Raw genomic sequence first — 82,121 nt, 5'->3', positions numbered from 1 at the left:
GGAACCTCGAGGTTCCGGGCCCCTTCGCATGCCTTGCGCAGGTTCGCGCGGTGAATCCGCGGACCTCATCGTGCATTTCATCCGATCGTGTGAATCGGAAGCGGCCCGGGCGCCGCGTACGGCGCGCAATCACCATGCTGAAGTTCCGGCCCGCCCCGACGACCCCGAGGTGCGACACGCACGACCCGCGGGGCGGCCGCCACACGAGGAGACTTTTCGTGACCAGCAGTTCGTACCGCGGTCCGGAGCACGCTCGGACGCCGGACCGGGGGCCCGTCCCGGTCGCGCGGGCGGGGCGGCACGCACGGCCGCCGGACGCCCGCGGGGACGTCTACCTCCAGGTCCAGGCGAGCCCGGAGTTCCAGGAGATCCGGCGCCGCTACCGCGACTTCGTGTTCCCGATGTCGGCGCTGTTCCTGGCCTGGTACCTGGCGTACGTCCTCGCCTCGACCATGGCCAGAGACCTGATGGCCCAGCGCATCGTCGGCGAGGTGAACGTCGCGCTCGCCTTCGGACTCGCCCAGTTCGCCTCGACGTTCCTGTTCACCTGGCTCTACGCCCGCAATGCGGGACGCAAGCGGGACCGGGCCGCGCTCGATCTGCGCTGGGACACCCAGGAGCGGTTCCGGTGATCGATGCGCGCATCCTGGCCGAGGGGGCCGGGAGCGGCCACCGCATGCTCACCATCGGCCTGTTCCTGGTATTCGTCGCGATCACCCTGGTGATCACCATCTGGGCCAGCCGGCACAGCCGCACCGCGAACGACTTCTACGCCGGCGGCCGCGAATTCTCCGCGGCGCAGAACGGCCTGGCCATCTCCGGCGACTACATGTCCGCGGCCTCGTTCCTGGGTATCGCGGGCCTCATCTCGCTGGTCGGCTACGACGGCTTCCTGTACTCGATCGGCTTCCTGGTCGCGTGGCTCGTGGTGCTCATGCTGGTCGCCGAACTGGTGCGCAACTGCGGCCGCTACACGATGGCCGATGTGCTCGCGTTCCGGATGAGCCAGCGCCCGGTGCGGACCGCCGCGGGCGCCTCGTCGATCGTGGTGTCGATCTTCTACCTGCTGGCCCAGATGGTCGGCGCCGGCTCGCTGGTGGCCCTGCTGCTCGGCGATGCCGACGGTTCCGCGCAGACGCTCACCATCATCGCGGTGGGCATGCTGATGATCGTGTACGTGACCTTCGGCGGCATGAAGGGCACCACCTGGATCCAGATAGTGAAGGCCGCGCTGCTCATGGCCGGGGCCGTCACGCTGACCGTCCTGGTGCTGGTCCGGTTCGACGGCAACGTCAACGCCATACTGCACACCGCGGCCCAGACCAGCGGCCACGGCGAGGCGTTCCTGCAACCCGGCCTGCAGTACGGCAGTTCGCTGACCAGCCGGATCGACTTCATCAGCCTCGCGCTCGCGCTCGTGCTGGGCACCGCGGGGCTGCCGCACATCCTGGTGCGCTTCTACACGGTGCCCACGGCGCGCGCCGCGCGGCGCTCGGTGATGTGGGCGATCGGCCTGATCGGCGCGTTCTACCTGATGACGATCGTGCTCGGCTTCGGCGCCGCGGCGGTCCTCGGCTCGGACGAGATCCGCGCGTCGAACAAGGCGGGCAACACCGCACTGCCGCTGCTGGCCCAGGAACTGGGCGGCGGCGGCGATTCGCTGGGCGGCGTGGTGCTGCTGGCGGTGATCGCCGCGGTGGCGTTCGCGACGATCCTCGCGGTGGTCGCCGGACTCACGCTGGCGTCCTCGGCGTCCGCCGCGCACGACCTCTACGCGGCGGTGATCCACAAGGGCCGGGCCAGCGAGAAGGAGGAACTGGCCGCGGCCCGGCTGAGCGCCATCGTGATCGGTGCGGTGGCGATCGCGCTGAGCCTGACCGCGCAGAAGCTGAACGTGGCGTTCCTGGTCGCGCTGGCTTTCGCGGTCGCGGCGTCGGCGAACCTCCCGACGATCCTGTTCACGCTCTTCTGGCGGCGCTTCAACACGCGCGGGACGGTCTGGGCGATCAACGGCGGGCTGATCTCGTCGGTGGTCCTGGTGATCTTCTCGCCGGTCGTCTCGGGCGGCCCGAACCCGCTGGTCACCGGGGTCGACTTCCACTGGTTCCCGCTGGCGAACCCGGGCATCGTCTCGATCCCCATCGGGTTCCTGGCCGGCTGGGTCGGCACGCTGCGCTCGAAGGAGGACGCGGACGACCTCAAGTACGCCGAGATGGAGGTCCGTGCGCTGACCGGCGCGGGCGCCTACTGAGCCCGCGGGCTGCGGACTCGAGCGGACTGCAGCGGACTGCAGAAGACCGCAGACGACTGCAGAAGCCTCGGTGAACTGCCGCGGGCTACAGCGCGGGCGAGACGAGCCTGGGCCGCATGCTCAGCGGGTTCTCCAGTCCCTTGCCGCAGCTCTCCGGCCGTTCCGGTTCCTCGGCGTGGGCCGTCACCTCGACGGTCCACGTCCGGCCGTCCGCATGGTCGACGCGCACGGTCCAGGCGTCGCCGCCGTGTGCGTCCGGTTCGGCGACCTGCAGGACGTCGGCGCCGTACTCCAGGATCTCCTCGCGGACCGCGAGCTCGGCAGCCTGCGCGGGGCGCGACCAGGTGGCGCGGCCGCGGCAGTCCTCCAGGAGCATCGCGCCGGCCCGGGCGGCGTCCAGGGCGGCGGCTGCGGAGTCCGCGTCCAGGCGCCCGTAGACGTACCCGTCCGGGAGCACGACGGCGGTCGGCGCGAAGCGGTGCCCGCCCAGGTGGGTGGCCTCCCAGACGTCGCCGGGGAGGCGCGCGGCGAGCGCCTCGGCGAGCGGCCGGCCGGCCGTCGCGCAGCAGCGGTCCCGCTTGCCGTTGGTGCAGACCAGGAGCAACGGGTCGTCGTACGGGCGGCCCAGCGCGGGTTCGGCGGGGCCGGCCAGCGCGGCGTAGTCCAGCGCCAGTAGCTCGTCGAGCGAGCCGACCGTGAACCGGCGGAGCCAGGACCCGCCGGGCGCGGTCCAGGCCAGGAACACGGTGCGGCGGCCGCCGGGCGCGGGCACGGTACGGCCCGGGGTGCGGATCAGCGTGGCGCGGAAACCCGCGGCGGCCGCCCGGCGCTCCAGCTCCGCCCCGGCCTCGGGGTCCAGGCCGCGGCTGCCGCGCAGCGCTTTGGCGGCCCACGGGCCGGGGTGCTCGATCAGCAGCCAGCCGGGCGCGGTGGGCGCGGTGCCGGCCATCGGCTCGGCATACGCGCGCGAAAGGACTGAGCAGGTCTCCACGGATGTGTACCGTACATGGTCAACTTTCCGGACGGAGCCGCGAACGGGCGCGGATTTCGGCCGGACCCGGCGCCGCGCCGGGCCGGGATGATCGCGGCGGGCTACGGTTGAGTCGACCGACCGCGACCGGGGGAGTGCACCGGGATGGAACCGAAGCCCGACTTCACATTGGACGACGCGGTGGCGCTTGCGCGGTCCGCGCACGCCGGCCAGCTCGACAAGGGCGGCAAGCCGTACATCGCCCACCCGCTGCGCGTGATGCGCGCGGTGGAGGGGCTGTGGGAGCAGATGGCCGCGGTGCTGCACGACGTCATCGAGGACACCGACGTGACCGCCGCCGACCTGCGGCGCGCGGGCTGCCCGGAGCCGGTGGTGGCGGCCGTGGTGGCCCTGTCCAAGCTGCCCCGGGAGCCGCTGGCGGCGAGCATGGCGCGCGCGGCCGCGGACCCCATCGCGTTGGTGGTCAAGCGCGCCGACATCGAGGACAACCGCTCCGAGGCGCGCCTCGGCCAACTGGACGAGGAGACCCAGGTCCGGCTCCGCGCCAAGTACACGCGCTCGATCGAGCTGCTCGAGGGTTTCGCCGCGGGCCGCACCCCGCACTGATGCGGGGGCCGGTCCGGCTCAGGCGTCCGGGATGTCGCGCTTCGCGTGCAGCAGCGTCTCGCGGGAGATGACGACGATGCGCTCGTAATCCGCACACCCGGCATCGGGCGGCAGTTGTGCGGCCAACTCCGCCGTCATGTCGGTCCCGATCACGGCGAAGTTCCCGTCCGCCAGTTCGAAGATGTCGGGACACGTGGCGTTGGTGTTGCAGAAACCGCGGTCGGCGGGGGCACTGCCGAGCCGACGGGCGAAGAAGCGCGTCATTGTGGCCATATCTCAGGGCGGACGGGGAAGTGAACTGCCTTGATCTCGGGGCATAACTGACACTCGTGCCGCGCGGTGGCGGTTGTACGCGAAGATCACTCGAAAGAACCAATATGGCTCAGCGTCGAGCTCGCTGCCACTCCTCTTCTGCCAGTGCGTAGAAGGGGTGTTGCAGCGCGTCCGCGGGGAGCGTAGCGCGTACGGGACGGGCAACGTCCCAGTATTCGTAGATCAGTTGCGAGGAGAAGAGATACGCCAGCTCGGCCCGCACTTCTGATTCGGTCGCCTCGCCGCTCGCGAACGTGTAGCGCAGATGAGTGATGATCATGTTGGCGTACAAATACTTGCGTTCCAGGCCGCGGTTGACCCGTCCGGCGAAGGCGGGCCACACAGAAGCGAGTTCGGGATCTTGGAGGCTCAGCTTGAGCAGTTCCAGGTGGTTGCTCTGCACGGCCGCGTCGGCGTTCTGCTTGGCGTAGCGCCGGTGGTTCTGGAGTTCGCGCTGCTGGACGTAGCCGGTGACGGCGACGGCCAGGAGGGCGAGGCCGGAGAAGACGGCGCTCACCGCGTCGAAGGACTGGCCCACGGTGGCGCGGTCGCGGAGGCTGCCGCTGTTGCCGCCCGCGAGTTCTGTGGTGGCCAGCGAGAGTCCGAAGGACAGCGCGACCATGCCGACCACGGCGCTGACGCATAGCGCTACCCAGATGGGGACCTGCCTGGTCCCTCGGCGTGGCGGTGTGGAGGACATCGGCGTCGGACCCTCCCCTGGCGGAGGCGCCCGGCGGGATGACGCGGCGTCAGCGGCGTCCGCCGGGTCTGCGGCGAGGCAGAGATGGTGGGCGTTGCTGCGGGCGGCGCCGAGCATCGTCGGTCGGCGTTGCGCCGTCACTCAGACCCCTGGGCCGCTGGCGTGCGGTCGGTTCGAGGTGGTGCCGAAAGCGTTCGCGTCGAGGACGTTCGCGACGAGTACGTTCGGCGGCCGCGGGATTGCGTCTGTGGTCGTGATACCGCCGGGTAGGTGCGGTAAAACCCGGACGGCCGCCCGTTCATGACGGTTTGTCAGAACATGGGGAAAGCAGCCGGGGCACTCTGTCCCGGACAGAGTGCCCCGGCGTGCGCGAGGTGCGCGGAACGGCGCGCGGCCGCGGGTCAGGCGCCTGCCGGGCCGCCGATCACCGTGACCGGCTTGGCCAGCGGGGAGCCGGAGCCGTCGCGGCGGCGGTCGATCTCGGGGAGGTCGACCGGGGTGCCGGTCGCGTTCGCGGCGCGGGCCGGGGCGGGGCCCGCCCAGGCGAGTGCGAGCGCGGTCTCGCCCTTCAGGAAGCGCTGGCAGCGCACGCCGCCGGTGGCCCGGCCCTTGCGGGGGTACTCCGCGAACGGGGTGACCTTGCCGGTGCCGTGCTCGGCGCCGAACAGCGCGTCGCCGCTGTAGGCCGCGATGGTGACGACCACCGCTTCGGCGCCCGGGTCGACGGCGGTGAAGGAGATGACCGCGCGCCCGTCCGCCAGCTTGATGCCGGCCATGCCGCCCGCCGGGCGGCCCTGCGGGCGGACCAGCGAGGCGGGGTAGCGCAGCAGTTGTGCGTCGTCGGTGATGAAGACCAGGTCCTCGTCGCCGGTGCGCAGTTCGACGGCGCCCGCGATGCGGTCGCCGTCCTTGAGGGCGATGACCTCCAGCTCCTCCTTGTTGGAGGGGTAGTCGGGCGTCACCCGCTTGACCACGCCCTGGACCGTGCCGAGCGCGAGCCCGGGGGAGTCCGGGGACAGCGAGGTCAGGCAGACCACCTTCTCGTCGGCCTCCAGGCTGACGAATTCGCTGACCGGGGCGCCGCCGGAGAGGTTCGGCGCCACGCTGCTGGGCGGCAGCGCGGGCAGGTCGACGACGTTGACGCGCAGCAGGCGCCCGGTGTCGGTGACCACGCCGATCTCGGCCCGGACCGTGCTCGCGATCGCGGAGACCACCAAGTCGTGCTTGTGGCGGGCCCCTTCGGTGGGCAGCGGGTCGGCGCCCGGGGTGCGGGCCAGCAGGCCGGTGGACGACATGAGCACGTGGCACGGGTCGTCGGTGACCTCCAGCGGCACCGCGGCGGCCGGGGTGCCCGCCGACTCGAGCAGCACCGTGCGGCGCGGCGTGCCGTACTTCTTGGCGACCGCGGCCAGCTCCTCCGAGACGATCTTGCGGAGCAGCTGGTCGGACTCCAGGATCCGGGTCAGCTCGTCGATCTCGGCCTGCAGCTTGTCGCGCTCCGCCTCCAGCTCGATGCGGTCGAAGCGGGTCAGGCGGCGCAGCGGCGTGTCGAGGATGTAGGTGGCCTGGATGTCGGAGAGCCCGAAGGTCTCCATCAGGCGCTCCTTGGCCTGCGCCGCGTTGTCGCTGCTGCGGATCAGCTCGATGACCCGGTCGATGTCGATCAGCGCGACGAGCAGGCCCTCGACCAGGTGCAGGCGCTCCTGGCGCTTGCGGCGGCGGAACTCGCTGCGCCGGCGGACCACCTCGAAGCGGTGGTCGAGGTAGACCTCGAGCAGCTCCTTGAGGCCCAGGGTGAGCGGCTGGCCGTCCACCAGGGCCACATTGTTGATGCCGAAGGTCTCCTCCATCGGCGTCAGCTTGTACAGCTGCTCGAGGATCGCCTCGGGGTTGAAGCCGTTCTTGACCTCGATCACCAGGCGCAGGCCGTGCATGCGGTCGGTGAGGTCCTTCAGGTCCGCGATGCCCTGCAGCTTCTTCGACTGCACGAGCTCCTTGACCTTGGCGATCACCTTCTCCGGGCCGACGTTGTACGGCAGTTCGGTGACCACGATGCCCTTGCGGCGGGGCGTCACGTTCTCGACCGTCGCGGTGGCCCGGATCTTGAAGGTGCCGCGGCCGCTCTCGTACGCGTCGCGGACCCCGGACAGGCCCACGATGCGGCCGCCGGTGGGCAGGTCCGGGCCGGGGATGTGCTTCATGAGGTCGTCGAGCGTGGCGTGCGGGCGGCGGATCAGCTCGCGCGCCGCGGAGATGACCTCGGTGAGGTTGTGCGGCGGCATGTTGGTGGCCATGCCGACCGCGATGCCGGTGGTCCCGTTGACCAGGAGGTTCGGGAACGAGGCGGGCAGGACCTGCGGTTCGCGCTCCTGGCCGTCGTAGTTCGGGCCGAAGTCGACGGTGTCCTCGTCGATCGACTCGACCATGAGCATCGCGGCGGGGGAGAGCCGGGATTCGGTGTAACGCATGGCGGCGGGCGGGTCGTCGTTGCCGAGCGAACCGAAGTTGCCGTGCCCGTCGACCAGCGGGAGCCGCATCGAGAACGGCTGCGCGAGGCGGACGAGGGCGTCGTAGATGGCGGTGTCGCCGTGCGGGTGCAGGCGGCCCATGACCTCGCCGACCACGCGCGCGCACTTGACGTACCCGCGGTCGGGGCGCAGGCCCATCTCGTTGGCTTGGTAGAGGATGCGCCGGTGGACCGGTTTGAGACCGTCGCGTGCGTCCGGCAGCGCGCGCGAGTAGATGACCGAGTACGCGTACTCCAGGAACGAGCCCTGCATCTCGTCGACGACGTCGATGTCGAGGATGCGTTCCTCGAAGTCGTCGGGCTGATCCTGGCCAGGCGTCTTCGTGCTGCGGCGGGCCATACTGCGGCGGGCTCCTTAGGGCGGGATGCGGTCGCGCCCATTGTGTCCCCCCGGTCGGACATGCGGGTGCAGCGACCCGGCGCCGCGTGGGGGAACGTCCGGGTTTGCGGGCATGAGGGACACGCATACGGGGAATGGGCCGGTGTTCGCGGCTGTTCCGCGACCGGCGCGCCGGTACGCCGAGGACCGCAAGCACCACTGGCACGACACGTACCCGGAAGCACGGAGGGCAGCCATGGACGACCCGCAGATCCTCGACCGCATCCGGTCGATGGTGGACACCGAGCACGCGCTGCGCGCGCAGTTGGCCGCCGGCAAGATCAGCGCCGAGGAGGAGCAGCAGCTCCTGCACGCCATCGAGGTCGAACTGGACCAGTGCTGGGACCTGCTGCGGCAGCGCCGTGCCCGGCGCGAGGTGCGCGAGGACCCGAACGCGGCCGCGGTCCGCCCGGCGCGCGAGGTGGAGGGCTACCAGCAGTAGTGGGAGCAGCGCCGGCCGGCAGTAGTGGTGGCAGCGCCGGCCGGCAGTAGCGCCCGCCCGCGCTTTGTTCCCGACTTCGCCCGCCGCGAACGGCGGCTCCGCCGCCCCGGAACGGGCCGCCTCCGTCAGTAAGGTGGCAGGCAGGCCGCCGATGCGGCCCCTTGCGGTGGTGGGCCGCGAGGTGTCGGCGGAGAGGACTGACGGGACATGGCAGGTCTGGCCGAGACGTTCACGGCGACCGAGCACCGGCTCGCCAACGGTTTGCGGGTGGTGTTGTCCGAGGACCACATCGACCCGGTCGCCGCCGTGTGCCTGTGGTACGACGTGGGGTCGCGCCACGAGAAGCCCGGCCGGACCGGCCTTGCGCACCTGTTCGAGCACCTGATGTTCCAGGGCTCCGCGAACGTGCACGGGAACCAGCACTTCGAGTTCGTGCAGTCGGCCGGCGGCTCGCTGAACGGCACCACCAGCTTCGAGCGCACCAACTACTTCGAGACCATGCCCGCGCACCAGGTCGAACTGGCGCTGTGGCTGGAGGCCGACCGGATGGGCGGCCTGCTGGAGGCGCTCACCCAGGAGAGCCTGGACAACCAGCGCGACGTGGTGAAGAACGAGCGCCGCCAGCGCTACGACAACGTGCCGTACGGCACCGCGTGGGAGCGCCTGGTGGCGATGGCGTTCCCCGAGGGGCACCCGTACCACCACATGCCGATCGGCTCGATGGCCGACCTCGACGCCACCACGCTCGAGGACTGCCGCGAGTTCTTCCGCACCTACTACGCGCCCAACAACGCGGTGCTCGCGGTGGTCGGCGACATCGACCCCGAGCAGACCCTCGCCTGGGTCGAGAAGTACTTCGGCACCATCCCGGCGCACGACGGCAAGCCCACTCCTGCGGACGGTTCGCTGCCGCCGGTCATCGGCGCCGAGGTGCGCGAGACGGTGTACGAGGACGTCCCGTCGCGCTCCCTGATGGCCGCGTACCGCCTTCCGGTGGACGGCGCCCGCGAGGCGGACGCCGCCGACCTGGCGCTGACCGTGCTCGGCGAGGGCGAGAGCTCGCGCCTCAACACCCGCCTGGTGCGCCGCGACGAGCTCGCGGTGTACGCCGGGTTCGGCATCATGCGGCTGGTCGGCGCGCCCTCGGTCGCGCTGCTCGACGTCAAGGCGTCCGGCGAGGCCGAGGTCGAGGCCGTGGACGCCGCGGTGAACGACGAGCTGGCCCGGTTCGCCGCCGAGGGCCCGAGCGCCGCCGAACTCGAGCGGGCCCAGGCCCAGATCGAGCGCGGCTGGCTGGACCGGATGGCCACGGTCGGCGGCCGCGCCGACGAACTGTGCCGGTACGCCACGCTGTTCGGCGACGCCTCGCTCGCCTTCACCGCCCTGGACCGGGTGCTGGAGATCACCGCGGAGGAAGTGCGCGCGGTGGCCGCCGAGCGCCTGCTGCCGGAGAACCGCGCGGTGCTCGTCTACGAGCTGACCGACGAGGACACCGACGACGACGGCAGCGACGGCAGCGACGAGAGCACCGCCGACGCGCAGAGCGCGACCAAGGACGACAGCGAGGGGCAGGCCGCCTGATGACCGAGACCACCATGGTGTTCCACCCGCGTCCCGGCGCCGGCCCCGAGAAGCCGTGGACCTTCCCGGCCCCGGAGCGCGGCAAGCTGGCCAATGGCCTGTCGGTGCTGCGCGTGCACCGCCCCGGGCAGCGCGTGGTGGCCGTCGAACTCCTGCTCGACGCACCGCTGGACGCCGAGCCCGAGGGCATCGACGGGGTCGCCACCATCATGTCCCGCGCGTTCAGCGAGGGCACCGACACGATGGACGCCGAGACGTTCGCCGCCGAACTGGAGCGCTGCGGCGCGACCATGGACGCGGGCGCCGACCACGCCGGCGTGCAGATCGCGCTCGACGTGCCGGCCTCGCGCCTGGAGCGGGCGCTCGGCCTGATGGCCGACGCGGTCCGCGCCCCGGCGTTCCCGGCCGACGAGGTGGACCGGCTGGTCCGGCAGCGCCTCGACGAGATCGTGCACGAGCTGGCCAGCCCGGCGCGCCGCGCGGCCATCGCGCTGTACGGCGAGCTGTTCGACTCGGCCGCGCGCATCTCGCGGCCGCGGGCCGGCACGTCCGAGTCGGTGGCCCGGGTGGACCGGGCTTCCGTGGTCGACTTCTTCACCGCGCACGTGCGGCCCGCGACGTCGACCGTCGTGGTGGTCGGTGACCTGGACGGCGTCGACCTGGACGGCATCCTGGAGCGCACCCTGGGCCGGTGGACCGGCAGCGACGCACCGCCCACCGAGGTGGTCCCCGCGGTCGCCGACGACACCGCCCGCGTGGTGATCGTGAACCGGCCGGGCAGCGTGCAGACCCAGGTGCTGGCCGGCCGCCTCGGCCCGGACCGGCACGCCGCGGTGTGGCCCGCGCTCAGCATCGGCACGTACTGCCTGGGCGGCACCCTCACCTCCCGCCTGGACCGCGTGCTGCGCGAGGAGAAGGGCTACACGTACGGCATCCGGGCGCTGAACCAGTCGCTGCGCTCCGGCGCGCTGCTGGCCATCACCGGCTCGGTGGACACCGAATCGACCGGCCCGGCGATGTCCGACCTGGTCCAGGTGCTCACCACGCTGGCCGCCGAGGGCCTGGAGGACGACGAGCGCGACGCCGCGGTGCAGAACCTCGTCGGGGTGGCGCCGCTGAAGTACCAGACCTCGCGCGCGGTGGCCGACTCGCTGGCCGACGTGGTCGCGCAGCGGCTGCCGGACGACTACCTGCCGGGGCTGTACGCCCGGCTGGGCGCGGTGGCCACCGGCGACGCGTCGGCGGCCGCGGTGGCCGGGTTCGACCCCGCGCACCTGGTCATCGTGCTGGTCGGCGACGCCGGTCGGATCCGCGAGCCGCTCGAGCAGCTCGGCCTCGGGCCGGTGACCGTCGTCGAGTGACCGCGGGCAGCCGGTCCCCGGCTGATCCCCAGGAGGGCGGCCGGCACGGTCTCGGCCAACTCCTGGCAAAGTAGTCCCCAAGGATGACTTGGGCGCGCCTCCGCCGTCGGCCGCACGGCGGAGGCGCACTGCTACCCCGGCATGAACCTGAACCCCGGTTTGTCCGCCACCCTTTCCAGCCGCATACGGTGAGGTCCATGACCCAGGAGACGCAGACCGACGACGCGGTGGACCGCGTACTCGACGAAAGACGCGGCCTGTCCGCCGCGGACGTCGCCGAACGCGTGGCGCGCGGCGAGGTCAACGACGTACCGGTGCGCTCCAGCCGCTCGGTCGGCGAGATCGTCCGGGCCAACGTCTTCACGCGCTTCAACGCGATCATCGGCGTGCTGTTCGTGATCATCCTGGTCGTCGGGCCGATCCAGGACGGCCTGTTCGGCTTCGTGATCATCGCCAACACCGGCATCGGCATCGTCCAGGAGATGCGCGCCAAGCGCACCCTGGACCGCCTCGCGGTGATCGGCGAGGCCAAGCCCCGGGTCCGCCGGGACGGCACCACCGTCGGCGTCTCCTCGCACGAGATCGTGCTCGACGACGTCATCGAGCTCGGCTCCGGCGACAAGGCCGTGGTGGACGGCATCGTCGTCGAGGCGGCCGGCCTGGAGATCGACGAGTCGCTGCTGACCGGCGAGGCCGACCCGGTCCTCAAGCAGCCGGGCGACGTGGTCATGTCCGGTTCGTTCGTGGTGGCCGGCAACGGCGCCTTCCGGGCCACCCGGGTCGGCAAGGACGCCTACGCCGCCCAGCTGATGGAGGAGGCCTCGCGGTTCACGCTGGTCGCCTCCGAACTGCGCGGCGGCATCAGCACCATCCTCAAGTACGTCACCTGGGTCCTGATCCCGGCCGCGATCGCCCTGGTGATCAGCCAGTACCGGATCAACGAGGACGACGTGCCCGAGGCGATCCGCCGCATGGTGGCCGGCGTCGTCCCGATGGTCCCCGAGGGCCTGGTGCTGCTCACCTCGCTGGCCTTCGCGGTCGGCGTCATCCGGCTCGGCCGGCGGCAGTGCCTGGTCCAGGAGCTCCCCGCGATCGAGGGCCTGGCCCGCGTCGACGTGGTGTGCCTGGACAAGACCGGCACGCTGACCGAGGGCGGCATGAACGTCACCGAGGTCCGCGTCCTGGACCCGGAGCTCCCGGTCCGCGCCGCGCTCGGCGCGCTGGGCACCACCGACCCGCGGCCCAACGCGAGCCTCGCGGCGATCATCGAGGAGTGCACCGCACCCGAGGGCTGGACCGAGACCGCCACCATCCCGTTCTCCTCGGCCCGCAAGTACTCCGGCGCCACCTTCGAGGTGGACGGGGTACGCCAGAGCTGGCTCCTCGGCGCCCCCGAGGTGCTGGCCGCGCACGGCGAGCCGATCCTCGCCGAGGCCGAGGACCTGGGCGCGCACGGCCTGCGCGTACTGCTCCTGGTGCGTACCGACGAGCCCGTCGCGGACCTGACCGCGGCGTACGACCCGGCCCGCGCCAAGCCCGCCGCGCTGGTCGTCCTCGAACAGCGGCTGCGCCACGACGCCGCCGACACGCTGCGGTACTTCGCCGAGCAGGGCGTGGCCACCAAGGTCATCTCCGGCGACAACGCCGTCTCGGTCGGCGCGGTGGCCGCCAAGCTCGGCATCCCCGGCGCGGAGCACCCGGTGGACGCCCGCACGCTGCCCGCCGACCGCGACGCGATGGCGGACATCCTGGAGAAGAACACCGTCTTCGGACGTGTGACCCCGCAGCAGAAGCGCGACATGGTCGGCGCGCTGCAGTCCCGCGGCCACACCGTCGCGATGACCGGCGACGGCGTCAACGACGTGCTGGCCCTCAAGGACGCCGACATCGGCGTCGCCATGGGCTCGGGCAGCGAGGCGGCCCGCGGCGTTGCGCAGATCGTGCTGCTCAACAACAGCTTCGCCTCGCTCCCTTCGGTGGTCGGCGAAGGCCGCCGGGTCATCGGCAACATCGAGCGGGTCTCGAACCTGTTCCTCACCAAGACCGCCTACGCGGTGCTGCTGGCGATCCTGGTCGTCATCGTGAACGTGCCGTACCCGTTCCTGCCGCGGCACCTGACGCTCCTGGCCTGGTTCACCATCGGCACTCCGGCGTTCTTCCTCGCGCTGGCCCCGAACAAGGAGCGGGCGAGGGCCGGGTTCGTCAACAGAGTGCTGCGCACCGCGGCCCCGGCGGGCTTCATCGCCGGCACCGCGTGCTTCACGTCGTACCTGATCGCCCGCGACTACTACGGCGGCACCGAGGCGACGCGCAGCGCCGAGACGTCCATCGCCACGCTGACGCTGTTCCTGGTCGCGCTGTGGGTCCTCGCGATCATCGCCCGCCCGTATACCTGGTGGCGGGTCGCCCTGGTCGCGACGATGGCGCTCGGCTTCACTCTGGTGATCTCGGTCCCGGCGTTCCAGCGGTTCTTCGACCTGAAGCTGGTCGGCACCACGATGCCGTGGACCGCGGTCGGCATCGCCGTGGTGGCCGCCGCGCTGATCGAGGTCGTGTGGCGCTGGATCGCCAGGCGCAACCCGCTCCCGGTCGTGGCGGCCTGACCTCCGGACCGGCCGCACCCCGCGGAAGACGCGGCGAGGCCCGCCCCCACGTGGGGGCGGGCCTCGCCGCGTGTGCGCCCGGAGGCTACTTCTTGGGCTGGTAGAGGACGGCCGCCCAGCCGTCCGGGCCGACGACCTGGGCGCGCAGCTCGTGCGGGCCCTCGACCGTGTCGGCCACCTTGAAGCCGCCGTCCCGCAGCGGCGCGAGCGCGGCCTCCAGGTCGGCGACCTTGACCATGACCGACGCCCCCTCGCCCTCGCGGTCCGTGCCGGACAGCGCGATGCGGTTGCCGTTCAGGTCGAACTGCGCCCACCGGTCGCCGTCGACGAAGGTCGGCTCGGTGCCGAGCACTGCGCTCATGAACGCGACGGCGGCCGTCATGTCGGCGACGGGGAATGCGGCGGACAGGCCCTGGGCGGACATCGCGACCTCCTGCGGGGGCGGGGCAAGGCGGGAAAGAGCGGTGCGGAAACCGGCTCGGGATACATCTGATGGTCTATCAGATTCCATGGTGTGCCGGACCGGTCGCCCGCGGTGACACCGGTCACCAGACGCGGCGCCGGGACGGCCGCCGGGAGCTTCGGGGCGTCCCTCGCCGGTCGCCCGCCGCGTGGCTTAGTGTCGGCAGCGTGCAGCCCACCGAGCCGCCTGCCGAGCGGCAGACCGCGACCCCGGCCTTCCCGGAGCACTGGGAGGCCGACGTGGTGCTGCGCGACGGCTCGACCGCGCACTTGCGCCCGGTCGGACCGCACGACGCGGACCGGCTCGTCGCCTTCTACGCCCGGGTCTCCGACGAGTCGAAATACCTGCGGTTCTTCACCCCCTACCCGCGGCTGTCCGAGCGCGACGTACGGCACTTCACCAACCACGACTGGGTCGACCGGGTCGGGATGGGCCTGTTCGTCGGCGGCGAGATGGTGGGCATCGTGCGGTACGACCGCATCGGCCCGGACGGCCGCGCGGTGCGCACCGGGCCGCAGGGCCGCTCGTCCACCGCCGAGGTCGCCTTCCTGGTGCAGGACGACCAGCAGGGCCGCGGCGTCGCCTCGGTGCTCCTCGAGCACATCTCCGCGGTCGCCCGGGAGCGCGGCATCCGGCGCTTCGTGGCCGACGTCCTGCCCTCGAACCGGCGCATGATGAAGGTCTTCACCGAGGCCGGCTACACCCAGCAGTCCGCATTCGAGGACGGCGTGGTGCGGCTCAACCTCGACCTGGAGCCCACCGACACCTCCACCGCGGTCATGCTGGCCCGCGAGCACCGCGCCGAGGCCCGCTCCACCGCCCGGCTGCTCAACCCGCGCTCGGTCGCGGTGATCGGCGCAGGGCGGCGCGAGGGCACGGTCGGCAACACCCTGCTGCGCAACCTGGCGGCCAGCGGCTTCACCGGACCGGTGTACGCGGTCAACCCGAAGGCCGGCGGCGAGCCGATCGAGGGCGTGCCGGTCTACCCGACCGTGGTCGACATCCCGGGCCCGGTGGACCTCGCGATCGTGGCCGTCCCGGCCCGCGCCGTGCAGCAGGTCGTGCAGGACTGCGGGCGGCACGGCGTGCACGGACTGGTCGTGGTGTCCTCCGGGTTCGCCGAGACCGGCGCCGAAGGCCGCGAGCGGCAGCGCCGCCTGGTGCGCACCGCGCGCAGCCACGGCATGCGCGTGATCGGCCCGAACTGCCTGGGCGTGCTCAACACCGACCCCGAGGTCAGCGTCAACGCCAGCCTGTCGCCGCGCATGCCGCGGCGCGGCCGGGTGGGGATGTTCGCGCAGTCCGGCGCGCTGGGCATCGCGATCCTCGAATCCACCGTCGACCGCGGCATCGGGCTGTCCACCTTCGTGTCCGCGGGCAACCGCGCCGACCTGTCCGGCAACGACCTGCTGCAGTACTGGGAGGACGACCCGGCCACCGACGCCGTCCTGCTGCACCTGGAATCCCTGGGCAACCCGCGCAAGTTCACGCGCCTGGCCCGCCGCGTCGCGCGCCGCAAGCCGGTCGTCGTGGTCAAGAGCCTGCGGCACGCGCACGGCGTCCCCCTCGGGCACGGCACGCGCGCGCTGACGCTGCCCGACCAGGCCGTCGACTCGCTGTTCCGGCAGGCCGGCGTGATCCGGGTGCCGACCGTCGCGGAGATGTTCGACGTCGCGCAACTCCTCGCGTACCAGCCGCTGCCGGGCGGCGACCGGGTGGCGATCGTGGGCAACTCCGACTCGCTCGGCCTGCTCACCGAGGACGCCTGCACCAGCGCCGGGCTGCGGCCGCTGCGCCCGGTCGACCTGACCACCTCGGCCACCGCCGAGGACTTCCGCAAGGCGCTCGGCGGCATCCTCGCCGATCCGGACGTCGATGCCGTGGTCACCGTGTTCATCCCGCCGCTGACCACCTCGGGCGACGAGGTCGCCGCGGTGATCGCCGAGATGGCCGAGCGCGCAGTGGCCGCGGGCAAGCCGCTGCTGGCCACGTACCTGGCCCACGAGGGCCTGCCCGACCAGCTGCGCCGCCTCGACCCGGACGGCATCCCGGCACCCGGCTCGGTGCCCAGCTACCCGGCGCCGGAGAACGCGGTGCGCGCGCTCGCCGAGGTGGTGCGGTACGCCGAGTGGCGGCGCCGGCCCGCGGGCGAGGTCATCGAGTTCGCGGACGTCGACCCGGCCGCGGCCCGCGGCCTGGTCCGGGCCCGGCTCGGCGCCGCCGACGCGGCCGGCCTCTCGCCCGCCGAGGCCGGCGAACTCCTGGCCTGCTACGGCATCCACCCGATGCCCGCGGTCCGGGTGGACAGCGAGGACGCCGCGGTCGCGGCCGCCGAGCAGCTCGGCTACCCGGTGGTGCTCAAGACCATCGCGGAACACCTGCGGCACCGCGTCGACCTGGACGGCGTACGGCTCGACCTGGGCACCGAGGCCGGCCTGCGGCGCGCGTTCCGGCGCATGGCGGCCCGCCTCGGCGGGCCGGACCAGGCCCGCCTGGTCGTGCAGCGGATGGCCGCGCGCGGCGTCGCCACCACGGTCGGCGTCACCTACGACGAATCGTTCGGCGCCCTGCTGCGCTTCGGACTGGCCGGACCCGCCTCCGAGCTGCTCGGCGACGTCGCGCACCGCGTGGTGCCCGCCACCGACCGGGACGTCGCCGACCTGGTCCGCGACATCCGCGCGGCGCCGGTGCTGTTCGGCTACCGCGGCGCGCCGCCGGTCGACGTCGAGGCGCTGGAGCAGCTGCTGCTGCGGCTGTCGCAACTGGCCGAGGACCTGCCCCAGGTCACGTCGATACAGCTGGACCCGGTCGTGGTCACCGGCGAAGGCCTCAATGTGCTGGACGCCCGCATCCGGTTGTCCCGCCCGCCGGCCCGCACCGACATGGGCCCGCGGGCCATGCGCAACCCCTTCTGAGCGCACGGCACGGCCGAACAGCGCGGCCGAGAAGCGCGGCTGTCCAAGGAGTCGGTGGGCGCCACCGGGTGCGCAACGCAGGCCGCGGCGGTACGCCCGTCCCCAGGCGATACCGCCGCCGGCCCGGCCGCCGCGGCGCCGATGCCACCCCGAGCCGTGGCACCCGCGCCGCCGCTGCGGCCTCCGGCCTTCCCGGTCGTCATGCCCCTCCGCGCACGCCCTCCACGTGACGGCGCATCATGCCCGACCGGTCCGTCCGGACCGACCGCTCCCACGCCGGGTTTCCCCGATCCCGCCGACGCGGGTGCGGTGCTGCCCGGGCCTGCGGCGCGCAGCCCCGGACGTGTGCCGGCCGGGCGGGGGCCACCGCGAGCGGTGCGTCCCTGTTGCCCCGTCCGTCCTGCACATCCCACAGTCAAGCGGTTCGCGTCCTGCGTGGGGAGGGCGCGCATGGGGCGCGCGGTTGCGCTTCGCCGGGCGATCCCCGGAGTTGTGCCTCATCGTCACCCTTTCGGGGACTGTCATCAGGTCGACAAAGCGTTATCCCTCGGCTGCGTTGCGTGCTCACCGGCGCCCGCGGCGGACCCCGCGGATCCGGCGCGGAGGCGTGGCGACGGCCCGGATGGCGCACAGCACCCCCCGAAGATGCCAGGATGGGGGCATGGCGAAGACCACCACCTCGACCCAGGGCCTGCGTACGGCCATCGAGCGCAGCGGCTACTACCCGAGCCTCGTCGCGGACGCGGTCGAGTCCACGATCGGGACCGAGCAGGTCGACGCGTTCCTCGTGCACCAGGAGACCACGTTCGACTCGAACGAGGTCCGGCGGCACGTGACCGTCCTCGTGCTCACCCCTGGCCGGTTCCTGGTCAGCCACACCGACGAGCACGCCCCCGACGACACCTCGCCCACGCCGTACGCGACCACCTCCACCGAGACCGTCCGCATCGACCGCATCGAGTCCGTCGTGGTCAGCCGCGTGGTCGGCAACCCGGCCGAGTACGTCCCGGGCGCCCCGCCGCGCGAGGTCGTCCTCACCATCGGCTGGGGCGCGGTCGGCCGCATCGACCTGGAGCCGGCCGGCTGCGCCGACCCCAACTGCGACGTCGACCACGGCTACACCGGTGCGATGACCGCCGACGACCTGTCGCTGCGGGTCAGCGAGGCCGCCGACGGCCCCGACGCGGTCGAGCGCACCGTCGTGTTCGCGCGCCGCCTTTCCGAGGCCATCGCCGGCTCCGGCCGGTGAGCGCGGCTCCCTGGCCGCCGGCACCGCCGCCCGTCCCCGTCCCGCGCTACGGCGCCGGGGCCCTGTCCGACCTGCTCCCGTCCGTCGCGGCGGCCCTCGGCATGCCCGACGAGGACAACGTCCTCGGGCTGCGCGAGAACGCCAAAGCCGTCGTCTTCCTGGTCGACGGCCTCGGCTGGGAGCTGCTCAAGGCGCATCCCGACTGGGCGCCGTTCCTCGCCTCGCTGATCCCCGGCTCGTGGGGCGGCCGCGGCCCGATCACCGCCGGCTTCCCGGCCACCACGGCCACCAGCCTGGCGTCGTTCGGCACCGGCCTGCCGCCGGGGGCGCACGGCCTGCTCGGCTACAAGGTCGCCATCCCGGGCGACGCGCGCCTGATGAACCAGCTGCGCTGGGACCCGTACGTCCCGCCGCGCGAATGGCAGCCGCACGTGCCGATCATGCAGCGCGCCGCGGCCGCCGGCCTGACCGTCGCCCAGGTGTCCGACCCGATGTTCGAGCGGACGCCGCTGACCCAGGTCGCGCTGCAGGGCGGCACGTTCGTCGGCCTGCCGGTCGGCCCGGAGCGCATCCGCGGCGTCCTGGAGCAGCTGTCCCGGCCCGGGCCGGTGATGGTCTACACGTACGCCAGCGACCTCGACAAGGCCGGGCACGGCAACGGCGTGGACTCGGACGCCTGGCGCGTCGAACTGTCGCGCGTGGACGGCATGGTGCGCATGCTCGCCGACCAACTGCCGCCGGAGACCTCGCTCTATGTGACCGCCGACCACGGCATGATCGACGTCGCCCCCGAGGACCGCATCGACGTCGACACCGACCCCGAACTCTCCGCCGGCGTCGCCCTGCTGGGCGGCGAGGGGCGCGCCCGGCACGTGTACGCGGTGCCGGGGGCGGCGTCCGACGTGCTGGCGATCTGGCAGGACGTACTGGCCGACAGCTGCTGGGTGCTCTCCCGCGACGAGGCCATCACCGCCGGATGGTTCGGCCCGGTCGAGGAGCGCGTGTACTACCGCATCGGCGACGTGGTCGCGGCGCCGTGGGCGGACGTCGCCATCATCGCGAGCCGCAGGGAGGTCGCGGAATCGCGGATGGTCGGCCTGCACGGCTCGATGACCGCGGTCGAGCAACTGGTGCCGCTGCTCGAAGTGCACACCTGAGCCGACCCGTTCGCGCATCGCACACCCGAGAGGGGGGGGGCCCCCCCCCGGGGGGGGCCCCCCCCCCCCCCCGCCCCCCCCCGGGGCGCCCCCCCCCCCCCCGGGGGGGGGGCCCCCCCGGGGGGGGGGCCCCCCCCCTCTCGGCGTATCCCTGTGCTGCTCAGGCCCGCTGACTAGTGCTGTGGCCGGGAAGGTTTGCCGGTTCCCGGTGTTCGGTGCGGTGCATCGCAAGGCGCAGGGCCGAAGCTCGTACTCGGTCGTACTCGCAAGGCCCTGCAACGCCGCGAGGTGCCGTGCCGGGCGCCGGGAACCGGTGAACCTTTCCGGTCACAGCACTAGGCCTGCTTGCGCTTCTTCAGCAGGACCAGGCCCGCGATGATGGCGACGGGAACAACGATCTTGAAAAGCTTGCCCATGGTGGCGAACCCCCTCGAGTGGTCGGTGCCGGGCCGGAACTGGTTTCGCCCGCGGCCGACACCGCGCCGACAGACGTGACGCGGTGTCAACTCCCGGGCGGACCCGGCGGTTCCGACTCTACGTGAGGCCCGGCGCGAACGTGCGGGGCGGCCCGCCACCTCTGTGGCCGGTCACTTGGCGGCGGCCGCCTCGAAGTCCTCGTCGCCGGCGATCACCGAGAATGTCGCGCCGTGCGGGTCCTTGCACGTCGCATAGCGTCCGTACGGCGAATCGGCGGGCTCGCTGAGCACCGCGCCGCCGGACTCCCGCACGGTCGCGACCGCCGCATCGGTGTCCGCGACGCAGAACGCCACGGTCCAGTGCGCGGGGACTTCGTCCGGCCAGTTCTCGTCCATGCCCATGACGCCGCCCGCGGGCCGGCCGTCGACCATGAACGCGTGGTACTCGATGCCGTCCGCACTCATGTCCTCGTAGGTGTAGCCGAACACCTCGGAGTAGAACGCACGTGCGGCCTTGCTGTCGCGCGTCATGACCTCGTTCCACATGACGCCGCCGGGCTCGTTCACCAGTTCGGCCCCATGATGGGTGCCCGCCTGCCAGATCCCGACGACTGCGCCGGTCGGGTCGCTCAGCAGCGCCATCCGGCCCAGGTCCATGACGTCCATGACCGGGAAGACCACCGTGGCGCCCGCGGCCTGCGCCTTCGCCACGATCGCATCGGCGTCGTCGACCGCCAGATAGACGGTCCACATGATCGGCATCGCCGGATCGGGCAGCTTCATCATGCCGCCCACGCGCTTGTCGCGGACCGTGCAGTTCGTATAGAAGCCGAGCTCCTCCGGGCCGATCAGCCCGGACCACCCCAGCACCGCGGCGTAGAAGTCGAGCGACGCCTGCAAGTCCGGCGAACCCATGTCCACCCAGCACGGGACGCCTTGCGGGTAGGGGCTCGTCCGTTCGCTCATCACAGCCTCCACTGGCTCCGCGGCCGGGCGTCCGTCGCGGGCCCGGCCGGTTCTGCGGGAACAACCACGGGACCGGCCGCCCGTCCGGACCACCGGACGAGTACGGCCGGGAGAGGATGCCGGCCTTCGTCTCGATGCTGGCACGCGGCACCGGCACTGTCGCGGGGAACGCGGCCGCGTCACACCCACGGGGCACGGCAGGATTGGCACGTGACCGACACCGAAATCCCTCAGAGCCCCGTCATCGGCACCGCCGAACTGGCCGCCGCGCTCGACTCGGCGCAGCCGCCGGTGCTTCTCGACATCCGCTACAAGCTCGGCGGCCCGCCCGGCATCGGTTGGTACCGCGAGGGCCATCTGCCCGGCGCGCACTTCGTCGACATGGACACCCGGCTGTCCACCCCGGTGTCCGACGCGGCCGCCGTGGAAGGACGCCACCCGCTGCCCGGTGCGGACGCGTTCGCCGCGGCCATGCGCGCGGCCGGCGTCTCGGCGGACCGCGACGTCGTGGCGTACGACATCGCGGACGGCATCGCCGCCGCGCGCGCGTGGTGGCTGCTGCGGTACTTCGGGCACGACCGGGTCCGCGTCCTGGACGGCGGCTTCGCGGCGTGGACCGCGGCGGGGCTGCCGGTCACCACCGACGTACCGGAGCCGGAGCACGGCGACTTCACCGCCAAGCCGGGCAGCCTGCCGCTGCTCGACGCCGACCAGGCTGCGCGGCTGGCCCGCGAGGGCGTGCTGATCGACGTGCGGGCCGCGGAGCGCTTCCGCGGCGAGACCGAGCCGATCGACCCGGTCGCCGGGCACATCCCAGGCGCCGTCAACGCCCCGGAGACCGAGGCGCTCGGCCCCGACGGGCTGCTGCTGCCGGCCGCGGAGCTGCGGGCGCGCTACGCGGCCCTCGGCGCGGTCCCGGGCGCGGCGGTCGGCGCGTATTGCGGGTCGGGTGTGACCGCCGCACACGCGGTCCTGGTCCTAGAACGCTCCGGTGTGCCCGGCGTCGCCTTGTACGCACCGTCCTGGAGCGGGTGGATCGCCGACCCCGAACGGCCCATCGCCACGGGGGAGTAGCCGCGCGAGCCGGGCCCCGCGTCAGATCGCCGACCAGTGTGTGGCGGCGCGGCGCCCGGCGGCGGTGTACGCCACGAAGCCGAGCAGCCCGGACGGCAGGTCCGCGACCGTGAACCGGCCCAGGTCGTCGGTCAGCACGGTCCGGACGCCTTCGGCGTGCCGGACCTCCAGGCAGACCCGCCGCGGCACGGTCAGCTGCCCGAGGATGCGCCGGCGCGGGCCGAGCGGGAACACCTCGACGACGAGGGAGAGCGAGGGGGCGTCGAACGTGAGGACGTGCGGCGCATCGCCGGCCGCCCACACACTCATGCCACCGCCTCGCTGCGGTCGCTCATGGCGAAGGGCGGTTCGGTGGCGTGGTCATCGGACGGGGCCGAACGGCCGCGCGCATGAACTCCGCAAGCCACGGGTCCACCGCGCCGAACAACAGGCGGACCTCCGCGAGCAATGCGCGCTCGTCCTGGTGGCTCACCTGATCCGACGTTCCCACGCCCATATCCCACCGCCCCCCGGGCAAGTCCCCGAGCAACACTGAGCACCCTTGCGCACACAGTAGGGCGCCGAGCACGCACCACGGAAGCGAACCGGGAAGTCCGGCACAGTCCCCGCACCCCCCCCGCCAAAGCCCCTCGCCCCCGCACAATCGCCGTTGCACCCACGTGCCGATCATTTCCCTGATGCCTCGTCAGCAAAATCCCGAGCCTGGGGAGGGGAGGACGAGGCCAATCCCCGACGACTCGAGGGCCATAAGGGTGATCGCCCCCTCCGAAGTCACACAAACGGCCCAAGGAACCCCCACCCTGCGCGCGCCGTTCCCCTCCCGCGACCCATCCGCCCAACGGCCAGCACGATGCGCGGCTCGCCACGTACGCGTGCCCGCCGCCTCAGTGCCCTGTCTTGGGGCGCAATAGGCGAAGGCCCCGATCCCTTGGGGGAGCGGGGCCTTCGGTGGGGTGCGGGGGCGCTATTCGCGCTTCTTGCGGCGGCTGCCGAAGACGATTTCGTCCCAGCTGGGGACTGTTGCGCGGCGGCCGGGGCGGACGCCGTCGGCCTCGGCCTGGCGGTCGGTGGCGCCGATGAGGCGGTCGCGGTGCGGGCCCACGACGCGGGGCACCAGGACGTTCTCGTACGCGGATCCCGCGGACGGCGCGCCGCCGCCCGCGGCGGCCGCGGCCGGGGCCTCGGGCTCGTCGTCGTCCGGGACGGCGGCCGGCACCGGGCGGGTGCGCTCGGCGCCGATCGCGGGCACGTCGATGCGCATCGGCTCGCGGATCGGCTCGCGCTGCGGCCCGCCGGGCTCCCGCAGGCCGGGGACCGCGTCGAGCAGGCTGGTGATGGCGTCGTCGCCGGTGTTGCGGGGCAGCGACGCGAGGCGCGGGCGGAACGGGAACGGCGCCTCGCCGCCCGCGGTCTGCTCGCCCACCAGGGAGCGCGCCTCGTCGTCGTTGGTGGTGACCAGGCGCCGGGGCGGGTCGAAGCTCCAGCTGGCCGAGTGCATCTCGCCCTCGGCGCGGTAGAGCAGCAGGATCTCCCAGCTGCCGTCGTCGCGCCGCCACGAGTCCCACTGCACGGAGTCGGACTCGGCGCCGCGCAGGTGCAGGCGCTCGGTGACGATCTCGCCGAGCAGGGGTCCGGCGGACTCGCCCTGGCGGCGGATGGGGGTCTTGCGGGCGCGCTCGGCCATGAAGGCGCGCTCGGCGAGGACGGGGCCCTCGAAGCGCCGGACGCGGTCCACGGGGATGCCGGCGAGCTGCGCGACTTCCTCCGCGGTGGCACCTGCTCTTATACGCGCCTGGATGTCGCGCGGGCGCAGCTGGCTCTCGACCTCGATCTCGATCTGCCCGAGGCGCGCTCGGTCGCCGCGGACGGCGGCGCGCAGCCGCTCGTCGATGGCAAGGCTGAACTCGGTACCGTCGGCAGCCTTCAGCACCAGCCGTGTGCCGTCGTTGCTGACGGCCACGACACGCAGTTCGGGCATGGGGACCTCCCGGGTGGTGCCTGCCGACGTCACCTGCGTCGTTGCTCCCGTTACGAGTGTGACTTGCCCAGTGGCGGCGTGCCACAACCTGACCGATTTGTCCCGGCGTGTCGGATTTTCGTATCCGTCGCACCGGTATGTCGTGGTTGCTCCAAAAGATGAAGTTCCGGAGGAATCAGCCGCACGGTGCGCGGTGTCTGATTTGCGGGTATCCGATCACGTACGATCGGTCGCTTCCCCCCTCCACCAGGTCTTTCCGGAACCTGGCGTGAACAGTACTCCATTCGGGGGCGGGGCCGGGCCGCACCGCGCCGTAACGACGCGTCCACATCCGGGCGAAATATTTCGGCCGTCCTCGGTGACCTTCCTCACAAGATCGCCGCAGTGGGAACGGCCTTGGTGGTGCCGGAGGTCCGAGAGGGAAGAACTGTCCGCCAAAGTCGTGATTTCGACCGATCGTGCGCAAGGAACGTGATGCAGGAAAGGCCCGACAACGAACGCCGTCGGATCGAACTCAGCGGCGTGCAGGTGGTGGCGAGTGCTCTTGCCGCCGTCTCGTCCGCATTCCTGCTCTCCAAGCTGGGGGCGGCCGGGACGGTGATCGGCGCGGCCATCGCCAGTGTCGTCGCGACGGTGGGCAGCGCGGTGTACGTCCACGTGTTCCGGCGCACCGGCGACCAACTCAGGGACGTACGGGCCCAGATCGGCCCGGACGGTGCCTCGGGCGCAGCCGCCCCGGGGGCCGCGCCCGCAGCCGCGCCGGTTCCGGGCGCCGACGACGCGACGCGCGTACTGCCGGTGTTCGACCCTGCGCACCCCGAATTCGCCGACCCCGCGCCCGGCCCGACCGTGCCGGTGCCCCAACCATCGCGTACGCGGCCCTGGTTGGTGCGTTCGATCGTGGGCGCGGTCGCGGTGTTCGCCCTCACCATGGGCACCATCACGGCCCTGGAGCTGGGCATGGGGCGGTCGTTCGCGAGTCTGTTCGGGAGCGGCGGCGACCGGCCTTCCGTGACCGACGTGTTCCGCCACGACGGCGGAGGCGGCGACCCGACGCCCAAGGAGAAGGAACAGAAGGAGAAGCAGGACGAGGGCACGCCGACGCCCGGCACGCAGAGCCCCGCGCCCGACGCCGGCAAGCCGTCCCAGGAGCCGACCGGCAAGCCCGACCCCACGGACACTCCCCAGCCGCCTACCGGCACGCCCACCCCGACGCCCACGCCGTCCACGCAGCCGCCCAGCAGCACGCCGCCGCCGACCCAGGGCGGCACGCCCACCGGGCAGTCGGGCAGCGGCGGCACGGCCGGCGCAGAGGGTCAGCAGGGCAGCGCAGAGGGTGCGGCGACGTGACCCGGGCCTGCCGGCGTACTAATCGCCCCGCAATGCCGTCCTACTCGCCCAGCACCCGCCGCAGATAGTCGTTGCCGAACCGGCGTTCGGGGTCGACGCGGTCGCGCAGCGCAGTGAAGTCCTTGAAGTGCGGGTACGCGTCCGCCAGGTACGCAGCGTCGCGGGTGTGCAACTTGCCCCAGTGCGGCCGCCCCTGGTGGGCCGTCATGATCTTCTCGACCGCAGAGAAGTACCGCTCGTGCGGAGTCCCGCGGAACATGTGCACGGCGATGTACGCCGTGTCACGGCCGTTCGCCGTCGACAGCCACATGTCGTCGGACGGCGCCACCCGCACCTCGACCGGGAACGACACGTACTCGTGGCCCTTGTTCACCAGTTCGTGTATCTCGCGCAGCGCGGCCACCGCGGCCTCGCGCGGCAGCGCGTACTCCATCTCCACGAACCGCACCCGGCGCGGGCTGGTGAACACCTTGTACGACGCATCCGTGTAGGTGCGCGCCGACAGCGCCTTGCTGGAGAGCCGCGCGATCGTCGGGATCGCCTTCGGCGCGGCCTTGCCGACTTTGCAGGCCAGGCCGAACACGCCGTTCGACAGGATCTCGTCGTCGATCAGGAACTTCGCCCGGGACAGCGGCTTGGCCGGGCCCGCGCTGCGGTTGTTGCGCTTGACGTTGCAGCTGTCCGTGTGCGGGAACCAGTAGAACTCGAAGTGCTCGTTCTCGGTGCTCAGTTCGTCGAAGCGGTCGAGCACCTCGGCCATCGGCATCGGCTCTTCGCGCGCCTCCAGCAGGAACGCCGGCTCGACCGCGAACGTGATCGCAGTGACGATGCCGAGCGCGCCCAGGCCGACCCGGGCGCCGGCGAACAGCTCGGCGTTCTCGTCCGGCGAGCAGGTGACGATCTCGCCGTCCGCGAGGACCATCTCCAGCCCGCGGATCTGGCCCGACAGCGCACCCGAGGAGCGCCCGGTGCCGTGCGTCCCGGTACCGGTGGCGCCCGCGAGGCTCTGCACCGCGATGTCGCCCATGTTGGTGAGTGCCAGGCCGTGCTGGGCGAGCAGCTCGTTGAGCCGTTCGAGGCGCATTCCGGACCCGACCGTGACCGTGCCCGCCGAGGCATCGACCGAGCGGATCTCGGTGAGGCCCTCGGGCCGCACCTGCACGCCGTCCGTCACCGCGACCGCGGTGAACGAGTGCCCCGCCCCCACCGCCTTGACCCGCAGCCCGTCCGCCCCCGCGCGCCGCACGAGCGCCGAGACCTCCTCGGGGGACCGCGGCGTCGCCACGCGCCTGGGCTGGGCGGTCTGGTTCCCGGCCCAGTTTTTCCAGGGCATGGGGGGCGTGCTGCTCAACGGATCCTCCAAAGGGCGGAGGCGGGCCGTCCGGCGGCGGCCTCCTGCGTGGGATCTCCGGACATTACCCGCCGGTCACCAGGCTCGGGAAGACCCTGGAAACGCCCGGCCCGGAAGCTGGGACGCAGGTCACGCGGGCTGGTCGGAGCACAGACACAGGAGTGCGAGGATCGACCCATGCACGACGCTGCGCGCGGCGACGACGCCGCACCCTTCGACGCCCTGCTCCTGCTGTCGTTCGGCGGACCGGAGGGGCCCGACGAGGTCATCCCGTTCCTGGAGAACGTCACCCGCGGCCGCGGCGTCCCGCGCGAACGCCTCGCCGAGGCGGGCGCGCACTACGAGTTGTTCGGCGGCGTCAGCCCGATCAACGCGCAGAACCGCGAACTGGTCGCCGCCATCGAGAAGGAGTTCGCCGCGCACGGCCCCGCCCTGCCGGTCTATTGGGGCAACCGCAACTGGCGGCCGTACCTCGCCGACACCCTGCAGCGCATGGCCGACGATGGCGTGCGGCGCGCGGCTGTGCTGGTGACCAGCGCGTACGCCTCTTACTCGGGGTGCGGGCAGTACCACGAGAACCTCCTGGCGGCCCGCGCCGAAGTCGGCGAGCACGCACCCGAACTGGACAAGCTGCGGCACTACTTCAACCACCCCGGCTTCGTGGCGCCGCTGGTCGACCACACACTCGCCGCCCTCGAACGGCTGCCCGAGCAGCTGCGCGCCGGCGCCCGCCTGGTGATGACCACCCACTCGGTGCCGACCGTCACCGCCGAGACCGCGGGGCCGGACGGCAACGCGTACGTCGAGCAGCACCTGGAGACGGCCCGCCTGGTCGCGGCCGGCGTCGCCCGGGCGCTGGGCCGGCCGCACATGGCCTGGGACCTCGTCTTCCAGAGCCGCAGCGGCCCGCCGCAGGTGCCGTGGCTGGAGCCGGACGTCGGCGACCACCTCGTACAACTGCACGAAGACGGTGTGCCGGCCGCGGTTCTCGTGCCCATCGGGTTCCTGTCCGACCACATGGAGGTCGTCTACGACCTGGACGTCGAGGCCAAGGCGGCCGCGGACCGCGTCGGGCTGCCCATCGCCCGGGCCGCGACCACCGGCAGCGACCCGCGGTTCGCCGCCGCGGTACGCGAACTGGTGCTCGAACGCGCCGCGTCGGTCCGCGGCGGGCACCCCGACCGCTGCGCGCTCGGCAGCCTCGGCCCGTCCCACGACGTCTGCCCGCTGGGCTGCTGCCCGGACCCGCGCGGCCGCGGAGCGGGACTGCGCGGTGCGGCGCTGCTCGACCGCTGAGGGATGCTGACAGGATGAAGAGGTGACCACCGAACCCCACGGCGACACCGCCGACCTGCTCGAACTGGCGCTCGGGGCGGCCCGGCTGGCCGGCGGCATGCTGCTCGCCGACCGGCCCGCCGACCTCGGCGTCGCGGCCACGAAGAGCAGCCCCACCGACGTGGTGACCGAGATGGACACCGCCGCCGAGAAGCTCATCGTCGAGTACCTGCGCGCGCGGCGCCCGCACGACGGCTTCCTCGGAGAGGAGGGCAGCGGCGAACGCGGCGACAGCGGCATCCGCTGGGTCATCGACCCCATCGACGGCACCGTCAACTACCTGTACGGACTGCCCGCCTGGTGCGTGTCGATCGCCGCCGAGGACGCCGATGGCGCGCTCGTGGGCGTCGTCGAGGTGCCCACCCAGCGCGAGACGTTCCACGCGGTCCGCGGCGCCGGTGCGTTCCGGGACGGCGAGCCGGTGCGTGCGAACACCGCCGTGCCGATGCCCCGCGCACTGGTCGCGACCGGCTTCGGCTACACCGTGGAACGCCGCACCCGGCAGGCCGGCGTCGTGCACCGCATCCTGCCCGCGGTCCGCGACATCCGCCGCTACGGCTCCGCGGCGATCGACCTGTGCGCGGTCGCCTGCGGCCGCGTCGACGCCTACTACGAGCGCGGCCTCAACCCGTGGGACGTCGCGGCGGGCGCGCTCATCGCGACCGAGGCGGGCGCCCGGGTCGGCGAGCTGCACCCGGAGGCCGACGGATCGTCGCTGACCGTGGCCGCCGCCCCGGAGCTGTACACGGAGCTCGCCGAGGCACTCGGCGCACTGGGCGCCTGACGCACCCGCGCCCGCGTCGGTCCGCCGGGCACCCGGATGGCCGCGCAAACAACAACCCCCGGCCGACGCGGTCCGCGTCTGCCGGGGGGAGCAGTCGCCCCGTCACGTATGTCCTGGTCGCATGCCCTTTTCCCGAGGTGCGGGAGCCGGCCGCAGGCGGCCCCCGGCGTACGGGTCAGGCAGCCGTCTCGGGCAGAACCTGCACCCCGTGGTCCGAGGCCATGCGCACCAGGTCGTGCAGCTCTTCTTGCTGGACTTCCACCAGGAAATCGTCGCCGCTGTCGAAGGCCTGTTTGAGGGCCTGCTCGGTCTCGCGTATCCGACGCAGCACGTCGGCGGTGAACTCGTCCATGTGGGGGCCCCAAGTGACTCGAATGGTCGCCGGTTTCGGTTGTCCTACCCCTGCCCCCGCGCCGCGAAAACCGCGACGCCCGCGGGCCGTGTGACGCTCGTCGCATCGCGTTCCGGATGGTTTGGGATGCTTGCCGCGGTACGGCGCATACGGGGCGGGCGCGCCGCTTACCGCTGCTTTACCAGGGCGCGGGGCAAGATGGAGTCACCGTCGGCGCCGTCCCTCGAGGCCGGGCGCATAGTCGGGCCGCGGACGGCGGCCGACGGTCCAAAACCAGTGGAAGGACACCCAGCGTGCGGGTTCTCGTCGTCGAGGACGAGCAGCTTCTGGCCGACGCCGTGGCGACCGGCCTGCGGCGCGAGGCTATGGCGGTCGACGTCGTGTACGACGGCGAGGCCGCTCTGGAGCGCGTGGCCGTCAACGACTACGACGTCGTGGTCCTGGACCGCGACCTGCCTCTCGTGCACGGCGACGACGTGGCCCGGGCGGTGATCGACACCGGGCTGCCCACGCGCATCCTGATGCTCACCGCGGCGGGCGATGTCAGCGACCGCGTCGAGGGCCTGGAGCTGGGTGCCGACGACTACCTGCCCAAGCCGTTTGCCTTCAGTGAACTCACGGCCCGGGTACGGGCGTTGGGCCGCCGTGCGGTCACCCCGCTGCCGCCCGTCCTGGAGCGGGCGGGCATCCGCCTGGACCCGAACCGCCGCGAGGTCGTGCGGGACGGTTCCGCGGTGCATCTGTCGCCCAAGGAATTCGCGGTGCTCGAGGTGCTGATGCGCGCCGAGGGTTCGGTGGTGTCCGCCGAGCAGATGCTCGAAAAGGCCTGGGACGAGAACACCGACCCGTTCACGAACGTGGTCCGGGTGACCGTCATGACCCTGCGGCGCAAGCTCGGCGAGCCCGCCGTGATCATGACAGTGCCGGGAGCCGGGTACCGCATCGGCGAGTCGGCGTGACCTGCGGCAGGACCGGAAAGAGGACTCGTACCGGAGCGGCGGCCGGACGGAGCGAGGCACGAGCATGAACGAGCAGGCAGGCCCCTCGTCGTCGGGGGCGGCTCCGCGCCGCCCGCAGCACCCTCCGCGGCCCTTCGGGCCCCCGAAACCGCAGCCCTCCGAAGCGGCCGGTCCGGCCGGCCCGGCCCGGCCGGCGCAGCAGTCGCCGCAGGCCGCGCAGACGGCACAGGCCTCGCCGGGCGCGTCCGGGCAGCAGCCGGGTCAGTCCGGGGTGCCGCCGAAGCCGGGCGCGCCGCCCAAGCCCAGCAAGGCGCCGGGCACGCGCCGGCTGATCCTGGGCACCGATCCGGGCCCGGCGTACACCTCGCGGCTGAGCGGGGCGCCCGACTGGATGCGGCCGTCCATCCGGATGCGGCTGACCGCGCTGTACGGCGGCATGTTCCTGATCGCCGGCGTGCTGCTGCTCGGCAGCGTCTACCTGCTGGTCGGGCGGAACCTGGCGGACCAGAAGCTGCCGGAGATCCGCTTCGAGAACGTGTCGATCTACGACCGGTTCGGCCGGCAGATCTCCCCGGAGGAGTTCAACCGCGTCCTGGAGGTCCAGCAGAGCGACCAGCGCGACGTCGTCCTGCACGCGCTTCTGCAGCAGTCGCTGCTGGCGCTCGTGCTGCTCTCGGTGATCGCGTTCGGCTTCGGCTACCTGATGGCGGGCCGCGTGCTGAGCCCGCTGGGCCGCATCACCGCAGCCGCGCGCGCGGTGGCGGGCACCGGCGGCTCGGGGCTGCACCGGCGTATCGACCTGGACGGTCCGGACGACGAACTCAAGGAACTCGCCGACACGTTCGACGACATGCTGGAGCGCCTCGACCGGTCGTTCGACTCGCAGCGCAAGTTCGTCGCCAACGCCTCGCACGAGCTGCGCACGCCGCTGGCCATCAACCGCACGCTGCTCGAAGTGTCGCTCGGGGATCCCGAGGTCTCGCCCGATCTGCGGGAACTGGGCGGCAAGCTGCTGGCCACCAACGAGCGCAGCGAACGCCTGATCGAAGGCCTGCTGCTGCTCGCCCGCAGCGAGAACGAGCTGACCGACCGCAAACCGGTCGACCTGGCCGAAGTGGCCACCCGCACGCTGGAGCAGCTGGCCGGCGAGGCCGCCGACCGCGGGGTGGAGCTGCGCGGGGACTTCCGCGAGGCGGAGGTCTCCGGGAACCTCGTGCTGCTCGAACGCGTCGCGCTGAACCTCGCCCAGAACGCGGTGCGCTACAACGTGCCGGACGGCTGGGTGGAGATGTCCACCTCGACGGTCGGCGGCACCGCGCTGCTGACCGTGGCCAACAGCGGGCCGGTGGTCCCGCCGGACGGCGTCGAGTCGCTGTTCGAGCCGTTCCGGCGGATGCGCGGCGACCGCACCGCGAGCGACAAGGGCGTGGGCCTCGGCCTGTCCATCGTGCGCTCGGTGGTCCGGGCGCACGGCGGCTGGATCGAGGCGGAACCGCGTACCGAGGGCGGTCTGATCGTCCGCATCGGCCTGCCCTGAGCAGGCCGGGAACGCAGGTCGGAAACGCCGGCCGGAAGGCCGGCCGCGCCGGGGTGCGCGGCCGGGCGATGCCGCGCGCCGCGGCGTCCGCGGACGCCTGCGGACACCTCTGCGGACGCCCGCAGTGACGCCCGTATCGCGGTGCGCAGTGACTCCTGCGACGTACTACGACGTACCTGACCGGCCATGTTGCCCGCAGGGCACCCGACAACTTACGGTGTCGTAAGTTACGACATCGTAGGAACGCGTTGTGCGCCTGAGCCGGACAGGCCGCGGCCGACGCAGCCCTGTGCCCGTGTTGTCGAAAGCCGCTGCGTCCACATGCTGCGTTCTGCCCGCCGCACCCACGCCTTGGAGTCCGCCGTGACCCTGATCGCCCCCGCCCCGACCGGAATCGACCTGCTGCGCGAACTGGAGCAGGTCGTCGCGGTCGAACTCGACCGGCACCTGGCCATCGCCAAGGAGTGGTTCCCGCACGAGTACGTGCCGTACAGCCGCGGCCGCGACTTCGACGGCGTCCTGGGCGGCGAGGCCTGGCGTCCCGAGCAGTCCGAGCTGACCGAGGTCGGCCGCATCTCGCTCACGCTGAACCTCCTCACCGAGGACAACCTGCCGAGCTACCACTTCGAGATCGCCAACATGTTCGGCCGGGACGGCGCGTGGGGCACCTGGGTGCACCGCTGGACCGCCGAAGAGGGCCGGCACGGCATCGCGATCCGCGACTACCTGATGGCCACGCGCGCGGTCGACCCGGTCGCCCTCGAGCGCTCCCGCATGGAGCACATGGAGGCGGGCTACCACGGCGACCACATGGACCACCCGCTGCACGTCGTCGCGTACGTGACCTTCCAGGAGCTGGCGACGCGCGTCTCGCACCGCAACTCCGGCCGGGAGTGCGGCGACCCGCTGGCCGAGCAGATGCTCGCGCGCATTGCGACCGACGAGAACCTGCACATGGTCTTCTACCGGAACCTGCTCAAGTCCGCGTTCGAGCTGTCCCCGGACGCCGCCATGCGGGCCGTCAGCGACATGATCACCGGCTTCCGGATGCCCGGGCACGGCATCTCCGGCTTCGAGCGCGCGTCGCTCAAGATGGCCGTGGGCGGCGTCTACAACCTGCGCATCCACCTCGACGACGTGCTGCAGCCGGTGCTGCGCAACCTCAAGATCATGGAGCGCTGCGACCTCGGTGCCGAGGGCGAGCAGGCCCGCGAGGAGCTGGCCGCGTTCCTGGCCGTCCTGGAGAGCAAGGCCGCGGACTTCGACGAGCGCCTGGCGGCCCGCAAGGCCCGCGCGGCGGCCCGCGGCGCCTGACCCTTCCCGGGAAGGCGCGGCCGCACGCGGCGACGGCGTACGGACGCGCAGGGCAGGCACACAGGCATCACGCAAGCAGTACTCGAGCAGCACGCCGAGGCCCGGCACCCCCGTCTGGGGTGCCGGGCCTCGGCGTGTGCGGCGTCAGCGCGTCAGGAGCCCTTGCCCCAGGCGTCCTTGACGGGGACCTTCCCGCCGGTGCGCAGCACGGCGCCCTCGTAGACCCGGGCCGCCGCGATCATGAGGCCGACCAGGGCCACGACCGAGATGCCGGCCGCGAGGAGGTTCTGCCACACCGCGAGGTCGCCGCTCGCCGTCATCACCGGCTGCAGCATCGCGGAGAACGGCGGCACATAGGCCAGGATCTGCGCGAACGTGCCGCCTGACTGGCCCGCGAAGATCGCCACGAAGAACGACGCGATCAGCAGCGAGGTCATCGGCGTGATGACGTTCTGCAGGTCCTCCATGCGCGAGACGCGCGCGGCGGCCGCGGCGAACATGCACGCGTAGATCGCGTAGCCGAGCACGAACCAGGCCACCACGAGCGCGGCCGGGTAGACCATCGAGCCGGTCAGCTCGATGGTGCCGAGGCCGGACGCGGCGGCCAGGCCGACGGCCGCGGTCAGCGCCATCTGCAGCAGGCCGAGCAGGCCGATGCCGATCACCTTGCCGGTCAGCAGCGCGCGGGCCGGGACCGCGGCCAGCAGGATCTCCACGATCCGGCTGGACTTCTCCTCGACCACGCCGTTGGCCACCCACACCGAGAAGAGCATGAGCATGCCGTAGAGCATCAGCACGCCCAGGAACGCGATGCCCTTGCGCTTGTCGCGCTCGTCGGCGTCCGGGTCCAGGGTCTGCTTGGCCAGCGGCTGCACCTGCAGCGCCTGGTCGACCGCGGCCGCGTCGATGCCGGCTGCGGTGAGCCTGTTGTCCCGCTCGACGGTGGCGTACGCGCTCTGCAGCACGGCCGCGAGGTTCTGGTCGAGGTCGCGGTGCACGACGATGCGCCCGCCGGCCACGTAGGCGTCCAGGTCGCCGTCCTCGACGGCCTTGAGCGCGGCTGCGTCGTCCGGGTACGTCTTGACCGTCACGTCGGTGTCGAGCAGCTGGGCCTGGGCGGCCGCGACCTGGCCGACGCGGGCCTGCTGCGGTCCGCCGAAGGCCACGTCGTACTTGTCCGACCCGCTGCCGATGGCGGCCGGGATGGCCACCGCGGCCAGCAGCACGGCCAGCATGACGCCGACCTGGATGAGGAATCCGCGGTCCCGGATCCGCTCGGTGAACTCGCGGCGCGCCACGAGCCGCACAGACGCCCAGAAGCGCGACGTGGGATCTGCAGTCGGGGACGTCATGCGCGGGCCTCCTCGCGGCCTTCGGCGGGCCATGAGGGGGCTTCTGAGGGCCCTGAGGGGGCTTCTGAGGGGGCGTGCGCGGTGCCGTTGACCACTTCGCGGAACAGTTCCGCCAGCGAGGGGTCCACCGGGGCGAAGGCGCGGACCCGCCCGGCCGCCCGGGCGGCGTCCAGGAGGCCCTGCTCGCCGGTGCCCGGGGCGAGCTCGACCAGGACGCCGTCGGCGCCGTCGGCGAGCACCGTGACGCCCGGCACGGCGTGCGCCCACGGGCCCGGTGCGTCGACCTGCACGCGGTAGCGGACCGCCCGGTCGCCGCCGCGGAGCTCCTGCACGGTGCCCACGGCGTGCATGCGGCCGTCCTTGATGATCCCGACCGCGTCGCACAGCTGCTCGACCAGCTCCAGCTGGTGGCTGGAGAAGACCACCGAGACGCCGCGCTCGACCCGGCTGCGCAGCGCCTGGGCCATCACGTCCACGCCGACCGGGTCGAGGCCCGAGAACGGCTCGTCCAGGATCAGCAGCTCCGGCTCGTGGACCAGCGCCGCGGCCAGCTGCACGCGCTGCTGGTTGCCCAGCGACAGGGTCTCCAGGCGGTCGCCGGGCGCCCCGGAGACGCCCAGGGTGCGCAGCCACTCCTCGGCGGAGCGCCGGGCGTCCGGCCGGGACATGCCGTGCAGCTCGGCGAAGTACACCAGCTGGTCGAGGATCCGCATCTTCGCGTAGAGGCCGCGCTCCTCGGGCATGTAGCCCCAGCGCCGCCGCGTCCCCGCGTCGGCCGCGCGGCCCTGCCACCGCACCTCGCCGCGGTCGCCGGCCAGGACGCCCATGGCGATCCGCATCGTGGTGGTCTTGCCGGCCCCGTTGGTGCCGACGAAGCCGAACATCTGCCCGGGGCCGACGGAGAACGACAGGTCCTGCAGGACCGTCTTGTCTCCGAACCGCTTCCCGAGTCCTATGAGGTCGAGCACTCTTCTCCCTGTCCGGGGCCCCGTGAGGCCGTGAGTCTGCAGCCGGGCGCGCTCAGTCGATGCGGCGCAGTTCGCGCTTGAAACGCTGCCCGTTGTCCACGTAATTCCGCACCGCGGCGTCGAATGCGCCGGGCTTGACGCTATCCAGGCGCATCTTGGCCGGTACGCCCAGGGCCGTGGCGTACGGCGGCACCTCGACGCGGTTGCCGACGAAGGCGCCCGCACCCACCAGCGCGCCGCTCCGCACCACGGCCTCGTGCAGCACGATCGCGCCGTTGCCGACCAGGCAGTCGTCCTCGATCGTGCAGCCTTCGAGGTGCACGAGGTGCCCGATCACGCACCTGTCGCCGACCCGTGTGACCAGACCCGCACTGACATGGAGGACCGAGCCGTCCTGGATGGATGTACGCTCCCCGACGACAATCCGGCCGTAGTCGGCCCGGAGTACCGCGGACGGCCATACCGTCGACCCCGCGCCGATTTCCACGCTGCCGATCACCACGGCGTCGGGGTGGACGTAGGCATCCGGGTGCACGACGGGTACTTGTTCACCAAGCGCGTAGACCGTCACGATTCCTCCTGGTTACCGGCCATCATGGAGAGTTACAGTGGGCCACCCATCCAACCAAGTCACCTCTTCGGGGGTTCGGTTGGGTGTCGATTGAGTAACAAGCCTTGCTATGAGGCAGAATCTGCGCCTCAGGTCGGGCACAACTCCGGCCCCTGATGCGTTACGTGCGCTGAAGGACGCGTTCACGGACGCATCGGCAAGCAGATCCACCCGGAGGGGGAGAGGTATATGGCGACTGATTACGACACTCCACGCAAGACTGACGACGACGTCAACGAAGACAGCATCGAGGAGCTCAAGGCCCGGCGCGTCGACAAGTCGGCCGGTGCGGTCGACGTCGACGAGTTCGACCAGGCCGAGAGCTTGGAGCTGCCCGGTGCGGACCTCTCGAACGAAGAGCTGTCCGTGCGGGTGCTGCCCCGGCAGGCCGACGAGTTCACCTGCTCGCGCTGCTTCCTCGTGCACCACCGCAGCCAGCTGGCCGCCGAGAAGGACGGCCAGACCATCTGCGTCGACTGCGCCTGACATCCCGATCCTTCGGGCCTCAGGCCTGCTCAGGATCGATCATCGGCAAGCGGAACCCTGCGCACGCGACCGGGTCCTGGCAGGAGCGGACCGCCCCTGCCGATGATCGATACGAGCATCCCCCGTGACGGGGGCGCACCGGCTCTCCGGGGCCGCAGACTCGGGACGTCCGCCGTATTGCCGGCGGGCGTTCTTCCGCGTCCGCACCCGTATGCGCCCCCGCACGCGACCTGCGGGCGCCCTGTGCGCCCGCGCACACGAGCACCCGTCCGGGGCGGACAAGGACAGAACGCGCGGCACCGCCGCGCGCCCCGAGCCGGCCCGCCTCAGCTTTGCGCGGCGTTCCGCCGGCGTACCGCGTCCAGCACCTCGACCAGGCGCGCCGGGTTCCGCGACGACAGGTACAGGTACGGCGTCGGGTCCGCGGGGTCCGCGACCTCGACCCGCACCGCGGTCGGCACATAGCTGCGCAGCAGCATGAACGCCCGCGGGTCGGCCGCCTCCATGCGCAGTGCCCGGGCTTCCTCGGCGTCCAGCGCGGTCGCCTCGCCCAGCGCGTCCAGCGGCAGCCGGGCCCGGCCGGCCTCCAGGAACCCGTCGGTGATCCGTACCCGGGCCGAGCCGTACGCGGTCACCAGCCACGCGGTCAGCGCCGCTGCCGCGACGACTCCGACCGCGGACGCGGCCAGGCCGACCGGGAGCAGCATCAGCCCGCCCACCAGCCCGCCCCCGGCCACCAGGCCCCACCAGGACGTCGGCACCACGAGTCGCTCGTTATACGCCTGCATGGACCAAGCGTGTCATCCCGCGGCGCGTGCGCCGACCAGGGGTGCCCGCCGACCCGCGCAGGACCCGGTCAGTATCCGGTCAGTATCCGGTCAGTGCCGCCGCGAGATCTTGGCGAGCAGCCGGACCACCGGCTCGGGCGGCGTGCGCAGCCCGGTCGCCACGCCCTTCGCGTAGTCCGACACCGCCCGCGGCGCCAGCGCGTCCAGCACCGCACCGGCCTTGGCGTCGCTGCCCACCAGGTAGCGCGGCCGCGGCCGCGGGGTCAGCAGCGCGTGCCGCACGGCCGCCGCGACCGGCATCGGCGACGGCAGCGACGCCGAGCGCCGCAGGATGTCGTCGGCCAGCTCGTACGAGTCGACGTACGCGGAGTGCTTGCGCGGCGGGAGGCGGCTCATGCTGCGCTCCCAGATGTCCGTGCCGAAGCTGCCCGGCTCGATCAGCACCACCTTGACGCCGAACTGCGCGACCTCGATGCGCAGCGCGTCCGACATCGCGGCCAGCCCCTGCTTGCTCGCGCAGTACCAGCCCAGGAAGGGCGCCGACACGCGGCCCGAGATCGACGAGATGTTGACGATGCGGCCGCTGCGCCGCTGGCGCATCTGCGGCAGCACCAGGCGGGCGATGCGCGCCGGGGCGACCAGGTTGGTCTCCAGCTGCAGGCGCACCTGCTCGTCCTCGACGTCCTCCACTGCGCCCGGCTGGGCGAATCCGGCGTTGTTGACCACGGCCCACGGGCCGCCGCCGGTCATCGTGGCGATCTCGGTGAAAGCGCGGACCGTGGAGGTCGCATCGCACACGTCGAGAAGGACGGTGCGCACCCCGAGGCCCTCGCGCTCGGCGGCCTCGCGCAGCCGCTGCGCCTTGTCCTCGGTCCGTGCGGTGCCGATGACGTCGAGTCCGGCCCGGGCCAGTTCCAGGGCGGTCGCGAGACCGATCCCGCTGGTCGCGCCCGTCACGACCACGCTCTTGGTCATCTGCGTCCTTCTTCCGTCACGTCCGCCACGCCGGCCCGCCCGCGCCGGCTGCCCGGACCTCCGCACGACCGTAGTGCCAGCGGACCCGCCTGGACCAACATCCGGAACGCTGTTCTCCGCCGGTTCTGCGCGGGCTTCCCCGCGGGGTCGCCGGCGGGGTTCCCGGCGGGCCGGATCGGCCCGCCGCGCGGCGGCCCGCACACCGCCGGGCGGCCGAAAGGCAGTAATGTCCCCCGAGTGAGTCGACCTTCATCCCTGACCCCGTCCCCGGACGTCGAGGTCCCCGGGCCGCATCCCAGTGCTCCGCCGCCCGGCACCGAACTGGGCGAGCACTACGACGGCTGCTTCGGCTGCGGCGAAGAGCTGGAGAACGGCCTCCGGCTGCGCACCCGGGTGGGCGAGGGCGTCAGCGTGGACACCGAGTTCGTGGTCGGCCCCGGCCACCAGGGCGCCCCAGGGCTCGCCCACGGCGGGCTGCTGAGCTGCGCGTTCGACGAGGCGCTGGGCGCCCTCGGCTACCTGCTGCACCAGCCCGCGGTGACCGCGCGCCTGGAGACCGACTTCAAGCGCCCGGTCCCGGTGGGCTCCACGCTGTTCATCCACGCGTGGTGCACCGGCGTCGAGGGCCGCAAGATCTACGCGAAGGCGGTCGGCCGGCTGAACGCGCCGGACGGGCCGGTCGCGGTCGAGGCCGCATCGCTGTTCGTCGCGGTGGGCTTCGAGCACTTCATGAGCAACGGCCGCCCCGAGGACGTGCGGCGCGCGATGCAGAACCCGGACGTGGTCAAGGCCGCGCGAGCCTTCGAGGTGAACCCGTGACGGCCCCCGTCGACATCCTGGTCCAGCGCCTGGACCCCGATCTGCCGCTGCCGTCGTACGCCCATCCGGGCGATGCCGGCGCCGATCTGGTGACCGCGGTGGACGCCGAGCTGGGCCCCGGCGAGCGCGTCGTGCTGCCCACCGGCGTGGCGATCGCGCTGCCGGACGGATACGCGGCGTTCGTCCATCCGCGTTCCGGACTCGCGGCCCGGTGCGGGGTGTCGCTGGTCAACACCCCGGGCACGATCGATGCGGGATACCGTGGCGAGATCAAGGTGATCGTGGTCAACCACGATCTCCGGACGAGCGTCTCGTTCCGCCGCGGGGACCGCATCGCCCAACTGGTGGTCCAGCGGGTCGAGCGGGCGAGCTTCCACGAGGTCGGCGTCCTGCCGGGTTCGGACCGGGCCGAGGGCGGCTTCGGATCGACCGGCGGCCACGCCGCCGTCGTGGCCGACATGGGAAGCGGTACCGACACAGTGAAGAACTCGGCTTCCGACAGGGAAGGGATCTGACGTGTTCCGACGTCGCCGACGCAACGAAGAAGCCGACCAGCCCGTCGACGAGCTGGACGACCTCGCCGAGACCGACGAGGTCGACGACGAGGACGGGGCGGCGGACGCCGCCGAGGCGTACAACGCCCCGCTGCCGCCCGCGCCGCGCCCGGACGGGCCGTGGGACGAGGACGAGCTGGACGACCCGCAGGAGGGCCGGATCGACCTCGGCGGCCTGCTGGTGCCCGCCACCGAGGGCATGGAGCTGCGCGTCGAGGTCGCCAACGAGCTGATCATCGCGGCCACCGTGATCCTCGGCGACAGCGCGGTGCAGCTGCAGGGCTTCGCGGCGCCGCGGAGCGAGGGCCTCTGGCACGAGATCCGCGCCGAGATCGCGGGCGGCATCACGCAGCAGGGCGGCGTGGTGGACGAGCTGGAAGGCGGTCTGGGCTGGGAGCTGCGGGCGCAGGTGCCCGTGCAGCTGCCGGACGGCACGCAGGGCGCCCAGCTGGTGCGCTTCGTGGGCTGCGACGGCCCGCGCTGGTTCCTGCGCGGCGTGATCTCCGGCCGTGCCGCGGTCGACCCGGACACCGGGGCCGACCTGGAGAACATCTTCCGCGAGACCGTGGTGATCCGCGGCGGCGACCCGATGGCGCCGCGCGACCCGATCCTGCTCCGCCTCCCGGAGAACGCGCAGATCGACCCGGCCAGCGGCGTCGCCCCGGCGGCCGAGGGCGGCGACGAGGAGAAGGGCCGGTACGCCGGCGACCTGAACCCGTTCCAGCGCGGCCCGGAGATCACCGAGGTCCGCTAGCACTCCTTCCGGACGCGGTCGCACACGCAGTCCGGACGCACGAGGCCAAGGGGCCCGGCACCACCCGCAAGGGTGACGCCGGGCCCCTTTCGCATGCCGGTATGCCGCAGCCCCGCCCTCGCCTCGGCGACCCGCCCTCGCCGGCCCGCCGACCGCGTGCCGGCGCGCCCCTTCCCTCTCGCGTCTCGCCCCGCCCCGGCCCGGCGCCACGCGACGCTCGCCTGTACACCGCCTTCCGCAGGGAGGCGTGCGTCAGGGACGCGTCAAGAACATCCAGGGGTGCGTAAGGGCGGCGCTAGCACTTGTCGATGCATCCTTTTTGCCCCTTTTTGCAGGCCTCTCCGATGCTACCAATGACCTCGGCACGGACCCCAAGGGCCCGTGCGGGGACCGCAATCGTGCGGTCCTCGTCCGCACCTTCCCAAGGAGCAGTAGCGATGGCTGATCTGGCCTTCGTCGTCGCGACGGTGGCGTTCTTCGCGCTCGTCGTCGCCATCGCCAAGGGGGTGGCGAAGCTGTGAACGCGGACAGCGTCGTCGGCCTCGTCGTGGCCGTCGCCCTGCTGGGCTACCTGGTGCTCGCTCTCCTGTTCCCCGAGAGGTTCTAGTGAGTTCCACCGTCGCGGGGATCCTCCAGATATCCCTGCTGATCGCCGTACTCGCCGCGGTGCACCGCCCGTTCGGCGACTACATGGCCAAGGTCTACACCTCGGACAAGCACACCCGTCCGGAGAAGTGGATCTACAAGGCCATCGGGGCGAATCCCGACTCCGGCCAGCGCTGGGGCATCTACCTGCGCAGCGTGCTGGCCTTCTCGATGTTCTCGATGCTCGGCCTGTACGCGCTGCTGCGCTTCCAGGACAAGCTGCCCTGGAGCCTCGGCTTCCAGCCGATGAAGGCGGACCAGGCGTTCAACACCGCCGCGTCCTTCACCGCGAACACCAACTGGCAGTCGTACTCGGGTGAGTCCGCGGTCGGCCACATGGTCCAGATGGCCGGCCTCACGGTGCAGAACTTCGTCTCGGCCGCGGTCGGCATGGCCGTCGCGGTGGCGCTGATCCGGGGCTTCGTCCGGGTCCGCTCCGGCGAGATCGGCAATTTCTGGGTCGACCTGGTCCGCGGCACGGTCCGCATCCTGCTGCCCATCGCGGTCATCGGCACCATCGTGCTGGTCGCTTCCGGCACCCTGCAGAACCTCGCCGACCCGCACACCGTCACCACGCTCGACGGCGGCACGCAGGCCATCACCGGCGGCCCGGTGGCCTCCCAGGAGGTCATCAAGCTCGCCGGCACCAACGGCGGCGGCTTCTACAACGCCAACTCCGCGCACCCGTTCGAGAACCCGAACGCGTTCACGAACCTGTTCGAGATCTTCCTGATCCTGGTGATCCCGTTCTCGCTGCCGCGGGCCTTCGGCACCATGGTCGGCTCGGCCAAGCAGGGCTACGCGATCCTCGGCGCGATGTTCGCGATCTGGTTCGTCGCGGTGGTCCTGATGACCTGGACCGAGATGCACGGCAACGGCACCGCCCTGGAGATCGCGGGCGGCGCGATGGAAGGCAAGGAGCAGCGCTTCGGCGTCCCCGGCTCGTCGCTCTTCGCCACCTCCACGACGATGACGTCCACCGGCGCGGTGAACTCCTTCCACTCCTCGTTCACCGGTCTCGGCGGCGGCATCACGCTGCTCGGCATGATGCTCGGCGAGATCTCGCCCGGCGGGGTCGGCTCCGGCCTCTACGGCATGCTCATCATGGCGATCCTCGCGGTGTTCGTGGCGGGCCTCATGGTCGGCCGCACGCCCGAGTACCTCGGCAAGAAGATCGGCGCGGGCGAGATGAAGATCGTCGCGCTGTACATCCTGGTCGTCCCGGCCACGATCCTCACCATGACCGGCATCGCGCTCGCGCTGCCCGGTGAGCGGGCGTCGATCCTCAACTCCGACTCGCCGCACGGCCTGTCCGAGGTGCTGTACGCGTACACCTCGGGTGCCAACAACAACGGCTCCGCCTTCGCGGGCCTGAGCGCGAACACCGAGTACTTCAACACCACCATCGGCTTCGCGATGCTGATCGGCCGCTTCGTCACCATCGCCCTCGTACTGGCCCTGGCCGGCCGCCTGGCCGAACAGCGCCAGGTGCCCGAGACCGTCGGCACGCTCAAGACCCACCGGCCGCTGTTCGTCGGGACGTTGGTCGGCGTGATCCTCATCGTCACCGGCCTGACCTACTTCCCGTCCCTCGCCCTCGGCCCGCTCGCGGAGGGGCTCGCATAACCATGACCACCACACTTCAGACTCCCCAGAGCTCTCCTCCGGCAGAGCACCAGCCCGCCCCCGGACGCGTCTCCGCAGGCCTCTTCGACCCCAAGCAGCTGCTGAAGTCGATGCCCGAGGCGCTGCGCAAGCTCGACCCGCGCGTGATGGTCAAGTCGCCCGTCATGTTCGTGGTCGAGATCGGCTCCGTGATCACCACGGTCATGGCGATCAAGGACCCCAGCGTCTTCGCCTGGGTCACCGCGGTCTGGCTGTGGCTGACCGTGCTGTTCGCCAACCTGGCCGAGGCGGTCGCGGAAGGCCGCGGCAAGGCGCAGGCCGACACCCTGCGCAAGGCGAAGACGGACACCGTCGCGCGCCGATTGGCCGGCAACCGCGAAGAGCGGGTGCCGGGCACCGACCTGAAGATCGGCGACCTGGTGGTCTGCGAGGCCGGCGACATCATCCCCGGCGACGGCGACGTCGTCGAAGGGGTGGCGAGCGTCGACGAGTCGGCCATCACCGGCGAGTCGGCCCCGGTCATCCGCGAATCCGGCGGCGACCGCAGCGCGGTCACCGGCGGCACCAAGGTGCTGTCCGACCGCATCGTCGTCAAGATCACCACGAAGCCCGGCGAGACCTTCATCGACCGCATGATCGCCCTCGTCGAAGGTGCCGCGCGGCAGAAGACGCCGAACGAGATCGCCCTCAACATCCTGCTCGCGTCGCTCACGATCACCTTCCTGTTCGCGGTCGTGACGCTGCAGCCGCTGGCGATCTACTCGGGCGCCGAGCAGTCGATCATCGTGCTGGTGGCGCTGCTCATCTGCCTCATCCCCACCACCATCGGGGCCCTGCTCTCCGCGATCGGCATCGCCGGCATGGACCGCCTGGTGCAGCGCAACGTGCTCGCCATGTCGGGCCGCGCGGTCGAGGCCGCGGGCGACGTCAGCACGCTGCTGCTCGACAAGACCGGGACCATCACACTCGGCAACCGCCAGGCCTCGGAGTTCGTGGCCATCGGCAGCACCACCCAGGCCGAACTGGCCGACGCCGCACAGTTGTCCTCGCTCGCCGACGAGACCCCCGAGGGCCGGTCGATCGTGGTCCTCGCGAAGACCGCGTACGGCCTGCGCGAGCGCCACGAGGGCGAACTCGGGCACGCCGAGTGGATCACCTTCACCGCGCAGACCCGCATGTCGGGTGTCGACCTCCTGGACGAGGAGGGCAAGCCGCGCCGGGTCCGCAAGGGCGCAGCCTCCGCAGTCGCCAAGTGGGTCTCCGAGCGCGGCGGCAGCGTCCCGCGCGAGTCCGGCGAGGCCGTGGACGCCATCTCGGCGGCCGGCGGCACGCCCCTCCTGGTCGCCGTCGAGGACGCGCAGGGCGCCCGCATCCTGGGCGTGATCCACCTCAAGGACGTCGTCAAGGAAGGCATGCGCGAGCGGTTCGAGGAACTGCGCCGCATGGGCATCAAGACCGTCATGATCACCGGCGACAACCCGCTGACCGCCAAGGCGATCGCGGATGAGGCGGGCGTGGACGACTTCCTCGCCGAGGCCACGCCGGAAGACAAGATGGCGCTGATCAAGCGCGAGCAGGCCGGCGGCAAGCTCGTCGCGATGACCGGCGACGGGACGAACGACGCGCCCGCGCTCGCGCAGGCCGACGTGGGTGTCGCCATGAACACCGGTACTTCCGCAGCCAAGGAAGCCGGCAACATGGTCGACCTCGACTCGAACCCGACCAAGCTGATCGAGATCGTCGAGATCGGCAAGCAGCTCCTGATCACGCGCGGCGCGCTCACCACGTTCTCCATCGCGAACGACGTGGCGAAGTACTTCGCGATCATCCCGGCGATGTTCGCCGTCGCGGGCGGCCCGGCCGGCCTTGCGCCGCTGGACAAGCTCAACATCATGCAGCTGGCGACGCCGGAGTCGGCGATCATCTCGGCGGTCGTCTTCAACGCCCTGATCATCGTCGCGCTGATCCCGCTGGCCCTGCGCGGCGTCCGCTACCGGCCCTTGTCCGCGGACAAGATGCTGGCGCGCAACCTGGGCATCTACGGCCTGGGCGGGCTGATCGCCCCGTTCGTCGGGATCAAACTCATCGACCTCGTCGTCTCGCTCATCCCCGGAATCGGTTGATCACCATGGCCACCCAGACAAGCACACGCATCCGCGTCTTCCTGGCGGGTCTCCGCGCCCTCCTGGTGCTGACGGTCATCCTCGGCATCGCCTACCCGCTGGCGATGACCGGCCTGGCCCAGGTCGCGTTCCCGGACCAGGCCGACGGCTCCAAGGTCAAGGTGGACGGCAAGGAGGTCGGCTCCAGCCTCATCGGCCAGAGCTTCGACCTGCGGGACGCGGAGGGCAACAGCACCGGCCCGGACCCCAAGTGGTTCCAGCCGCGGCCGTCGGCCGGCTCGTACGACCCGCTCGCCTCCGGCGCATCCAACTACGGCCCGGAGAACCTCGAGTTCATCCAGCTCGTCAAGGACCGCAAGGCCGCGGTCGCGGAGTTCAACGGCGTCACCCCGGAGCAGGTGCCGGCCGATGCGGTCACCGCGTCCGGCTCCGGCCTGGACCCGCACATCTCCGAGGCGTACGCGCTCATCCAGGTCGACCGGGTCGCCAAGGAGCGCGGCCTCGACCCGGCCGCGGTCCGCAAGCTGGTCGAGGAGCACGTCCAGGGGCGCGTGATCGGCATCCTCGGAGAGGAGCGCGTCAACGTCCTCGACCTCAACATCGCCCTGCAGAAGGCGGCCGCAGCCAAGTAGCCCGGCCCCGGGCCTGCCCCCGCGGGGAAGGGCGGGCCCGGCCGGTGCCCCTGCGGGCGACCTGCACAAACGAGACGACAATGGACGGCATGGGACGCGGAAAGCTACGCATCTACCTGGGCGCGGCGCCCGGGGTCGGCAAGACGTACGCGATGCTCGGCGAAGGCCGCCGGCGCCGCGACCGCGGGGCCGACGTGGTGGTCGGCCTCATCGAGTGCCACGGCCGCCCGCGTACCGAGGAGATGCTGGACGGCCTCGAGGTCGTCCCGCGGCAGGACATGGTGCACCGCGGCTCGGCGTTCACCGAGATGGACGTCGACGCGGTCATCGCCCGCCGCCCCAAGGTCGCGCTGATCGACGAACTCGCGCACACCAACGTCCCCGGCTCCCGCAACGCCAAGCGCTGGCAGGACATCGACGAGATCCTCGACGCCGGCATCGACGTCATCTCCACGGTCAACATCCAGCACCTGGAGTCCCTCAACGACGTCGTCGAGTCGATCACCGGCGTGCCGCAGCGCGAGACCGTCCCCGACGCGGTGGTCCGCCGCGCGAGCCAGATCGAGCTCGTCGACATGTCCCCGGAGGCCCTGCGCCGCCGCATGGCGCACGGCAACGTGTACGCGCCGGAGAAGGTCGACGCCGCGCTCTCCAACTACTTCCGGGTCGGCAACCTGACCGCGCTGCGCGAGCTCGCGCTCCTCTGGGTGGCCGACCGCGTCGACGAGTACCTGCAGCAGTACCGCACCGAACACGGCATCGACGCCACCTGGCCGGCCCGCGAGCGCATCGTGGTCGGCCTCACCGGCGGCCCCGAGGGCGAAACGCTGCTGCGCCGCGCGGCCCGGATCGCCACGCGCGGCTCCGGCGGCGAACTGCTCGCGGTGTACGTCTCCAAGAGCGACGGCCTGTCCGGCGCGTCCCCGGAAGCCCTCGAACACCAGCGCACCCTGGTCGAGTCGCTCGGCGGCACCTTCCACTCGGTGATCGGCGAGGACGTGCCCACCGCACTCCTCGACTTCGCCCGCGGCGTCAACGCCACCCAGATCGTCCTCGGGTCCAGCCGCCGCAAGCCCTGGCAGTACGTGCTCGGCCCCGGTGTGGGCGCGACCGTCGCGGCGTCCTCGGGCGACATAGACGTGCACATCGTCACGCACGAGCACGCCGGTGTCGGGCGGACCGTGCGCGTGCCGCGCTCCGGGGTCAGCCGGCGCCGGCTGCTGCTCTCCTGGCTGGTCGCGCTGATCGGACCCGTGCTGCTCACCGTGATCATGGTGCACAACCGCGACCACCTCGCGCTGTCCACCGAGATGCTGCTCTACCTGCTGCTGACCGTCGGCGTCGCGCTGCTGGGCGGGCTGTGGGCGTCCACGCTGACCGCGGTGATGGCCTCGCTGCTGCTCAACTACTACTTCACGCCGCCCATGCACACGCTGACCATCCGCGACCCGGAGAACATGTTCGCCCTCGGGGTGTTCGTGGTGGTCGCCCTGGCGGTGGCCTCCGTCGTCGACGTGGCCGCGCGGCGCACGCATCAGGCCGCACGCAGCCAATCCGAGTCCGAGACGCTCAGTTTCCTGGCCGGCAGCGTGCTGCGCGGCGAACAGGCGCTGCCCGCGCTTCTGGAGCGGGTCCGCGAGGCGTTCGGCATGGAGTCGGTCGCCATGCTGCAGCGCACCGAGCCGCACGGCCCGTGGGGCTGTGTGGGCAGCGTCGGCCCGCATCCGGTGCGCAAGCCGGAGGAGGCGGACGTCGAGGTGCCGGTCTCCGACACCATGGCCCTCGCGCTGTCCGGCCGCGTGCTGCCCGCCGAGGACCGCCGGGTGCTCGGCGCCTTCGCCGCGCAGGCCGCGGTCGTCCTGGAACGCCGTCAGCTGGTCGCCGAGGCGGCCGAGGCGCGCCGCCTGGCCGAGGGCAACCGCATCCGCACTGCGCTGCTGGCCGCGGTCTCGCACGACCTGCGCACGCCGCTGGCCGCCATTAAGGCCAGCGTGTCGTCGCTGCGCTCGGAGGACGTCGACTGGTCGCCCGAGGACGAGGCCGAGCTGCTGGCCGCGATCGAGGAGGGCGCCGACCGGCTCGACGCGCTGATCGGCAATCTGCTCGACATGAGCCGCCTGCAGACCGGCACGGTGACGCCGCTGTTCGGCGAGGTCGCGCTGGACGAGGTGGTCGCGGGCGCGCTGCTCGGCGTCCCGGAGACGGCCGTCGTCCTGGACGTGCCCGAGACGCTGCCCACGGTGTGGGCCGACTCGGGTCTCCTGGACCGGGTGCTGGCCAACATCATCGAGAACGCGGTCAAGCACAACCCGCCCGACCGGCGCGTGCATGTGCGCGCCGAGGCGGTCCGCGGCCGGGTCGAGCTGCGCGTCGTGGACCGCGGCCGCGGCGTGCCGGACGAGGCCAAGGAGCGCATCTTCGAGCCGTTCCAGCGGTACGGCGACGCCCCCGCGGGCAACGGCGTCGGCCTCGGCCTCGCGGTGGCCCGCGGCTTCGCCGAGGCGCTCGGCGGCGCGCTGGCCGCGGAGGACACCCCGGGCGGCGGCCTCACGATGGTGCTGACCCTGCGGCCGGCGGACGCTCATCCGGTCCTGCTGCCCGGGCCGCCTGGTCGGCCCGGGGCGCCCGAGACCGGCGGGACGCCCGTGCCGGCGGCGCCATGATGCGGCGCACCCGGCGGGCGGGGTACCGCAGCAGCACGGGCCACGGCGCGGCGGTGGCGGCAGGCTTGGCGGCCACGGCAGAAGCGGCGGAACGCATGGGGCTCTCCTCGGAGTCGTACGGCTGTTCGGTATCCACGCTTCATAGTCGAACAGATATTCGACACCGGTATCGACGCCACGCCGCAGGAATCCCACGGACGAGTGAACACTTCGGTGATCGTGAACGTGCGCACACCGAACGAACGAGCGCGGAACGTACGGAGGCAATTCGATGACACGGGTGCTCGTCGTGGACGACGAGCCGCAGATCGTCCGGGCCCTGGCCATCAACCTCAAGGCCCGCGGCTACCAGGTCGACACCGCCGCGGACGGCACCGCGGCACTCGCCGCCGCGGCCGAGCACCATCCGGACGTCGTGGTCCTCGACCTGGGCCTGCCCGACCTCGACGGCGTCGACGTCATCCGCGGCCTGCGCGGCTGGACCAAGGTGCCGATCATCGTGCTCAGCGCCCGGCAAGCGTCGAACGAGAAGGTCGCGGCCCTGGATGCGGGCGCCGACGACTACGTGACCAAGCCCTTCGGCATGGACGAACTGCTCGCCCGCCTGCGCGCCGCGGTCCGCCGCGCCGCCCCCGAGGACGAGATGCCGGTCGTCGAGACCGAGTCCTTCACCGTCGACCTGGCCGCCAAGAAGGCCCGGCGCGACGGCCAGGACATCCGGCTCACCCCGACCGAGTGGCACCTCCTGGAGGTCCTGGTTCGGCACGCGGGCCGCCTGGTCAGCCAGCGGGCGCTGCTGCAGGAGGTCTGGGGCCCGCAGTACAGCACCGAGACCAACTACCTGCGCGTATACATGGCCCAGTTGCGCCGCAAGCTCGAGGCGGACCCGTCGCACCCCCGCCACCTGGTCACCGAGCCGGGCATGGGATACCGCTTCGAACCGTGACCGTACACGGGCGCAGAGTGCCCGGGGAGCCGCTCCGGAGGGCTCGCCGCACGGGGTCCGGCGGCTCCGCCGGATCCCGGTCCGGGCCTCGACCCGGTACCCTCGCGTTCATGAGTGGTACCACCGGAGTCGAGCGAGGTCCGGGCCGTTTCCGCCGGATGTTCAACCGGTTGACCTCGACACACGAGGAGCTGGAGGCCGAGGAGCTGCAGCAGGACTGCAGGCAGCTCGGCTGCACGGCGATCGGCTCGGTCGCCGAGCGCGACCTCGTCACGGTCGGCGGCACGCTGCGTACCGTCACCTTCCGCCCGCGGGCCGGCGTGCCCGCCTTGGAGGCGGAGCTGTACGACGGGTCCGGCGCGCTCTCGGTGGTCTGGCTGGGCCGCCGCAAGATCGCCGGGATAGAGCCGGGCCGCCAGCTGGTCGCGCGCGGCCGCCTCACCACGGCCCAGGGCCGTCCTGTGCTGTTCAATCCGAAGTACGAGCTGCGGCCGGTCGGCGGGGGAATCTCCCGCCCCAAGGCCGGCGGAGGGTGACCCGGGTGACGTCCGAGGCAGAATTGCCCCGCTCCACGGCCGACGAGAAGGGCCGACCGGCCGGCGAGGGCGCTGCGCCCGAGGGCGGCAATCCGGGGGACAGCGCGATGTCGCTGGTCGCCGCGTTCGGCGGGGTGCGGGGCATGATCGACATGACCGTCCCCGGACTGGTCTTCGTCGTCGTCTTCACCATCATGCGCGAGACCGCGCCGTCCGCGTACGCAGCGGTCGCGGTGGCAGCGGTGCTGGCCGCCGTGCGGCTGCTGCGCCGCGAGACGCTCATGCACGCGCTGGGCGGCTTCCTGGGCGTGGCCATCGCCGCCTTCGTGGCGGTGAAGTCCGGCAAGGCGGAGAACTTCTACCTGCTGGGCGTGCTGCTCTCCGGCGGCTACGCGCTGGCCTACACGGTCTCGATCCTGGTGCGCTGGCCGCTGATCGGCGTGGTGCTCGGGCCGATCCTCGGCGAGAACTTCACGTGGCGGAAGAACCCGGCCCGGGCCGCCGCGTACACGAAGGCCACCTGGGTGTGGGTCGCGCTGTTCGTGCTGCGCATCGTGGTGCAGGTGCCGCTGTACCTGGCCGACAAGGTGACCTGGCTGGGCGCCGCGAAGGTGGCGCTGGGCGTGCCGCCGTGGCTGGTGGCGATCTACCTCACCTGGCTGATCATGTCGAAGGCGCCGCCGCCGGTGAAGGTCAAGTACGACGACGATGACGAGGCCGACGGTACGGCCGACTCCGAGGGCGCGGGCAGCGCGGTCGGCGCGGGCGATGCGCCCGCCGCGGATGCCCAGGGTGCTCTTCCGGCCGCCGCTGCCGACGGCGACACCCCCTCGACCGTGCGTTCGGATTCGGCCTCGCGCTGATCAACCGTCATACCTGAACGGCCGCTTCCGTAAGCGGCCGTTCAGCTTTTGCGGCGTGCCGCGTAATTCCCGGCTAACTGCACTTTTGGCCGTATCTCAGCAACTACCGTCCCGGTTATGCCTCGTGTGAAAGGAGGCGGGGACGGTGGCCGGAAACGGTGACCTTCGCGCGCTGGTCGAAGAGGCCGGCTTGACGAGGCGGGAAGTTGCCCGTTGGGTCAATGCGGTTGCCGAGCGCCGCGGGCAGCACCTGGGATGCACCCACACTTCGGTGGCCCGGTGGCTCGACGGCGCCCAACCGCGGTGGCCCATTCCCCTGCTGCTGGCCGAAGTCCTCGGGCGGCGGCTGGGCTGTGAACTGACGGTTGCCGACCTCGGCCTGAGGGACCGGAGGCCCCCTGCCCCGGATCCCTTCGACGGGTTGAGTGTCGCTCGCACGGTGTCGGACATCCGGCGGGCCGTGGTCGAGCTGACGGGGAGAGACATGAACCGCCGTAATTTCCTGCTCGGTTCGACGTTCGGGGCCGCGGCCTTCTCGAGCCCGGCACTGTTCTGGTCGACGGCCACGGGTGCCGAGCCCGAGCTCATGGAGCACGGCGGCACCGGGCGCGTGCGCGAGGCCGACGTCGAGCGGATCCGCCAGACCGTGGTGATGTTCCGCAAACTCGACCGCGCCCAGGGCGGCGGCGATCTGCGCGACACCGTGGTCAACCACCTGAACGGCGTCGCCCGCACCAAGTTGTCCGGCTCGTACGGCGACGACGTGGGACGCGGGCTGTTCCGCGCGGTGGCCGAGCTGACCGAACTGGCCGGCTGGCTGTCGTTCGACTCGGGACGCCACGCACTCGCGCAGCGGTACCACATCCAGGCGCTGCGGCTGGCCCAGGCCGCCGACGACCGGGCGTACGGCGCCTACGTGATGGCCAACATGGCCTGCCAGGCGGTGTACCTCGGACACGGCTGGGAGGCCGTGCAGTTGGCGCGGGCCGCGCAGCAGGGCGCCCGCGGTTCGCTGACGCACCGCGGCCAGGCGCTCGTGCAGGCCATGGAGGCGCGCGGGCACGCGGCGCTCGGCGACCAGCGCTCCTGCGCGGAGGCGCTCAGCAGGGCGGAGCTCAACCTGGAGCGCGCCGACGGCCAGGAAGACCCGGCGTGGTGCCAGTACTTCGACAAGGCCGAGCTGCGCCACGAGTTCGCGCACTGCCACCGGGACCTGCATGTGCCGTCCGCCACCCAGGAGTTCGCGAACGAGGCCATAGGGCTCCGGACCGACGGGTATACGCGGCGGTGCGCGCAGGACACCACGTTCATGGCCGCCGCGCACCTGGACGAGGGCGAGTTGGACCAGGCGTGTGCGAAGGCCAACGAGGCCCTGGAGATCGCCGTCACGCTCAACTCGTCGCAGTGCAACGACTTCCTGCGCGAGTTCCGCACCCGGCTCAAGCCGTACGCGGGGGAGCGGGTGGTCCGCGACTTCACCGAGCACGCCGAGGAGATGTACGCGGGCATGGCGGTGTGACGCAGCCGCGCGCGGGTGCGGGACGGCCCGGGCAGTGCCCGCGTCATCCTGCACCCGCGCGCGGCGGGTCCGTCCTGCTGCCCGGGGAGACCTGCCCCGAGAGCGTCAGTGCTGGGCGCGTCAGCGCACCGAGAGCAGCTGCTCCAGCTCTTCCTCGCGGTGCGGGGCGGCCACGAACAGGAGTTCGTCGCCCGCCTCCAGGGCGTCGTCCTTGCTCGGCACCAGCACCCGGCCTTCCCGGATGATGGTGACCAGCGCGGTGTCCTCGGGCCAGACGACGTCGCCCACCCGGGTGCCGACCAGGCCGGTGTCGCTGGGCAGGGTCAGCTCGACGAGGTTCGCGTCGCCCTGGCTGAACCGCATGAGGCGCACCAGGTCGCCGACGCTCACCGCCTCCTCGACCAGCGCGGACATCAGGCGCGGCGTGGAGACCGCGACGTCGACGCCCCAGGCCTCGTTGAACAGCCACTCGTTCTTCGGGTTGTTGACCCGGGCCACCACGCGCGGCACGCCGTACTCGGTCTTGGCGAGCAGCGAGACGACCAGGTTGACCTTGTCGTCGCCGGTCGCCGCGATGACCACGTTGCAGCGCTGCAGCGCGGCCTCGTCGAGCGAGGAGATCTCGCAGGCGTCGGCCAGCAGCCACTCGGCCTGCGGGACGCTGTCCACCTTGATGGCGTCCGGCGCCTTGTCGATGAGCAGGACCTCGTGGCCGTTCTCCAGGAGTTCGCCGGCGATGGAACGGCCGACCGCACCCGCTCCGGCGATCGCGACGCGCATCAGTTGGCCTCCGGAGCCTTTTCGAAGGCCGCCTCGACGGCGGCCACGTCGGCCTGCTGCATGATCACGTGCACCAGGTCGCCTTCCTGCAGGACGGTGTCCGGGCCGGGCAGGATGCCTTCGCCCAACCGGGTGAGGAACGCGATGCGCGCCCCGGACGCCTGCTCGAGTCCGCCGACCCGGTGCCCGACCCACAGCGGGTTCACGTGCACCTCGGCGAGCTGCACGGTGCCGCTCGGGTCGCGCCACAGCGGCTCGGCGCCGCTGGGCAGCAGCCGGCGCAGCATCTGGTCGGCGGTCCAGCGGACGGTGGCCACGGTCGGGATGCCGAGGCGCTGGTAGACCTCCGCGCGGCGGGGGTCGTAGATGCGCGCCACGACGTTCTCCACGCCGAACGTCTCGCGGGCCACCCGGGCGGCGATGATGTTCGAGTTGTCGCCGCTGCTGACCGCGGCGAACGCGCCTGCTTCCTCGATGCCGGCGGCGCGCAACGTGTCCTGGTCGAACCCGACGCCCGTGACGCGGCGTCCGGAGAAGTGGGCGCCGAGCCGCCGGAACGACGTGGCGTCCCGGTCGACGACGGCGACCGAATGGCCCAGTTCCTCCAGGGTCTGGGCGAGCGTGGATCCCACGCGCCCGCACCCCATGATGACGATGTGCACGGCCGTCCTTCCGGCGTATGTCCGTAGTGCCCGCAGTAGTGCCCGATATGGCCCTGTTCGGCCTGTCACCAGGGTGACAGACGTTCGTGCGACGTTACACGCGGGCACGGTCTGCGACGCGCCGGAGTACCGGTTGCGCGGCCATCGGCGGGCCCGCGTCCCTGCGGAATCCGCACAGCGTACGATCGCCCGCGTGTCAAGACTCGGCGGACTATCAAAACGCATCCTTCTGGGCCGGGCCGTACGCAGCGACAAGCTGCACGAGACCCTGCTGCCCAAGCGTCTCGCGCTGCCCGTCTTCGCGTCCGACGCCCTCTCCTCGGTGGCGTATGCCCCGGACGAAATCCTGCTCACGCTGTCCATGGCGGGCCTCGCGGCGTACCACTTCAGCTGGCAGGTCGGCCTCGCGGTCGTCGTGGTCATGCTCACCGTGGTGGCGTCGTACCGGCAGAACGTGCACGCGTACCCGAGCGGCGGCGGCGACTACGAGGTGGCGACCGTCAACCTCGGTCCGAACGCCGGTCTGACCGTCGGCAGCGCGCTGCTGGTCGACTACGTGCTGACCGTCGCGGTGTCGATCTCGTCCGGCGTGGCCAACATCTCCTCGGCCATCCCGGCGATAGGGGAGCACAAGGTCATCTACGCGGTGATCCTGGTCCTCCTGCTGATGACCATGAACCTGCGCGGGGTGCGCGAGTCGGGCTCGGCGTTCGCGGTGCCGACCTACCTCTTCATGTTCGCCATCATCGGCATGACGCTCTTCGGCTTCATCCGCTACTTCACCAGCGGCGCCGACTCGATGCAGGCGGAGAGTGCGTCCTTCGGCATCCAGGCCGAGGACTCCTTCACCGGCATCGCCCTGGTCTTCCTGCTGCTGCGCACCTTCTCCTCCGGTTGTGCGGCGCTGACCGGTGTCGAGGCGATCAGCAACGGCGTACCGGCCTTCCGCAAGCCCAAGAGCAAGAACGCGGCCACCACGCTGCTGCTCATGGGCACCATCGCGGTCACCATGCTCATGGGCATGCTGGTCCTCGCGAAGATCACCAAGGTGCACTTCGCGGAGGACCCGTCGCACCAGATCACCGGCGCGCCCGCGGACTACGAGCAGAAGACGGTGGTCGCGCAGGTCGCCGACGCGGTCTTCGGCGGCACCTTCGCGTCCCCGATGTTCTACCTCGTGCTCGCGGTCACCGGCCTCATCCTGGTGCTGGCCGCGAACACCGCGTTCAACGGCTTCCCGGTGCTCGGCTCGATCCTGGCCCAGGACCGCTACCTGCCGCGCCAACTGCACACCCGCGGCGACCGGCTGGCCTTCAGCAACGGCATCATCATGCTGGCCGGTGCGGCGATCCTGCTGATCGTGGCCTTCAAGGCCGAGCCGACCAAGCTGATCCAGCTGTACGTCGTGGGCGTCTTCGTGTCCTTCACGATGAGCCAGGCCGGCATGATCCGGCACTGGACCCGGCACCTGAAGACCGAGGACGACCCGGCCACCCGCCGGCACATGAAGCGCAGCCGCGTCATCAACGCGTTCGGCCTGTGCATGACCGGTGCGGTGCTGGTGATCGTGCTGATCACCAAGTTCACGCACGGCGCGTGGATCGCGATCCTGGCGATGGCCATCCTCTTCGTGACCATGAAGGGCATCCGCAAGCACTACGACCGGGTGCGCGACGAGCTGGTCGCGGATCCCGACGAGGACATGAAGCTGCCCTCCCGGGTGCACGGCATCGTGCTGGTGTCCAAGCTGCACAAGCCGACGCTGCGGGCCCTCTCGTACGCCCGGGCCGCGCGGCCCAGCGTGCTGGAGGCGGTCACGGTCGGCGTCGACCCGGACGAGACCGAGGCGCTGCGGCAGGACTGGGACGACCGCGGCATCGAGGTGCCGCTCAAGGTGCTGGACTCCCCGTACCGCGAGATCACCCGCCCGATCATCGAGTACGTCAAGAACGTGCGCCGCTCCAGCCCGCGCGACGTGGTGACCGTCTACATCCCCGAGTACGTGGTCGGCCACTGGTGGGAGCACATCCTGCACAACCAGAGCGCACTGCGCCTGAAGGGCCGCCTGCTCTTCACGCCCGGCGTGGTGGTCGCCTCGGTCCCGTGGCAGTTGGCCTCGTCGAGCCGGGTCAAGGTCGGCGCGGGCTACAACGCCCCCGGCGCAGTCCGCCGAGGCGAACCCGCCCCGAGAAGGGACGCGGGCACGCCCCCGCCGCGCAAGCCCGACGAGAAGTAGCACCCCGACGCCCGCGGCCGAGCACTCGGCGCGGCCGCGAGGTGCCCTGCGGGGGCGGCGGGCGCTCGGCCGGGTCCGGGCGACGGGAGTGCGCCTTCCGCCGGGGCGAACCCGGTCCCGCTGGGACGTGGGCACGCTCCCGCCCCGCAAGCCCGACGGCAAGCAGCGCCCCACCCCGCGGCCGCCCACTGGGCGTGGCCGCGGGGTGCAGGGGGTGGCGACGAACCGGGATGTTCCGGGGCTCGGCGAGTAGGACGTCGGGCCGTCGGGTCGGGTGCACGGGTCGGGCCGGGGCGTGGTGGCGGTTGATGGGTCGGGGGCGTCGGGCGGTGCCCTGGGCGGCCTTCGATTCCGGGTCGTGCGGGGGTTGGACGTAGGCTGGGGGGTCGCGCGTGATCTGCGCGAATCCCCAGCCGTCGCTTTTGAGGAGTTCCGTGCCCACGTCGCGTTCCCAGGGTTCCGCCGGTGCCGCCCGGTCCGCTGTCCGGCCGGCCGCCGGTGAGGCTGCGGAGGCCGCCGAATCCCTGGTGGGCACCCGGTACGAGGTCGAGATCGGCCCCGTCGCGCACGGCGGGCACTGCGTCGCGCGGCATGACGGGCGCGTCCTCTTCGTGCGGCACGGGCTGCCGGGCGAGCGTGCGGTCGTCGAGGTGACCGACGGCACCGAGACCTCGCGCTTCCTGCGCGCCGACGTGGTCGAGGTCCTTACCGCGTCCCCCGACCGGGTGAAGCCCGCCTGCCAGTACGCGGGTCCCGGCCTGTGCGGCGGCTGCGACTGGCAGCATGCCGCCCCCGCCGCGCAGCGCGCGCTGAAGTCCGCCGTCGTCGCGGAGCAGCTGCGCCGGCTGGCCGGGCTCGACATGGACGTCGAGGTCGAGGCCGTGGACGGCCCGCCCGGACTCCCCGAGGGCCTGGGCTGGCGTACCCGCGTGCAGTTCGCGGTCGACCCCGCCACCGGCTCGGCCGGTCTGCGCCGGCACCGCTCGCACGACGTCGAGGTGATCGACGCGTGCGCGATCGCCGCCCCCGGCATCGAGGAGCTGGGCATCGAGCAGCGCGACTGGACCGGCGTCGCCTCGGTCGAGGCGGTCGCCGCCACCGGTTCGCTGGACCGCGCGGTCGTGGTCACCCCCGCCGAGCACGACGGCCGCATGCCGATCGTCGAACTCGACCGCCCCGTCGCGGTGTTCCGGGCCGACGACCGCGGCCGGGTGCGCAAGGTGCACGGCCGCGCAGGTGTGCGCGAGGTGGCCGCGGGCCGCACCTGGCGGGTCTCCGGCAACGGCTTCTGGCAGGTCCACCCGGCCGCCGCGGACACCCTGGTCGCCGCGGTCCTCGACGCCCTGGAGCCGCGTCCCGGCGACGTCGCCCTGGACCTGTACTGCGGCGTCGGCCTGTTCGCCGGCGCGATCGCGGACCGGCTCGCGGACAGCGACACGGTGATCGGCATCGAGTCCTCGCGCGAGGCGATCGAGGACGCCAAGCACAACCTGCGCGAGGTCCCGGGCGCCCGCCTGGAGGTCGGCAAGGTCGAACGCGTGCTCAGCCGCCCCGGCTTCCTGCGCCGCGCCGACATCGTGGTGCTCGACCCGCCGCGCGCCGGCGCCGGCAAGGAGGTCGTGGAGCGCATCGCGCGCCTGACGCCCCGCCGCATCGCGTATGTGGCCTGCGACCCGGCCGCGCTGGCCCGCGACCTGAAGTACTTCGCGGAGCGCGGCTACCGCCTGCGCTCGCTGCGCGCCTTCGACCTCTTCCCGAACACCCACCACGTGGAGTGCGTCGCGGTGCTCGAACCGGCCCCGAAGCAGCCTTCGGCCAAGAAGCCGGGCAACAAGCGCTGATCCGACGCCGTACCCGAACGGCCTGTCCCCGCAAGGTTTTCGACCGGGCGGGGACAGGCCGTTCGGCGTTCCGCGGGGTTCTGTCCGCCGGACTGCTCAGCCTGCTTCCCCGGCCGTCAGGCCGGCCAGCAGCAGGGCGAGGCCGCCGAGGAACTCCTCGTCCGCGGTGATCTGCCGCGCCGCGACCGCGGTCGCGGACAGGTGCGGGAAGTCGGCCGGGTCGAGTGCGGCGAGGGCGGCCGTGCCGGGGCCGTCCAGGGAGCTGAAGTGCGCGACTTGGAGCGCGCCCAGCACGTAGGCGAGCAGTGCGCGGAACGCCACGACGCGCTGCCCGGCGGCGAAGCCCGCCTCGGCGAGGATGCCCAGCACCGCATCGCCCCAGCGCATCGCCCCCACCGACGTGTGCCGGTGCACCAGGAGCAGCGGCACGACGGCCGGATGCTGCCCGGCCGCGGCCCGGACCCGTTCGGCGAGCACTTCGATCCGTCCGGTCCAGGCCGCCGGACTGGTCGGGACGGTGGTGTCCACGCTGCTGAACACCAGGTCCACGACCAGCGCTTCGAGCTGCGCGCGGTCGGTGACGTAGCGGTAGACGGACATCGTGCCCATGCCCAGTTCGGCCGCGACGGCGCGCATCGACAGGGCGTCGAGCCCCTCGCGGTCGATGACCGCGAGCGCGGCGGCGGCAATCTGGGAGTGGGTGAGAGAGCGGGGTCGTGGCATGGATTGACAGCGTACAACGTACGCTCATAGCTTGTAGGCGTACACCGCACGCTTACGTGGGAGGGCCCATGGGCAAGCAGGCAGAAATCACCGCGCACGGCACGCTGAAGGTCGGAAGCCGGGTACCGGAACGCACGCTGACGGCCGTCACTGCGCCCGGCGCCGAGCCGCGGGCCGCGGTGCCGGTGCCGGACCCGGACCGCTTGGTGCACCTGCAGTTCAGGCGCTTCGCCGGCTGCCCGGTCTGCAACCTGCACCTGCAGTCGATCGTCCGGCGGCACGACGAAATCACCGCGGCCGGGATCGCGGAAGTCGTCGTCTTCCATTCGCCGGCGGAGGAACTACGCGGTCACATAGCGCACTTGCCGTTCCCGGTGATCGGCGACCCGGACCGCCGGCTGTACCGCGAGTTCGGCGTCGAGGCGACCCCGAAGTCGCTGCTGCGCCCGCAGGCGTGGATCCCGATCGTGCGCTCCGTGATCCGCGGTATCCCGCTGGTGCTGCGCGGCAAGGAGCGGTTGCCGGCCAGGCAGCCGCACGGCGGGCGGACCGGACTGCCCGCCGACTTCCTGATCGCCCCGGACGGCCGGATCACCGCCGCGAAACTGGGCACGCACGTCTACGACCAGTGGTCGGTCGACGAACTCCTGTCCGCCGCCGCGGCGGCCCGGTCAGCGGAAGCGCACCCGGCCGCGGTGGAATAGCCGACGGCTCGGCTCGGGCTCAGGGTCGGGCTCAGGCTCGGGCGCCGGCCCGGCGGCGGTCGCGGCCGCCGCGGGCCGGCGTGCGGCCACCGCGTCCGCGGCGAAGACCGCGAGCGCCGTCCACACGAGCGCGAAGCCGGTCCAGCTCGCGGTGTTCATGGGCTCGTGCCGCACACCGACGCCGATGGCGAACTGCAGCGCCGGGTTGACGTACATCAGCAGGCCGAACAGCGAGAGCGGGAGCCGGCTCAGGGCCGCCGAACGCAGCGCGCTGGGTATCGCGGTGATCAGTCCTGCCGCGGGCAGCAGGAGCAGCAACGCAGGGGTGTAGGCGGAAGATTGGCCCGCGGCGGCGGTCCAGCAGGCCACTGCCAGGCCGACCGGCAGGACGGCGGTGAGCTCGACGGCGGTGCCGGCCGCCGCGGGCAGCGGGCGGCGTTTGCGCAGCAGGCCGTACGCGGAAACCGTGCCCGCGATGGCGAACGCCGCCCAGGGCACTCGCCCGTAGCCCGCCACCAGCACGCCCAGCGCCACGGCCGCGATCCCGCAGGCGCACCACTGCGCGGCACGCAGGCGCTCCCGCAGCACCGTCACGCCGAGCAGCGCCCCGGCGAGCGGGGCGATCAGCAGCGCCAGCGACGCCTCGACGACGCGTTCGGAGATGACCGCGTACACGTAGACCGCCCACGAGGTGGCCAGCAGCACGCCGGTCAGGGCGAGCGACGCCAGGTCCCGCGGCCGGCGCAGCAGCCCACCGAACTCGCCGCGCGCCAAAGGCCGGGCGGCCACGATGGCCAGTGCGGCCAGCGCCGACCAGACGATGCGCTGCGCGATCGCGGACGCCGTGCCGAGCCCGGCCAGCAGCGGCCAGAAGAGCGGCTGCACCCCCCAGATCAGCTGCCCGGCAAGCGCATACCCCACCCCGGCTCCCCGCCCACCCGCCACCTGCCGCACCCCCACCACGGCCCCAGGTTCTCACGCCCTGGCAGGCGTGAGCCTGGGTCAACTGCCGCGCGGTGGGGCCAGGGTCGGGCCTCCGCCGCTGCCCAGGCCCTGCGCCCCTGGTGGGCGCGGGGCCGGGCGGCGTACCGGGGGTGGGGGAAGTGGTTGAGCCTTCACCGCTTCCCCTGGCCTTCCACCCCGCCCTCATCCCCTCGGCAGGCGCGGGTCGGGGGAACTGCGCCTGGTGGGGCTTGGGGCAAGGGACGTGTGTCCGGCGCGGCCCAGGCTTTCGGGCCCCCACGCAGCCTTCGCATGCACCGGCGGTTCTTGTGGGACCGAGTCGTCGGTCGGCCGCGGAGGCGCCTGGGTCATGAGGCAGGGGTTGGCCGTGGTCCTGGATGGTGTGCTGGTCGGCGGGGGAACGGGAGGATGGCGGCATCCTCGGGGGCTGGCGCGGCGGGTGGCGGGTCGGCTGCTTTGCCCGGTGGGGTGCAGTCGGTGCAGGGCGGATGCGCAGGGGAGTCGGCGGCCAAGAGCAGCCAGGGGTCCTTGGCGGAGGTGCCGGACCAGGTTTCCGCTTCCTGGACGGCGCGTACCGCCACCAACGCGTGGAACGTGTCCGCCCACGCGGCGCGGCACCGGGCTCTGCGGTCGGCGTCGAGCACCGCACCCAGCAGGCCCGGGCGGGTCGGCTGCGGATGGCCGAGCTGCGCCAGTGCGTCCAGTATCCGGGCCGCGCGTCCCAGGACTCGGGCGATGCCGCCGAACGCGTGGACGAGCCCCGGCTCGGCCGGGCCCGGCCGCTCCGCGGGGCCGCGCAGACGCGGCGGAGTGAGGTCCGCGACCGCGGCCAGCGCGGTCCGCAGGTGTGCTGCGGTCGGACACAGGCAGCCCAGGCGCGCAGCGTCCAGGCGCCAGGACTCCACGGCCCCCAAAGCGAGTTCCAGTGCCTGGGCGACGGCTGCCAGGGCCTCGCCCGCGGTGGCCGCGGTCGCGATGTCGTCGTCGAGGCGGGTGACCGCCGGGGCGGTCCGGGTACGCGACGGAATCATGGTGGGCTCCCCTCGGACGGGCGGCGGTGCGGATGCTGCCGCCGCTTCCACGGTCTCTCGGAACGGGTCCGCGGACCGGCCGGGATCCGGCGTCCTGTGGACAACTCCGCCGCGGGGCACGTCGGCAGGCCGCTGTCGCGCCCGGGCCGCCGCGGTCGTCCACAGGCGGGCGAAACCTGGTGGTCGGCGGCCTCGGGGAGCAGCGATACTCGATCGGGTGTTCCTGACGATATCCACCACCCGCCGGCCTGCGGCCGACCTCGGATTCCTGCTCCACAAGCACCCGGGGAAGGCGCAGCAGTTCTCCGCCACCTACGGCACCGCGCACGTCTTCTACCCCGAGGCGTCCGACGACCGCTGCGAAGTGGCCCTGATGCTCGACGTCGACCCGCTGGCTCTCGTGCGCGGCACGAAGAAGGCCGGCGGCTCCCCGGACTTCGCCCTCGCGCAGTACGTGAACGACCGCCCGTACGCGGCGTCGTCGCTGCTCGCGGTGGCGCTCGGCGGCGTCTTCCGGACCGCGATGCAGGGCCGCTGCGATCTGCAGCCCGAGCTCGTGGACGAGGCATGGCCGCTGGAGGTGGTGATCCCCGCGCTCCCGTCGCGCGGCGGTCCCGCGATGGTGCACGCCCTGTTCACCCCGCTGGGCTGGACCGTCGAGGCCGAGCCGGTCCCGCTGGACGAGCGCTTCCCGGAGTGGGGCGACTCGCGCTACGTGCGGCTCCGGCTGACCGGCACCCTGCGGGTCGCCGACGCCCTGCGGCACCTCTACGTCATGCTCCCGGTCCTCGACGACGCCAAGCACTACTGGGTGTCGCCGGACGAGGTCGACAAGCTGCTGCGGGCCGGTGAGGGCTGGCTCGCCGGGCACCCCGAGCGCACCGTCATCACGCGCCGCTACCTGGCGCGGCGCCCGGGGCTGACCCGTACCGCACTGGAACGCCTCGCCGAGGTCGACGACTCCGAGCTCGAGGACATCGACAACGCGGTTCCGCAGGACGAGCCGGACCTGCCCGAGACCGGTGCGGAGGCCGGCACCGAAGCTGGCATCGTCGAAGCCGGCATCGAGGCCGGCGCCGAAGCCGTGGCCGGGGCCCCGGCCGAGACTGCTCCCGAGCCGGAGCCGACCGCGGAGGCCGGCACGCCGGCCGAGCCGCGTCCGGTCCCGCTCGCCACGCACCGCCGCAACGCCATCCTCACAGCGCTGCGCGAGGCGCGCGCCGCGCGCGTGCTGGACCTCGGCTGCGGGGACGGCAAGCTGCTGGGCGACCTGCTCAAGGAGCGGCAGTTCTCCGAAGTGGTCGGCGTCGACGTCTCGGTCCGCGCCCTGGGCATCGCCGCCCGGCGCCTCCACCTGGAGCGCATGGGGGAGCGCCAGCGGTCCCGCGTGAAGCTGCTGCAGGGGGCGCTGACGTACACCGACGCCCGGCTGGCCGGCTACGACGCGGCCGTGCTCTCCGAGGTCATCGAGCACGTCGACGAACCCCGGCTGCCCGCCCTGGAGTACGCGGTGTTCGGCGCGGCTCGTCCGGAGACCGTCGTGGTGACCACGCCGAACGTCGAATACAACGTGCGGTACGCCCCCGAGGAGGAAGGCGGCCACGGCCTCGCCGCAGGCGCCATGCGGCACGGCGACCACCGCTTCGAGTGGGACCGCGCGCAGTTCCGGGCGTGGGCCGAGCAGGTCGGCGGACGCTTCGGCTACGCCGTGGAGTTCGTCCCGGTCGGCGACGACGACCCGGAGGTCGGCCCGCCCACCCAGATGGCGGTCTTCACCGCGTCCGCCGCCCCCGCCGTCATCGACACCCCGGCAGTACCGAAGGAAGTCCGCGCATGACACCCCTCGCCATCCCCGACCTCGCCCTCGTCGTGCTCGTCGGCACCACGGGCGCGGGCAAGTCGACCTTCGCGCGCACCCACTTCAAGCACACCCAGATCCTGTCGTCCGACTTCTTCCGCGGCATGGTGGCCGACGACGAGAACGACCAGTCCGCCTCGAAGGACGCGTTCGACCTGCTGCACCACGTCGCGGGCAAGCGCCTCGCGGCCGGCCGGCTGACCGTGATCGACGCGACGAGCGTGCAGCGCGGCGCGCGCGAGCAGCTGGTGAAGCTGGCCCGCGACCACGACGTGCTGCCGGTCGCGATCGTCCTCGACGTGCCCGAGGACATCTGTTTCGCGCGCAACTCGACCCGCCCCGACCGCGCACACCTGCCGCGCAACGTCATCACGCGGCAGCGCAAGGACATGACCCGGTCGCTGCGCCACCTGCAGCGCGAGGGCTTCCGCAAGGTGCACCACCTGCGCGGCGTCGAGGAGATCGGCGCGGCGTCGATCGTGTACGAGAAGCGCTACAACGACCTGCGGCACCTGTCTGGCCCGTTCGACATCGTCGGCGACATCCACGGCTGCCGCGCCGAGCTGGAGACGCTGCTCGGGCAGCTCGGCTACGCGGTCGCCCGCGACCCCGGGACCGGCAAGGCGGTGGACGCCGTCCACCCGGAGGGCCGTACCGCGGTGTTCGTCGGCGACCTGGTCGACCGCGGCCCCGACACGCCCGGCGTGCTGCGCCTGGTGATGGGCATGGTCCGGGCCGGCCACGCCATCTGCGTGCCCGGAAACCACGAGAGCAAGCTGCTGCGCGCCCTCAACGGCCGCAAGGTGAGCGTGACCCACGGCCTCCAGGAGTCGCTGGACCAACTCGCTCTGGAGTCGGACGAGTTCAAGAAGGACGTCGCGGACTTCTGCGAAGGCCTGGTGAGCCACTACCTCCTCGACGAAGGCCGCCTGGTGGTCTCGCATGCCGGTCTGCCGGAGAAGTACCACGGCCGCACGTCCGGCCGGGTGCGCAGCTTCGCGCTGTACGGCGACACCACCGGGGAGACCGACGAGTACGGCCTGCCCGTGCGCTACCCGTGGGCCGAGGAGTACCGCGGCAAGGCGATGGTGGTCTACGGCCACACGCCGATGCCGCGCGCCGAGTGGGTGAACAACACCATCTGCCTCGACACCGGCTGCGTGTTCGGCGGCGAGCTGACCGCCTTGCGCTACCCCGAGCGGGAGTTGGTCGCGGTGCCCGCCGAGCAGGTCTGGTACGAGCCGGTGCGCCCGCTCAAGGCCGAGGCGCCGGGCGGCCGGGACGGGCGTCCGCTGGACCTCGCCGACGTGCTGGTGCCGGACGACCCGATGGGCCGCCGCGTGGTGGAGACCGCGGGTGCGGGCCGCGTCATGGTGCGCGGCGAGAACGCCGCGGCCGCGCTCGAGGTGATGAGCCGGTTCGCGATCGACCCGCGCTGGCTGGTGTACCTGCCGCCGACGATGGCGCCGTGCGCGACCGCGCAGGAGGAGGGCCTGCTCGAACACCCGGAGCAGGCGTTCGCGCAATACCGTGCGGACGGCGTGGCGACCGTCGTGTGCGAGGAGAAGCACATGGGCTCGCGCGCAGTGGCGCTGGTGTGCCGCGACGCGGACGCCGCCCGGGACGCCTTCGGCGCGGCCGAGGGCACCGGTGCCCTGTGGACGAGGACCGGCCGGTCCTTCCTGCCCACGCCCGAGCTGACCGAGCAGTTCCTCGCGCGCCTGCGCGCGGCCGTGGACGCGGCCGGGCTGTGGGACGAACTGGACACCGACTGGCTGCTGCTGGACGCCGAGTTGATGCCGTGGTCGGCCAAGGCCGTCGAGTTGCTGCGCCGCCAGTACGCGGCGGTCGGCGCGGCCGCCGGGGCGGCACTCCCGGCGGCGGCGCAGGCGCTGGCCCGTGCCGCCGAGCGCGGCATCGAGGTCGGCGACCTGTCCGCGCACATAGTCCGGCGGGCGGCCAACGCGCAGGGGTTCCGGGACGCGTACGGCCACTACTGCTGGCCGGTGGAGGGCCTGGAGGGGCTGCGGTTCGCACCGTTCCAGATCCTGGCCGGGCGCGGGAGGGCGTACACCGCGCAGCCGCACGACTGGCACCTGGCCGTGGCCGACCGGCTGGTGGCCGCCGACCCGACCGGCCTGCTGGCGCCCACCGGGCGCCTGGTGGTGGACGTCGGCGACCCCGAGCAGGTGGCCGCCGGGGTGGCTTGGTGGACCGCGATGACCGCGTCGGGCGGCGAGGGCATGGTGGTCAAGCCGCTGGCCGCGGAAGGCGCGCGCGAGCCCGGTTCGCGCGTGCAGCCGGGCGTGAAGGTCCGCGGGCCGGAGTACCTGCGCATCATCTACGGCCCGGACTACTCCGAGCCGGTGCACCTGAAGCGCCTGCGGCAGCGGCACCTGGGCCACAAGCAGTCGCTCGCGCTGCGCGAGCATGCGCTGGGGATGGAGTCGCTCGACCGGCTCAGCCGCGGCGAGCCGCTGTGGCGTGTCCACGAGGCGGTCTTCGCCGTGCTCGCCCTGGAGTCGGAGCCGGTCGACCCGCGGCTCTGACACTCCGCCGCATTCGGCGGCTTTTGACGGGCCCCCAGGCCGTACCGGCCTCGGGGCCCGTCGGCTTTCCGAGGCTCGCGCTCCTGCTCCGCGCCCGGCTCGGAGGTGCGCGGAGCAGGAGCGCGAGCCCCGGAGGCCCCAGGTCTGCGTGGGAGGTGAGAGATCCCCGCAACCGGGGTATCAGCCGCCCTGTTGTCCACTTTTGATCAGGTTTCTCCGCTTCGTGGGTCCAACGTCCCGTCGTCCTCGGGACACGTGTCCGTGCAGGTCGTGACCTGTGCGGCCGTTCGGCGTACGGAGCGGGGAGCAGGATCGCAGATGACGGGATTCCCAGAGACCTGGGCGGATCGCCACAAGCGGACAAAGCAGCACCGTTCTTCGTGAACCTTCATGAATAGGTCTCCAGGAAGAGGGCCCTCGCGACCGCGTCCCCTGCGGGTGCGGAGGCCCGGCGCCGACTCTCGTCAGGAGGATCGAGATGAGCCACGCACCGGCTCCTTCGGGCGCGTCGAAGACCGACGCGTCGTCAGGGCCAGGCGCCGAGGACGACGCGACACTGGGTCTGGCCCAGGCGACCGCACTGGTCATCGGCGGCGTCATCGGCACCGGGATCTTCCTGCTGCCCGCCACGCTGGCGAAGTACGGCACGATCTCGATCCTGGCCTTCGGGCTGGTCTCGGTCGGCGCCCTGCTCATCGCGATGATCTTCGGCAAGCTGGGTGCGCGCATCCCGGCCTCCGGCGGACCGTACGCCTACGCCCGCGACGCCTTCGGCGAGTTCGCCGGCTTCCTCACCGCCTGGTCGTTCTGGCTCACCGCCTGGATCGGCAACGCCGGCATCGCCGTCGCGTGGGTCGGCTACGTCAACTACTTCCTGCACTGGGACTCCACCCTCGGCAAGATCGTCATCGCGCTGGTGGGCCTCACCGTCCCGGCCATGGTCAACCTGTCCGGCGTCAAGAACATGGGCGCCTTCCAGCTGGTGACCACGGTGCTGAAGTTCGTGCCGCTGCTGTTCGTGGCCATCGTCGGCCTGTTCTTCATCGAGAGCGTCAACTTCGGCCCGTTCAACGCCGAGGGCGGCAGCTTCATCGACGCTCTGCAGACCTCCGCCGCGCTCGTGGTGTTCGCGTACTCCGGCATCGAGGCCGTCGCGATCGCCGCCGAGAAGGTGCGCAATCCGGAGAAGAACGTCGCGCTCGCCTCGGTGTACGGCACGCTCGCCTGCGCCGCGGTCTACATGCTCAGCACCATCGCGATCATGGGCACCGTCCCGAACGCCGAACTGCAGAACTCCACCGCGCCGTTCTCCGACGCGCTCAACAACATGTTCGGCGGCAGCGCCTGGGGCGGCGTGATGGCCGCGATGGCGATCATCTCCGGCGTCGGCGCGCTCAACGGCTGGACGATGCTGGTCGCCGAGATGCCGTACGCGGCGGCCCGCGACGGGATGTTCCCGGCCGCCTTCCAGAAGATGCGCAACGGCGTCCCGTACGTCGGCATCATGGTCGGCACCGCGCTGACCGTCATCGTCATGGCGATCAACTACCTCTGGTCCGAGGACGCGTTCGAGACGATCCTGTTGATGGCGACCGTGACCACCGTCATCCCCTACATGTTCTCCGCGGCGGCGCAGTTGTTCTGGCTGGTGACCCGCGAGCGCACCGTCGACCGCGCCGACCTCGCCAAGAACATGACCATTGCGATCGTCGGCTTCGCGTTCACCCTGTGGATGGTCTACGGCTCGGGCGCCGACGCGGTCCTCAAGAGCCTGATCATGCTGCTGCTCGGCATCCCGGTCTACATCTGGGTCAAGGCCTCGCGCAACGAGTACGGCCCCAACGAGGTCATGCACGACGCGTCCGGGAAGGCCGTCGGGACCATCGACAGCACGACCGGCATGGACGCCGGCAAGCACCCGGGCGAGTGGCCCCCGCCGGACGGAGCCGCCCGCACCTGACGCCCCGCGCCCGGCACCACGTACCCGACACCCCGCACCACGGACCACCCCGTCCGCACCCAGCTCCACCCCCGCTGTGCCACCGCGCGGCGAACCCCGGAAAAACCGCGGGAAACCCCCGCACTGCCAAGGAGGTTCCATGGGTTTCAACGTCCAGTCGGAGACCGGCCGGCTCAAGCAGGTCATCCTGCACCGACCGGACCTGGAGCTCAAGCGGCTGACCCCGACGAACAAGGACGATCTGCTGTTCGACGACGTCCTGTGGGTCAAGCGGGCACGTGAGGAGCACGATGCCTTCGCCGACGCGCTGCGGGACCGCGGGATCACCGTCTACCTCTTCGCCGACCTCCTCAAGGAGACGCTGCAGAGCGAGCCGGCCGCGAAGAAGCTCATCCTGGACCGGGTCTTCGACGAGCGCGCCTACGGCCTGCTCGCGGTCGACGAACTGCGCGGGCTGTTCGAGAACTTCGACACCGACACGCTGGTCCGCCACCTCATCGGCGGCATCACCAAGCGCGAGGTGCTGGAGCACATCGAGGAGCCGCACAGCGTCGCGTTCCACACCATGGACCTCGACGACTTCACCATCATCCCGGTGACGAACCACCTGTTCACCCGCGACACTTCCGCCTGGGTGTACGACGGCGTCGCGATCAACGCGATGCAGATGCCGGCCCGGCGCCGCGAGACGGTGCACTTCGAGGCGATCTACAACTACCACCCGATGTTCGCCAAGGGCGACTTCAACGTGTGGAACCCGGGCCAGTCCGAGTACCCGGCGACCATGGAGGGCGGCGACGTCCTGGTCATCGGCAACGGCGCGGTGCTGGTCGGCATGAGCGAGCGCACCACCCCGATGGGCGTCGAGGCGCTGGCCCGCGCGCTGTTCCGCAAGGGCGCGGCGCAGAAGGTCGTGGCGCTCGCGATGCCCAAGGCCCGTGCGTTCATGCACCTCGACACGGTCATGACGATGCTCAACGGCGACACGTTCACCAAGTACGCCGGCATGGGCATGCTGCCCTCGTACACCATCGAGCCTGGCGACTCGGACGACGAGCTGAAGGTCACCGACCACCCGGCCGAGGACATGAACAAGGCCATCGCGCGGGCTCTCGGCCTGGACAGCATCAACGTGCTCACCGCGACCCAGGACGTGCGCTCCGCCGAGCGCGAGCAGTGGGACGACGGCTGCAACGTGCTCGCGGTCGAGCCCGGCGTCGTCTTCGCCTACGAACGCAACGTCACCACCAACACGTTCCTCCGCAAGAACGGCATCGAGGTCGTCACCATCCGGGGCAGCGAACTCGGCCGCGGCCGCGGCGGCCCGCGCTGCATGAGCTGCCCGGTGGAGCGCGAAGCGGTCTCCTGACCGCCCCCGCCCGGGCGGCTGCGGCCTGACCTGCGCCGCGACCGCCCGGGCGCCCACAGACCCGCCTTGCTGCAGGCGGTACAACAAGCAGTGACCCGAAGTACCACTGCCGGCACCCCAGCCGACCACACGAGAGAAGAACTGGAGTCATGGCTTTCAACCTGCGCCACCGCAACTTCCTCAAGGAACTCGACTTCACCCCGCAGGAGTTCAAGTTCCTGATCGACCTGGCCGCGGACCTCAAGGCGGCCAAGTACGCCGGCATCGAGCAGCAGCGCCTCAAGGGCAAGAACGTCGCCCTCATCTTCGAGAAGACGTCGACCCGCACCCGCTGCGCCTTCGAGGTCGCCGCCTATGACCAGGGCGCGAACGTCACCTACCTGGACCCGACCGGCTCGCAGATCGGCCACAAGGAGTCGATGAAGGACACCGCGCGCGTCCTCGGCCGGATGTACGACGGCATCGAGTACCGCGGTTCCAAGCAGGAGTACGTCGAGGAGCTCGGCAAGTACGCGGGCGTCCCGGTCTGGAACGGCCTCACCGACGAGTGGCACCCGACCCAGATGCTGGCCGACATGCTCACCATGAAGGAGCACTCGGACAAGCCGCTGCACCACGTCTCGTTCGCCTACCTCGGCGACGCGCGCAACAACATGGGCAACTCGCTCATGATCACCGCCGCCATGCTGGGTATGGACGTCCGCATGGTCGCCCCCAAGGCGCTGTGGAACGACGACGAGATCATCACGCAGGCCAAGGAGATCGCCACCAAGACCGGTGCCACCATCACCCACACCGAGGACGTCAAGGCCGGCGTCAAGGGCGTGGACTTCCTCTACACCGACGTGTGGGTCTCGATGGGCGAGCCCAAGGAGGTCTGGGACGAGCGCATCGCGCTGCTCAAGGCCTACCAGGTCAACATGGACGTGGTGAAGGCGACCGAGAACCCCAAGGTCAAGTTCATGCACTGCCTCCCGGCGTTCCACGACCGCCACACCAAGGTCGGCCAGGACCTGTACGAGAGCACCGGCATGGAGGCCCTGGAGGTCACCGACGAGGTGTTCGAGTCGGACTTCTCGATCGTCTTCGACGAGGCCGAGAACCGCCTGCACACCATCAAGGCCATCATGGTCGCCACGCTCGGCGACTGACGCCCCGCAGCAACCGCGTACGGCCCGGGCACCCGAGCCGAGGTGCCCGGGCCGTACGCGTTCAAGAAGTGCCCCATTTATCCGGATCAATCGTGATCCACTCCTCCTCCCGGAAGGGAAGTAAAGACAATGCGCGTCGTCGTCGCCCTCGGCGGAAATGCCATGCTCCAGCGCGGGGACAAGCCCGACGCCGACATCCAGCTGGCCAACATCCGCAAGGCGGTCAAGGCCCTCGCCCCCATCGCCGAAGAGCACGAGCTCGTCCTGACGCACGGCAACGGCCCGCAGGTCGGCGTACTCGCGCTGCAATCCGCCGCGGACAAGTCGCTGAGCACCCCGTACCCGTTCGACGTCCTGGGCGCCGAGACGCAGGGCATGATCGGCTACTGGCTGCTCCAGTCGCTGCAGAACGCGCTGCCGGGCCGCCAGGTCTGCGCGCTCATCAACCAGACCCTGGTGTCCGCCGCCGACCCCGCGTTCGAGAACCCGACCAAGTTCGTCGGCACCGTGTACGACGAGGCGGAGGCCAACCGGCTGGCGGCCGAGCGCGGCTGGGTGGTCAAGCAGGACGGCCAGTACTGGCGCCGCGTGGTGCCGTCGCCCAAGCCGCGCCGCGTCGTCGAGACCCGGCTGATCCGCCAGCTGCTCAACTCCGGCGCCATCGCGGTCTGCGCGGGCGGCGGCGGCGTCCCCGTGCTGCGCAATGACGAGGGCCAGCTGGAAGGCGTCGAGGCGGTCGTCGACAAGGACCTGACCGCGTCGCTGCTCGCCGAGGCACTGGAAGCCGACGCGCTCCTCCTGCTCACCGACGTGCCCCGCGTCATGCGCGGCTTCGGCACCCCGCAGGCCGAGGAGATCGCCAACGCGACGCCGGCCTCGCTGCGCGCCGAGGACTTCCCGGCCGGCTCGATGGGCCCGAAGGTCGACGCCGTCTGCCAGTTCGTCGAGACGACCGGCGACATGGCCGCCATCGGCTCCCTCGACCAGGCCACCGACATCCTGGCCGGCAAGGCCGGCACCATCGTCACCCCGAGCGGCCGCTACCCGGAGCGAAGCCTCCTCTGACCCGCAGCCACGCCCGAGGGGCCCGCACCGATCCGGTGCGGGCCCCTCGCGTCTCCTGAACTGCACGGCAGCGGAAGGTGCAGGGATCGAACCTGCGCGGGGTCGCCCCCGACCGCGGCTTAGCAAGCCGTTCCATTACCGCTCTGGCAACCTTCCGTACCCGCAGGCTACTTGCCGCCTCCGGCGGCGTCGAAGGAAATAGCGCGGGACGTACGACGCGATCACGGATTCTCGTAGGCTCTGAGCATGACCGGACCCGCAGGAGCCCAGCCCCGGTACGCCGGTGTCATCTTCGATTTCTTCGGTGTCTTGACGTTCAACATGGTGGAAGTCATCACCGCGTTCGAACACCGGGAGAAGCTCCCGGCCGGCTGCTTCCTGCGGGCCTGGGCGGACCCACGCGGACAGGAGGCGTTCCGCGACATCGAACTGGGACGGATTTCCCAGACCGAGTGGAATGCTCGCTTCGGCGCCTTGATGGGTGTCTCAGCGGACAACCTGATGGGCCGCTATTTGCACGACGCGTTTCCGGCGTACTCCGTACTGAAGGTCGCACGACAGGCGCGCGAACACGGCATCAAGACGGCGGTGTTGTCCAACAGCCTGGGACGGGAACCGTACGACCCATACGCGGGTTTCGACCTGCACGGGACCTTCGACGCGGTGATCCTGTCCGCCGAGCACGGCATCCGCAAGCCGGACCCGGCGATCTTTCAGCTTGCCCTGGACCGGATCGGCGTCCCCGCCCGCGAGTGCTTGTTCGTGGACGACAGCGAGGACAACCTTGCGGCAGCACACAAGATCGGAATGACGCCGCTGCTGGCCCTGGATGAAGTCGTGGCCGCGCGGCGCCTGCGGGAACTGCTCCGGCTACCCGACCTCTAGGAAATCGCGGACTCCGGAGTGAGCGGAGTGCGGGGCAAGCTTCTTGCGGAGGCCGCTCAGCTCCGAGGCTGAGCGCGCCGAGTCGACCGTGCCGAGACAATGTGCGGCGCGATGGGCGAGTTCAAGGGCTGCGTCCAGATCGTGCATGGCGAAGTGTGCTTCGGCAGCGCGGGCCAGGTAGATGGCGTGGCTGCGGGGGTACGCCTGCTCGCCGGGCCGGGCTACGGCCTGCGCTGCCGTGAATCGGCGGACCGCCTCGGCCGCGTCCCCCAGTTCCAGGGCACACGAACCGGCGATCATTTCAATTTCGCCGTGGTCGACCCAGTACAGCGTCTTGGGGTCGTCGTCGTGCGTGCCTTTGTCCAGCGCGGCACGGGCGAAGTCGAGTTGGCGGGCGCAGTCCTTCTTCGCTCCCGTCTTGGAAAGCGCACGGGCGGTCCGTGCCGCAAGCATGCCGTGCATACGCGGGGTGGCTTGCCCACGTACATGGGAGCTGGCTGCGTCCAACAAGGCGACGGCGCGGCCGGCTTCACCAGGTGTGGAGTAGCACTGGATGGCTGCGAAGGAGAGCGCATAGGCGCCGCCGATCGGGTCGTCCGCATCTGCGGACGCGCGCAGGGCTGCGTCGAAATACCGCTGGGCCACGCCGAGGTTTCCTTGGTCGAAGGCGCTCCAAGCAGCCTGCCGCGCTGCCTCGGAGGCCATCGTGTACAGCCTTCTCATGCTTGGCCCTTTGTGCCGTCCTGACTGGATCAGGCGAACAAGCAGGGACAGTTCACCGCGTGCGAGTCCGTGGACCTCGCCGCTGCCAAGCTCATCGTCCAGTCGCCGCAGGTGGTCGAGTCGGTCCTCGACGTGCCCCAGCAGTGCCGGGCCTGCCGGATCGTCCGCATGCGACACCTGCCCGAGCTGGTCGTCACCGACGACGGCGGACCAAGCGGCCGCGGACGCGGACAGCGCGGCGCCGACGGCCAGAAATCCCCTGCGGTCCACTCTGCTCCCGTTCAGCAGTCCCGTGAGGACCGTCAGGTTCACCGACGTGCTCCACGGAGCAGCGTCGGAGTCGATGGCGCCGGATCCGCGTAGGGCGGCCTCGAATGCCCCTGCGGTGCCCAGTACTCGGTCGTATGCGGCGGCAACGGCGGCGGTGACGGGCCGGTTCCCGTTCTCGACGTTGCGCAGGTAGGCCTCACCGAACGCCGCCTGCTGGGCGAAGGCTGCCCACACCATCCCGGACTCCCTGCGTGCCTGGCGCATAGCCTCGCCGAGCTGCTGCATCGACGGCACCGGCCTTTCTCGCAAGGGATCGGCGTTGGATCGGCTCGGTTCATTGTCTCCGGATACGGATCCGGTGTGTGCTCATCCCGGAACACAGTGCAACGATTCGCGGCTTACGAAGGACTGTCGATGGACGCAGCGACCCCGAGCATGGCACCCGAACCCCCGGTGGTCGGCACGATCGTGCACACCATTTACGGACCTCAGCAGGTCATGGACGTGTCCGACGTGGGGCAGGCCGAGATGACCTTGTGGTTGCGGCCGGAGCGCGGTGGCCTCGAATGGACGGTCTCGCTCGCGGGCTACCCGTCAGTCCTCGCCACGAGGCGTCGTGAGAGCACCAGTTGACCCGAGGCCCGGCGCAGAATCGCACCGGGGCACCATCGAGAAAGGTAGGGATGACATGACCGGTCAGCCGAACCCGCCGCAACCGCCTTCGCAACCACCCGGGCGCCCCGAGCGGGACAGCGGCCCGCCCGCAGGTCCCGGGACGCACCGCCGTCCGGACTGAGGCCCGCCACCACGACCACGGGGCCGGGGACAAGTTGCCTCCGGCCTCGATTCCTGCAGGAGGACCTATGGACTGGCAGAACCCCGCGCACCGTCTCGCCCACCAGGTCGCGAACTCCCCGTCACGCTGGCATGAATCGGTCAAGCAGGTCCCGCGGCATGTGTTCGTGCCGCGCTGGTGGGACTGGTCCGGCGGCTCGTACGTCCTCAGGGACGGCCCTGCCGACTCCGACGCGTGGCTCGACGCCGCGTACCGCGATCAGACCCTCGTCACCCGGGTCGGCCCTTTGCATGCCGACCACGCCGAGGCTGATGCCGCACCCGAGGGCGTCCCGACGTCGTCGTCGACGCTCCCGGGCCTCGTCCTCACCATGCTGCGCCTCGGACGTCTGTACGACGGCGCCGACATTCTCGATCTCGCAACCGGCTCCGGATACTCCGCCGGACTGCTCGCGCACCGGTTCGGGGGCGATCGCGTGACCTCGATCGACGTCGACCCCTACCTGGCCAAGGCAGCTGCTGAACGCCTCGCTTCGCTTGGTCTGCACCCCACCGTCACGACCTGTGACGCCACCGGTGAACTCCCCGGCACATACGACCGCATCATCTCCATGGTCTCGGTGCCGCGCATCCCCGCATCATGGGTCGCCGCTCTCCGCACTGGAGGACGGCTCGTCACCACCCTGACCGACCTGCATGTGATCGTCACCGCCGACAAGTTGCCGGACGGGCGACTCAGGGGCCGCGTCGAGTGGGAGCGCGGGAGCTTCATGACGACGCGCTCCGGCGACGACTACCCGCCCCGCCCCGGCCCCGATTTCGCCGTCGTCTCGACAGGCGACGGCGACACCGTCACCACCGGCCGCTACCCGGTCGTCCAGATCCATGAGTCGTGGGAGCTCAGCGCCGTCCTTGCGATCGAAGTCCCAGGTGTGTGGCACTCGTTCCATCGCACTGACGATGGATGGCGTACGGCGTGGATCACCGCGCCCGACGGCTCCTGGGCTCGCGCGCAGGGCTACAAGCGCGAAGCGCCCACCGTCCACCAGGCCGGTCCGCAACGGCTCTGGGACGTCCTCGACGAGTTGCGTGAGTCCTGGCTGACGTACGGGTACTTCCAGCTCTACGGAGCCGAGGTGACCGTCGAACGCGATGGTGCCTTGACGTTCGAGCGGGGCGACTGGGCCGCGACCATTGGCTGATGGTCGCGGGAAGCGTCTCGGCAATTCGGGGCATCTTGGGCGGCGGTGGTCCGGGCATTTCGTCTGGGTACACGGCGGGCTGAGCTCGGTTCATGGCGGCGTGCTGCGGGTTCGCTCGGACGCGCGACTGCCGAAAAGGCGGTTGTGGTGTCACCATCACCCGTATGGCCGCTTCAGTGATGCCTGCCGCCGACACTCTCACCCGGACACTCCTGGCCGCCCGCGACGCCGACTGGCGCGCGTGGACCCGCGACGACCTCGAGCGCGTCGTCGCCACGTTGTCGTGGCGCGCGGCGGCGCACGACACCTTCGAACTCGATCCCGGCGTGCCCGGGCTGCTGTGCCGCTGGCAGCCTGCCGAGGACGGGGACGCCGGTGCGGCGCCGAGCCCGGTGCTGCGCTTCGAGGTGCCCATCCCGGTGCCCACGCCGGGGCCGGATCTGCCGCCGCCGTCGGGGCCGGGGCGCAGCCTCGGGTTCGGGGCCGGGTTGTCGGGCGAGTCGTGGGGGCTGCCCGGGGCCGCGTTCCCGCGCGACCGGGACCGCGAACTCGACGCCGCGCACACCCGGTTGGTGGCCGCGGTCACCGCCGCTCTCGGTCCCGCGCCGTGGCGCGGCGGCCCCGGTGCGTGGCTGCGCTGGCGGGGCAAGGCCATCACGCTCCGGCTGGCCCGCGACCACGCGCGCGGCGCACTGACGATGGACCTGTTCCCCACGATGGCCTGGGAGGCGCGCGAGCAGGGCGAGTTCGCCGCCGCGCACGGGCTCGGCGGGCTGCCGTACGACTGGTGCGTGAGCCGCCCCGACATGGCGCTGGCCGAGCTGTTCCTGCCGTTCGGGCCCGACCCGAGCGACTGGGACGACTTCGCCGCGGCGCTGCCCGAACTGCTCGCCTCCGCGGTGACCGACCTGCCGCTGGTCGGCTGGATCGAGCCGATCCTGCTGGTCATCGGGGATGTCGCGCACCCCAGCCGGACCGTCGAGCTGCGCATCGGGCAGGACCGGTTGGAACTGGGCGGCATCCCGGGGCTGGCCCGCCAGGTGTGGCTGCGGCCGGGGGCGGACCACGGGCGCCGGGCCGGCGGGCTGCTGCTGGATGCCTTCGCGGCCTGGGACATCACCGCAGCCTCCGGGATGCGGGTCCGGTCGTGGACAAGTGGCGGCTACGTCGACTTCCCCGGACTCGGCGTGCGGCCGGAGGGCACCCACCCGGACGACCTGGCCTGATCCAGGCGTCCGGACACCTGAACGCCCCGACGTCCGAACCCCGGTACGCCTTGACGCGCGGACGCGCGCGGGCGCGCGCTGCCACGGACGTGTGAATCGGCCTGGGGTTCGCGCAGTGCATCGGGTAGCGTGTACGGCCTTGCCCGGGGTGCCACGCGCGGGTCCGGCGGCGGAAGGCCGCATCAGGACCCCGGTGGCGAAACCAAGAGCGACCGACCCAACTGACGCCGTGCGTCGGGCGCTTCGGCGCGCCCGGCGCGTGAGGAGTTCGTCATGCCGTCTGCCGCCGCATGCCCGCGACCAGGTCCCGAACCCGAGTCCGGATCGGACTTCGGGTCCGACACCAGATCCGACACCGAACCCGACTCCGGATCCGACAAGAACACCCGCTCCGCCCCTGATGCCCGCCCCGCGCCGATCCCGTTCCGGGACTCCGCTCGCGCCTTCGCCGCGCTCGCCGGGGCCGGCTTCCGCCGCCACTCCACCTACCGCCAGGCCACCGTGGCCGGCGTGTTCACCAACATCGTCTTCGGCATCATGCTCTGCGCCGTGTACGTCGACGTGGCCGGCGCGTCCGGCCGCCCCGGCGGCTACACGACCGCGCAGCTCGTCAGCTACGTGTGGGTGGGCCAGGGCCTGCTCAGCGTGGTGTGCATCTGGGCCTGGAAGGAACTCGCCGAACGCATCCGCAGCGGCGACGTCGCCGCCGACCTGCTGCGGCCGGTCGACCCGCTGGCCGCCTACGCCGCCGCCGACCTCGGCCGCGCCGGGTACGCAGTGCTCACCCGGCTGCTCGCGCCCCTCGCGTTCGGCCTGCTGTTCTACAGCATGTACCTGCCGCAACGAGCCGTCACCTACCCGATGTTCGCGGTATCGGTGGCGGCCGCGACGCTGGTCAGCTTCGCGGGCCGCTACCTGGTCAACCTGTCCGGCTTCTGGCTGCTGGACATCCGCGGACCCATCTCGTTCTGGATGCTGATCCTCGGACCGCTGTGCGGCGGGTACTTCCCGCTGCGCTTCCTGCCCGAGTGGGCGCAGTGGCTGGTCTGGTGCGCCACGCCGTTCCCGAGCGTCTTCCAGGTGCCGCTGGACATCGCGGTGGAACGCACGTCCTCCGGGGTCGCGGCGGCCACCGTGCTGCTGCAGATCGCCTGGGCCGCGCTCCTCTTCCAGGCCTGTGCGCGCGTCCAGCGCCGCGCCGTCACCCGCCTGGTGGTGCAGGGTGGCTGAACCTGCCCGCGGCGCGTACCGCGAACTCGTGCGCGCCCAGATCCGCAGCCAGAGCCAGTACCGCGCCTCGTTCGCCATGGACGCCGCGCTGACCTCGTGCGTCAGCGTGCTGGAGATCCTCGCGATCCTCGTGCTGTTCCGGGTCACCCCCTCGCTCGGCGGCTTCTCGGTCCGCGAGGCGGTGCTCATCGCGGCGCTCTGCGAATTCGCCTTCCAGATCGCCGATCTCGCGGTCGGCAACATCGAGCGGATCGCCGAATACGTCCGCACCGGGCGCATGGACACTGTTCTGGTCCGCCCGCTCAGCCCCCTCGGCCAGTTGCTGGCCGGGGACTTCCCGCTGCGCAAGGCAGGGCGTGTCGTGCAGGGCCTCGCCTTGTACGCCGCGGCCCTGGTGTACGCCGGGATCGACTGGACGCCGGCCCGCGCCCTGCTCGCGGTCACCGCACCGGTCGCGGCCGGCGCACTGTTCGCGGCGGCCTTCGTGGCCGGCGCCACGGTCGCGTTCTTCTGGATCGACTCGGGGGAGTTCGCCAACGCCTTCACCTACGGCGGACGCACGTTCGGCACCTACCCGCAGACCATCTACCCGGCCTGGATGCGCGTCCTCTTCGGCTACGGCTTCGCCGGCTACCAGCCCGCACTCGCCCTGCTCGGCCGCCCGGACCCGCTCGGTACGCCCGCATGGGTGGCCTGGTGCACGCCGCTCGCCGCCGCCGCGGCGTGGGTCGGCGCCGTGCTGATGTGGCGTACCGGCGTCCGCCATTACAGGAGTACCGGATCATGAATGCAGCATCGTTCCCCAGCCCCTCCGCCACCGCGCGCGCCGCGGGACCGGCGGCCGGCGCGCCGGCCATCTCGGCGGCCGGACTGCGCAAGGAGTTCACCGTCAAGCGCCGCGCCGGCCGGGTGCGCCGCACCTCGCACACCGTGGCCGCGGTGGCCGGCGTCGACCTCGCGGTCGGCCACGGCGAGACCATCGGCTACATCGGCCCCAACGGCGCCGGCAAGTCGACCACGCTCAAGATGATGACCGGCGTACTCGCGCCCAGCGGCGGGGAGTTGCGGGTGTGCGGCCTCGAACCGGTGCCCCGGCGCAAGCAGCTGGCCCGCCGGGTCGGCGTGGTCTTCGGGCAGCGCTCGCAACTGTGGTGGGACCTCCCGCTGCACGAGTCGTTCCGGCTGCTCCGGTACGTCTACGCGGTCCCCGAGGCCGAGCACGCCCGGCGCCTCGCGGCCTGCCGGGAGCTGCTCGACCTGGGCGCCTTCTGGGACACCCCGGTCCGGCAGCTGTCCCTGGGCCAGCGCATGCGCGGCGAGATCACCGCGGCGCTGCTGCACGGCCCCGGCGTGCTGTTCCTGGACGAGCCGACCATCGGCCTCGACGTGGTCAGCAAGCAGGCGCTGCGCTCGTTCCTGGCCGAGCTGGGCGCGCGCGGCGACGTCACCATCGTGCTCACCACCCACGACCTCGCCGACATCGAACGCCTGTGCCCCCGGCTGGTGGTGGTCGACCACGGGCGCGTGGTGCACGACGGGACGCTGGCCGCGCTGCACGACCGCTACGGCTCGCGCCGCCGCGTGGTGGCCGACCTGGACCGGCCGTACGACGAGCTGCCGCACGTGCCCGGGGCCAAGGTCGAACGCGTCGAGGACGACGGGCACCGGGTGGTGTTCGCTCTCGACGGCGTCCCGGCGGGCGGCCTGATCGGCCGGCTCGCGCAGCTCGGCGGGCTGCGCGACGTCGCGGTGCAGGAGCCGGACATCGAGGAGGTGGTCGCGCGCCTGTACGCACAAAGCCCCTGAGCCCCGGCGCGCCCCCGCGGGCCGCCGGGCCGGGTTCCCTACGATGACGGGCGGACTATTGCCGCAAATATCCTGTTTGCGGCAATAGCCGAACGGTCCGCCCGGGCGGCTCCGCGGCCGGCCCCGGCACCGCGCACGCCGCCCCCGAAGGGGATGGCGAGGTCCTGTGGCACTCACGAACGACGGCGCGGAGCGGCGCGATCCCCCCGGCGGACCGGGCGGCCGCGGCGTCGTGGACCCGGTCGTGGCGGGCATCGGCTTCACCGCCGTCCTCGCGGTGGTCATGTGGGGCGTGCTGGCCCAGGACTCCCTGGAGACCGCCGCGGGCAAGGGCCTGGACTGGGCCATCTCCACCTTCGGCTGGCTGTTCGTGGTGGCCGCGGACGTCTTCCTGCTGCTCGCCGTCTACCTCGCGCTGAGCCGGTTCGGCCGGATCCGGCTGGGCCGCGACGAGGAGGATCCGGAGTTCAGCACGCTGGCCTGGGTGGCCATGATGTTCAGCGCGGGCATGGGCATCGGCCTGATGTTCTACGCGGTGGCCGAGCCCATCCAGCACTACGCGGCCCCGCCGCCCGGCTCCGGGGCGGAACCCGGCACGGGCGGCGCGGCCGGCGCCGCGATGCAGTACACGCTCTTCCACTGGACCCTGCACCCGTGGGCGATCTACGCGGTGGCCGGCCTCGCGCTGGCGTACGCGACGTTCCGCAAGGGCCGCGGCAACCGGGTCAGTTCGGCGTTCGTGCCGCTGCTCGGCGCGGAGCGCGCGGACGGCGGCTGGGGCCGGGCGATCGACCTGCTGGCCATCTTCGCCACCGTGTTCGGCTCGGCGACCTCGCTGGGCCTGGGCGCGCTGCAGGTGGCCAAGGGCCTCAACCTGACCATGGACGTCAAGGACTCCGAGAGCCTCGAAGTCGTCATCATCTGCGCGCTGACCGCAGCCTTCGTGGTCTCCGCGTTCAGCGGCATCCACCGCGGCGTCAAATGGCTGAGCACCGCCAACGTGGTGCTCGCGGTGGCCCTGATGGTGTTCGTCTTCGTGGTCGGCCCGACCGTCTACGTCCTCGGCGTCCTGCCCGCGTCGGTGGGCAACTACTTCCAGAACCTCATGACCATGTCCACCCGCACCGGAGCCTTCGTCGGCACCGAGTGGCTGGCCGCGTGGACCATCTTCTACTGGGCGTGGTGGCTGTCCTGGGCGCCGTTCGTCGGCACCTTCATCGCCCGCATCTCGCGCGGCCGCACCGTGCGGGAGTTCCTCATCGGCGTCCTCCTGGTGCCCAGCGGCGCCAGCACGGTGTGGTTCGCGGTCATGGGCGGCAGTGCGCTGCGCATGCAGCAGACCGGCGACGCCGACCTGGTCGCGGAGACCGCGAAGGGCGCCGAGAACGCCCTGTTCGCGATGCTCGACCACCTGCCGCTGTACGGCGTCAGCGCACTCGTCGCGATGCTGCTGGTCGCGCTCTACTTCGTGACCGGCGCCGACTCCGCCTCGCTCGTGCTCGGTTCGCTGACCAGCCGCGGCGCGCTCAAGCCGCCGTCCTGGATCGTGGTGGCGTGGGGCGTGCTGATCGGCGCGGTGGCCTCGGTGCTGCTGCTGGCCGGCGGCCTGAAGAGCCTGCAGCAGGCCACCATCCTGGTCGCGCTGCCGTTCGTGGTGGTCATGCTCGCGCTGTGCGTGGCGCTGGTGAAGGAACTGCGCGAGGACCCGGCCGCCGCGCACCGGCCGCGCACGTCCCGGCCGCGCGGCCTGCAGGCCGCGGTGCGCGCCACGGTCGGCGAGGAGGCCGACACGGAGACCTACGACCGCCGGCACGGCGGTATCTGAGCCGGTCCGGCAGCCGTGCGGCACCCGGTGCGGGCCGCGCGACCGGGCACGGCATGATCGGATGCCGGCCGAGACGAAGCCGACGGAGACGACGCCGGCCGAGACACCGAGGGAGACCGCCGTGCTGATGCGGGACGCGCGTACTGCGCTGTGCGAATACGGGCGCCGCGCGGTCGGCCAGGGCTTCGTGGTCGGCAGCTCCGGCAACCTGAGCGTGCGGGACGGCGGCCTGGTCGCGGTCACCCCGTCCGGCGTACCGCTGGACCGCATGGCGCCCGAGGACTGCCCGGTAGTCGACCTGTCAGGCGAGGTGGTCGAGGGCGCACTCGCACCGTCGTCCGAGACGCCCATGCACCTCGCGCTGTACGCCGCGGCAGAGGACGCTCGGGCCATCGTCCACACGCACGCGGTCTTCGGCGCGGTCGTGGCCACCACGCGCACGGTGCTGCCCGCGATCCACTACAACGTCCTGCTGTTCGGCGGCCGCGACGTGCGGGTGGCCGAGTACGCGACATACGGCACACCCGAGTTGGCCCGCAACGTGCAGGCCGCGCTGGCCGGCGGCCGGCAGGGCGCCCTGCTCGCCAACCACGGCAGCGTGACGCTCGGCCTGGACCTCGACGAGGCCTTCGAGCGCACCCGCATCCTCGAGTGGCTGTGCGAGGTCTATGTGCGGGCCTGCGGCATGGGCGAGCCGCGGATCCTCGACGACGGCGAACTGGCGGACGTCGAGCTGCGCATGCGCTACTGAGCACCGGACGCGTACCGGACTGAGTACGCGTACGGACGCGCGCCCCGCAGGACCCGCCGACGATGGACGCATGACGAACCGGGAGCCCAGGGCACGGCATTCGGCATCCTCGGTGCACCGGGAACCGTGGCGCTACCAGGGCGAGTTCGCCACCGGCCCGGACCTCGAGGGCATTCTCGGCCGGGAGTTCGCCGTCGAATACGTGCAGGCCGAGGACGGCACCCTGTACGAAGTGCCGCAAGGCCGAGCCGCCGGACGGCCGATCGTGGTGTCCGCGGTGCTGGGCGTGATGTGGCTGGTCACGATCTTCTTCGTCGTGGCGGTCCCGGCCATGGTCCTGCTCGCCGGCCAATGCGGGGACGACGGCCGCGGCCTGATGTGCACGGCGGACGGCCAGCGCGTGGCCGTCGCGATCCCCATGCTGGGCGGCGTGGCGGTCGGCATCGCGGGCACCGTCGGGATCCTGGCGGGCGGCCGCCGGGCGCGCCGGATCGCGGCGTGGGGCTGGCTGGCCGCGCTCCCCGCGCTGTGCGTGGCCCTGCGGCTCGCCTTCTCGCTGTGGCCGGCCGCGCAGTAGGCGGCGGGAGAAGTCCGGGACGAGCCCGGGGCCGGGGAGCCGAGGGGGAGTCCGGGGGGGGGGGCGGCCGCCCCCCCCCCCCGGGGGGGTCCCCCCCACCGCACGAAGAGGACGATGCGGGGGGGGG

At 72.0% G+C, this 82,121-nt stretch carries 71 protein-coding genes and 1 tRNA gene; 50 read left to right on the top strand and 22 right to left on the bottom strand.

The genetic code is table 11. The features are described 5' to 3' along the window. Positions 1-218 precede the first annotated feature (218 nt). Together LZ495_RS04080 and LZ495_RS04075 are read left to right on the top strand one after the other, a co-directional pair. Positions 219-632, top strand: a complete 414-nt coding sequence (locus tag LZ495_RS04080; RefSeq protein ID WP_235050436.1) for a DUF485 domain-containing protein — start codon at positions 219-221, stop codon at positions 630-632. A 44-nt stretch (positions 633-676) separates the two neighbouring features. Then, positions 677-2,251 (top strand): monocarboxylic acid transporter, encoded by a 1,575-nt coding sequence (locus LZ495_RS04075; RefSeq protein ID WP_235050493.1) that lies wholly within the window; start codon positions 677-679, stop codon positions 2,249-2,251. An 85-nt stretch (positions 2,252-2,336) separates the two neighbouring features. Here the strand turns inward: LZ495_RS04075 and LZ495_RS04070 are convergent, their stop codons facing one another. Beyond that, positions 2,337-3,242: a ferredoxin family protein gene (locus tag LZ495_RS04070; protein WP_235050435.1), complete on the bottom strand. Its 906-nt coding sequence runs from the start codon at positions 3,240-3,242 to the stop codon at positions 2,337-2,339. 144 nt (positions 3,243-3,386) lie between these two features. Between LZ495_RS04070 and LZ495_RS04065 the strand changes: the two genes are divergently transcribed. After that, positions 3,387-3,848, top strand: coding sequence for an HD domain-containing protein (locus LZ495_RS04065; RefSeq protein ID WP_235050434.1), 462 nt, complete (start codon positions 3,387-3,389; stop codon positions 3,846-3,848). Positions 3,849-3,866: 18 nt separating this feature from the next. Here LZ495_RS04065 and LZ495_RS04060 read toward each other — a convergent pair whose 3' ends face one another. From LZ495_RS04060 to LZ495_RS04050, 3 genes are all read right to left on the bottom strand, one after another. Then, positions 3,867-4,112, bottom strand: a complete 246-nt coding sequence (locus LZ495_RS04060) for a hypothetical protein (RefSeq protein WP_235050433.1) — start codon at positions 4,110-4,112, stop codon at positions 3,867-3,869. Between the two features lie 118 nt (positions 4,113-4,230). After that, positions 4,231-4,782, bottom strand: coding sequence for a DUF6082 family protein (locus LZ495_RS04055; RefSeq protein WP_235050492.1), 552 nt, complete (start codon positions 4,780-4,782; stop codon positions 4,231-4,233). Positions 4,783-5,261: 479 nt separating this feature from the next. After that, a complete protein-coding gene (locus LZ495_RS04050; RefSeq protein WP_235050432.1) occupies positions 5,262-7,727 on the bottom strand; it encodes a DNA gyrase/topoisomerase IV subunit A in 2,466 nt (821 codons plus the stop codon). Between the two features lie 235 nt (positions 7,728-7,962). Between LZ495_RS04050 and LZ495_RS04045 the strand changes: the two genes are divergently transcribed. From LZ495_RS04045 to LZ495_RS04030, 4 genes are all read left to right on the top strand, one after another. Further along, entirely contained in the window at positions 7,963-8,208 is a 246-nt protein-coding gene (locus tag LZ495_RS04045; protein ID WP_235050431.1) for a DUF2630 family protein, read from the top strand. Positions 8,209-8,415: 207 nt separating this feature from the next. Next, positions 8,416-9,789, top strand: coding sequence for a M16 family metallopeptidase (locus LZ495_RS04040; protein ID WP_235050430.1), 1,374 nt, complete (start codon positions 8,416-8,418; stop codon positions 9,787-9,789). Beyond that, on the top strand, positions 9,789-11,150 hold the full coding sequence (locus LZ495_RS04035; protein WP_235050429.1) for a M16 family metallopeptidase: 1,362 nt from the start codon (positions 9,789-9,791) through the stop codon (positions 11,148-11,150). Before LZ495_RS04040 ends, LZ495_RS04035 begins: the two co-directional genes overlap by 1 nt. A gap of 197 nt (positions 11,151-11,347) precedes the next feature. Further along, on the top strand, positions 11,348-13,753 hold the full coding sequence (locus LZ495_RS04030; protein ID WP_235050428.1) for an HAD-IC family P-type ATPase: 2,406 nt from the start codon (positions 11,348-11,350) through the stop codon (positions 13,751-13,753). Between the two features lie 85 nt (positions 13,754-13,838). Here the strand turns inward: LZ495_RS04030 and LZ495_RS04025 are convergent, their stop codons facing one another. Then, positions 13,839-14,177 carry a VOC family protein gene (locus LZ495_RS04025; protein ID WP_235050427.1) on the bottom strand — a complete coding sequence of 113 codons (339 nt, stop codon included), beginning with the start codon at positions 14,175-14,177 and terminating at the stop codon, positions 13,839-13,841. A 206-nt stretch (positions 14,178-14,383) separates the two neighbouring features. Here LZ495_RS04025 and LZ495_RS04020 point away from each other — a divergent pair, with 206 nt between their 5' ends. From LZ495_RS04020 to LZ495_RS04010, 3 genes are all read left to right on the top strand, one after another. Continuing rightward, positions 14,384-17,131: a bifunctional acetate--CoA ligase family protein/GNAT family N-acetyltransferase gene (locus LZ495_RS04020; protein WP_235050426.1), complete on the top strand. Its 2,748-nt coding sequence runs from the start codon at positions 14,384-14,386 to the stop codon at positions 17,129-17,131. Positions 17,132-17,792: 661 nt separating this feature from the next. Then, a complete protein-coding gene (locus tag LZ495_RS04015; RefSeq protein WP_235050425.1) occupies positions 17,793-18,380 on the top strand; it encodes a DUF5998 family protein in 588 nt (195 codons plus the stop codon). Next, positions 18,377-19,537 carry an alkaline phosphatase family protein gene (locus LZ495_RS04010; RefSeq protein WP_235050424.1) on the top strand — a complete coding sequence of 387 codons (1,161 nt, stop codon included), beginning with the start codon at positions 18,377-18,379 and terminating at the stop codon, positions 19,535-19,537. The genes LZ495_RS04015 and LZ495_RS04010 overlap by 4 nt, the downstream gene beginning before the upstream one ends. A gap of 587 nt (positions 19,538-20,124) precedes the next feature. Here the strand turns inward: LZ495_RS04010 and LZ495_RS04005 are convergent. Then, positions 20,125-20,919, bottom strand: a complete 795-nt coding sequence (locus LZ495_RS04005) for a VOC family protein (protein ID WP_235050423.1) — start codon at positions 20,917-20,919, stop codon at positions 20,125-20,127. Positions 20,920-21,129: 210 nt separating this feature from the next. Between LZ495_RS04005 and LZ495_RS04000 the strand changes: the two genes are divergently transcribed. After that, complete coding sequence (locus LZ495_RS04000; RefSeq protein ID WP_235050422.1) at positions 21,130-21,993, top strand: sulfurtransferase; 864 nt, start codon at positions 21,130-21,132, stop codon at positions 21,991-21,993. A gap of 21 nt (positions 21,994-22,014) precedes the next feature. Here the strand turns inward: LZ495_RS04000 and LZ495_RS03995 are convergent, their stop codons facing one another. Further along, positions 22,015-22,302: a hypothetical protein gene (locus tag LZ495_RS03995; RefSeq protein WP_235050421.1), complete on the bottom strand. Its 288-nt coding sequence runs from the start codon at positions 22,300-22,302 to the stop codon at positions 22,015-22,017. 655 nt (positions 22,303-22,957) lie between these two features. Then, the gene (sepH, locus tag LZ495_RS03990) at positions 22,958-24,004 is read right to left on the bottom strand and encodes a septation protein SepH (protein WP_235050420.1); all 1,047 of its coding nucleotides are present in this window, start codon (positions 24,002-24,004) and stop codon (positions 22,958-22,960) included. A 441-nt stretch (positions 24,005-24,445) separates the two neighbouring features. Here sepH and LZ495_RS03985 point away from each other — a divergent pair, with 441 nt between their 5' ends. After that, complete coding sequence (locus tag LZ495_RS03985; RefSeq protein WP_235050419.1) at positions 24,446-25,321, top strand: hypothetical protein; 876 nt, start codon at positions 24,446-24,448, stop codon at positions 25,319-25,321. Positions 25,322-25,361: 40 nt separating this feature from the next. Here LZ495_RS03985 and LZ495_RS03980 read toward each other — a convergent pair whose 3' ends face one another. Continuing rightward, on the bottom strand, positions 25,362-26,654 hold the full coding sequence (locus tag LZ495_RS03980) for a D-arabinono-1,4-lactone oxidase (protein WP_235050418.1): 1,293 nt from the start codon (positions 26,652-26,654) through the stop codon (positions 25,362-25,364). A 195-nt stretch (positions 26,655-26,849) separates the two neighbouring features. Between LZ495_RS03980 and LZ495_RS03975 the strand changes: the two genes are divergently transcribed. Next, the gene (locus LZ495_RS03975) at positions 26,850-27,968 is read left to right on the top strand and encodes a ferrochelatase (protein WP_235050417.1); all 1,119 of its coding nucleotides are present in this window, start codon (positions 26,850-26,852) and stop codon (positions 27,966-27,968) included. A gap of 22 nt (positions 27,969-27,990) precedes the next feature. Next, positions 27,991-28,791 carry an inositol monophosphatase family protein gene (locus LZ495_RS03970; protein WP_235050416.1) on the top strand — a complete coding sequence of 267 codons (801 nt, stop codon included), beginning with the start codon at positions 27,991-27,993 and terminating at the stop codon, positions 28,789-28,791. Between the two features lie 175 nt (positions 28,792-28,966). Here the strand turns inward: LZ495_RS03970 and LZ495_RS03965 are convergent, their stop codons facing one another. Next, positions 28,967-29,143 carry a hypothetical protein gene (locus tag LZ495_RS03965; protein ID WP_235050415.1) on the bottom strand — a complete coding sequence of 59 codons (177 nt, stop codon included), beginning with the start codon at positions 29,141-29,143 and terminating at the stop codon, positions 28,967-28,969. A 293-nt stretch (positions 29,144-29,436) separates the two neighbouring features. Here LZ495_RS03965 and LZ495_RS03960 point away from each other — a divergent pair, with 293 nt between their 5' ends. The 3 genes from LZ495_RS03960 (at position 29,437) to LZ495_RS03950 (ending at position 32,953) form a co-directional block, all read left to right on the top strand. After that, positions 29,437-30,102, top strand: a complete 666-nt coding sequence (locus LZ495_RS03960) for a response regulator transcription factor (protein ID WP_235050414.1) — start codon at positions 29,437-29,439, stop codon at positions 30,100-30,102. Positions 30,103-30,166: 64 nt separating this feature from the next. Next, on the top strand, positions 30,167-31,639 hold the full coding sequence (locus tag LZ495_RS03955; RefSeq protein WP_372498515.1) for a sensor histidine kinase: 1,473 nt from the start codon (positions 30,167-30,169) through the stop codon (positions 31,637-31,639). Between the two features lie 321 nt (positions 31,640-31,960). Continuing rightward, the gene (locus LZ495_RS03950) at positions 31,961-32,953 is read left to right on the top strand and encodes an acyl-ACP desaturase (RefSeq protein WP_372498514.1); all 993 of its coding nucleotides are present in this window, start codon (positions 31,961-31,963) and stop codon (positions 32,951-32,953) included. Positions 32,954-33,105: 152 nt separating this feature from the next. Here the strand turns inward: LZ495_RS03950 and LZ495_RS03945 are convergent, their stop codons facing one another. The 3 genes from LZ495_RS03945 to LZ495_RS44645 are packed head-to-tail and all read right to left on the bottom strand — an operon-like array spanning position 33,106 to position 35,844. After that, entirely contained in the window at positions 33,106-34,305 is a 1,200-nt protein-coding gene (locus tag LZ495_RS03945) for an ABC transporter permease (protein WP_235050412.1), read from the bottom strand. Then, positions 34,302-35,273 (bottom strand): ABC transporter ATP-binding protein, encoded by a 972-nt coding sequence (locus LZ495_RS03940; protein ID WP_235050411.1) that lies wholly within the window; start codon positions 35,271-35,273, stop codon positions 34,302-34,304. Before LZ495_RS03940 ends, LZ495_RS03945 begins: the two co-directional genes overlap by 4 nt. 52 nt (positions 35,274-35,325) lie before the next feature. Then, the gene (locus LZ495_RS44645) at positions 35,326-35,844 is read right to left on the bottom strand and encodes a gamma carbonic anhydrase family protein (RefSeq protein ID WP_235050410.1); all 519 of its coding nucleotides are present in this window, start codon (positions 35,842-35,844) and stop codon (positions 35,326-35,328) included. Positions 35,845-36,072: 228 nt separating this feature from the next. Between LZ495_RS44645 and LZ495_RS03930 the strand changes: the two genes are divergently transcribed. Continuing rightward, complete coding sequence (locus tag LZ495_RS03930) at positions 36,073-36,369, top strand: DUF4193 domain-containing protein (protein WP_235050409.1); 297 nt, start codon at positions 36,073-36,075, stop codon at positions 36,367-36,369. A 326-nt stretch (positions 36,370-36,695) separates the two neighbouring features. Here LZ495_RS03930 and LZ495_RS03925 read toward each other — a convergent pair whose 3' ends face one another. Further along, positions 36,696-37,157 carry a DUF3093 domain-containing protein gene (locus tag LZ495_RS03925; protein ID WP_235050408.1) on the bottom strand — a complete coding sequence of 154 codons (462 nt, stop codon included), beginning with the start codon at positions 37,155-37,157 and terminating at the stop codon, positions 36,696-36,698. Positions 37,158-37,247: 90 nt separating this feature from the next. Next, positions 37,248-38,132, bottom strand: coding sequence for an SDR family oxidoreductase (locus tag LZ495_RS03920; protein WP_235050407.1), 885 nt, complete (start codon positions 38,130-38,132; stop codon positions 37,248-37,250). Positions 38,133-38,369: 237 nt separating this feature from the next. On the opposite strand from LZ495_RS03920, the gene LZ495_RS03915 reads away from it, so the two are divergent. From LZ495_RS03915 to LZ495_RS03855, 13 genes are all read left to right on the top strand, one after another. Further along, complete coding sequence (locus LZ495_RS03915; RefSeq protein ID WP_235050406.1) at positions 38,370-38,951, top strand: PaaI family thioesterase; 582 nt, start codon at positions 38,370-38,372, stop codon at positions 38,949-38,951. Continuing rightward, positions 38,948-39,466, top strand: a complete 519-nt coding sequence (gene dut / locus LZ495_RS03910) for a dUTP diphosphatase (protein WP_235050405.1) — start codon at positions 38,948-38,950, stop codon at positions 39,464-39,466. Before LZ495_RS03915 ends, dut begins: the two co-directional genes overlap by 4 nt. 1 nt (position 39,467) lies before the next feature. Continuing rightward, on the top strand, positions 39,468-40,259 hold the full coding sequence (locus LZ495_RS03905; protein ID WP_235050404.1) for a DUF3710 domain-containing protein: 792 nt from the start codon (positions 39,468-39,470) through the stop codon (positions 40,257-40,259). 353 nt (positions 40,260-40,612) lie between these two features. Continuing rightward, positions 40,613-40,780, top strand: a complete 168-nt coding sequence (locus tag LZ495_RS03900; RefSeq protein WP_235050403.1) for a hypothetical protein — start codon at positions 40,613-40,615, stop codon at positions 40,778-40,780. Continuing rightward, on the top strand, positions 40,777-40,866 hold the full coding sequence (kdpF, locus tag LZ495_RS03895) for a K(+)-transporting ATPase subunit F (RefSeq protein ID WP_235050402.1): 90 nt from the start codon (positions 40,777-40,779) through the stop codon (positions 40,864-40,866). Before LZ495_RS03900 ends, kdpF begins: the two co-directional genes overlap by 4 nt. Next, positions 40,866-42,530, top strand: coding sequence for a potassium-transporting ATPase subunit KdpA (kdpA, locus tag LZ495_RS03890; RefSeq protein ID WP_235050401.1), 1,665 nt, complete (start codon positions 40,866-40,868; stop codon positions 42,528-42,530). The genes kdpF and kdpA overlap by 1 nt, the downstream gene beginning before the upstream one ends. 2 nt (positions 42,531-42,532) lie before the next feature. Then, positions 42,533-44,653 carry a potassium-transporting ATPase subunit KdpB gene (gene kdpB / locus LZ495_RS03885; RefSeq protein ID WP_268822205.1) on the top strand — a complete coding sequence of 707 codons (2,121 nt, stop codon included), beginning with the start codon at positions 42,533-42,535 and terminating at the stop codon, positions 44,651-44,653. A gap of 5 nt (positions 44,654-44,658) precedes the next feature. Further along, the gene (kdpC, locus tag LZ495_RS03880) at positions 44,659-45,285 is read left to right on the top strand and encodes a potassium-transporting ATPase subunit KdpC (protein ID WP_235050400.1); all 627 of its coding nucleotides are present in this window, start codon (positions 44,659-44,661) and stop codon (positions 45,283-45,285) included. An 89-nt stretch (positions 45,286-45,374) separates the two neighbouring features. Next, entirely contained in the window at positions 45,375-47,948 is a 2,574-nt protein-coding gene (locus LZ495_RS03875) for a DUF4118 domain-containing protein (protein WP_235050399.1), read from the top strand. A gap of 271 nt (positions 47,949-48,219) precedes the next feature. Beyond that, positions 48,220-48,894 (top strand): response regulator, encoded by a 675-nt coding sequence (locus tag LZ495_RS03870; RefSeq protein WP_235050398.1) that lies wholly within the window; start codon positions 48,220-48,222, stop codon positions 48,892-48,894. 110 nt (positions 48,895-49,004) lie between these two features. Further along, the gene (locus LZ495_RS03865; protein ID WP_235050397.1) at positions 49,005-49,430 is read left to right on the top strand and encodes an OB-fold nucleic acid binding domain-containing protein; all 426 of its coding nucleotides are present in this window, start codon (positions 49,005-49,007) and stop codon (positions 49,428-49,430) included. A 5-nt stretch (positions 49,431-49,435) separates the two neighbouring features. Further along, complete coding sequence (locus LZ495_RS03860) at positions 49,436-50,293, top strand: DUF3159 domain-containing protein (RefSeq protein WP_235050396.1); 858 nt, start codon at positions 49,436-49,438, stop codon at positions 50,291-50,293. Positions 50,294-50,438: 145 nt separating this feature from the next. Next, the gene (locus LZ495_RS03855; RefSeq protein WP_505011339.1) at positions 50,439-51,812 is read left to right on the top strand and encodes an NsdA family TPR-like regulatory protein; all 1,374 of its coding nucleotides are present in this window, start codon (positions 50,439-50,441) and stop codon (positions 51,810-51,812) included. Positions 51,813-51,932: 120 nt separating this feature from the next. Here the strand turns inward: LZ495_RS03855 and LZ495_RS03850 are convergent, their stop codons facing one another. Together LZ495_RS03850 and LZ495_RS03845 are read right to left on the bottom strand one after the other, a co-directional pair. Continuing rightward, the gene (locus LZ495_RS03850; RefSeq protein ID WP_235050394.1) at positions 51,933-52,592 is read right to left on the bottom strand and encodes a potassium channel family protein; all 660 of its coding nucleotides are present in this window, start codon (positions 52,590-52,592) and stop codon (positions 51,933-51,935) included. Further along, entirely contained in the window at positions 52,592-53,254 is a 663-nt protein-coding gene (locus LZ495_RS03845; RefSeq protein ID WP_235050393.1) for a potassium channel family protein, read from the bottom strand. Before LZ495_RS03845 ends, LZ495_RS03850 begins: the two co-directional genes overlap by 1 nt. A gap of 193 nt (positions 53,255-53,447) precedes the next feature. On the opposite strand from LZ495_RS03845, the gene LZ495_RS03840 reads away from it, so the two are divergent. Together LZ495_RS03840 and LZ495_RS03835 are read left to right on the top strand one after the other, a co-directional pair. Beyond that, complete coding sequence (locus LZ495_RS03840) at positions 53,448-55,490, top strand: APC family permease (RefSeq protein WP_235050392.1); 2,043 nt, start codon at positions 53,448-53,450, stop codon at positions 55,488-55,490. 524 nt (positions 55,491-56,014) lie between these two features. Next, positions 56,015-57,331: a class I SAM-dependent RNA methyltransferase gene (locus LZ495_RS03835; protein WP_235050489.1), complete on the top strand. Its 1,317-nt coding sequence runs from the start codon at positions 56,015-56,017 to the stop codon at positions 57,329-57,331. Positions 57,332-57,427: 96 nt separating this feature from the next. Here the strand turns inward: LZ495_RS03835 and LZ495_RS03830 are convergent, their stop codons facing one another. Then, the gene (locus LZ495_RS03830; protein WP_235050391.1) at positions 57,428-58,054 is read right to left on the bottom strand and encodes a TetR/AcrR family transcriptional regulator; all 627 of its coding nucleotides are present in this window, start codon (positions 58,052-58,054) and stop codon (positions 57,428-57,430) included. Between the two features lie 68 nt (positions 58,055-58,122). On the opposite strand from LZ495_RS03830, the gene LZ495_RS03825 reads away from it, so the two are divergent. After that, complete coding sequence (locus LZ495_RS03825; RefSeq protein WP_235050390.1) at positions 58,123-58,758, top strand: peroxiredoxin-like family protein; 636 nt, start codon at positions 58,123-58,125, stop codon at positions 58,756-58,758. On the opposite strand, the gene LZ495_RS03820 is transcribed toward LZ495_RS03825, so the two are convergent. Both LZ495_RS03820 and LZ495_RS03815 read right to left on the bottom strand, forming a co-directional pair. Next, positions 58,726-59,679 carry an EamA family transporter gene (locus tag LZ495_RS03820; protein WP_235050389.1) on the bottom strand — a complete coding sequence of 318 codons (954 nt, stop codon included), beginning with the start codon at positions 59,677-59,679 and terminating at the stop codon, positions 58,726-58,728. The two genes, LZ495_RS03825 and LZ495_RS03820, sit on opposite strands and share 33 nt — an antisense overlap. Before the next feature lie 389 nt (positions 59,680-60,068). After that, positions 60,069-60,752: a hypothetical protein gene (locus LZ495_RS03815; protein WP_235050388.1), complete on the bottom strand. Its 684-nt coding sequence runs from the start codon at positions 60,750-60,752 to the stop codon at positions 60,069-60,071. A 217-nt stretch (positions 60,753-60,969) separates the two neighbouring features. Between LZ495_RS03815 and LZ495_RS03810 the strand changes: the two genes are divergently transcribed. The 6 genes from LZ495_RS03810 (at position 60,970) to arcC (ending at position 70,704) form a co-directional block, all read left to right on the top strand. Beyond that, entirely contained in the window at positions 60,970-62,589 is a 1,620-nt protein-coding gene (locus tag LZ495_RS03810; RefSeq protein ID WP_235050387.1) for a 3' terminal RNA ribose 2'-O-methyltransferase Hen1, read from the top strand. Continuing rightward, entirely contained in the window at positions 62,586-65,159 is a 2,574-nt protein-coding gene (locus LZ495_RS03805; protein ID WP_235050386.1) for a polynucleotide kinase-phosphatase, read from the top strand. Before LZ495_RS03810 ends, LZ495_RS03805 begins: the two co-directional genes overlap by 4 nt. Before the next feature lie 478 nt (positions 65,160-65,637). Then, complete coding sequence (locus LZ495_RS03800; RefSeq protein WP_235050385.1) at positions 65,638-67,119, top strand: APC family permease; 1,482 nt, start codon at positions 65,638-65,640, stop codon at positions 67,117-67,119. A gap of 139 nt (positions 67,120-67,258) precedes the next feature. Beyond that, positions 67,259-68,488 (top strand): arginine deiminase, encoded by a 1,230-nt coding sequence (locus LZ495_RS03795; protein WP_235050384.1) that lies wholly within the window; start codon positions 67,259-67,261, stop codon positions 68,486-68,488. 149 nt (positions 68,489-68,637) lie between these two features. Further along, positions 68,638-69,639 (top strand): ornithine carbamoyltransferase, encoded by a 1,002-nt coding sequence (argF, locus tag LZ495_RS03790; RefSeq protein ID WP_235050383.1) that lies wholly within the window; start codon positions 68,638-68,640, stop codon positions 69,637-69,639. A 129-nt stretch (positions 69,640-69,768) separates the two neighbouring features. After that, positions 69,769-70,704, top strand: a complete 936-nt coding sequence (arcC, locus tag LZ495_RS03785; protein WP_235050382.1) for a carbamate kinase — start codon at positions 69,769-69,771, stop codon at positions 70,702-70,704. Between the two features lie 71 nt (positions 70,705-70,775). On the opposite strand, the gene LZ495_RS03780 is transcribed toward arcC, so the two are convergent. After that, a tRNA-Ser gene (locus LZ495_RS03780) sits at positions 70,776-70,860 on the bottom strand. Positions 70,861-70,950: 90 nt separating this feature from the next. Here LZ495_RS03780 and LZ495_RS03775 point away from each other — a divergent pair. Next, positions 70,951-71,589 carry an HAD-IA family hydrolase gene (locus LZ495_RS03775; protein WP_235050381.1) on the top strand — a complete coding sequence of 213 codons (639 nt, stop codon included), beginning with the start codon at positions 70,951-70,953 and terminating at the stop codon, positions 71,587-71,589. Here the strand turns inward: LZ495_RS03775 and LZ495_RS03770 are convergent. Next, positions 71,575-72,867, bottom strand: coding sequence for an NsdA family TPR-like regulatory protein (locus LZ495_RS03770; protein ID WP_235050488.1), 1,293 nt, complete (start codon positions 72,865-72,867; stop codon positions 71,575-71,577). The two genes, LZ495_RS03775 and LZ495_RS03770, sit on opposite strands and share 15 nt — an antisense overlap. Before the next feature lie 129 nt (positions 72,868-72,996). Between LZ495_RS03770 and LZ495_RS03765 the strand changes: the two genes are divergently transcribed. The 9 genes from LZ495_RS03765 (at position 72,997) to LZ495_RS03725 (ending at position 81,994) form a co-directional block, all read left to right on the top strand. Continuing rightward, positions 72,997-73,215, top strand: coding sequence for a hypothetical protein (locus LZ495_RS03765; RefSeq protein WP_235050380.1), 219 nt, complete (start codon positions 72,997-72,999; stop codon positions 73,213-73,215). Between the two features lie 230 nt (positions 73,216-73,445). Next, complete coding sequence (locus LZ495_RS03760; protein WP_235050379.1) at positions 73,446-74,579, top strand: methyltransferase domain-containing protein; 1,134 nt, start codon at positions 73,446-73,448, stop codon at positions 74,577-74,579. Positions 74,580-74,743: 164 nt separating this feature from the next. Next, positions 74,744-75,805, top strand: a complete 1,062-nt coding sequence (locus tag LZ495_RS03755; protein ID WP_235050378.1) for a hypothetical protein — start codon at positions 74,744-74,746, stop codon at positions 75,803-75,805. A 273-nt stretch (positions 75,806-76,078) separates the two neighbouring features. Continuing rightward, positions 76,079-77,035 (top strand): ABC transporter permease, encoded by a 957-nt coding sequence (locus LZ495_RS03750; RefSeq protein ID WP_235050377.1) that lies wholly within the window; start codon positions 76,079-76,081, stop codon positions 77,033-77,035. Then, positions 77,028-77,822, top strand: coding sequence for an ABC transporter permease (locus LZ495_RS03745; RefSeq protein WP_235050376.1), 795 nt, complete (start codon positions 77,028-77,030; stop codon positions 77,820-77,822). The genes LZ495_RS03750 and LZ495_RS03745 overlap by 8 nt, the downstream gene beginning before the upstream one ends. Next, positions 77,819-78,841 carry an ABC transporter ATP-binding protein gene (locus LZ495_RS03740; RefSeq protein WP_235050375.1) on the top strand — a complete coding sequence of 341 codons (1,023 nt, stop codon included), beginning with the start codon at positions 77,819-77,821 and terminating at the stop codon, positions 78,839-78,841. The genes LZ495_RS03745 and LZ495_RS03740 overlap by 4 nt, the downstream gene beginning before the upstream one ends. Before the next feature lie 166 nt (positions 78,842-79,007). Beyond that, complete coding sequence (locus LZ495_RS03735; protein ID WP_372498513.1) at positions 79,008-80,666, top strand: BCCT family transporter; 1,659 nt, start codon at positions 79,008-79,010, stop codon at positions 80,664-80,666. A gap of 127 nt (positions 80,667-80,793) precedes the next feature. Beyond that, positions 80,794-81,417, top strand: coding sequence for a class II aldolase/adducin family protein (locus LZ495_RS03730; RefSeq protein WP_235050486.1), 624 nt, complete (start codon positions 80,794-80,796; stop codon positions 81,415-81,417). Between the two features lie 70 nt (positions 81,418-81,487). Next, on the top strand, positions 81,488-81,994 hold the full coding sequence (locus LZ495_RS03725) for a hypothetical protein (RefSeq protein ID WP_235050374.1): 507 nt from the start codon (positions 81,488-81,490) through the stop codon (positions 81,992-81,994). Positions 81,995-82,121: the final 127 nt, after the last annotated feature.

The organism is Yinghuangia soli, from assembly GCF_021502675.1.
GTDB lineage: Bacteria > Actinomycetota > Actinomycetes > Streptomycetales > Streptomycetaceae > Yinghuangia > Yinghuangia soli.
The sequence above is the reverse complement of the archived record's forward strand: the minus strand, read 5'-3'. Positions and strand labels throughout refer to the sequence as shown.

What these genes read in the sequence shown, in the direction of transcription:
- LZ495_RS04075 (WP_235050493.1), top strand. Translation starts at nt 677, where the DNA reads ATGCTCACCATCGGCCTGTTCCTGGTATTCGTCGCGATCACCCTGGTG.
- LZ495_RS04065 (WP_235050434.1), top strand. Translation starts at nt 3,387, where the DNA reads ATGGAACCGAAGCCCGACTTCACATTGGACGACGCGGTGGCGCTTGCG.
- LZ495_RS04060 (WP_235050433.1), bottom strand. Translation starts at nt 4,112, where the DNA reads ATGACGCGCTTCTTCGCCCGTCGGCTCGGCAGTGCCCCCGCCGACCGC.
- LZ495_RS04055 (WP_235050492.1), bottom strand. Translation starts at nt 4,782, where the DNA reads ATGGTCGCGCTGTCCTTCGGACTCTCGCTGGCCACCACAGAACTCGCG.
- LZ495_RS04050 (WP_235050432.1), bottom strand. Translation starts at nt 7,727, where the DNA reads ATGGCCCGCCGCAGCACGAAGACGCCTGGCCAGGATCAGCCCGACGAC.
- LZ495_RS04045 (WP_235050431.1), top strand. Translation starts at nt 7,963, where the DNA reads ATGGACGACCCGCAGATCCTCGACCGCATCCGGTCGATGGTGGACACC.
- LZ495_RS04040 (WP_235050430.1), top strand. Translation starts at nt 8,416, where the DNA reads ATGGCAGGTCTGGCCGAGACGTTCACGGCGACCGAGCACCGGCTCGCC.
- LZ495_RS04035 (WP_235050429.1), top strand. Translation starts at nt 9,789, where the DNA reads ATGACCGAGACCACCATGGTGTTCCACCCGCGTCCCGGCGCCGGCCCC.
- LZ495_RS04030 (WP_235050428.1), top strand. Translation starts at nt 11,348, where the DNA reads ATGACCCAGGAGACGCAGACCGACGACGCGGTGGACCGCGTACTCGAC.
- LZ495_RS04025 (WP_235050427.1), bottom strand. Translation starts at nt 14,177, where the DNA reads ATGTCCGCCCAGGGCCTGTCCGCCGCATTCCCCGTCGCCGACATGACG.
- LZ495_RS04015 (WP_235050425.1), top strand. Translation starts at nt 17,793, where the DNA reads ATGGCGAAGACCACCACCTCGACCCAGGGCCTGCGTACGGCCATCGAG.
- LZ495_RS04005 (WP_235050423.1), bottom strand. Translation starts at nt 20,919, where the DNA reads ATGAGCGAACGGACGAGCCCCTACCCGCAAGGCGTCCCGTGCTGGGTG.
- LZ495_RS03995 (WP_235050421.1), bottom strand. Translation starts at nt 22,302, where the DNA reads ATGAGTGTGTGGGCGGCCGGCGATGCGCCGCACGTCCTCACGTTCGAC.
- LZ495_RS03985 (WP_235050419.1), top strand. Translation starts at nt 24,446, where the DNA reads ATGCAGGAAAGGCCCGACAACGAACGCCGTCGGATCGAACTCAGCGGC.
- LZ495_RS03980 (WP_235050418.1), bottom strand. Translation starts at nt 26,654, where the DNA reads ATGCCCTGGAAAAACTGGGCCGGGAACCAGACCGCCCAGCCCAGGCGC.
- LZ495_RS03975 (WP_235050417.1), top strand. Translation starts at nt 26,850, where the DNA reads ATGCACGACGCTGCGCGCGGCGACGACGCCGCACCCTTCGACGCCCTG.
- LZ495_RS03965 (WP_235050415.1), bottom strand. Translation starts at nt 29,143, where the DNA reads ATGGACGAGTTCACCGCCGACGTGCTGCGTCGGATACGCGAGACCGAG.
- LZ495_RS03955 (WP_372498515.1), top strand. Translation starts at nt 30,167, where the DNA reads ATGAACGAGCAGGCAGGCCCCTCGTCGTCGGGGGCGGCTCCGCGCCGC.
- LZ495_RS03950 (WP_372498514.1), top strand. Translation starts at nt 31,961, where the DNA reads ATGCTGCGTTCTGCCCGCCGCACCCACGCCTTGGAGTCCGCCGTGACC.
- LZ495_RS03945 (WP_235050412.1), bottom strand. Translation starts at nt 34,305, where the DNA reads ATGACGTCCCCGACTGCAGATCCCACGTCGCGCTTCTGGGCGTCTGTG.
- LZ495_RS03930 (WP_235050409.1), top strand. Translation starts at nt 36,073, where the DNA reads ATGGCGACTGATTACGACACTCCACGCAAGACTGACGACGACGTCAAC.
- LZ495_RS03925 (WP_235050408.1), bottom strand. Translation starts at nt 37,157, where the DNA reads ATGCAGGCGTATAACGAGCGACTCGTGGTGCCGACGTCCTGGTGGGGC.
- LZ495_RS03920 (WP_235050407.1), bottom strand. Translation starts at nt 38,132, where the DNA reads ATGACCAAGAGCGTGGTCGTGACGGGCGCGACCAGCGGGATCGGTCTC.
- LZ495_RS03900 (WP_235050403.1), top strand. Translation starts at nt 40,613, where the DNA reads ATGACCTCGGCACGGACCCCAAGGGCCCGTGCGGGGACCGCAATCGTG.
- kdpB (WP_268822205.1), top strand. Translation starts at nt 42,533, where the DNA reads ATGACCACCACACTTCAGACTCCCCAGAGCTCTCCTCCGGCAGAGCAC.
- kdpC (WP_235050400.1), top strand. Translation starts at nt 44,659, where the DNA reads ATGGCCACCCAGACAAGCACACGCATCCGCGTCTTCCTGGCGGGTCTC.
- LZ495_RS03875 (WP_235050399.1), top strand. Translation starts at nt 45,375, where the DNA reads ATGGGACGCGGAAAGCTACGCATCTACCTGGGCGCGGCGCCCGGGGTC.
- LZ495_RS03870 (WP_235050398.1), top strand. Translation starts at nt 48,220, where the DNA reads ATGACACGGGTGCTCGTCGTGGACGACGAGCCGCAGATCGTCCGGGCC.
- LZ495_RS03865 (WP_235050397.1), top strand. Translation starts at nt 49,005, where the DNA reads ATGAGTGGTACCACCGGAGTCGAGCGAGGTCCGGGCCGTTTCCGCCGG.
- LZ495_RS03850 (WP_235050394.1), bottom strand. Translation starts at nt 52,592, where the DNA reads ATGCGCGTCGCGATCGCCGGAGCGGGTGCGGTCGGCCGTTCCATCGCC.
- LZ495_RS03830 (WP_235050391.1), bottom strand. Translation starts at nt 58,054, where the DNA reads ATGCCACGACCCCGCTCTCTCACCCACTCCCAGATTGCCGCCGCCGCG.
- LZ495_RS03825 (WP_235050390.1), top strand. Translation starts at nt 58,123, where the DNA reads ATGGGCAAGCAGGCAGAAATCACCGCGCACGGCACGCTGAAGGTCGGA.
- LZ495_RS03815 (WP_235050388.1), bottom strand. Translation starts at nt 60,752, where the DNA reads ATGATTCCGTCGCGTACCCGGACCGCCCCGGCGGTCACCCGCCTCGAC.
- LZ495_RS03805 (WP_235050386.1), top strand. Translation starts at nt 62,586, where the DNA reads ATGACACCCCTCGCCATCCCCGACCTCGCCCTCGTCGTGCTCGTCGGC.
- LZ495_RS03800 (WP_235050385.1), top strand. Translation starts at nt 65,638, where the DNA reads ATGAGCCACGCACCGGCTCCTTCGGGCGCGTCGAAGACCGACGCGTCG.
- LZ495_RS03795 (WP_235050384.1), top strand. Translation starts at nt 67,259, where the DNA reads ATGGGTTTCAACGTCCAGTCGGAGACCGGCCGGCTCAAGCAGGTCATC.
- argF (WP_235050383.1), top strand. Translation starts at nt 68,638, where the DNA reads ATGGCTTTCAACCTGCGCCACCGCAACTTCCTCAAGGAACTCGACTTC.
- arcC (WP_235050382.1), top strand. Translation starts at nt 69,769, where the DNA reads ATGCGCGTCGTCGTCGCCCTCGGCGGAAATGCCATGCTCCAGCGCGGG.
- LZ495_RS03775 (WP_235050381.1), top strand. Translation starts at nt 70,951, where the DNA reads ATGACCGGACCCGCAGGAGCCCAGCCCCGGTACGCCGGTGTCATCTTC.
- LZ495_RS03770 (WP_235050488.1), bottom strand. Translation starts at nt 72,867, where the DNA reads ATGCAGCAGCTCGGCGAGGCTATGCGCCAGGCACGCAGGGAGTCCGGG.
- LZ495_RS03765 (WP_235050380.1), top strand. Translation starts at nt 72,997, where the DNA reads ATGGACGCAGCGACCCCGAGCATGGCACCCGAACCCCCGGTGGTCGGC.
- LZ495_RS03760 (WP_235050379.1), top strand. Translation starts at nt 73,446, where the DNA reads ATGGACTGGCAGAACCCCGCGCACCGTCTCGCCCACCAGGTCGCGAAC.
- LZ495_RS03755 (WP_235050378.1), top strand. Translation starts at nt 74,744, where the DNA reads ATGGCCGCTTCAGTGATGCCTGCCGCCGACACTCTCACCCGGACACTC.
- LZ495_RS03750 (WP_235050377.1), top strand. Translation starts at nt 76,079, where the DNA reads ATGCCGTCTGCCGCCGCATGCCCGCGACCAGGTCCCGAACCCGAGTCC.
- LZ495_RS03740 (WP_235050375.1), top strand. Translation starts at nt 77,819, where the DNA reads ATGAATGCAGCATCGTTCCCCAGCCCCTCCGCCACCGCGCGCGCCGCG.
- LZ495_RS03730 (WP_235050486.1), top strand. Translation starts at nt 80,794, where the DNA reads ATGCGGGACGCGCGTACTGCGCTGTGCGAATACGGGCGCCGCGCGGTC.
- LZ495_RS03725 (WP_235050374.1), top strand. Translation starts at nt 81,488, where the DNA reads ATGACGAACCGGGAGCCCAGGGCACGGCATTCGGCATCCTCGGTGCAC.